The organism is Bradyrhizobium sp. AZCC 1577 (genome assembly GCF_036924575.1).
Classification (GTDB): Bacteria; Pseudomonadota; Alphaproteobacteria; order Rhizobiales; family Xanthobacteraceae; genus Bradyrhizobium.
The window spans coordinates 2795868-2911210 of the sequence record NZ_JAZHRQ010000001.1 but is presented as its reverse complement, the minus strand read 5'-3'; the positions used below and the strand labels follow the sequence as shown (position 1 = coordinate 2911210).

The following is a 115343-nucleotide window of genomic DNA, read 5'->3' as shown; positions in this document are numbered from 1 at the left end:
ATGCGGTCCGCAAGGTGAAGCAGGGTAGATCGAATAATTCGCATTTCGGCCGGCCTCCTGCCAATAGCCGATTGCGCTCCTGCCGATCGGGCCCGGCGGTGAGGCTTGAGTTGCCGCGGATCGCGATTCCACGCCAGCGCTGCGAGTTTCTGCCCTGCCGCGGGACCGAGCAGGTGCTCGAGCGACGATCCCGGCGTGTTTGCCAGCTGCCCGATCGTCAGCACGCCGATCTTGGCAAGCCGCGCCTTCGTGACCGGACCCACGCCCCACATCAGGTCGACGGTCAGTTCGTGAAGGAATTCCAGTTCAGCGTCGGGATCGACAACCACGAGCCCGTCGGGCTTGGCTACTTGCGAGGCAATTTTCGCCAGATGCTTGGTCCGCGCGACGCCCACTGAGATCGGAAGCCCCAGCTCGGTGCGCACGCGCCGACGGATTGCCGTAGCTATGTCGGCAGGCGTACCAAAGAGATGGGTGCAGCCTGCGACGTCGGCAAAGGCCTCGTCGATGGAAATCCGCTCAACGAGGGGTGTGAAATCGCCGATCACCTTGATGGCGGCATCACCCAGCCGTTGGTAGTCCTTGAAATGCCCGCCGACAAAAATGAGTTGCGGACACAGCTCGCGCGCCTGCCGTCCTGGCATGCCGCCGCGGATCCCGAACGCCTTGGCTTCGTAAGAAGCGGCAAGCACAACCCCGCCACCGACGGCTATCGGTTTACCGCGTAACGAAGGGTCGAGGAGCTGCTCAACCGAGGCATAGAAAGCATCCAGGTCTGCATGAAGGATGGTGGATGTGGTTGCCACCCGGCCGTTCACCTGTGACACTTGACCGAAATTTGGTGCCGTCTTTTGGATGGCACACTTGACGTAAGAACAAAATAAGAACATTCTTTTGGTTGGTCAACGGAAGTTAAGCAATGTCCGTTCATCAAAGTGGTGATCCGCTGGATGCAGCGCCTTGACGGCTAGCGGGGATGAAGTAGAGATCGCAGTCCGCGGTGAAGAATTTTTTGGCTTGGTTGATCCTGCTGCTGAGACACCCGGAGTTCGCGTGGCTTCTTTGGCAACATAACGGACCTCCGTATAGATAAGATGCCAGGTCCGATTGAAAAACTTGAACTCTCGCTCCAGTCCATCAGCACCATGGTTCGTTTGAGCCCCTCATCCGGCGCTACGCGCCACCTTCTCCCACAAGGGCAGAAGGAATAAGATATGCCCGCTGAGCGTTCGCCCCAAACGCCTTGTCGCGCACGTGCGGACCAAGCTTCATCAGGCACTCCTCGAGCGCGCCCTTGGTCGCGCCATAGCTTCCCGCGAGCAAACACACCGGCCAGTCGGAGCCGAAGATCAGGCGATCCTCGCCAAAGCATTTGGCGGCGTGCGCGACAAACGGAAGCAGACGTTCCGCATCCCAGTCGTCCCACCTTGCCTCGGTGGCGAGACCCGAGATCTTGCACCAGACATTGCCGCAAGCGGCGAGTGCGACGAGAAGATCGGCCCATTCACGGCTGAATCCCTCCGCGATCGGCGGCTTGGCGGCGTGACCGAGGACAAAGCGCCCTTGCGGAAACGCCTGCGCAGTTGCGATCGCGGCCGGCATTTCACGCGTGCGCACCAGGAGATCATAGGCGAGATCGCGCGCGAACACGGCGGTCAGACCGCGCTGCACGTCCTCGCGCAGCAGCCAATCGGGATCGGACTCGTCGTGCACCTGGTGACGAATGCCGACCAGCCTGTCGCCTCCGAGCGAACCACGGAGCCGCTCGAGCGTCTCGTCGACCGCCCCGTCCGTCAGGTCGGCCCAGCCGACCACACCGACGACGAAGGGCGTCGCAGCGGCGACGCGCAAGAATTCCTCGGTCTCCTCGATCGAGGAGCGGCATTGCACCAAAATGCTTACATCGACCCCGTTGGCGAGAAGCAGCGGCGCGAGATCGCTCGGGCCGAAGGCGCGGTGGATCCGCGCGAGTTCGGGCGCCTCCATCCAGGGATAATCGGCGCGCGCGGGATCCCAGAAATGCTGATGACCGTCGATCACCATGGGTCAAGCTCCACCCGGCAGCGGTGCGGACGCATCGACTAACTTGCGCTCGCGCAGCTCCTGCCAGAAGGAGGACGGCACCAGCCGCTCGGACATCGCGATGTTGTCCGAAACCTCCGCAGCGCTACGCGCACCTTGTAGCGCGACCGTTACCGCCGGATGGGCCATACAGAACTGCACTGCGGCGGCCTTGAGCTCTGTGCCATGCTTGCGGCACAGCGCCTCCAGCGCCAGCGCGCGGGCGACGAGCGCCGCATCGGCGTCTTCGTAATTGAACTTCGCGCCGGCGCGCGGGTTGGCGAGGATGCCGCTGTTGTAGATACCCCCGAGAATGACGCCGATGCTCTTCGCACGGCAGATCGGAAACAACGTCGTCAGCGCGCCCTGGTCGAGCAGCGTGTAGCGGCCCGCCAGCAGGAAGCAATCGACCGGCGCCGCTTCGGCGAAGCGGGCGAGCATCTCGGATTGATTCATACCGGCGCCGATCGCCTTGACCGTACCATCGTCGCGCAAGCGCTGGAGCGCGCGGAAGGCACCGGCGACTGCATCCTCATAGTGGTCATCCGGATCATGGACGAGCAGTACATCGACGCGATCGAGCCCGAGACGGTCGAGGCTGTGCTCCACCGAACGCATCACGCCGTCGTAGCTGAAGTCGAATTCCGGCCGCTCGGCCGGCGTGCCCTTGTAGTGATCGTCTTCCGCAGCCGCACTGGCCGGGCGCAGCAAACGGCCGACCTTGGTGGAGATCGCAAATGAATCCCGCTTTTGCTGACGCAGAAAACCACCCAAGCGACGTTCGGCCAATCCAAAGCCGTAAAGCGGCGCGGTATCGAAGAAGCGGACGCCGAGCGACCAGGCGCGTTCGATCGTCGCCTCTGCATCCGCATCGCTAACCGGCGCAAACAATCCACCGAGAGGAGCGGTTCCGAGACCAATCGCCGTGACGTCGAGCCTATCCGCAAGCCGTGTACGCTTCATTCCAAGCTCCGGGGTCGACCCAGCACTCCCTCTCCCGCAACCGGGAGAGGGAGTGTAGCGCAGGAACGTTGGGGCTGAGAACGTTTCCTACTTCAACAGTTGAGCGACATTGTCCTTGGTCACGAGGTCGAGGCCGGTATAAATGACCTCGGGAACCTTCTGGCCCTTCTTGATTGCCAGCAGAGTGTCCATCGCCTTCTCGCCCATCTCGAACGGGCGCTGTCCCGTAAGCGCGTTGGAGTAGCCGTCACGCAAGAGTTCAAGCTGCATCTTGAGCGTATCGGCGACGACGAGCGTCAGCTTGCCGGCATCGATGTCCTTCTTGTTCTTGTTGACGAAGGCCTTGTAGCCTTCCGGCGCAAACATCGGCCAGCCGCCAACCGGCACTATCGCGCCGAGATCCGGCGTGGCAGTGCGCAGATCCGCCATCTGCTGGACCGCGAGCGCAGGATCGTCATTGCAGAAGGTCGGCGAGCCCGCGACCTCGACCCACTTCGAGCCCTTGAGCGCCTCGCGCACGCCATCGACGCGCTCGGCGAGGTTCTTGGCGCCCGGACCACCGGAGACGACGGCATACTTGCCGCCCTCGGGCTTGAGCTGCAGCAATTGCTTGCCGAGCGCGAGGCCGAAGTCCTTGTTGTTGGTGCCGATATAGGCAATGCGCTTGGAGCCTGGCGCATCCGCATCGAAGGTGATGACAGGAATACCGGCCGCGGTCGCAGCCTCGATCGACTTCGTCATCGCTGCGACATCCGCGACCGAGATCGCAAGACCATCCACCTTTTGCGTAATGAAATCCTGGATGATCTGCGCCTGCGTCGCCGGCTCATGCTCGACCGGCCCCTTGTAAATGCATTCGACGTTACCGAGCTCCTTGGCGCGCTTCAGGCAACCGTCGCGCGCGACGTCGAAGAACGGATTGTTCATCGCCTTGGGCACGATCACGAACTTGTAGGTCTGGGCGAATGCCGGTGTCGCCATCATCGCGATGGCCATTCCGGCGAGAAGTATTTTCCTCATTGGTCCCTCCACATTTGTGCCTATCCCTTTGAATTGAATCTCCAGAAGGCGGATAGACGAAGTGTTCGTTGCTCTCCCGGAGTAACCTCAAGTGATGCGTGAGCGGATGCGGTCGACCAGCACGGCCAGAATGATGATCACGCCCACGAGCGTCTGCTGCCAGTAGGAGCTGACCTGCGCGAGCACGAGGCCATTGCGGATCACCTCAAGCAGCACGCAGCCGACGATGGCCCCGAGCGGGCCGCCGACGCCACCTGCGAGATTGGCACCGCCGATAACCGCCGCTGCGATCACGTTGAGTTCGTAGGATGTCGCCATGTTCGCGGGCGCAGACCCCAGCCAGCCCGAGACGATGATGCCCTGCAGCCCTGCGGCCAGCGCACAAATCACGTAGACTTCGATCTTGACCCGTACGACCGGGATGCCGGTCAATTCCGCCGCCTTCTCGTTGCCGCCGAGCGCGAAGACATGACGGCCGAAGCTCGTGTGGTGCAGCACGATCGCCATTACCGCCGCGAGGATCACGAGATAGATGAATGGCGCCGGTACGCCGAACAGATCGCCCGATGTCAGCGCGTAGAAATAGTCGGCATCCGGTCCGCCCGGAAAGCTGCCGCGCCCGTTGGAGACGACATAGCCGAGACCGCGGACGATGGAGAGCATGCCGAGCGTAGTGACAAAGGGCGACAGCCCGAGCACGGCTATGCAGAAGCCGTTGACGAGGCCGACGATCAGCGCGGTGACAAGTCCCGCCAGGATCGAGACAAGCAGGATCAGCCCCGGTACATTGGCGACCACGGTCTTGCCGTCCGCAGCCAGATGCACGAACAGGGACGCGCCGGGCATGCCCGGCGTCGACAGGCCCGACATCACCATGGACGTGATCATGGCGGAGAAGCACATCATCGATCCCACCGAGAGATCGATGCCGCCGGTGATGATCACGAAGGTGATGCCGAGGGTGGCAATGGCGATGAAGGAAAAGTTCTTCGCCACGTTCTGCATGTTGCCCTGCGTGAAGAAGTAGGGGCTCGCAAAATGCATCGCGATCAGCAGCCCCAGCAGCGCCAGCAGAACGTAGCCGGTTTGGGATGCAAAGATGCCGCGCTGCCACCACCTGATACGGCCTACATTGGTGAAGGAGATCGGAGATTCCAGCGGCATGGCCATCACGCAGCCTCCTTCGCACCGGTGATCAGGGCAGTGACTTCCTCGGGACTGGTATCGCGGATCGACTTGTCCGCCCGCTTCTCGCCGCGGCGCATGACGACGACGCGGTCGCAGACCGCGAAGACATCGGGCATGCGGTGGGAAATCAGCATGACGGCGACGCCCTGCTCTTTCAGCCGATGGATCAGGCCCAGGACCTGCTCGACTTGGCGGACCGAGATCGCCGCGGTCGGCTCATCCATCATCACGAGCTTGGCGTTCGACAGGCGGGTTCGTGCGATCGCAACTGCCTGGCGCTGGCCGCCCGACATCTGCTTGACGAGATCATGCGGTCTCGTCTCGGAGCGCAGCTCGCCGAACAGCTCCAGCGCGCGCGCCGCCATCGCATTGTGATCGAGGAAAGCGAACGGGCCGAATTTGCGCTTGAGCTCGCGGCCGAGGAAGACGTTGGCCGCCGCCGTGAGATTGTCGGCAAGCGCCAGGTCCTGATAGACGACCTCGATCCCGACCGCGCGGGCATCGATGGGACGGTAGAAATGCACCGCGTTGCCGCCGAAGCGGACCTCGCCATGGGTGGGGCGGAAGTTTCCGGCGATGATTTTGACGAGCGTCGACTTGCCCGCGCCGTTGTCGCCCATCAGGCCGACCACCTCGCCGGGGAAGACCTGCATGTCGACGTCGTGCAGCGCGCGGATCGCGCCGAACTCCTTGCCGATCCCTGTCAATTCCAGAACCGGTTGCCCGGCTGCACCTGCGGTTTCCATGCTCGGCCTCGCTCAGACGTACCGGTTGACCAGTGATTCCAGATATTCCTGACGACCCGAGCGCGGCTGCGGATCGAAACCGGGTGCCAGCGCGCGATCAGCAAGATCGGCAAGCGAACGCTGGCCAGCGAGGATCGCGCGTCCCTCGGCATCAGCCCATCCGGCGTAACGTTCCGCAATCGGCATCGTCAGCGCCTCGGCATCGAGCATGTCGGCGGCGGCAACGAACGCCCGCGCGCAGGCGTCCATCGAGCCGACATGGGCGTGGATCAGATCGTCCGGATCGATCGATTGCCGCCTGATCTTGGCGTCGAAATTGAGACCGCCCGTCGTGAAGCCACCGGCCTTCAGGATGTCGTGGAACGCCAGCGCCAGCTCTGGCACGTTCATCGCGAACTGGTCGGTATCCCAGCCGAGCAGATCGTCGCCGCGGTTGATGTCGAGCGAGCCGAACACGCCGAGCGCCTGGGCCAGCGCGATCTCGTGCTGGAACGAATGGCCGGCAAGGATGGCGTGGTTCTGTTCGATGTTGAGCTTGACGTCGTTCAGAAGGTCATAGCGCTGGAGGAACCCGTAGCAGGTGGCGACGTCGAAATCATACTGATGCTTGGTCGGCTCCTTCGGCTTCGGCTCGATCAGGATCGGTCCCTTGAAACCGATCTTGTGCTTGTGCTCGACGACGAGCGAGACGAAGCGGCCGAGCTGGTCGAGTTCGCGCTGAATGTCGGTGTTGAGCAGCGTCTCATAGCCTTCCCGTCCACCCCAGAGCACATAGTTCTGACCGCCGAGCCGATGCGTTACCTCAAGCGCGGCGCGGACCTGGCCGGCGGCATAGGTGAAGATGTCCGGATCCGGATTGGTCGCCGCGCCCGCCATGTAGCGACGATGTGTGAACAGATTGGCCGTACCCCAGAGTAGACGCACCTTGGAAGACGCCATCTTCTGTTCGAAGAGATCGGCGATGGCGTTGAGGTTGGCAACGGACTCTGCCAGCGAGGCGCCTTCCGGCGCGGCGTCGACATCGTGGAAGGTGAAGAAGGGCACATCGAGCAGGCGGAACAGCTCGAACGCGACGTCGGCCTTGGCGCGCGCCATTGCCATCGCATCCGCGCCATGATGCCAGGGCCTCATGAACGTCTCGCCCCCGAAAGGATCGCCGCCGGGCCAGCAGAACGAGTGCCAGTAGCAGACCGCGAAACGCAGGTGGTCCTCGAGCCGCTGCCCGTGAACGATGCGATTCTTATTGTACCAGCGGAAGGCGAGCGGGCTTTTGGCGTCCTTGCCGCCGTAGGCGACCGGCGCACTCGCCCCGAAGAATTTGGGTGACACGTTCACAGGGAGAACTCCTTCAGCGCGGGATATAGTTTTCGCCACTGGTGATAGGCTTCATCGTAAGCGGCTTCGGCAGACGCACGCGGCGTGAAGCTCGCAAGCCGCCGCGGACGCGTGCACACCTGGGCAGGGTTTTCGCCTGTGGCGGCAAGCCGGCCGAGCCGTGCCGCGCCAAACGCTGCACCGACCTCGCCCTCCTCAACGCGGTGGACGGAAATGCCGAGCACATCGGCGCAGATCTGGGCCCACAGCGCCGAGCGCGAGCCGCCACCGACGAGATCGACTTCGGTGATCGCCGAACTGGCATCGCCGAGCGCCGAGAGATTGTCGCGCGCGGCGAAGGCCACGCCTTCGAGCACAGCCTGGACGATCTGATCGCGTCCCGTCGCGCCGCGAAGACCCACGAACGCGCCGCTGGCGGCAGCGTCGTTGTGTGGCGTGCGCTCGCCATCGAGATAGGGAAGGAACTTGACGGGGCTCGGTCCGCGGACGGTCTCGCCAAGCGGCGCCAGCAGCGCGGCGGCAGGCGTCGCCATGACGCCCGAAAGCCAGGCGAGCGAGGCGGCCGCCGCCAGCATCACGCCCATCTGGTGCCAGAGACCCGGAAGCGCATGACAGAAGGCGTGCACAGCCGACGCGGGCGCCGGCGCAAAACTGTCGGTGACGCGAAACACCACGCCCGAAGTTCCCAGCGACAGGAACGCATCGCCGGGCGTGATGGCGCCGAGCCCGATCGCGCTCGCGGCACAGTCTCCCGCACCGCCGGCAACCATGACATCTTTCGCCATACCCCAGCGCTTCGAAAATTCGGGGGCGAGTGCCGCGCCGATCTCGCTGCCTTCGACCAGGCGCGGCATGTGGTGAAGATCGAGCCCCGTGGCATGCAGCAGCACTGCAGACCAACGGCGCTGACCGACATCGAGCCAGAGCGTGCCGGCGGCGTCCGACATGTCCTCGACCATCTCGCCGGTCAGGCGGTAGCGCACATAGGCTTTTGGCAGCAGCACTCTTGCCACGCGCTCGAAAATCTCGGGCTCATGGCGCGCTACCCAGAGCAGCTTTGGCGCGGTGAAGCCTGGCATCGCGAGATTGCCGGCGATAGCGTGGAGCGAGGGACAGCGCGCCTCCAGCTCCTTGCACTCGGCATAGGAGCGGCCATCATTCCACAAGATGGCCGGACGCAGCGGACGGCCGTCCTCGCCGAGCAGGGTAGCGCCGTGCATCTGGCCGGAGAGACCGATGCCACGCACCTGCGCGACGTCGCTCGGATGAACGGACGCGAGATCGTCGATGGCGCCGATCGCTGCATCAACCCAGGCGTCCGGATCCTGCTCGGACCACAACGGTGCGGGATGCGAGAGCGCAAGCTCGCGCGCGGCTGTCGCGACGATTGCGCCAGTCTCGTTCACGAGCACCGCCTTCACACCGGACGTGCCGATGTCCATCCCGAGATACACGTCGTCATCCTCCCTTCCGGCCCGGTTCGCGATCTCTGTCGCCTTCCCCACATCGGGCCGTCTTGCAAATCAGTTCTGCAGGCTATGGCAGATTGTCCCGCATCACGATGTCGATCCGGATCTTCTCCTGTTCACTCAGGATCGGCTCGCCGCGGGCGAGCGCGAGCAGCACGCGCACGGCGGCGCGGGCCTCATGTCCCGGGTTTTGCGAGATCGCCGCATCCATCACGCCTTGCAACAAGAGCTTGCGCGTGAGCACGGTGACGTCGTGTCCGACGAACACCACCTGCTTCTCGCGATCGGAATCGATCAGGGCCTTGGCAACGCCTTGCGTGCCGGCGCCGACATTGTAGAGGCCGACGATGTCAGGATGTTTGCCGAGCAGCCGCGACATGAGCTGTTCCGAGCGCTCGTCCTCGTCGCGCCCTTCGAGCACGGGCAGCACGTTAAGCCCAGCAAACTCCGACGCCATCACCTGATTGAAGCCGAAGATGCGCTCGGCATGGTCGCGCAGGCCTTGCGAGCCGGCGACGATCGCGACTTTGCCGGATCGCGGCCCAACGAGGCGGCCGACCAGCGCGCCGGCGGTGCGCCCGGCGGCGATATTATCGATGCCAACATAATAATGACGGCGCGACGACGGCACATCAGAAACCAGCGTCACCACCTTGGCGCCACCATCGACGAGATCATTGATGGCGGCCCGCACGCTCGGATGATCGAGCGCGACAACCGCGACGCCGTCATACTCGCCGACAAGAGCCTCCAGCGAGTTCGCGAGAACGGAGGCATCGAACACGTCGGTCGCGACCATCTCGACCGCGAGCCGGCGGGCCGACAGCCAGCCCGACATCTCGCCGAGATAGGACTGGATCTGCTGCATGAACAGGTTCGGTCCCGACGGCATCACGAAGGCGAAGCGCCGGGCACGGCCACGGGCGAGCTCGGCACCGGCCACATGCGGCTGGAAGGAGTTGCGCGCGATCGTCTCCTTGACACGGCGGATCGTATCCGGCCGCACGCCGGGGCGGTTGTGCAGGACGCGATCGACCGTCGCGAGGCTGACGCCAGCCTGGCGGGCGATGTCCCTGAGCGTGAGAGGGTTGTCGGCGTCCGGCTCCTTCATGAGCTGAAGGCTAGCAGAGGTTATTTGAGGTACGCAACTCATTTTGAGGAATACGGCGCAGCAGCGGGGAGCTGCTAGAACTCCCGAGGCAAAGCCGATGGTGAATTGCAGCACGGCGCCAATTGCGCACAAGTGGCCCAGCTCACTGAGCAGTACGAGCTCAGAGTTGTCGGATTCTCAGCTCACGAAGCCTTGCTATGTCCCATCGTGCGGACCGTCGGGAGGTTCGAGTCGGGGGAGCGCTACCGTTTTTGCCGACACCAACCGAACCTGCGATATCTCATCGCATGAGGCAGTTCATGCGCGTTCGGGCTGCTGCCTTTGAGATGTACGAAGGGCACGAACTGCCGTGGAGCATGTTCGGAGCCACCGCCGTGCAGCGGGGCTGCAGCTGAACTGCGGATCATCAACGTTTCGTCGACTGTTCCTCGAAAACTTTGACGGATACGTTCGCCACCTGTCGCAGTGCTTCCCGATCGGCGCCTGATGACGCCATCACGCCCATGCCGGCGGACACCGCCGAGAGATAGCGCGCCAGCGCGCCAGCGTCGGCGGTCTGCTTCAGATCGCCCTCCTTCTTCGCCCTGACGAAGCGTTCGCGGAGCTGATCCTCGGTCAGCGCACGGCGCGCTGCCAGCTCAAAGGGAACGTTCTCCGAACCGGTACCGCAGGCAAGGCCGCCCTGCACGAGCAGGCAACCGGGCGGATTGTCGGGATCGGTTTGGCTGTCTGCGGTACCCAAGAGCATCCGCTCCGCGACGTCGCGGGCGGTCGGCGCGCTCAAAACCCCCTCCATCCAGGCCGCACGTTTGGCCGTGTACCGGTCGAGCGCAGCCTTCAGGAGACCTTCCTTGTTTCCAAATGCCGCATAAAGGCTCGGCGGGTTAATGCCCATCGCCTCGGTAAGCTGGGCAATGGTCGCGCCCTCATAGCCATGTCGCCAGAAGACTTCCATCGCCTGATCCAGTGCGGCATCGGCGTCGAATTCTCTCGGGCGTCCCATGGCCATTCGCGTTACTCCCTTGAAGCCGACGCCGTTTTCCGCTCGGCGTTCAATCCTCTAACATTCTGATTTGTTGTGGTTCTTTTATTTGATTTCCAGTCTTGCGGCTTCCGACATAAGATTTTCGTAGTGTACAGTACATAAGTATCTTGCGGACCGTCGTCCAGCTCCATATCTGTAGCGATCACTACATTTATGGAGCGCGCAAATGCCCCCATCCGCCAATACCCCCCGTTCCGGCCGATTCCGACACGTTGTCGGCGGCGTTGCCATCATCGGCGTCCTCGCGGCGGCCGGTTCGATCGCGAGCGGCCGCTATTTTCATGCAGCCCAGGCGACCACAGGGACCGCACCCGAGCAGGCCGTCTCCGTCACGATCGCGGTGGTCGAGCCGCGCCGGACCGCGCTGTGGGATGACTTCTCTGGACGTCTCGAAGCCGTCAACCGCGTCGAGCTCCGCCCACGCGTCGCTGGCGCTATCCTGTCGGCCAACTTTGCCGAGGGCGCGTTGGTGAAAGCCGGCGATGTCCTGTTCAAGATTGATCCCGCGCCCTACGCCGCCGAAGTGGATAAGGCGAGCGCGCAGCTCGAGGCAGCAAAAGCGCGTGCGATCTTCACTGCGAGCGAAGTCGAGCGCGGCGCGCAACTCGTCGGCAACGCCGTCGTCACGCGTCGCGATTTCGACCAGCGCGACAACGCCAATCGCGAAGCGATCGCCAATGTGAAGGCGGCCGAGGCGACGCTGCAGACTGCAAAGCTCAATCTAAACTACACCGAGGTCCGCGCACCCGTCGATGGCCGCGTCGGCAAGATCGAGGTGACCGTCGGAAATCTCGTGGCCGCAGGGACTGCCTCCCCGGTCCTGACCTCTCTGGTCTCTGTCAACCCGATCTATGCGAGTTTCGATGCGGACGAAGAGATCGTGCTGCGGGCGCTGAATTCCATTGCAGATCATTCGGGCAAGCGCGGCAATCTTGATCAAATACCCGTCGAGATGAACACCTCCGGTGGCACATCGGCCAAAGGCCATATCCAGTTGATCGACAACCAGGTCAATGGCCAGAGCGGCACGATACGCGTCCGCGCGGTATTCCAGAACGAGGATGGCCGCCTCATCCCCGGCCAGTTCGCGCGGGTGCGGATGGGCCAGCCGCAGCAACAGACGCTGGTGATGATCGACGAGCGAGCCATCGGCACCGATCAGGATAAGAAGTTCGTTATGGTGGTCAGCGACGACAACCGCGCGGTCTATCGCGGAATAACGCTCGGCGGCGCCGTCGACGGGCTCCGCATCGTGACGGGTGGCCTAAAATCCGGTGACCGCATCGTCGTGAATGGCCTACAGCGGGTACGCCCGGGCGCACTCCTGAAGACCGAAATTGCCCAGATGGGCTCGCGCGGCCCACAGCAAGCATCGAACGACAGCAACCAGCAAATCGTGCAGCGCTAACTACCCGCAGCGCTTGGGGCATAGCAATGAAACTCTCAAAGTTCTTCATCGATCGGCCGATCTTTGCCGGCGTGCTTTCGATCGTGATCTTCCTGGCCGGCCTAATCTCGCTCTTTGCCATGCCGATCTCGGAGTATCCGGACGTCGTGCCGCCCTCCGTGGTGGTGCGCGCGACCTACCCCGGCGCCAATCCGAAGGTGATCGCGGAGACAGTGGCAACGCCGATCGAGGAGCAGATCAACGGCGTCGAGAACATGCTCTACATGAGCAGCCAGGCAACCACCGACGGGGCGATGACACTGACCGTGACGTTCCGCCTCGGCACCGATCCTGACAAGGCGACACAGCTTGTACAGAACCGCGTGCAGCAGGCCGAGCCGCGCCTGCCGGCGGTAGTTCGCCAGCTCGGCATTATCACCAAGAAGAGCTCGCCCGACCTCACCATGGTCGTGCACCTGCTGTCGCCAAACAACCGCTACGACATGACGTATCTTCGCAACTACGCGGTGCTGAACGTCAAGGACCGCCTTGCGCGGATCGACGGCGTCGGTGATGTCCAGCTCTACGGTGCCGGCGACTACTCGATGCGCGTCTGGGCCGACCCGCAGAAGGCCGCCGAGCACGGCCTGACCGCAAGCGATATCGTAAGGGCGATCCAGGCGCAGAACGTCGAGGCCGCCGCCGGCGTGGTCGGCTCCTCGCCGAGCGTCAAGGGCATCGACCTTCAGATGTCGGTCAACGCCGAAGGTCGGCTCGCGAGTGAAGAACAGTTCGGCGACATCGTGGTCAAGACCGGTTCGCGTGGCGAGGTGGTGCGGCTGCGCGATGTCGCGCGCATCGAATTAGGTGCGTCCCAATACGGCCTGCGCTCGCTGCTCGACAACAAACAGGCGGTGGCGATCCCGATCTTCCAGGCGCCGGGCTCCAACGCGCTCCAGATCTCCGACCACGTCCGCGCCACCATGGCCGAGATCAAGAAGAACATGCCCGAGGGCGTATCCTACCAGATCGTCTACGACCCCACACAGTTCGTGCGCTCGTCGATCGAGGCGGTGATCCACACGCTGCTGGAAGCGATCGCGCTGGTGGTACTGGTGGTCATCCTGTTCCTCCAAACCTGGCGGGCTTCCATCATTCCGCTCCTGGCCGTCCCGGTGTCGATCGTCGGCACATTCGCCGTGATGCACGTGTTCGGCTTCTCCATTAATGCGCTCAGCCTGTTCGGCCTGGTGCTCGCGATCGGCATCGTCGTCGACGACGCTATCGTCGTGGTCGAGAACGTCGAGCGCAACATCGAGGCCGGGCTGTCGCCGCGAGACGCCACCTACCAGGCAATGCGGGAGGTCTCCGGCCCCATCATCGCGATCGCACTGGTCTTGATTGCCGTATTCGTTCCCCTCGCCTTCATTTCCGGTCTCACCGGGCAATTCTACAAGCAGTTCGCGCTGACGATCGCAATCTCGACCGTGATCTCCGCGATCAACTCACTGACGCTATCGCCGGCATTGTCGGCGTTGCTGCTCAAGGGCCACAACGAGCCCAAGGACAGGCTGACCCTCATTCTAGAAAAAGGGCTCGGCTGGTTCTTCCGCGGCTTCAACCGCGCCTTCGCGCGCGCCTCGGAGAATTATAGCGGCAGCGTGTCCAAAGTGATCTCCGGCAAGGCCGCGGTGATGGGCGTCTATGTGCTCCTGATTGGCCTGACCGCCCTGCTCTTCCAGCAGGTGCCGAGCGGCTTCGTCCCGGGTCAGGACAAGCAGTACCTCGTCGGCTTCGCACGCCTGCCCGACGGCGCCACGCTCGACCGCACCGAAGAGGTCATCCGCAAGATGAGCGACATTGCGCTGACCCAGCCCGGCGTCGAGAGCTCGGTGGCGTTTCCCGGCCTGTCGATCTCCGGTTTCACCAACTCCTCCAACGCCGGAATCGTGTTCTCTACCTTGAAGCCGTTCGACGAGCGCAAGGATCCCGCGTTGAGTGGCGCCGCGATCGCGGCCGAGCTGAACAAGAAATATGCCGGGATTCAGGAAGCCTTCATCGCCATGTTCCCGCCGCCGCCGGTAAACGGGCTCGGCACCATCGGCGGCTTCAAGCTCCAGATCGAGGACCGCGCCGGCCTCGGCTATGACGCGTTGAACGAGGCGACCAAGGCGTTCATGGCCGCGATGCAGAAGGCACCGGAAATCGCCGGCGTCTTCTCGAGCTTCCAGGTCAACGTGCCACAGTTGTTCGCCGACATTGACCGCACCAAGGCCTTGCAGCTCGGCGTGCCCGTGACAGAGGTCTTCAACACACTGCAGATCTATCTGGGCTCGTACTACGTCAACGACTTCAACAAGTTCGGGCGCACCTATTCGGTCTATGTCCAAGCTGACGCGCCGTTCCGTACGCGGGCCGACGACATCAGGCAGTTGAAGGTGCGCTCTGCGTCCGGCGACATGATCCCGCTCTCGGCGCTCTTGAAGATTCGCCAGAGCGCCGGGCCTGAACGCGCGATCCGTTACAACGGTTTCCTGTCCTCCGACATCAACGCCGCGGCAGCGCCCGGCTATTCCTCCGGCCAGGCCCAAGAAGCGGCCACCCGCATCGCCGCCGAAGTGCTACCGCCTGGCTTCGCCTTTGAATGGACCGACCTGACGTATCAGGAGTTCATCGCCGGCAACTCCGGCATCTGGGTTTTTCCACTCGCGATCCTCCTCGTGTTCCTGGTGCTGGCTGCGCTCTATGAGAGCCTGACCCTGCCCCTGTCGATCATCATGATTGTGCCAATGGGGTTGCTTGCCGCGATGTTCGGCGTCTGGATGTCGAAGGGCGACAATAACGTCTTCACCCAGATCGGGTTGATCGTGCTGGTGGGATTGTCTGCCAAGAACGCGATCCTTATCGTCGAATTCGCGCGCGAACTGGAATTCGCAGGTCGTTCGCCGATCCAGGCAGCGATCGAGGCAAGCCGCCTGCGGCTGCGTCCGATCCTGATGACCTCGATGGCATTCATCATGGGCGTCTTGCCCCTGGTGCTCTCGACCGGTGCCGGTTCGGAAATGCGCCGAGCTATGGGCGTCGCCGTCTTCTCCGGCATGATCGGCGTCACGGTGTTTGGCCTGTTCCTGACACCCGTATTCTACGTTCTATTGCGCACCGTCACGGGACTGAAGCCACTGACAAACCATTCCGCCAGTGTAGCGACCGGTCATGCGCCGGAGCCCGGTCGCTGATGCGGGGCACTCTGACCGAACGACGGACAGTGGTTGGCCGCGGCCAAACGATGAGCGCCCATAGGCCGCGGAACGCCCGCGAGCCGCGGCCTATGGCGCGGGGCAGAACGAGCCGCGCACGATCGACGAATAGATCAATCTCGACGAGTACGACCGGCGTGTGTGCTTGCAGTACGGCTTGCGACCATGCGGCGAGCTGCTTGCATTGACATTTCGGGGCCGCCAGCGGGCTCCAACCGCTACCGTCAGGAGTACGAAATCGCAGAAGATCGTAGCTTGGCGTAGAAAATCGCGGCCCGTGGTAGCGGGGGGCCGCTACCGCCTTTCCCCACACCAACCGAACCTGCGATATCTTCTTCAATCTTCCGACTCATGGAAGCGACCGAGCAGATCGGGACGTGGAACGCACCGCACACGGCGAGCTTGTCCACGGGCATTGTAGAACTGGGATGGCACCGCTATGGCTGGCGGGGGCCGCTCTAGGATGGTATTGTCTTCAGGAGCTATTGAAGCTCCGAGACCGAGGATTTCCCTTACGCGATCAATCGCGGTCGGGACAATGGCCCTCGAAGAGATGCACTCCAAGGTCAAGCGGACGATCGCGCCTGCGGTCGGATGGCGCGGAAAATGGAGGACGTTATGACGTCCTGGCGTGACGACAGGGTCAGGGCAACCCTGATCCGCGATGCAGCGGGAAGCGTCCAGCCGGGCAAGACCCCCCGGACTTTTGCCGAGCTTCTGTTCGGCCACACCAATAGCGAGGATCTCACCAGCTACGATGCCGCGTCCCTCGCCTTCCTGGCGGAACAGGCTTGGGAGCATGTGCAGCAACGCGCGGCAGGCCGTGCCGATATCCGCGTCATCAATCCAATGATGCCGGACGGGCGCGAGATTTCAGTGCTCGAAGTTCTCAACGACAACATGCCCTTCCTCTTCGATTCGACCATGGCGGAACTCGCCGAGCAGGGCATCGAAGTCACGCTGGTCGCCCATCCGATCATAGCCGTCGAGCGCGACGCGTACGGCAAGCTGCTGCGCTTCTATGGCGAAACACTGCCCGAAGGGTCAGAGGGCGAGCGCGAAAGCCTGATCCATCTGCATATCGCCCGTCTCGACGCCGCTGACGACCGGCAGAAACTGATCGACGGCCTCACCAAGACGCTGAACGACGTGCGCGCTTGCGTGACCGACTGGCGAGCCATGCGCGCCCGCGTCGAAGGGGCGATCAAGACCTTGAGCTCCAATCCGCCGCCGCTGCCGATCGACGAGGTCGCCGAAGCCAACCAGTTCCTGCAATGGCTGTGCGCCGACAATTTCACCTTCCTGGGCCTGCGCGAATATCGCTTCTCGCCCGACAGCGCTGCGTCGGACGAGATCAGCAGCGGCGAAGGTCTCGGCATCCTGCGTGATCCTGATGTGAGGGTGCTGCGCCGCGGCACCGAAATGGTGGTGATGACACAGGAAATCCGCGAGTTTATGCGCGAGCCGACACTCCTCATCGTTGTCAAGGCCAATGTCAGCAGCCGCGTCCATCGCCGCGTCCGGATGGACTACGTAGGCATCAAACTGTACACACCGGACGGCCGGCTCGACGGCGAACTGCGCCTCGTCGGTCTGTTCACCTCGGGCGCCTATACTCGTTCGGTGCGACAAATCCCCTACGTCCGCCACAAGGTGGCGCAGGTGCTCGAGCGCGCCGGCTTCGACCCCAACAGCCATTCCGGCAAGGCGCTGCTGCATATCCTCGAAGAATATCCGCGCGACGAGATCGTCCAGGTCGATATCGAGACGCTCTATAATTTCGTCATGGAAGTCCTGATGCTTTATGAGCGCCCTCGCTTGCGGGCGTTGGCACGAGCTGACAAGTTTGACCGCTTCGTCTCCATTCTCGTGTTCATTCCGCGCGAGAAGTATGACACCGACGTACGGACGCGTGTCGCCGCCTTCCTGGCCCAGGAATACAAGGGGACCCTGGCAGCCTCCTACGTGTCCTTCCCCGAAGGTCCGCTTGCGCGCGTCCATTACATCATCGGGCGCTATGAAGGCAAAACGCCCGTCGTCGAGCGCGCCACGCTTGAAGGCGGGATCAGCGCAATCATCGCAACATGGGGCGACAAGCTGAAAGCTGCGCTTGCGACCACCACTGACGGCATGCGGGCTCGCCTGCTCGCGAACCGTTATGCCCGGGCCTTTACCGGCGGCTATACGGAGATCTTCGACGGCTCACAGGCCATCACTGACATCGCCACCATCGAAAAGCTCAGCGCTGCTCGTCCCGTGGCGCTTTCGGTCTACCGCATCGACGGCGATGATCCGACGCGTTTCGGCCTTAAGGTCTTTTCGCGCGGCACGCCGCTATCACTGTCCTATCGCGTCCCGGTAATCGAAAATCACGGCCTGCGCGTCGTCAACGAGCGCACCTACCAGATTACGCCCAGCGCCACGCCTGCACCCGCACCGGTTTGGCTACACGACATGACGATCGAGGCCAATGACGGCAAGCCGATCATTATTACCGCGGAATTCGGCCGTCGCCTGGAAGCCTCGATCATGGCGGTGGTGGGCGATCGCGCCGAATCCGACGGATACAACGCCCTTATCCTGCGCACGCACTTGAGCTGGCGCGAAGTTTCGGCCATCCGCGCCCTCTCCCGCTACCTGCACCAGATCCGCGCTCCGTTCAGCCAGGACTATATGTGGGGGACGTTGCGCAAGAACAGCGCAATCACCACCAGCATCGTCGCGCTGTTCCAGGCTCGCTTCGACCCGCGGCTCGCCGCCACCAATGCCGAGCGCTCGGCGCGGGAGACGGCGCTCCTCGCCGAGATTGAGGGGCAACTCAAATCCGTCGCCTTGTTAGACGAAGACCGCATTCTGCGCCGCTTCACCAATCTGGTGCAGGCCATCGTCCGCACCAACCTGTGGCAAATTGGCCTGGACGGACATCCGCGTCCGGTGATTTCCTTCAAGTTCGACGCCCGCAAAATCGATGACCTGCCGGCTCCGCGACCGCTCTACGAGATCTTTGTCTATTCGCCGCGTCTCGAAGGTATCCATCTACGTTTCGGCAAGGTCGCGCGCGGCGGCCTGCGCTGGTCCGACCGGCCGCAGGATTTCCGCACCGAGATCCTCGGCCTTGTCAAGGCACAGCAGGTCAAGAATGCCGTCATCGTGCCGGTCGGCGCTAAGGGCGGCTTCGTGCCCAAGCGCCTGCCGCCGCCCTCTAATCGCGAGGCCTGGATGGCGGAAGGCACCGAAGCCTATCGCATCTTCGTTCGCTCGCTGCTCGAACTTACCGACAATCTCGATGGCGATGCGATCGTGCCGCCCGACGACACCGTGCGGCACGACGAGGATGATCCCTATCTCGTCGTCGCGGCCGACAAGGGCACGGCGACTTTCTCCGACACCGCCAACGCGATCTCAGTCGAGAAGGGCCATTGGCTCGGTGACGCTTTCGCCTCCGGCGGCAGCCAAGGTTATGACCATAAGAAGATGGGCATCACCGCGCGCGGTGCGTGGGAAGCAGTCAAGCGCCATTTCCGCGAGCTCGGCACCGATATCCAGACCATGCCCTTCACCGTTGCAGGTGTCGGCGATATGTCCGGCGACGTCTTCGGCAATGGCATGCTGCTTTCGCCGGCGACAAGGCTGGTGGCGGCCTTCGACCACCGGGACATCTTCATCGATCCCTCGCCCGACCCTGCCATCAGCCACGCCGAGCGCCTGCGCTTGTTCAACATGCCGCGGTCGAGCTGGCAGGACTACAACAAATCGCTGATCTCGCAGGGCGGCGGCGTGTTCTCGCGTTCGCTCAAAGCGATTCCGCTCGCGCCGGAAGTGCGCACCCTGCTGGATCTCGACAAGCCGCAGGCCACGCCTTTCGAGGTGATGACGGCGATTCTGAAGGCACGCGTCGACCTGCTCTGGTTTGGCGGCATCGGCACCTATGTCCGCGCGTCTACGGAAAGCGACGATCAGGCGGGCGATCGGGCCAATGATCCGATCCGTGTTACCGGTTCTGACATCCGCGCCCGGGTGATCGGCGAAGGTGCCAATCTCGGCGCGACCCAGCGCGGCCGCATCGAAATGGCGCAGAGAGGCGTTAAGCTCAACACCGATGCCATCGACAATTCGGCGGGAGTGAACACTTCCGACGTCGAGGTCAATATCAAGATTGCGCTGGCGCGTCCCGAACGCGAGGGACGCCTCAGTCCGAGTGACCGCAACAGCCTGCTTGCCGCGATGACCGACGAGGTCGGCACGCTGGTGCTTCGCAACAATTACCTTCAGTCGCTGGCGTTGTCGCTGGCCGAACGCAAGGGCGTGGCCGACAATGGCTTCCTTGCCCGCCTGATGCAAGCGCTCGAGCGGAGGGGCCTCCTCGACCGCGCCGTTGAGTTCCTGCCGGACGACGTCGCGATCGCCGCGCGCACCCAGCGCGGCCAGCCCTTTACGCGGCCAGAACTCGCCGTCCTGCTCGCCTATGCCAAGCTTACCCTTTACGATGATCTGCTCGTCACAAGCGTGCCGGACGACCCTTATCTCATCGGCGAATTGTCAAAATATTTCCCGCACGAGATTCGAGACAAGTTCCCCGATTCCATGAAACACCATCGTCTGCGCCGGGAGGTTATCTCCACCAATCTTGCCAATGCCGTAATCAATCGCGGCGGCCCGACCTGCATCGGCCGCCTGATCGATGAGACGGACGCCGATGTATCCACCATCGCCATGGCCTTCGTGGCGGTGGAGGAATCTTATGGTCTCGAGCGGCTGAACAACGCGATTGATGCGCTTGACACGGAGATCAACGGTCAAGTCCAACTCGGCCTCTACGCGGCGATTCAGGATCTCCTGCTCTCCCGCATGATCTGGTATGTGCGCAACGTTGATTTCAAAGCCGGCCTGGATGCGGTCATCTCGCGCTTCGGCCCGAGTATCCGAGAGATCGCCGCCGGGCTCGACAACGCCCTGCCGCAGGACCTGCAGTCTGGCCGCAGCAAGCGGCGACGGGACCTGGTCGATGCCGGCGTCCCCACCGACCTCGCAAACGAACTCGCCGATCTCGACGCCTTGGTCTCCGCACCGGATATCGTGACTGTCGCCGAGCGCACCAGCCGCGCCATCGGCGACGCCGCCACGACCTTCTTCGCTGCCGAGGCCAATTTCCACCTTCATCCCATCATCGTCGCCGCGCGCAGCGTGCCGGCAAACGATCACTTCGAACGTCTCGCCATCGACCGCGCGATTGACCAGATCGCAGCAGCCGAAAGAAGATTGGCCGCGGATATGCTGACAACCGGCCAATGCGGCCAGCAGGCTACCGAGACCTGGCTCGCGGCTCATCCTGAGGCGACGCGCATCCGCCGCTCCGTCGAGGAGATCGCTGTCAGCGGACTGACGCTCGCCAAGCTGACTGTGACGGCGAACCTGCTGGGGGATTTGGTCAAGAGTTGATGGGCGCGCCGCGGCGAGACGAGAGCTGCGATGTCCAGACCATCAACCTGCCGGACCGGATTGCAACAAGTCGCCGGCTTGCGTGCAAAATCGCACGCAATTTCAATAGCTTGACAATCGTTTCCAAATGAAGAGGTAGCCTCTCGCAGGCAGGATCAGTCTTGCAAAATTTGAGGCAACGTGCCGCGCACGTGTCGACCGCGAAGAGCCGGAAACTCGACGCCGATGCGAAAGAACGACAGCGCCGTTGTTGAAAACGAGTTCATATGCGCTGCCGAAAACCCAGGCGCTCCATCCAGTCATGCGCACGTCATGCTTTGCTTATAGCCGGTCATGTTGACAGCAGATTACGCCGCTTGTGGAGTTTACGATGCCCGCCTCGTCCGATCTTCCGGTAGTTGGCGCCGCGTTGACCAGCACGACCCTCGCGTTGCATCGGAACTGGATTCTCGAACGACAACGCGACCTCGAGATCCAGGACTTCTTCGAGGCGGAGACGCTTGACGGCGATTGGCGCGCACAGGTTGAGTCGATCCGCAAGCTTCTCGACGGCTATAAAGGCCGGCTTGGCATTCACGGGCCTTTCTGGGGCTTCAAGATCGACAGCCAGGATCCGCTGATCCGCGCGGTCGTCACCAAGCGTTTGCTTCAGGGGCTCGAGGTTTGCGAAGCCCTTGGCGCAACACAGATGGTCATCCATTCGCCCTACTCGACCTGGGATTACAACAATCTCGATATCAATCCCGGTGCCCGCGCGCGCGTCATCGAGCGCGTCCACGCGACGCTCGGGAATGTCGTGAAGCGCGCCGAAGGCATCGGCTGCGAACTCGTCATTGAAAACATCGAGGACAAGGATCCAATGGACCGTGTGGAACTTGCGAATAGTTTCGCAAGTCCTGCCGTGCGCGTCTCGCTGGATACCGGCCATGCAAACTACGCCCACGGCTCCACCGGCGCTCCGCCCGCCGATTTCTACGTCGATGCCGCTGGCGACGCGCTTGCCCATGTCCACATCCAGGACACCGATGGCTATGCGGACCGGCACTGGCTTCCCGGCGAAGGCAACGTCGGTTGGCCGGCGGTCTTTCGCGCGCTGGGCCGTCTTTCATCCCGTCCGCGCCTGATCATTGAGGTGAAGGACCAGACCAACATCCGCGCAGGCGCGGCGCATCTCGAAGCGCTGGGATTGGTGGTCTGACACGACGGCCGCGCGGCCTGGGCGTGTTGCATCCGGTTCACCTTCGCCGCGATCAGGCAAGGGTCTCGTGCGCGAAATATCGGCTTGCTTTGTCTGAGAAGGAGAAGTCCATGATACGCCCCTCCCGCCGTTCGGTCGTCGGCCTCGGCGCCGCCGCAGCCGGCACGCTGCTGCTGCCACGCTTCGCGATTGGGCAGACTGACAACCGGCCGACGATCACGATCGCGGTGCAGAAGGTCACCAATTCGAACACGCTGGATGTGCTGCGCGAGCAGTCCAACGTCGGAGAGCGCGTGTTCTTCTCCTCGCTGTGGGAGGCGCTGATCGGCAAGAACTGGCGCGGCAGCCTGGAAACAGTCCCCGGTCTCGCCACGGAATGGCGCCGCATCGACGAGCAGACCGTCGAGTTGAAACTGCGTCCGGGCGTGAAGTTTCACAATGGCGACGAGATGACCGCAGAGGACGTCGTGTTCAGCTTCGGCCGTGAGCGCATGTTCGGCAGCACCGAGGCCAAGAACCGCACGACCATCAAGGCGTTCGAACAGATCCCAACGCCCCGCCCCGGCAAGGAACTGCCGCCTGAAGTCTCTGCCACGGCCCGCCGCATCTGGCCGGATCTCCTGCGCGTCGACGCCGTGGACAAATACACGGTGCGCTTCGTCAATGCGACGCCGGACGTAACGCTGGAAGGCCGCCTGTCCCGTTACGGCTCCAACATCTTGAGCCGCCGCGGTTGGGAAGAGGCTGCGAGCTACCTCGACTGGGCGCGCAAGCCGGTCACGACTGGTCCTTACAAGGTCGTCGAGTTCAAACCTGACGTGTCGCTGACGCTGGAGGCCCATGACGAATACTGGGGTGGTCGGCCGCCCCTGAAGCGCATCCGGTTCGTCGAAGTTCCAGAAGTTTCGAGCCGCGTCAACGGACTCATTTCCGGCGACTATCAGTTCGCCTGCGACATTCCGCCGGACCAGATAGCCGGCATCGAGAAGAATGCCGCCTTCGAAGTTCAGGGCGGCACGATCCTCAACCACCGCCTGACCGTGTTCGACAAAAATCATGCGCAGCTCGCCAATCCGCTGGTGCGCCGCGCCTTCACCCATGCGATCGACCGGCAGGCGATCGTCGACAGCCTCTGGTCTGGACGCACGCGCGTACCGCGTGGCCTGCAGTGGGAATATTACGCCGACATGTTCCAGGCCGACTGGACGGTTCCGGAATACAATCCAGCTTTGGCGCAGGATCTCCTCAAGCAGGCGAACTACAAGGGCGATGCAATTCCATACCGGCTGCTCAACAACTACTATACCAACCAGGTGGCGACCGCGCAGATCCTCGTTGAGATGTGGAAGGCCGTCGGCCTCAACGTCCAGATCGAGACCAAGGAAAACTGGACCCAGATCATGGAGCGCTCCAACACCCGCGCGGTGCGTGACTGGTCCAACTCCGCACCGTTCAACGATCCGGTTTCTTCCATCGTCGCGCAGCACGGGCCGAACGGCCAGCAGCAGCAGATCGGCGAATACGCAAATGCCGAAGTCAATACGCTCTCGGAATTTCTGGAAACCTCGACCGACCGCCCCGCGCGCAGGAAGGCCTTTCGCCGCATGCTGGAAATCTGCGAGCGCGAAGACCCCGCCTACACGGTGCTGCACCAGAACGCGGTCTTCACCGCCAAGCCGAAGTCAATCAAATGGAAGGCTGCGCCGGCCTTCGCGATGGATTTCCGCGCCGGCAATTTCGAGGTCTGAAGCCGATGGCGCCGCTGGTCTCGATCGAAAGCCTCACGGTCGCCTTTGATGGGGCAGCGGTGCTGCACGGGATCGATCTGCAGGTCGAGCGCGGCGAAGCGCTCGGCCTAGTCGGCGAGTCCGGATCAGGCAAGTCCGTCACCTGGCTCGCTGCCCTCGGTCTGCTGCCGCCGAAGGCCGCCTCGATTGGCGGCCGCGTCAGGCTGGAAGGAGCCGACATCCTCGGCGCCGCGCCGGTCGAACTCGACCGGGTTCGCGGCGGGCGGATCGCCATGATCTTTCAGGATCCGGCAAGCGCACTCAATCCGGTGTTGTCCATCGGCAAGCAGATCGGTGAAAGCCTCGCACTGCATCGGGGCATCTCCGGCGCGTCGATCCGCTCTGAAGCCCGGCGTCTGCTCGATCTTGTCGGCATTCCCGATCCGGAGCGACGCCTCTCCGCCTATCCGCACGAATTCTCGGGCGGCCAGAACCAGCGCATCATGATTGCCATGGCGCTTGCGGGAGACCCGGACCTGCTGGTCGCCGACGAACCGACGACGGCGCTCGACGCGACAATTCAGTCTCAGATTCTCGAACTGATCGGCAGTGTCCGGCGCGAGATGGGAATGGCGCTAGTGCTCATCAGTCACGACCTCGGCGTCGTTGCGGAAAATTGCGACCGGGTCGCCGTGATGTATGCGGGCCGCATCGTCGAGGAAGCCGCGGCGGACGAGCTATTCGCCGATCCGCGTCATCCTTATACGCGGGGCCTGACGGGCGCGCTGCCGCCGATCGACGGTCCGCGTCGCCGATTGACCGCCATACCCGGCATGGTGCCGAATCCGAAGGCGATGCCGCCAGGCTGCGCGTTCGCGCCGCGCTGCGCTTCGTCCGACCGGCTCTGCGAAAACAAGCCGCCGCTTCTGCGCGCAATCGGCGAACGGCGACGGCTCGCCTGCATGCTGGAGGGCGGTGCTCCGCTGCATTCGCCTGTGCTGGAGGCAGCGGCAGAATGACGGCGCCTCTCGTCAAGGTCGAAGCCGTCGTCCGCAGCTATCGCATGCGAACCGGCATGTTCGGGCGTGTCACAGATGTGCGCGCGGTCGACGGCGTCTCGTTCGACATCCAACGCGGCGAAACACTCGGTCTCGTCGGCGAGTCCGGTTCCGGCAAGTCGACCACTGGGCGGATGGTTCTCGGGCTCGAAGCGCCTGACAGCGGCTCGGTCGCCTTCGAACGGGCGGCAATGACGACGATCGGATCTCCGGCATGGCGCTCTCAACGTGCCCGCATGCAAATGATATTTCAGGACCCCCTCGGAGCACTCGATCGCCGCTGGACGATCGCGAGACAAGTTCGCGAACCGTTCGACATCCACGCTATCGGTGACGATGCCTCCCGCGCAGCGCGCACCGACGAACTGCTCCGTTCGGTCGGCCTCTCGCACGATCAAGGGCTGCGATATCCGCACGAGCTCTCCGGCGGTCAGCGGCAACGGGCGGTAATTGCGCGAGCGCTGGCAACGCGGCCGGACTTCCTGGTCTGCGACGAACCGGTCAGCGCGCTCGATGTATCGATCCAGGCCCAGGTCATCAACCTGCTGATCGACCTGCAGGCGGAACTAGGCCTCACCATGCTGTTCATCAGCCACGACTTGCGCGTCGTGCGACAGATCAGCAAGCGGGTCGCGGTGATGTATCTTGGCCGTATCGTTGAGCTCGGCGACGCGGACCACCTCTTCGCCACCCCGCAGCACCCCTATACACGCGCGCTGGTCTCCGCATCGCCGGCACCAGGGCGACGCAGTAACAAGCGGATCGTTCTGACCGGCGATCCGCCAAATCCCGCCGCCCGTCCGCGCGGCTGCGCCTTTCACCCGCGCTGTTCTCACGCCTTCGCACGCTGCCGCGTGGAATCGCCGACACTCGTTGAGATCTCACCCGACCGCAGCGTTGCCTGCCATTTGATCGATACCGGGACCGTCCCGGCCGCCTCGGAGGCCGCCGCCTGATGCTGCGATTTTTCGCCGTCCGCATTGCCCGCGCAATGCTCACCATCACGCTGGTCGTCACCTTCGCCTTCGTCGTGCTGCGCCTTTCCGGTGATCCGGCGCTGATCATCATGGGACCGGAAGCGCCGCCGGAGGTGATCGCCGCCTTCCGCAAGGCCTGGGGACTCGATGACCCGATCTGGATGCAGTATCTCGACTATTTCGGGGCGATCGCTCGTGGCGAACTCGGCCGCTCGATGCGGGACGGGCGACCGGCGATCGAACTGGTCGCGGAGCGGATTCCGGCGACGCTGGTTCTCACAATTCCGGCGCTGCTCCTCAAGCTTGGCATCGGCATTCCTGCCGGCATCCTTGCCGCGCTCTACCGCGGCCGCATCATCGACCGCGTGGTGATGGCCGCGGCCGTGGCCTGCTTCACCGTCCCGAGCTTCGTTCTCGGCCTCGTGCTCGTCCTCATCTTCGCGGTACAGCTCGGCTGGTTACCCTCTGGTGGTCAGGATAGCTGGCGGCATGCCATCCTGCCCATCATCACGCTCGGTATCGGCGGCGCTGCGGTGCTGGCGCGCTTCACCCGCAGCGCGATGCTGGAGGTGCTTGGTCAACCCTATGTGCGGACGGCATCGGCCAAGGGTCTCGCATGGCGCGCGGTCGTCGCCCGGCATGCGCTGCCAAATGCGGCGATCCCCACCGTGACGATCGTCGGCTTTATGGTGGGGACGCTGATCGCCGGTGCCGTCGTCGTCGAAAGCGTATTTTCCTGGCCGGGCGTTGGCAGGCTGCTGGTGGTCGCGGTAGCCAACCGCGATCTCGCGGTGGTCCAATGTGTCCTGCTGCTGGTAGCTGCGACGATGGTCGCCTCAAATCTGGCCGTCGATTTCCTCTACGGATTCCTCGACCCGCGGCTGCGGACCGGAACACAGGCGGGAGCGCATTGAGATGGTCGACCTGTCGCTTCCGCAGCAGCGCGCCGCCCGTCGACGTCTCTCGCTGCCGAAAATTCCGACTGCGGTGGTGATGGCGATTGTCTGGATTCTAGCAATCCTTGTCGTCGCACTGCTTGCAGACACCATCGCGCCCTACAGCCTGACCCGAATGGACCTGAAGAACCGGCTGTCGATGCCCGGCAATGCGGCGCATTGGCTTGGGACCGACGAACTCGGCCGCGATGTGCTCTCGCGCCTGCTATTCTCGATCCGGATTTCGTTGTTGATCGCCTTTGGCGCGACGGCGATCTCCGCCGTGCTTGGCACCTTGCTCGGCTTCCTGGCAGCGCATTTCCGCGGCCTGATCGAACAGATTGTGCTCATGCTGGCTGATTTTCAGGCCAGCATGCCGTTCCTGATCCTGGCGCTCGCCGTGCTGGCCTTCTTTGGCAGTTCGTTGCCGCTCCTCGTATGTCTCATGGGGCTCCATGGCTGGGAGCGCTACGCGCGGATTGCGCGCGGCCTTGCTATCTCGGCCGCGGCACAGGGCTATGCGGGAGCTATCAGGCAACTCGGCGCGACGCCGTCCCGGATCTATGTCCGGCACATTCTTCCCAACATCGCATCTACCCTGATCGTCTCGATGACGCTGGTATTCCCGGAAGTGATCCTGCTCGAATCCGGGCTGTCGTTTCTGGGCCTCGGCGTGCAGCCGCCAATGACCAGCCTCGGCAACATGGTCGGCTATGCCCGCGAATATCTTGGCCGCGCACCGTGGATCATGCTTGCCCCGGCCACGACCATCGTCCTGACGACCCTTGCCGTCTCGATCATCGGCGACTGGCTGCGCGACAAGCTTGATCCAACCCTGAAATAGCCCCTCTGCTTCCGGATATCGTCATGCCCCACCCCATCGTCGTCACCGTCATTTGCGACGGCCACAGGCCGGATTTTGTCTCTGACGAGACGACCCCGCACATGGCTCGCCTAAGGCGTGAAGGAACGTGGTTCGCAAATCACCGGGGAATTTTTCCATCGGCCACTCGCGCCTCCTCTGCCTCGATCGCCACCGGCTCATGGCCACGATCGCATGGCCTGCGCGGCAATACCGTCGCGCTGCCTGTGGTCGACGGGCATGAAGTCCATGACGCCGGCAAACCGGCGTTCTACGATACCTATCGCGATCACTTCGGCCGCCTGTTGGCGCGCCGATCATTGGCCGAACGCGTGGCACCTCTCAACGGCGCCGTCCTGTGCTCCAACGTCTCGCCCGGAGCGGCTTTCTTCCATGATTCGTACGGTCACGGAACCTTGCTGCATCGCGAGCTGTCTTACGCTCCGGGGCGACAGCCTCTCAAGGAGACGATCGATGCGCCGCCTGGAAGCATCGGTGATGCCTTGCTGACAGATCGCTTTCTTGCCGAGCTCGCCTCGAATCCGCCTTCGATCGCCACCTTGTGGTTATCCGAACCGGACAAGACGATGCACGCATTTCCACTTGGCTCGCCGGAGCATCTCCTCGCGCTGCGTGCGGTCGATGATCATGTCGGCGCGGTTGGTGAGGCAGTCGAACGGCTGCGGGATAACGGCCACGATGTTCTCCTTTTGATAGGCTCCGATCACGGACATGAATCCGTGACGGAAACAGTTCCGGTCGAGCGCCGACTGTTCGAGGCTGGATTCAAGAGTTCGCTCGAAAGCTCCGAAATTGCCGTCGCGCCGCAGGGCTCATCTGCTTTCATTCACTTTGGTGGCAGCGCATTGTCGCGCCGCGGCGAGGTCGCCTCCTGGCTCGGCGAACAGCCCTGGGCTGGCCGCATCATATCCGGCGAGGACCTTGCCGAACTGGGCCAGATCCCCGGCGACGATCTGCTGGCCGTCGATATGGCGAAGAGCTCGGGCTCAAACAGCAACGGCGTTCCCGGCCTGACCGCCATGGCAGTGCGGTTTTCCGAACAGGAGGACGCGACCCGTCGAGACCGCGGTATGCATGGCGGTCTGGGCGCTTACGAAACGCAGCCAACGCTGATCGCGGTAGGGCGTGGCTTTGAGGCAGGCGCGTCGTACACGAGAACGAGCCGCATCATCGACATCGCGCCGACGGCACTGGCGCATCTCGAACTTCCTTTGGACGAGTTCGACGGAACTGCGCTGCAGAAGTGGCCGTAGCCCCGTGCACACGCTCCGCCGCCGTCAAGCACGCGCCCCCCAAATTGCGCCAACGCCATGGAGATAAGACGATATGGTCAGCATGACGCGCGACGCCGTTTAGTTCGATTCTCGACCGAGCTTCAGAAGCTCCATTTCCAAACGCGGCCAGAAATTCGGCTGAGAACAGAGCTGTTTATCTAACGAACTCAGGACCTTGAGCCGCTGGCTGGGGCGGGAGGGATCGAACCTCCGAATGGCGGAATCAAAATCCGCTGCCTTACCGCTTGGCTACGCCCCAAAAGGCCTGGCCGGGACACGGGACCGATCGATGCAATCCGTGTCCGGCACCGCCGGTCTATAGAGGGAGCCCCGCCATTTCAACAGGCAGCGGGGGCGAATTTCACCCAAAATCAGCTCCCTCGACGTGACCCTCTATAAAGGGTCACTATAAAGGGTCACTGCTTCGGGTCTCCCGAGCCGGTTTCTCGCGCCCGGGCGGGAGCGATACCGCCCACCGGAGAGTTGAGAGAACCCCGGTTTCGTGGGAAGACGGCGGCAGCTCACTAGCCAAAAAGCGAGATTTTCGTCATGACTTACCGCGCGCCGATCTCCGACATCCTGCTCGCGCTCAACCACGGTGCCGGCCTGCAGGCGGCCGTGAAGGCCGGCCATTACGGCGATTTCGACGCCGAGATCGCCGCCGCCGTGCTGGAGGAAGCCGGCAAATTCGCCGGCGACGTGCTGGCGCCGCTGAACCGGGTGGGCGACGAACACGGCATCAAGCTTGCCGACAACAAGGTGACGACCGCGCCTGGCTGGCCCGATGCCTATCAGCGCTGGGCCGCCGCCGGGTGGAACGCGGTATCGGGCCCCGAAGCGTTTGGCGGCCAGGGCTTGCCGCTCGCCATCAACGCCGCCTGCACCGAAATCTGGAGCGCGTCGAACATCGCCTTCGGCCTCTGCCCGCTGCTCACGCTCTCGGCGATCGAGGCGCTCGACGCCCATGGCAGCGAGGAACTGAAAAAGATCTATCTGCAAAAACTCGTGTCCGGCGAATGGACCGGCACCATGCAGCTCACCGAGCCGCAGGCCGGCTCCGACGTCGGCGCGCTGCGCACCCGTGCCGAGCGCGCGCCCGACGGCAGCTATCGCATCAAAGGGACTAAGATCTTCATCACCTATGGCGACCACGACATGACCGACAACATCGTGCATTTCGTGCTGGCGCGCCTGCCCGATGCGCCCGCTGGCACCAAGGGGATTTCGCTGTTTTTGATTCCGAAATTCCTCGTCAATGCCGACGGCTCGCTCGGGAAGCGCAACGACATCTATCCGTCCGGCGTCGAGCACAAGCTCGGCATGCACGCCTCCCCCACCTGCACCATGACGATGGGCGATCATGGCGGCGCCATAGGCTACCTGATCGGCGAGGAAAACAAGGGCATGCTCTGCATGTTCACAATGATGAACCAGGCCCGCCTCGGCGTCGGCCTCGAAGGCGTCGGCATTGCGGACCGCGCCTATCAGCAGGCGCTGGCCTTTGCGCAAGAACGTAAACAGGGCCGCGCGATCGGCAAGAAGGGCGACGGGCTCGATCCGATCATCGTGCATCCCGACGTCAAGCGCATGCTGTTGCAGATGCGCAGCATGACGGCCGCGGCGCGCTCGATCTGCTACGCGACGGCAGTAGCGCTCGATATCTCCGCTCGCGCCAAGGACCCGAAGGTACGCGCCGATGCGGCCGCGCGCGGCGCGCTGCTGACGCCGATCGCAAAGGCATTCTCCACCGATATCGGCAACGAGGTGACGTATCTCGGCGTGCAGATTCATGGCGGCATGGGCTTCATCGAGGAGACCGGCGCCGCGCAGCATTATCGCGACGCGCGCATCACCTCGATCTACGAGGGCACCAACGGCATCCAGTCGATCGACCTCGTCACGCGCAAACTCGCGGCGAATGGCGGCGCATCGGTGTGGGCGCTGCTCGACGAACTCGGCGGCATCGTCAAGCAGGTCGAAACCTCGAACGATCCCGCCTTCGGCACGACCGGCGCGAAGCTGCGCGAGGCGCTCGGCTCGCTCGAGCGCGCCAGCAAGTGGCTCCTGGAGCGCGTGGTGTCTGCGCCGAACGACGCACTCGCCGGCGCCACACCTTATCTGCGCCTGTTCGGCTCGACGCTCGGCGGCTGCATGCTGGCCGGCGAAGCGCTGGCCGCGAAGAGCCATGGCGATGCCGGCGATCCGCAGCGCTACGTGACGGTTGCGCGGTTCTTTGCGGAAAATATTACCGTGCAGGCGGGATCGCTGGAGAAGACGGTGACCGACAGTGCCGATGCGGTGAACGGCGCGGACGCGGCATTGCTGGGGTAAGTCCCTGTCGGTACCGCACACAAGTCCCAAAAATACACAATAAGTTCCATTGTGCCGCTCGTGGTTTTGAAGCAACACCCTTAAAAAAACAGATAATCCCGTAGTCTCCGGCCGTTGCGAATTGATTTCGCAATCCGAAGAATGAACCCTGTCGCGTGCTTGTGTAATCAGGCTCATGCGGAGCCTTGGGAGGCCGGATCATGGACCCCTGGCAATTGGCGACGACGGCGCAGCGCCGCATCAACGTTCTCGCGGCCCTGGCTCTCGTGAGCTGGATTCTCGTTTGTCTCGCTGGCTTCGATTCGGCTTCCACCGAACGCGTCAGCGTTTCTGTCGTCCGCGCTTCCACCAAGAATGCTGCTGCTTCCATCGAGAAGGCCGAGGCGCCTTCAGTCGTGGAACGTCAAGAGCCATCTCTCACCGCAACCGCCGCGCCTACGCACACGCCGCCTGTGATCGCCCTGGCAAGCGCCGCCATCGATGCCATCGATGTGCCGATCCCTATCGCATCCGTGATCGAGAAAGCGCCTGACACAACGAAAGCTCCTGATACGTCGAAAGCTCCTGACACGACCGCGAACTCGGATGAGCCGAAACCTGTTGTCGTGGCCGCGCTGACCGATCCGGCGGAGATACTGCCGCCGGAAGTTTCTTCCGCCGAGGTTGCGACGACGATCACGCCCGATTCCGCACCCGACAATGCCGTGCAGGCTGTGCGCACCATCGAAATCAACGAGGAATGCCTGGTCGCGGAGCCCTGCATCGATCGCTATTTGTGGGCTCTCTACGAGCGCGCGCCCAAGATCGACGCCATCAAGGTGCATGAGCGGAGGAAAGTGACGGTCAAGCGGAAGGGCAAGACGGTGACCGTCACCAAAACCTTTACCAGGCGTGTCGACGAGGATTTTACCTGGAAGGACCCGAAGGCCGCGGAAAGAGCCGGCATGACCATGATGGACTACGTCATCGGCGGCATGGACAAGAGCTTCAAGCTAAAGCTCTTTCATATGCTCCACGCGGCCGAGCAGGCCGGGCTCTCGCCCGGCATCACCAGCGCATTTCGCGATGACTACCGTCAAGCAATCGCCAGCGGCCTGAAGGCGGCAAGCGATCGGTCCTACCATGGCGGGAGTTTGCGTGGCGGCTACGGCCGCGGACTCGCGGCTGACCTGGTGAGCGTCAAGGGCGCAAGCCGGGCGCAGCGATGGGTCTCCACGGAAAAGTTCTGGAAATGGATCGACGAGCACGGCAAGGAATTTGGAATCGGACGTCCCTACCTCGACCGGGATCCGCCGCACGTCGGTCCGATCGACGGCAAGGAGTACGCCTCTCGCCGCGGCGGAACGAAGACGCAAGACGCGCAAGCGAGTGCAAAGAAGCGCGTCCGTGTGACCGCACGGCACGATCACAAGCGGCACGATCACAAGGCAGCAAAACCGGCGAAGACCGCGAAATTGTCGAAAGGCAGGACCATGTAACCGGTCCAAGGGACGCGCTTACCGCCATTGGAGGAAGCGCGTAGCCCGCATGACCTCAGCGACATGCGGGACCGAATGAAGTTGACGTGTACTCCTTAGCGTCGCGAACTGGCCGCAGCGACCGTCAAGGCGATCGCTGCGGGATCGCAGCAGAGCACCATCAACAATATCAGCCAGCGAACCGCGGCTTCGGGTGCGGCACCGACCATCATCGCGAGATACTGGATCGGTCCTGCGGATGCCTCGATGCGCGAACGTTCGCCGGCCAGCGCCGCGCGTTGCGCCTGCAGTCCAACCAGCGTTGCGGTGGCCGTCTGGCGCTGCGTATCCAGCCCGTCCCGCGTCGCGCGCTCCTGTGTTGCGATGTTGATAGCCCGCGTCACCCGGCCGCGCCGTGTCGATTCATCCACGGCACGGTCGATTTGCGCGATGCGGTTGGCCAAATCGGCCACGACAGCCGATTGCGCCGAGACGCGGGCGTCGAGCGATTCGATGCGCTCGGTGACGCCGGAGCGCGCCGTGGCCGCGACGCTGACATGCGCCTCGACCAGCTTGCCGAACACGCCGGCGGCGTTGATCAGCGCAAGCCCGGCAACGAGCGCGACCATGACGAAACGCATTTTCCAGTTGGTCCGGCGCCAATGCGCCGCCAGCCATCCGGCGATCACCAGCTTGCCGGCCTCCATCGTGGCGGCAAGCACCATCACGGCAACCGGATCACCGGGAAATATTTCGGCCATGCCAGCGACTGAAAAATAGGCCGCAACCGTTGCCAGCGCGAGGGCCGCGGCAATGGCAAAGGTCCGGCTGGTGCGCTCGCTCCTTGGTGGGGCGGGAACGGGAGAAACGATCTCAGGCACAGCAGGCGCGGCGGAAACCGGCGGTGGCTCAAGCGGCGCGCTGGGCACCTCCGGCTCGCTACTGATCTCAGTAGCCTTGACTTCCGTTGCCTGGTCTTCCGTTGCTTTGACTTCCGTTGCCTTGGCCTTAGTCGCCCTGCCGGCCTTGGCACGCCCCGCCGCTGGAGCGGAGCGGCCACGTTTCTTTGCTGCTGGGGGCGTCTTGCCGGACGGTTCAGTGCTGAACTCTTCCGCCGGTGTCGCCACCAATCTGGGGGCGCGAGGTGAGGCATTGGCCCAGGCATCAAGCTGATGCCTGATGCGCGCAGCATCATTGTCGCCGTCCGTCAGTTCGGTCGCGGAGATCGCTCGCGTGGTTGCACGGCCTGTCATGGAGCCCTCGGAACCACGGCGACAACTGTCCCTGACTCGTGATCGTTGGCAACGTTTTCGACTTGCTCGCCAATCGCAAACTTCGACATCGAAAACTCCTTCTGGATTCGTCGATGCGATTATATCTCCACGAGCGGGCCGTAGCTGCTCAACGATTCGCCCTCCGGAATTTAGGACGCCGGTTGTTGCACGAATGTCTCATCCTGCTCGTCGCGCGAAACCGCCTCACACGTTACGCGCGAGGCGAACATGGCGCGATGTCAGGATTGAGTCCGAAATGTTGTCGAGAAGAAAATCAGTCGGACAATCCAAATCTTCCATGCGGCTGAGCGTCATTACGTTCCGAACAACGCCATGCATAACTGTTGCTGCATAATGACAGTCGGGCTAATCCGCCGCCGAGACCGTAGTTCTACGCTTTGCGAATCGCCCACGCCCGGATTCTACTTTCACCGCAATTGTTTCCCTTGAGCGTTCGACTAGATCGTCCCCGCGCCGAAAAGGCGCGGCTTTGCAGTGCGTAGTTTTACGGGCCGATTTCCTTAAAGGCCGGGCGCGCACCCTGCTGGCACGAACCCTGCATGGCGTGAGCGAACCGGGTATTCAGCAACGAAGGTCACCCATGCTCGTTACTCTCGTCGCCGTTCTCTGCAACAGCCAACTCTGTCTCGAAAAAATCGTCACCACCAGTGACCAGTCCGGCATCACCATGAGCGCCTGCGCGGTCAACGCGCAGATTGGAATCGCCGACTGGCTCGCCAAGGGGCCGTATCGCGAATGGCGATTGCAGCGCTACAAGTGCGTGCTCGGAAAGTACGTTCCGAAAAACGAAGCCTGAGGCGCCGCAGGCTGCCTCACGCCGGCGCGGTTCTTTGCCTGATATAACGAACTTGTTTGCGTCAACGTTCGTAAGCATGATCTCGCCTTCTCGCGGCGCGGCTAGCGCCCGAGGTTTGCATGGACCTTTTCCCTCAGAACAGAGGGAGCAGGGAATGCCGGGTGCTTGCTGCACCCGCGGTCTCGTGTGCAAGAGATGGAGTGAGATGCGCACACGAGCATACAGGTACAGCCGGAGCACTCCGGCATTCCCTGCGCAATGGTTTGACGGCTTATGCCGTGCTCTCCCTGGAGACGAATTCCTCTTGCCTCCATCACTGCCGGCTTGATGACGAGATCGATCCGGTTGGATCAAATTCGCCACCGGCAGCTTGGCACCAGCCACGGGTGTCAGGACCACACGGTTTTGCCGTACGCTTCAGCGCCGTACGTCTTGCGCGCCGTGTTCGCTCACGGATAACCGCCCTGCAAACACCTTCTCGCGCCTAACGCTGCCGCGTCCACCGCATCCCACCCCGCGTCCGTGACGATCGCGATCCGCCCCTCGTGAGGAATGAGACGGCGGAATTTCTAATGCTGATTTGGGGTGATCGAAAAGGAAATTGTTTTTTCGGAAGGGACTGGACGGGGCAAATCACGTTGAAATGGCTTGGAAAATTAACTTTTTGGCGCAACGTTCGAGGGCGGCGATCATGATAGCGGGTACTTCTTCGTGAGCATGCAACCGGGTTGAAGTCGATGCAGATACTTCTGAGGATGCGCAGGACGATGTCGGGTAGCGAGCTAGACGAAGCGATCGCGAGCGTGGTGGCAGATCAAGCGGTGACGCGCGAACATTACCTTCGCAGGAATTGGCAAAGACGGGAGGAGAACGCGGCCAAGTTCAGAGCGCGATAGGCTGGCATTGCTGGCTAGGCGCGACCAAATGATGTGCAACCTTTTGAGCAACTTCAGGCTTGGGCGCTTCTGCCGCCTACTTTTGTCCGTTGCCGAGTGTAAAGCTGGACCTAAGCGTCTGTTTCCGTTTTTCAGTCATGGCCAACGGCATCACTGAGGTCATCACGCCCCGACCTTACACAGGAGCGCTGGTTTCAAGCGGCGTTGATGGCCATTTCCTTCCAAGCCGGTTCTCGACGAACCGGAGCTGCTTGTTGTCGCAAGAGTAGATATACCGCCGCGCCTGCGAGGCGACGCGGTCATTGACCTGCTTCATCAAGGCTATGGGGTTCATGTTGCGGATCATGTTCTCGGTCTCTTCATTGTTGGTCGCAACGAAAAGCATGCGCGGCCCAATCGGAATGGACAGATGGTCGGTCGGTTTCACGAGTCCGTTGGTCATGATGATCGGCCGGTCCGAAGTGAGCAGCGGGAAGCGCTCATTGTTGAACGTCACGATAGCCCAGCGCATCTGGTTCAATCGGCCGCCCATGAGAGGGCTATCGATCACCTCCTGCATCGCGATCGCGCTCGCGCGGCCGGCGGGATGAAATTCAAGGCGCGCGATGTGCGCGGCATAGGTCTCGGGGTCGTCCTGACCTCGAATCTCTCGATACCTCTTTTCCGCTTCCTCGTTGTTCGGGTCGAAAAAGCCCAAGACCTCAGCGGCCATGCGCGCGACGTATTCGGGATTGCGCAACATCAGGGAAATGACGAAACGCGACCAGGCGCTCCGGGATTTGGAATCCCAATCGATGTGCTCCCCAGCGCGCATGCGCTGAAGCACTTTCGCGGCCTGATCGTCAGTGACCTTGAGAAATTTGCGTTCGATATACTCAGAAACCGTCGGGTCGTTCTGCGGCACGGTGTAAAGCCCGCGAACGTATCCGGTCGCGTCCGGGTGCTTCCATTGCGGCTTCACTTCCTGGTAGGGACGGGCATATTCACACAAACGACCGTCCGGCCCAGCCCACGCACATGTGTAAAGGGACGGGATGTAATGATGCTTTTCACCTTTCCCTGCCGCCGCGCCAATAACCAGCTCGGCAGCGTTGATCTGAAGCACAGCGCTGACCCTTCGGACGGGCCGCGGTAAGTACAGTGATTCCTGCAATCCGTCTACGTCAGCGAATCTGACCTAATGACTGTCCCTTGCGATAGAATGGATACACGCAATTCCTCCTTAAGTGGCGAGGAGGTGGGCAAGCAGCTCTCGCTCTGCTTCCCGTATAGGCGCCTTACCGAGCGTTAGTTGAAGCGCCTGGATCAAAGAGCGATGTCGGCTTTGACCCTGGCTGTGTGAAAACGCGAAGACGCTCGATCGCGGTAGAACAAGTTATTCGTTCAAGGCTGTTTTAAGCACCTACACCGCAGCCCTCCTAGTCTTTCAAATCGAACTTCAGAATATCATTCTCGTCGCGCTTCGCGCTTTTGAGTTTTCACACGGCCTAGACCCAGAGCGGACATGAGTGCACTGGCCTGATCACCCATGTCCCCTTGTGTCTTCTGCAACTAACTACCAAGAACGGACTTCCACAACCAAACCGTTTGGCTATACTGAACTGCACGCTACTCAAAGCTCTGCTATAAAACCGGGCGGATGTGTTGTCGCGCAGGCCCTGCTGACACACGAGGGATTCATGGACATCATTGCGATTACAAAACCAATACCCCAACCACAAAAACCAGAGAAACCTACTCGCCCCTATCCGACCCCTTCTGACAGGCCGCCGGGACCGATCGATCCCTAGACTAAAGGGATTGGGCGCTTCATGAGTTGCATTTTTTTGGTTATGCCGCTCTTCCGTTTTGACAGGGCGACATGGCTTACCGCCTCAAAAACTATAGCCATCATTTCTGTGATGGTGACGGGCTCGAGCTATTCGTTCGCGCAACCGCCGCAAGGGGATAAAGCAAGATCGGCCGCTGAAATTTGTGGTGGCCTTAGCGCTAATGCGGCAGTAACCACCTCATTCACAGCGGGTGGCTACGATGTTCAGGTCAGCAAGAATAACGAGCTAACGATCCAAAAAGACGGCCGGGTCTTCGCGCGGCTTCCTATGCAAGACTATGCGCGCTTCTCGAAATGCGTTGAGGAGGTTGGACGGGCGCTCACGTCTCGGCCTCCCGGTCCTATTGATCCGGGAGGAACGAAGGGGCCTAGGTGAGACTCGATTTCGCGGACAGCTAAGGGGGACTATTGTCTGACATTGTCAAAACATTCTGGGGCAAGCTTTACGCATGGGCCCTCCCCAGCACGTTTTTTGTTGGTGCGTTCTGGCTGCTCGTATATCCAAGTGTGCCTTGCTTGCACGGCGCAATACGGGTCAGTAGCAGCTCGGAAAAGTCAGCCCTGTTTGTTGCGATTACCGCTTTGATCGCGTTCACGCTAAATTCGTGCTCTGCCTTCTTGTATAGAGTGCTTGAAGGATACCTGCTTTGGCCAAAGTGCGTGCAGAAAGTTGCCATCAAGCGACAGTTGCGTCTCAAACATGAGTTGCAGCGCGACGTGGACAACGGCGGTTGGGCCCGTGGTTTGGCACTTGAAAAACTAGCACGGTATCCTATGCGAGATGAACAGGTGGTGCCAACAAGATTTGGAAATGCAATTCGCTCTTTCGAGACGTACGGCAAAACGCGCTTCAATTTAGACTCTCAGACGCTGTGGTACGAGTTGTGTGCCAGCGCACCAAAATATCTTCAAAGTGCGATTGAGACCGCCAGATCTTCCGTCGATTTCTTTGTTGCGATGACTTATCTCAGCTTCTTATTTGGGTTGACGTCTTTGTTCTTGGCTCTTAGTCGGTTCGGGTCACCGAAATTGTTTATCGTCTCTGCCGGCGCGTTCGGCTTGACACTATTAAGTCACTGGTTCGCTGTGAGGACAACGGCTGAGTGGAGCTATTCGGTGCAGGCCTTGGTGAATATTGGACGGATTAAGTTGGCCGAGCAACTTGGACTGCGAGTGCCAGATACACTTGAAGCTGAGAAGGAGATGTGGGGCTTTGCCACATCTTATGTATTCTGGTCGAAGCCTGAAATTGGTGCCAAGCTTGATCCCTTCCGAACAAGCAGTGGCAACACGGGCAAGGTTGCCGAAGAGAAGGATAGCGATGCCGAGGACGGCCAAGATTAGTAAGTCGAGGGGGTCCGAGGCGGTTCAGATCGCGAAGAACAGGACGACTAGGTTAATTTGCGCTTTTGGACCCAAGCTGACCAACTTCGTCGCTTGCGGCTGGTCTGGTATTGAGGGCAGTCCGGACTTCGGATCAGCGATCCTGCGACCGCCGCTTGTGAGCCAAAACAGACCTTCGCCCAACTCGCCCTTAGCGTCGCTATTGGCTTACGTTGTGTCATCCGCCTCCAGTCGGCTGCGCTCGATCTAATGCTGATGTTTTGAAATTGGCGCCAAGTTCGGCGAGGCTAGAAAATTGCGGTGCCAGTGCACTCAACTGACGTGTCGCGCGTCCGCTTACCGCCTTCACGCATGGGCCGGCACTTTGATCAGCCTCAAATAGCGCGCCATCGGATGGAAGTCACTGTCGTTGTGTAGCAGCGGCCCGCGGTTCTCGATGCACCAGGTACCGATCAACAAGCCGATGGTCTTCCAGACGCTGCCGTCGACAACGATTACCCGGTCCCTCGCCTCATGCGATTTCGGGCGAGGTTGCCACGCCAGCAGTACTTGCCGAAGACCTTGCCGAGCTCCTGCTGCCTTCGCAGCCTGACCATCAAGCGAAGTGCCCGCTCCACCGTCTGCTTCTTGGTTTGCTGTCCGGAGGCTTTCTGCGCTTCCGCCATCAGCGCGTCGTCGATCTCGATATTGGTGCGCACGGGCAGCGCTCCGTATGTGACGTGTATGGATCAATATTACTATACACATCCGCACGCCACGATAGGCGGCACGGAATTATGGCGATGGGTTTCGCTTCCGCCTTCGCTCGTTGAGCTACGGCGGACAAGTCGCTCTACCCATCCCACGAAACTACGAAATCGGCTTCAGCCCCGCCTCGATCGCGGCTCTTCGCGGCTCGAGAAACGGCGGCAGTGCCAGCCTTTCGCCGAGCGTTTCCATCGGCTCGTCGGTCGCAAAACCGGGGCCGTCGGTAGCGATCTCGAACAGGATGCCGTTGGGCTCGCGGAAATAGAGGCTGCGGAAATAGAAGCGGTCGATCTCGCCGCTGTTGGGGATGCGAAACTGATTCAGGCGCTGGGTCCAGGCGTGGTACTGCGCCTCGTCCGGCGTGCGGAATGCGACATGGTGCACGCCGCCGGCGCCCTGCTGCGCGACGGCTAAACCCTTGGCTTCGATCACGTGCAACTCGGCGGCGGGGCTAATCTGTCCCTTTGCCTCGCCCATCTCGAACACATGAATCTCCGCGCCGTGGGCGGCATACTCGCGCACGCGGCGCATGTTCATGACCTCGGTCAGCACGAAGGCGATGCGCGACAGCTCGTGCACGGTCAGCACGATCGGACCGAGGCCGCGGATCTGGTGCTCGACGGGCACCGGGCTGCGCTCCCATGGCGAGGCCGGCCCCACACCGCCATCGTCGACCAGCACCAGCCGCTGCCCCTCGCCGTCCTCGAACGGCAGCGTCAGCCGGCCGTCGACTTCGACGATATCGCGGGCCGCCGCGCCCGCCTTCTTGAGGCGATCCCGCCAGTAGCCGAGGGTCTTCTCGCCGGCGACGCGCAGCCCGGTGCGCGAGATCGAATTGGTTCCGCGACGTTCGGGAGCCGCGGGAAAATCGAAGAAGGTGAGATCGGTGCCGGGATTGGCTTTGCCGTCGGCATAGAACAGGTGATAGGCGCTGACGTCGTCCTGGTTGACGGTCTTCTTCACCAGCCGCATGCCGAGCAGGCCGGTGTAAAACGCCAAATTCTCCCGCGGCTTCGCCGAGATCGCGGTCAGGTGATGAATTCCGCCTAGCTGCATTGCGTTGTCCTCGTAGTCACTTCGGTGGGCGGGACAGTTTGGCCTCTTGCTGGATCATGTAGGATGTGGCCACTGTCATTGCGAGCCAACGAGTCGGGGCTCCGCGAAGCAATGCATTCTTTCTTTATGCGGTACCATGGATTGCTTCGCTGCGCTCGCAATGACGTGGAAAAGTCAAGCTACCCACTAATGTCAGTGCCATGAGAACTCTCCTCCGTCCCATCCTTGCATTGTTGATCTTGCTTGCGCCTGCGACGCTATCAGGCGCCCAAACCACCGCGCCGGTGGACCTGCGCATTCTCGCGATCAACGATTTTCACGGCTACCTTCGTCCGCCGCCGGGCGGAATCACGATCGCCGATCCCGAAGACAGGACGAAGAAGATCACCGTCGCCGCCGGCGGCGCAGAGCATATGGCGACGCTGGTGAGTCAGCTTCGCGACGGGCGCAAGAACTCGATCTTCGTTGCGGCCGGCGACTTGATCGGCGCCAGCCCATTCCTGTCGGCGATGTTCCATGACGAGCCGACGATCGAAGCGCTGTCGATGATGGGGCTGGCGCTTTCCTCCGTGGGCAATCACGAGTTCGACGAGGGCAAGGACGAACTCTTGCGCATGCAGAATGGCGGCTGCCATGCGGTCGACAAATGCCAGGGGCCGCATCCGTTTACGGGCGCGAAATTTCGTTATCTCGCCGCCAGCACGATCGAGAAGAGCAGCGGCAAGACGGTGTTTCCTCCATACGAAATCCGGACATTCGACGGCATCCCGGTCGCCTTCATCGGCCTGACCTTGAAGGGCACCCCTGGCCTCGTTGCACCTGTCGGTGTTGCCGACCTGGAATTCCGCGACGAGGCTGATACGGTGAACGCGCTGATCCCTGAACTGAAGGCGCGCGGCGTTGAGGCCATCGTCATCCTGATCCACGAAGGTGGATTGCCGACCGGCGATTACAACGACTGCCCCGGCGTTTCGGGGCCGATCGTCGATATCGTGAAAAAATTCGACAAGGCGGTGGATGTCGTGGTCTCCGGCCATACTCATCGCGCCTATGTCTGCGAGATCGACGGACGGCTCGTTACCTCCGGCGACAAATACGGCACGCTCGTCACCGCGATCGATCTCAAGCTCGATCCCGCGACGCGCGACGTCATCAGCGCCAAGGCCGACAACACCATCGTCCGCACCGCAACGCTGGCGAAGGATGCGCAACAGACCGCGCTGATCGAATCCTATGACCGGCTGGCCGCGCCGATCGCCAACCGTCCGGCGGGCTCGGTGACCGCAACGCTATCGCGCGTGCCCAACGCCGCCGGCGAGAGCCCACTCGGCGACATCATCGCCGATGCGCAACTCGCCGCGACCAGCAGCGAGACGAAAGGCGGCGCGGTCATCGCGTTCACCAATCCCGGCGGCGTGCGCGCCGACGTAACACGGAAGGAAGATGGCGCGGTGACCTATGGCGACGTGTTCGCCAGCCAGCCGTTCCGCAATCAACTGGTGACGCTGACGCTGACGGGCAAGCAGATCAAGGACATGCTGGAGCAGCAATGGCTCGATCCGAAGCGCCCGCGGATCCTGCAGGTGTCGAAGGGATTTGCCTATGCGTGGGACGCGACCAAGCCTGACGGTGAACGCGTGCTGCCCGAGCGGATGTTGCTGAACGGGCAGCCGGTCGATCCGGCCGCGAGCTATCGCGTCACCGTCAACAATTTCCTTTTCGTCGGCGGCGACGGTTTCACCGTGCTCACGCAAGGAACCGCGCCGCAGGTCGGCATCTACGACGTCGACGCGCTATACGCCTATTTCAAGGCCAGCAGCCCGGTCAGCCCGACCGCTGCCGATCGCATCACCAGGATCAACTGAGCCGAAAGGCCGGAGGCCTTTCCGAGCGGCTCTTAAGAGCCTAGATTAGCCGCTCCTTACCGGCGCGTTCCTTATACGCCAGGATTTTTGCATGACGCTGCTTCTGACCCATACCGCCTGTCTCGACCATGTTACGCCTCCGGGGCATCCCGAGCGCCCCGACCGGCTGCGCGCGGTCGCCGAGGTGCTGGGGGAAGAGCGTTTCAAGCCGCTCTCGCGCGGCGATGCGCCGGAGGGCGATCTTGATTCCGTCACGTTGTGCCATGGCGAACATTATATCGGCGAACTCCGCCACATCGCCCCTCAAAGCGGGATGATCTATATCGACGGCGATACCTCGATGTCGCCGGGCACCTGGGAAGCGGTGATGCGCGGCGTCGGCGGTGCGGTGGCTGCGACGGATGCAGTGATGTCCGGAACCCACCAGAACGCCTTCGTCGCGGTGCGCCCGCCCGGCCATCATGCCGAGGTCTCGAAGCCGATGGGCTTCTGCTTCTTCGACAATGTCGCCATCGCCGCACGTCACGCCCAGCGCAAATACGGCATCGGCCGCGCCGCGATCGTCGATTTCGACGTCCATCACGGCAACGGCACGCAGGACATCTTCTGGCACGATCCGACCGTGATGTATTGCTCGACGCACCAGATGCCGCTGTTTCCGGGCACCGGCGCCAGCGGCGAGCGCGGCGAGCATGACACCATCGTCAATGCGCCGCTGGCTTCCGAAGACGGCAGCGCAAAATTCCGCGCCGCGTTCGAAAACCTGATCCTGCCGCAATTGCAGAAGTTCTCGCCGGAACTGATCATCATCTCCGCCGGCTTCGACGCGCATTACCGCGACCCACTCGCCTCGATCAACCTGAAGGCGGACGATTTCGGCTGGGTCACCCGCAAGCTGATGGATGTGGCGGACCATAGCGCCGGCGGGCGGGTTGTCTCGGTGCTGGAGGGCGGCTACGACCTGCAGGGGCTGAAAGAGTCGGTGGCGGCGCATGTCACCGCGCTGATGGACGCGTAAATCCCGGCCACAATAGGCCCTCAAAAGCCCTTGTTTCGACGCGTTTTCTTCACGCGAGCCGGTACCCACGTCGCTCGAAAACGCTATAGTTTGATTCCGCGCCTCAATGGCGCGCATTCGGGAACTAGATATGGCCGAAAATAACCAGATGGACGTCAAAAAACTCTCCTTCGAGCGCGCGATCGAGGAGCTTGAATCGATCGTGAAACGGCTCGAGGACGGCAAGGTGCCGCTGGAGGAATCGGTCGCGATCTACGAACGTGGCGAGGCGCTCAAGCGCCGCTGCGAAGAATTGCTGCGGCAGGCGGAGGCCCGCGTCGACAAGATCACGACCGATGCGAACGGCCAGGTCACGGGGACCGAGCCGCTCGACGTGCAGTAAGCCTGCCGTCTGGTTTCGGGGTTCGCGCAACAATCGGGGATATTGGGCGAATTCCGCCCTCCCGGGCCGTGGGAGGCGGACCAGCCGAATTAGTTCTTTGCCCCCCGCACAGCCTGATATAGTCCGCCGACATTTGGGGACAGTACGTGCGCGTCGAGCACCGCCATATCATCTATATTCAGGGCTACGATCCGCGCGGGCTGGCGCAATATTATCGCATGTTCCGGACCGAGCTGCGCAAGTTCGGCCGGCTTTATCAGCTCCAGGCCACCATCAGCCGGCCAAAGGTGGCATCCGACGACGAGATCGCGTCCTGGACCATCGATACCAAGGCTGAGGACTGGCAGACACGCACGTCCTACGACTTCCTCCGGTTCGAGGACTTCATCCAGCAAGACCTGGCGGCGCCGATCTGGCGCACGGTGTTCAGCGCGGTCTGGATCTACTGGCGTCTCCTCTTCGCCGGCACCATCGCCCGCTTCGGCAAGGCGAACTGGCGTTTTGCAACTTTCATCACCTATCCGCACCTGATGCTGTTGCTGGAAGCCGCGTGTGCTGCGGCGATCGCCTTCGTGTTCGAGAAAGGCCTGAACGCCATCGGCATTCCCGACGCATTCAGCATCGCCATCGCGGCCGCCCTCTTCGTTGCCCTGCTCGGCACGGTGCTGAAATACACCGAGAATGCCACCTACGTGCTTTATCTCCTGTGCGACACGATCTGGACCTGGGAGTTCTCGCACCGCGAGCGACCGGAATGGGACCAGCGCATCGACCGTTTTGCGCAGCATCTGGTCAATGTCGCCAAGAGCACCGACGCCGACGAGATCGTCATCGTCGGCCATAGCTCCGGGTCGTTCCTGTCGACGGAAATGCTGGCGCGTGCGCTCAAGCTCGATCCCGCGCTCGGCCGTCACGGGCCGCGGATCGTGCTGCTGACGATCGGCGGCAATTTTCCGATCGTCGGCTATCACGCCGTATCGAAAGAATTTCGCGAGCATCTGCGGATGCTGGCGGTCGAGCCGTCGGTCGACTGGATCGACTGTCAGGCCCGCAAGGACGTGATGAATTTCTACCAGTTCGACCCGATCACGAGCCACGGCATCGACGCAGGCGCCGCGCGGCGCAACCCCAAGATCGTGCCGGTTCGCTTCCGTGACATCATCCGGCCCGAGCACTACGAGAAATTCCGCTGGCAGTTCTTCCGCGTGCATTTCCAGTTCGTAATGGCCAACGAACGGCCCAACGCCTACGACTTTTTCATGATCGTCTGCGGGCCGGTCCCGCTCAGCGCGCGCATGGCCGTCCCCGACGCTGCGCTTGATGTCGCCACCGGCGATTCCGGAGCGCGCGATCGGGCCTGGAAGAGGATCGAAGCGGCCACCGCCGCGGCCACAAGTGCCGCCGATTTGAGCAAATTGGAACCATCCGCCCGCCGCAGCGGTTGAAAAATCGAAATTTTTCGGCCCGGCGCCCCGGAACCGAATCGGCCCTCCGGGTTGGCTTTGGCGGCGGCTTTGGTGTAAAGCTTGCGGTTCTATGCGCCGGGGAAGGCAGCCTGCCGGGCAACTTTCCACGGCTGCAAGCACCTCAAATAGCTAAAGAAACTGAACCGGGAAGGGTTAGAAGCGACTAAGTGATGCATATCACATGGTTTAAACCGGAGTGCATCTAGGCTTTCAAATCAGGTACCGGCCTGCCGGACTGGCAGGCGGGCCCGGATTTTCGCGGCGCGGTTAACGCGCTTCCCGTCTCGCGTCGGGCCTTTATCCCGACATGCAAAATTGGAATATCGCAGTGACCACATATAGTAAAACGCCGCTTCTCGATACCATCCGAACGCCCGACGATCTTCGCAAGCTCAAGATCGAGCAGGTGCGGCAGGTCGCGGACGAACTCCGCCAGGAAACCATCGACGCCGTCTCGGTGACCGGCGGCCATTTCGGCGCCGGCCTCGGCGTCGTCGAACTGACCACCGCGATCCACTACATCTTCGACACGCCGCGCGACCGCCTGATCTGGGACGTCGGCCACCAGGCCTACCCGCACAAGATCCTGACCGGCCGCCGCGACCGCATCCGCACGCTGCGCACCGGCGGCGGCCTTTCCGGCTTCACCAAGCGCAGCGAGAGCGACTACGACCCGTTCGGCGCGGCGCATTCCTCGACCTCGATCTCGGCCGGCCTCGGCATGGCCGTGGCGCGCGACCTCGCCGGTGGCAAGAACAACGTGATTGCCGTGATCGGCGATGGCGCGATGTCGGCGGGCATGGCCTATGAGGCTATGAACAATGCGGGCGCAATGAATTCGCGCCTGATCGTCATTCTCAACGACAACGACATGTCGATTGCGCCGCCGGTCGGCGCGATGAGCGCGTACCTGTCGCGGCTCTATTCCGGCAAGACCTACCGCTCGCTGCGCGAGGCGGCCAAGCAGATCAACAAGCGTCTGCCCAAGATCCTGGCCAACCGCGCCAACCGCGTCGAGGAATATTCCCGCGGCTTCATGATGGACGGCGGCACGCTGTTCGAGGAGCTCGGCTTCTATTACGTCGGCCCGATCGACGGCCATAACCTCGACCATCTGCTGCCTGTTTTGAAGAACGTCCGCGACATGGAAACCGGCCCGATCCTGGTTCACGTCGTGACCCAAAAGGGCAAGGGCTACGCCCCCGCGGAAGCCTCCGCCGACAAGTATCACGCCGTGGTCAAGTTCGACGTCGCCACCGGCGCGCAGGCCAAGGCCAAGCCGAATGCGCCGGCCTACCAGAACGTGTTCGGCCAGAGCCTGGTCAAGGAAGCCGAGAAGGACGACAAGATCGTCGCCATCACCGCCGCGATGCCGTCGGGTACCGGCGTCGACATCTTCAACAAGTCATTTCCGGAGCGCACCTTCGACGTCGGCATTGCCGAGCAGCATGCGGTGACGTTTGCGGCGGGGCTTGCCACCGAAGGCTACAAGCCGTTCTGCGCGATCTACTCGACCTTCCTGCAGCGCGGCTATGACCAGGTGGTCCATGACGTTGCGATCCAGAGCCTGCCGGTCCGCTTCGCGATCGACCGCGCCGGCCTGGTCGGCGCCGACGGCGCCACCCATGCCGGTTCGTTCGACAACGCCTATCTCGGCTGCCTGCCGAACTTCGTCATCATGGCGGCGTCCGACGAAGCCGAACTGGTGCACATGGTCGCCACGCAAGTCGCGATCAACGACCGCCCGAGCGCGGTGCGTTATCCGCGCGGCGAAGGCCGCGGCGTCGAGATGCCCGAGGTCGGCATCCCCCTCGAGATCGGCAAGGGCCGCATCGTCCGCCAGGGTAGCAAGGTCGCCCTGCTCTCGTTCGGCACGCGAATGGCCGAATGCGAAAAGGCTGCCGACGAACTCGCCGCCCACGGCCTGTCCACCACCATCGCCGACGCCCGCTTCATGAAGCCGCTCGACGTCGATCTGGTGCTGAAACTGGCGCGCGACCACGAGGTGCTGCTCACCATCGAGGAAGGCGCGATCGGCGGCTTCGGCTCGCATGTCATGCAGACGCTGTCCGACCACGGCATGCTCGACGGCGGCCTAAGGATGCGTGCGATGATCCTGCCCGACGAGTTCATCGACCACGACTCGCCGAACGCGATGTATGCCCACGCCGGCCTCGACGCCAAGGGCATCGTCGCCAAGGTGTTCGACGCGCTCGGCAAGGACTACAAGACCGAGACGGTCAAGCTCGCCTGAGGCACAGCCCCTTCGGTTCTGCCCTGATCAGAACTGAAGGTCTGGCTCTTTCGCAGGTAAACCCATGAAGATCTATCTGGCAGGTCCCGATGTGTTCCTGCCGGACGCCATCGAGATTGGGCGCCGCAAGGTCGCGATCTGCGACCGCCATGGCGTGAGCGGCCTCTACCCCCTCGACAATACGGTCGATCTTGCAGCCGCTGACGCCTCGCTCGCCATTTTCAAGGGCAACGAAGCAATGATGGATGCGGCGGACGCGATCATTGCCAATCTTACGCCGTTTCGCGGCCCCAGTGCCGACGCCGGCACCGTCTATGAACTCGGCTACATGGCCGGTCGCGGTAAGCTGTGCCTGGCCTATAGCAACGACCCCGCGGTTTATGTCGAGCGGGTAAAGCGGAACTACGATGTGACCAAATCCGCCACCGGCCACCTGATCGACGGCGACGGGCTGGCGGTGGAAGATTTCGGCCTGCCCGACAATCTCATGATGATCCACACGCTCGATCTGCATGGTGCTAGACTGGTGACGCCGCGGCAGCGGCCGCAAGATATCTGGCACGATCTCACCTCGTTCGAGGCCTGCGTCGCTGTGGCGGCGGATCGCGCTACCGGCAAATCGGACTGAACTTGGCTGACAAGAGCGACAGCAAAACCTCTCCCCGCACGCGCGTGGACGTGCTGCTGGTCGAGCGCGGCCTGTTCGAAAGCCGCGCCCGCGCACGCGCTGCGATCGACGCCGGTGGCGTGACGGCCGACGGCAGGCCCGTGTTGAAGGCGTCGGAGATGATCGCCGCCAATGCCGAATTGTCCGCCCAGCCCGCGCATCCTTACGTCTCGCGCGGCGGCGTCAAGCTCGCCGGCGCGCTGGAGCAGTACCCGATCGAGATCGAGGACCATGTCTGCCTCGACGTCGGCGCCTCCGCCGGCGGCTTTACCGAAGTGCTGCTGCAAAACGGCGCCAGCCTCGTCTTCGCCATAGATGTCGGGCGCGGCCAGTTGCATCCCTCGCTGCAGAGCCATCCCAAAGTCGTGTCGATGGAAGAAACCGACATCCGCCAGTTCGAGGGCAAGCGCCTGCCCGCCCGGCCGGATGTCGTCGTGATCGACGTCAGCTTCATTTCCTTGAAGGCGGTGCTGCCGGTGGCGCTGGAGCTTGCGGCAGCGCCAACGCAGCTCCTGGCGTTGATCAAGCCGCAATTCGAGGCGGAACGAAAGCACTCCAAGCACGGCATCATCCGCAACGCGATGGTGCATCAGGCGATCTGCGACGACATCTCGGCGTTCGCCGCCTCGCTCGGCTGCACCGATATCCAGGTGTTTCCGTCGTCGATCAAAGGCGGCGACGGCAATATCGAGTTCTTCATGGGCGCGCGCCGTGGCTGAGAGCGAACGCCTCGTCATCGACCATGTCGGCCATCAGGGCGACGGCGTCGCCATATCAGGCGGCGGCAACATCTATGTGCCGTACGCGCTCGGCGGCGAAACAATAGAGGCCGGTCCGGTTCCCGGCCACCATCCCGACCGCCGGCAATTGCTCAAGGTCGAGACAGCGAGCGTCGAGCGCGTCGCACCGTTCTGTCCGCATTTCGGCGTCTGCGGCGGCTGTGCGATCCAGCACTGGGACGCCGAACCCTATCGCGCCTGGAAGCGCGAGTTCGTGGTGACGACGCTTTCGCAGGCAGGAATTGATTGCGACGTCGCAGCCCTAGTCGATGCCCATGGCGCGGGCCGCCGGCGCATCACCCTGCACGGCCGAATCGGAACGCATGGCGTGCTCAAGGTCGGCTATGCAGCGGCCGGTTCGCACGACATCATTCCGATCGACCGCTGCCCGATCCTCGATCCCCAATTGAGTGGCGCAATCGAGGCCGCCTGGGCCATCGCCGAGCCGTTGATCGCGATAGGCAAGCCACTCGACATCCAGATCACCGCGACCAATAGCGGCCTCGACGTCGATGTGCGCGGCTCCGGGCCGGTATCTTCAGCCATGATCGCGCGGCTGTCGCGCATCGCCGAACAACACCGGCTGGCGCGGCTGACGCGCCATGGCGAATTGGTGCTGATGCGAACGCCGCCCGTAATCTCTATTGGCGCGGCGCAGGTCACGCTGCCGCCCGGCTCATTCCTGCAGGCCACGGTGGCGGGCGAGGAGGCGCTGGCTGCGCTCGTCTTCGAGCATTGCAAGCGCGCCAAACATGTCGCCGACCTGTTCTGCGGCGTCGGCCCCTTCGCGCTGCGGCTTGCGGCGAAGTCGCGTGTAACCGCTTTCGACAGCGACACCGGCGCGGTAGCAGCCTTGCAGAAAGCCGCGACGTCCACCTCAGGGCTGAAGCCGGTCAAGGCCGAGCCGCGCGACCTGTTCCGACGCCCGCTGATGCCGCAGGAACTGCGCGACTACGACACCGTCGTGTTCGATCCTCCGCGGCAGGGCGCGCAAGCGCAGGTGACCCAGATTGCAGCAAGCAAGGTGCCGACGGCGGTTGCGGTATCGTGCAACGTCACGACGTTCGCGCGCGATGCGAAGATCTTGATCGACGGCGGCTTTAAGATCGAGGGCGTCACACCCGTCGACCAGTTCCGCCATACGCCGCATGTGGAATTGGTGGCGCGGTTCAAGAGGTAAGCACCCCTTTCTTCACCCTCCTCTGGAGGGGAGCGTGAACAGCTACCTCCCCCACCTGTCCTGCCAGATCTTCTCGCCTATCATGCAATTGACGCGCGGCTCCCTGCCCGCTGCAGGCACTACCGGGCGTTCGGGCGTGCGGCCGGCGATCTCGAGCAGCAGCTTGGTGCGGATGGCTTCCTTGAACTTGTCGCGGTCCTTGATGGTCACCACGAACGAGCCGGGGCCGCCGATGACGCAGTCCTCGTAATACAAATCGAGATTGTCGATATCCATGGTGGAGTAAGACGGCTCCTTCACCATGATTGGCAGGCCATTGATGACGATGCCCTTTTCCAACGCGGCATCGCGCGCGATGAGGACCGGCGCGCCGTTGTTGTTCGGGCCATCGCCCGAGATATCGATCACCCGCCGCAAACCGCGGTGCGGGCTCTCGTCGAACAGCGGCATGGCGAAGTTGATCGCACCCGAAATCGAAGTGCGCGATGCCCGGCGGATCGGGGTCTTGACGATCTCGTTGGCGACGGCATCGGCCGTCTCGGGTCCATCGATCACGCGCCAGGGGATGATGATCTTCTGGTCGGTTGATGCCGCCCACTCGAAATAGGTGATCGCGATCCTGCCGTTCGGCCCGCTCTTGAGCGCCTGCAAAAACTCCTTGGAGACGATCGCCTGCGCGTAGCCCTCCCGCTGCAGCGCCAGTTCATCCATGTCCATCGAATAGGAGACGTCGACGGCGAGGACGAGTTCGAGGTCGACGGTGGGATTGGCGTCCTTGTCGGCCAGTTGGCGGGCAGCGGCGCCCGCCCGGTTCGTTGGGTTCGGCGCGGCAACACCTGCCACGTCGCCGCCAGCGAGCATGCCGGCTACAAGCACGACCCCGATCGAGACATACCAGCGCATTGCGGCCCTCCCGTCGAACGTCAGTGATGGTGACATGCAAAATGGCCGACGCAAAGCGCTGAAATCATTTGTCCTTCACATTCGGGTTAGGATCAGGCTTCGTCCACAGCAGCCTGCTCGGCCGGTTCCGCGCAGCGATTGGCCTGTCCGAGCCGGCGCGATGGCCGCCCTGATCGAGCTGAAACACTCGGCCCCCCCGGTTTCAGGACCGGCCTGGAGCCTGTAAACTGATCGAGACGGCCGTCAGCCGCGGCGATCAGACCTTGGCGCAGCGCCTGGCGGACTGCCGCGCCAACTGAACGCGGCGGGCTCGTCGGATTTCCTTCGCTTCGGGACTACAAATGGCAGATACCGTCGTCACGCCAAAAACCAAGGTCAAAACCAAGGTCGAACGGCCGCGCCTGCACAAGGTCATCCTGATCAATGACGACTACACGCCGCGTGAATTCGTCGTCACGGTGCTGAAGGCCGAATTCCGCATGACCGAGGACCAGGCCCACAAGGTGATGATAACCGCGCACCGCCGCGGCGTCTGCGTGGTCGCCGTGTTCACCAAGGACGTTGCCGAGACCAAGGCGACGCGCGCCACCGACGCCGGCCGCGCCAAGGGCTATCCGCTCTTGTTCACCACCGAGCCGGAGGAATAGCCAGCCCGGTCTGCGCAAGCTGTTTTCTGCCAGTGTTGCGCCGGGCGGCACGCAGCCATCGGCGAACCACCGCCAGAAATTCCGCTGCAGGCGGCGACAGCTCCCGCTCCTGCAAGCGCATGATGCCGATCGGACAAGCGAGCCGCCGGCCGATCAAGGGCCGCGAGATCAAGTTCGGGTCATCCAAGGGCGGACGTTCGCTGGCGGGGACGACGGCGAGGCCCACGCCATTGCGAACCAGGCCGTGAAGCGTCGGCAGCCTGTTCGTCGTCATCAGATACCGGAGGGACAGCCCGGCAGCCGCCGCCGCGTCGTCCAGGATGCGGCGGGTTCGCGACTCCGCCGGGAACGAAACCAGGGGAGCGTCCGCCAACGCCTGCAACTCGATCTTCCGGCGCCGCGCCAGCCCGCTGTTCCTCGGCAGAACGAGATGAAAGGTCTCAATGCCGAGTTCTTCGGCGATGAACGATTTCGGGGCATCGTCGACATAGCCGATCCCGAAATCGGCCAGGCCGCTGCGCACTTCGTCCCTCACCACGCTGTGCAGCCCTTCGCGCAGGTGAATCTCGATCCGTGGAAATCGCCGGCTGTAATCCGCAATCAGCGTCGGAAGAACCGCGTTCGCCAGCGAGACAACACTCGCGACGACAATCTGTCCGCGCGGCTGCCCGGTCAGCTCCCGCATGTTCTCGACGCTGATCTTTAGATCGTTGAGCCAGCGCTCGGCGAACGAGACGAACTCCTGCCCGGCATCGGTGACCGTCACCTGGCGGGTGCTGCGGGAGAACAATGGGACATCCAGCTCAAGTTCGATCTGCTGGATCGCTCGCGTCAGCGCCGGCTGTGAAGTCTTCAGCGCGTTCGCCGCAGCGACAAAGCTCCGATACTCCGCCACCGCCAGAACCGCGCGAAGCTGCCGCGAGTTCAGGTTGGGGAAATTGTCGCGTCTCATGCCGTCCTCTCTCCGACTGCCGGCGATGGCGTTTCTCGATTAATGCAAATATTGGAATTATTCTGCGTATCAGAAAGAAATTGCAACAACTGGTTCGCCGCTGCAGGGTTCGGCCGGGAGAACATCATGACGATTTGTCTATATGGCAGCCCGATCAGCACCTTTGCCCGCAAGGTGGCGATCGGCCTCGAGCTGAAGAAGCTGGACTACGACCTGATCGACGCGCTGACGGCCGATCGCCGCGAGCAATTGCGACAACTGAATCCGAGGCTGGAAGTCCCGGTTCTGACCGACGGCGATCTCGTCATCGTCAATTCCGGCGACATCCTGCAGTATCTGGATTGGCGCTACCCTCAGTATCCGCTTTATCCGACCGCGATCGAGGAGCGCGTCGTCGCCCGGGCATTCGAACGGCTGGCCGACCAGCGTTTCGATCCAATCGTGGTGGATTGCTCGTATTGGCACTGGGCCGAACGGGAAGACGAGCCGCCGCCGGGCCTTCTGAACGCAGCCAGGAAAGATATCGACGTGCTGTTCGAGCGCCTCGAAACCATGCTGCTCTCCCGGCCCAAACCGTGGCCCTTCCAAACTCCCGGCGTTGTCGAGTGCGCCTGGTTTGCCAACCTCGCTGCACTACGGACGTTCGGCCTGGCGATCGATTCCGAACGCTTTCCGGCAGTGAAGAACTGGTTTGGCGCAATGCGCACGCACCCGATCTTTGTCGCCGATGCACAGCGCACCGGCACCTTTCTAAGGGACCTCAAGCACCTGACCCATGAGCGCAAGCGGCTGTTCTGGAGCGGCGATCGGCTGGAATGGCTGATCTCCCGCGGGTTCCATCAATGGCTTGTCGGCGAAATCGATGCCGGACGTGCCGTGTTTCCGGGATAAATCCGCGGCGACTAGGCTGCCGAAGTCTCGTCGGCCAGCCCGTAAACGCGTGCGGCCTTGGAGAAGCCGGCGACAGGAAACTCGCCAAGCTCGCTCCAGCCGCCGCGGCAAATTCCGGCAAAGCCTTCGGAGGCGACGACGGTGCGGCCGAGCTGGCTGGCGATCTTTTCGAGCCGCGCCGCGAGATTGACCGCAGGCCCGATGCAGGTGAAGTCGAGCCGGTTGCCGCCGCCGATATTGCCATAGAGAATGCGTCCGACATGCAGGGCGAGGCCGAAACGAAAACGTTCGACCGCGTCGCCAATCGGGTAATTCAGCTCGGCCACGCTGGCGCGGGATTCGTGGGCGGCCTCCAGCACATGCGAGCAGACCTGTTTCTCGTCGCCGACGTATTCGTCGATCGGGAACACCGCGAGCAGCCCGTCACCCATGTATTTCAACACGTCGCCGCCATGCTTCTTTATCGCGGCGACCTGGCAATCGAAATACTGGTTCAGAATGTCGACGACGGTCTCGGCCGGCAGCCGGTCCGACAGCGCCGTGAAGCCGCGCAAATCGGACAGCCAGATCGCTGCATTCATCGTCTCGGTATGACCACGGCGGATCTGTCCACCCATGATCCGCTCGCCGGCGCTGTTGCCGACATAGGTGTCCAGAAGACTCGCGGCCATGCGGTTCAAACTAAGGATCTCGACCACCCGCGCCAGTGGCTTTGCAAGGCTCCGCAGCGCCGCCAACTGTTCCTCCGTGAAGCCGCCCGGCTGTTTGGTGGTCCAGCTCGATGCGTTCACCGTGCCGCCGATGAAGGGCAGCGGCAGCGCGACATAATCGGTAACGCCTTCGGCGCGAAGGTCGTCGATGATTGGAAAACGCCTGCTCTGGGGATCATCGGGCCGGGCTCGAACTTCCAGCCCCTGTTGGAACACGATGATCAGCGGGCTGGTGTGAAAATCCGGTGACTGCAGGATATTGTAATCGACCGAACCGATCTCGACCTCGGCGCCTGGCTTCCAGATAAAGCTGCGCCCATAGATTTCGGGATGCAGGGTACGAACGAAGACGCCGACGCGCCACAGCGGCAAGCCGGCCGCGACCATTCGCTCGCAGCACTCGGCCATGAACCGGCTCGGGCTGGTCGCGGTTCGCCCGCCGTCGATCAGCCAGTCAGTCAGCTTCTGCACTTCTGCGATATTCATCACGCCGGTATTTGCCGCGCAACTCCGTGAAAGGTCAAGCGCGCTCCCGGCGTGACCCGACGACGGAGCTGCGCTAGCTTTACGATGCAAAAACAAGAGGAAACGTCAGTGCACGACATCATCATCGTCGGCGGCGGATCGGCGGGCTCGGTCTTGGCCCACCGGCTCTCCGCCAGGAGCGCCAACAAGGTCCTGCTCTGCGAAGCAGGCCAGGACACGCCGCCCGGCAACGAGCCGCCCGAGATCCGCGACAGCTATTCGGGGCTGGCATATTTCGATCCGCGCTTCCACTGGACCGAACTCAAGGTCACGACCCAAATCGTCAGCCACAACAACCCCGATGAAAGCCGCCCGCCGCTCCGCAAGTATGAGCAGGCGCGCGTACTGGGCGGCGGGTCCTCCATCAACGGCCAGATGGCCAACCGCGGCGCGCCGACCGACTACGCGGAGTGGGAGGCCCGCGGCGCCACGGGCTGGAACTGGAAGGACGTGCTGCCCTACTTCAAGAAGGTCGAGCGCGATCTCGATTTCGACGGGCCGTTGCACGGCAAAGACGGCCGTATCCCCGTCCGCCGCATTCCGCACCAGCATTGGACAGGGCATTCGCAGGCGATGGGCGAGGCCTGCAAGCTCGCCGGCTATGCGTTCCTGCCCGACCAGAACGGCGAGTTCGTCGACGGCTACTTTCCGGTGACGCACTCCAATCAAGACGAGCAGCGTGTCTCGGCTGCGATGGGCTATCTTGATCGCGAAACACGCAAGCGCGCAAACCTGACGATAGCGACCAACACGCAAGTCAAGGAGCTGCTGTTCGAGGGCACGCAATGCGTCGGCGTGAAGGCGCTGGTCGATGGCCGCGAACAGGAGTTTCGCGGTCGCGAGGTCATCCTTTCATGTGGCGCGATCCATTCGCCGGCGCATCTGTTGCGCGCTGGTATCGGACCGGTCGGGCACCTGAAGGAAATTGGCATTCCGGTCCTGATGGGCCTTGCGGGCGTCGGCCAGGGTCTGATGGATCATCCCTCGATCGCGCTGTCGTCTTTTGTCCGCCGTGCTGCGCGCATGAACGCGCACACCAGACGCCACATCCAGATGGGACTGCGCTACTCCTCGGGCCTTCCGGGAACGCCGGCCGGCGACATGTTCGTCGCCGTCCTCACCAAGTCGGCGTGGCATTCGGTCGGCGAGCAGATCGCCTCGCTGCTCACCTTCGTCAACAAGACCTATTCGGAAACCGGGCAGGTGAACCTCGCCTCAACCGACCCGCGCGCAGAACCAATTGTCCAGTTCAACCTGCTGTCCGACAGGCGCGATCTAGATCGCCTGATGAGCGGCTTTCGCAAGATGGCGGCGCTGCAGATGAGCGCGCCGCTCAAGGCCGTCACCGACAAGCCATTCCCGGCCTCGTATTCCGACCGCGTGCGCAAGATCGGTGTGGTCAACACCAAGAACAAGATCCTCACCGCCATTGCCGCAACGCTGATGGACGGGCCGGCCGCGTTGCGTCACGCCATGATCGATAACTTCATCGTCGAAGGTTTTACGTTCGAGCAGGTCATGCGCGACGACGAGGCGCTCGAAGCCTTCGTGCGCAAGGCGGCGATCGGCGTGTGGCACGCCTCCTGCTCATGCCGGATGGGCCGGGCGGACGATCCGATGGCGGTCGTCGACACGCAAGGCCGCGTTAAGGGCGTGCAGGGATTGCGCGTGGTCGACGCCTCGATCTTCCCGGTGGTGCCATGCGCCAACACCAATTTCCCGGTCCTGATGGCGGCGGAAAAGATCGCAGACGCCATGCAGTGAGAGAAAGCCTGGTCCTTACCCGCCGACCTGCCCGCGATGGCGCAGGAAATGATCGGCCAGCACGCAAGCCATCATCGCCTCGCCGACCGGCACGGCGCGGATACCGACGCAGGGGTCGTGGCGGCCCTTGGTCATGATGTCGGTGTCGGCGCCGGCGCGGTCGACCGTCTTGCGCGGCGAGAGGATCGACGAGGTCGGCTTCACCGCAAAACGCACCACAACCGGCTGGCCGGTCGAAATGCCGCCGAGCACGCCGCCGGCATTGTTCGAGAGGAAGCGCGTGCCGTTATTGCCGGTGCGCATCTCGTCGGCGTTTTCCTCGCCCGACAATTCGGCAGCAGCAAAGCCCGCGCCGATCTCGACACCTTTCACCGCATTGATGCTCATCATGGCCGCCGCCAGGTCGGCGTCCAGCTTGGCGTAGATCGGCGCGCCCCATCCTGCTGGCACGCCTTCGGCGATCACTTCGATGACCGCGCCAATCGAGGAACCGCTCTTGCGGATGCCGTCCAGATACTGCTCGAAGAAGGCGGACTTGTCCTTGTCGGGACAAAAGAATGGATTGCGCGCGATCTCGTCCCAGTCCCACTTGTCGCGATCGATCTTGTGCGGGCCCATCTGCACCAGCGCGCCGCGCACTTTTACCTCGGGCAGGATCTTTCGGGCGATGGCGCCGGCCGCGACGCGGGTTGCGGTCTCGCGCGCCGACGAGCGTCCGCCGCCGCGATAGTCGCGCAGGCCGTATTTGGCCTCATAGGTGAAGTCGGCGTGGCCGGGGCGAAACTTGTCCTTGATCTCGGAATAGTCCTTGGAGCGCTGGTCGGTGTTCTCGATCAACAGCGCGATCGGCGTTCCCGTCGTCACCTGCGCGCCGGACTCGGGATCGGGCATCACGCCGGAGAGGATTTTTACCGCGTCCGGCTCCTGGCGCTGGGTGGTGAAGCGCGATTGTCCCGGACGGCGGCGGTCGAGATCGTGCTGGATGTCCTCTGATGTCAGCGGGATCAGCGGCGGACAGCCGTCGACCACACAGCCGATCGCGACCCCATGGCTTTCGCCGAAGGTCGTGACCCGGAACAGATGGCCGAAGGTGTTGAAGGACATGGTGTGTCGTAACGCGGTGCCGCGCGGCGGTCAAACCCGTAGACCGTCATTCCGGGATGGTCCGAAGGACCAGACCCGGAATGACGGCGTTCATAGGTCCGCCCCTAACTATACTTCTTAAGCCCCCCGTCGCGGAACACGTAGACCGCGCCCTGCTCGATCATGAGGTCGGCGGCGCTGGCCGGCGTCTCGATACCGAGCGCCACCATCAACGCCCGCGCGGTGCCGCCATGGGCCACGGCGACGGTATCCGCGCGCACGGAATCGTACCAGTCGCGCATCCGGTGCTGCACCTCGGCATAGGTCTCGCCGCCTTCCGGCGCCATCGTCCACTTCGCTGTCAGCCGCTTGGCATAGAGCACGGGGTCGGCGGCCTGCATCTCGGCCAGCGTCGAGCCCTCCCAGACGCCGTAGCGGATCTCACGCAGGCGGTCGTCGAGCGCGTAGTCTTCCGGCGGAAGTTCTAGGGCGCCACGCACCAATTCCATCGTCGCCCGTGCGCGGCCGAGCGGGCTGGCGACGAACGGTAGCGCGAACTTGTCGCGGCCGTCCCGCTTCAGGAGATCGGCGAGGACATTGCCGGCGTGGGCCGCTTGCTTGCGGCCGAGATCGTTCAGTGGAATGTCCTGCGCGCCCTGCAGCCTGCCTTCCGCGTTCCACGACGTCTCGCCATGGCGGATGTAGTAGATCACGGGCGCAGGCATCGGACTTTACGGCTATTCCTTGGCTACCGAATTGGAGAGCGAGATGTCGGGCGCGTCGGGGCGCTTCATGCCGACGACGTGATAGCCGGAATCGACGTGATGAACCTCGCCGGTGACGCCGCGCGACAGGTCCGACAACAGATACAGCGCGCTGCCGCCGACTTCCTCGATGCTCACGGTGCGGCGCAGCGGCGCGTTGTATTCATTCCACTTCAGAATGTAGCGGAAATCGCCGATGCCGGACGCCGCCAGCGTCTTGATCGGCCCCGCCGAGATCGCGTTGACGCGGATGTTTTTTTCACCAAGGTCAGCGGCTAGATAGCGCACGCTGGCTTCCAGGGCTGCCTTCGCAACCCCCATGACGTTGTAATGCGGCATCCATTTCTCGGCGCCGTAATAGGTCAGCGTCAGGATCGAGCCGCCGTCGGTCATCAGCTTCTCGGCGCGCTGCGTGATCGCAGTTAGCGAATAGCAGGAGATCAGCATGCTCCTGGTGAAATTGTCCTGCGTCGTCTCGAGGTAACGGCCGTCGAGTTGGTCCTTGTCGGCGAAGGCGATGGCGTGGACCACGAAATCGATCTTGCCCCACTTTTCGCGGAGCACATCGAACACCGCATCGATCGTCGCGGCATCGGTGACGTCGCAATGACCCAGCAGGATACCGCCCAGCTCCTTGGCCAGCGGCTCGACCCGCTTCTTCAGCGCATCGCCCTGCCAGGTGAGCGCGATTTCCGCACCCGCGTCGTGGCATGCCTTGGCGATGCCCCAGGCAATCGAGCGGTTGTTGGCGACGCCGAGGATCACCCCGCGCTTGCCCTGCATCAGACCTGATTTTTGCGACATCCGGTTTCCAATCGAGCTTCCCTGTGGGGCTTGGAGGTACACCAGCAGTCCAGCGCGGTCGAGCCTAAATCGGCTCTCGGATTAACGCTGTTCCGGATCGGCCTCAATGGCTGGAATAGACGCGGCGATTGGGTGTTATGCTAGGTAAGGCGTTCGCGCCCGCAACTCTTGCAATCTGGTCCCGATGAGCGCGTTTCGTCAAAGTGTCGAAGCCATGATTCCGGCGCTCCGCCGCTATGCACGCGCACTCGCGCGCGATGCCGACATCGCCGACGACCTGGTGCAAGATACGCTGGTGCGTGCGTTGCGTTCCGAGCGGCTGTTTCTCGGCGGCGACGTCAGGAGCTGGCTCTATACGATCCTGACCAATTTGAACAAGAACCGGCGACGCTCGCTGGCGCGGCGGCCGCAATTCATGCCGCTGCTCGACAACAACCCGGACGCCAGCGGCACCGAGGCGGAGGGCCGCGACATTGCGCGGGCGCTCGCAACGTTGGTGGAAGAACAGCGCTCGGTGCTGCTCCTGGTGATGCTTGAAGGGCTGAGCTACCGCGAGGTCGCCGACATCCAGGGCGTGCCGATCGGTACCGTAATGTCCCGGCTTGCCCGCGCACGCGCGCATGTCAAAGCTTCGCTCGAGGGCGAACGCGCGGCGCTCAGGCGGGTGAAATGACGAAGGTGCACGAAACGCGTTACGCAGCAGATCAGGAATAGACAGAGACGACAATGACCGATCGCAACATTCCCGTCACCGAAGACGAGCTGCATGCTTACGTCGACGACGAGCTGCCGGCAGAACGCCGCGGCGACGTCGAAGCGTGGCTCGCCTCGCATCCCGACGATGCCGCGCGGGTGCGATCGTGGCGCGCGATGGCGGAAGCGCTGCATACCAGGTACGATTCGGTTGTCGACGAGGCGGTGCCGAGACGGCTCGAGATCGAGCGGCTGGTGCGACAGCCGCGCAGATGGGTGTACGGCGCGGTGGCGGCGACGCTGGCGGCGTTCATCGCCGGCGGCGGCATCGGCTGGTTCGCACGCGGCGCGGCGACTGCACCTTCGGCTTTCCAAAATTTGACGGTGCATGCGATCGAAGCGCACCGGCTTTACGTGGTGGAAGTGCGGCATCCCGTCGAGGTGCCGGGCAGTGAACGCCATCATCTGCAGCAATGGCTGACCAAGCGCTGCGGCTGGGTCGTCCGCGCGCCGGAACTGGCGGGGGCCGGATTGAAACTCGTCGGCGGACGGCTGTTGCCGGGTTCCGGGGGCCCAGCGTCCTTCATGATGTATGAGAGCGCCTCAGGCGAACGCTTCACGATCTACACCGCGAAATCGGACGCCGAGGCGACCCAAATGCGGTACGCGGCGGAAGGCAAGGAGAGCACCCTGTTCTGGGCCGACGACGGCGTCGTCTATGCGGTGGTGTCTACCGGCGCCGACAGGGGACGGCTGACCCAGATCGCCCAGGCCGTCTACGATCAGATGGAAAAGAAGGGCTGACCAGAAGCCCCCCGGGGGAGCTCAGTGGAACCCGGGGATCGTTGCGATCGGATCACGTGTTCCCGGATTGCGCTCCGCTTCGTCCGGGCTGCGGGCGGCGAAAAGCGACGAATTGGCAACACCCGCGCCGCTTGTCCAAATTCTGACATCGAAAATCTGGAATCAAAACACCGGTGCGTCTCATTAATGCACCGGGTGATCACGCGAAAATGAGCAGCGTTCGATCCGCCGATCGGCGCAAGCGGCCTCGATCGGGGTTTGGTACCGCGCTGGTCCCCCTTTCGAGGCCGCCCCTTTTCCGGGAAACCCTTTGTTTCCAGGAAAGAAATGCACCTTTTTGGAAACTCCCGCTCGGAACCCCGCTATTCAATTCCACGCAAAATTTGCGCCGCGAACCCGGCCGAATCAGCCGAAATCGCTGCGCGGATTGTACGGGTGGCCATCGCGCCACTTCTGCATCAATGCCTCAAGCTCGCTATCGTTCCCGTCGGGCAAAACAATCCGGGTGGTGACGAGCAAGTCCCCGGTTTCCCCAGGCTTGGGCAGGCCCTTGCCCTTGAGGCGGAAGGTGCGGCCGCTCGAGGTATTTTTCGGGATCGAGAGCTCTACCGCGCCACCCAGGGTGGGCACGCGGACCTTGCCGCCCAACACCGCCTCATAAAGCGTGATGGGCAGATCCAGGCGCAAATCGCTGCCATCGACCTTGAAGAAGGGATGCGGGGCGATGCTGACCGTAATCAGGAGATCGCCCGGCGGGTGGCCCGGCGCGGTTTCGCCCTGCCCCTTTAGCCGGATCTGCTGACCGGCGGTGACGCCTGCGGGGATCTTGACGTTGAGCTCCTTGCCGGTCGGCAAACGGACGCGCTTTTCCCCGCCCTTGACCGACTCTTCCAGCGACACCGTCATGGTGACGTTCAGATCGAGATCGAGGCCGACTCCACCGGTGTCGAATTCAAAGGTTCGGCCGCCGCCGGCACGTCCGCTCCTGGCTGCGCCGCCGAACATGCTGTTGAGGATGTCCTCGAAGCCCGCGCCGCCCATGCCGCCGGGGCCGCCCCCGCTGCGGAAAGTGTAGGATTCGAAACCGCCTCCACCGGCTCGGCCGCGCGGGTCGCCGGAAAAGCCGCCACCAGGAAAACCTTGGAAGCGCGGCTTGCCCTCGGCATCGATCTCGCCGCGATCGAACTGCTTGCGCTTGTCCTCGTCGCCGATGATCTCGTTGGCGGCGTTGATCTCGGAAAATCGCGCCGCAGCCTTCGGATCGTTCTTGTTGTTGTCGGGGTGATGCTTCTTGGCGAGCTTGCGGTAGGCACTCTTGATCGCCGTAGCGCTGGCGCCTCGCGGCACCCCCAAGACCTCATAGGGGTCGCGCATCCGTCACGTCTCCTTCACGGAAATTCGGTTCTTGAAGCTTAGGGCAATTCGCCCGCTTTGGCTTCATCTGGGGAGCCAGTTGCATTTTTGCAACTACCATGTCGCTTGAAGTCGATTTGAGGCGTTATCCCCTCGTCCACGGCTTAATTGTATGGATTTCCCATCTACCGTGGCCTGCCTTGCAGGCGGCGCCCTGCAGCCAGCTTTCCGAGCGGCCGTTGACGTAGCTCGCCAGGAAATCCCGGCAGGTGCGCCCATCTTCCGCAGAATAGGCCTGCGACAGCGGCGTCACCGAGCCGCGCGCGCCGGTCTCCGGATTTTCCCAGGGTTGGCTGGAATCCTTGTCGCCCTTGGTCAGCACGTCGGAGGCGGCGGTGCGGGCAAAGGCGAGATCGCTCTCGGTCGGCACCGGCGATTGCTTGCCCAGTGCACCCGTGACGTCGGCACCGTTCATCTTGGCGTAGGCATCCGGGCGCGAGAGGCTGCAGCCGCCCGAGCCGAGACCGATCAAAATCAACGTCATCACAGCGCCCCTCGGCCCGATCGCCGATAGGCCAACGCGTCCCCATGCCCTATATAGGGCGTGCCCGTATCGGGGCTGCAACGCGTTCTGGGACGCGAGGGTACGCAACTGGGACTCCTGACATGACGGACACGACCTCCATCAAACACCCGACACCGTTAACATCGGGTGATTTTACCGCGGCCGAGGAACCGTTTGCGCTGTTCGCCGAGTGGTTTGCGGAAGCCGTGAAGTCCGAGCCGAACGATCCCAACGCGATGGCGCTGGCGACCGTCGATGCCGACGGGCTACCCGACGTCCGGATGGTGCTGATGAAGGGCTATGATGCGGATGGTTTCGTGTTCTACAGCCACATCGCCAGCCAGAAGGGCCGCGAACTCGCCGCAAATCCTAAGGCCGCTTTACTATTTCACTGGAAGTCGCTGCGCCGTCAGGTGCGCGTCCGCGGCACCGTGACGCCGGTGACGAACGAGGAAGCCGATGCCTATTTCGCGACGCGTCCGAAGCAGGCACAGATCGGCGCCTGGGCCAGCAAGCAGTCGCAGCCGCTGGAGAGCCGCTTCGCCTTCGAGCAGGCAATCGCCAGGGTCGCGGCCAAATACGTCATCGGCGAAGTGCCGCGCCCGTCCGGCTGGAGCGGTTGGCGCATTAAACCCCAGCGTTTCGAATTCTGGCACGACCGACCGTACCGCCTGCACGACCGCATCGAATTCCGCCGCGATGCGCCGTCACAGGCCTGGAGCAAGGTGCGGCTCTATCCCTGACGCTAAACGCACGCGACGACGTTCAAAGTTGAAAGACCTGCATGCCCGCTCCATCCAATGCGCCACGGCGCACGCTGCTTCTGACCGGTGCCAGCCGCGGCATCGGCCATGCCACCGCGATCCGGTTCTCCTCGGCCGGCTGGCGCGTCATCACCTGTTCGCGGCACGCCTTCCCGGAAGTCTGCCCGTGGGGCGCCGGCCCGGAGGATCACATCGAGGTCGACCTCGGCAGCCATGACGACACCGTGCGCGCGATTTCCGAGATTCGCAGGCGGCTGGAGAACGACGAGTTGCACGCGCTGGTCAACAATGCGGCGATCTCGCCGAAGGCGCCGGGCGGCGGGCGGCTCGGCACCATGGACACCGATGTCGAAACCTGGAACCACGTCTTTCACGTCAACTTCTTCGCGCCGATCATGATCGCGCGCGGACTGCTCGAGGAGTTGAAACACGCCAGGGGCGCGGTGGTGAACGTCACCTCGATCGCGGGCTCGCGCGTGCACCCGTTCGCGGGCGCGGCCTATGCGACGTCGAAGGCGGCGCTTGCCGCGCTGACGCGCGAGATGGCGTTCGATTTCGGCCGCGTCGGCGTCCGCGTCAACGCGATCGCGCCCGGCGAGATCGACACCTCGATCCTGTCGCCGGGCACCGAGAAGATCGTCGAGCAGCAGATTCCGATGCACCGCCTCGGCACGCCGGACGAGGTGGCGAAGATCATTTACGTGTTGTGCACGGAAACCAGCTCTTACGTGAACGGCGCCGAGATTCACATCAACGGCGGCCAGCACGTGTAGTGCATGACGTGATCTTGTAGGATGGGTAGAGCGCAGCGAAACCCATCAACCGGCTCGCGATGAAGCGATGGGTATCGCTTCGCTCCACCCATCCTACGCTACGTCGCATGCTTGCCGTTCACTCCGCGCAAAACTTCCGCTGTGCAGTGCGCAGAGCAGTCGCCGCAGCGACGTTGAACGTGCTCGAACACTCATCCTCGTTCTCGCCGTCCGCCAGCACAGCACCGCAGTGCCGGCAAAGCCGCGTCGAGAACGCCTGCGCCTTGCCAACGCTGCGGCTCTGCTGATAGCGGGCCAGGTCGATGACGTTGCGTGGCGACATTATAAGTTTCTCAACCATGGGATCCTCGCGGCCTGAGAGACGCGTTATCGCAGACAAGTTTCGACCATTCGTTCAGTCCACTGCTCAAATTTTAGCGGTGGGATTGAGTCGATCTTTCGCACATCGGGAACCGCACGGAACTGTGATTCTACAGCCACTTCTTCCATCTGAAGAACAAGTACGGCAGCACTGCTGCCATGAGCATCATGAGCAGCGCCATCGGATAGCCGTGCGCCCATTCGAGTTCCGGCATCACCTTGAAGTTCATGCCGTAGACCGACGCGATCAGGGTCGGCGGCATCAGCACCACCGCCATTACGGAGAACAGCTTGATGATGTTGTTCTGTTCGAGATTGACGACGCCGAGCATGGCATCGAGCGTGAAGGTGATCTTGTTGGAGAGGTAGGAGGCGTGGTCGGTCAGGGAACCGACGTCGCGCTGCATGGTCTTGAGCTGTTCGCGCATATCCTTGGACCATTTGACACCCTCCACCACCGCCGACAGGAAGGTGACGACACGGCCGATCGAGACCAGGCTCTCGCGGATCTTGGAGACCAGATCCCCCTTGCGCCCGATCGCGATCAGGATCTGCGAGTATCGCTTGGCCTGACCATGGCGTGCGCTTTCGGGCTCGAAGATGTCGTGCGAGACTTGGTCGACCTCGGCGCCAGCGCGCTCCAGAATGTCGGCGCAGCGGTCGATCACCGCGTCGAGCAGTTCCATCAGCACCATCTCGCCCGATATCCCGGGCAGGCAGGAGCGCGCCAGCTTGTGCTCAACGAGCGCAAACGGCTTCGGCTCGTCGTAGCGCACCGTCACCAGACGGTGACCGGCGAGAATGAAGGTGACGGCCGTGGTCCGCGGCATATCGGTGTCGGATTGGCACATCAGCGTAGCGGTCATGTAGCGGGCGGCGTTCTCTATATAGAGCCGGCTGGAAATCTCGATTTCCTGCATGTCCTCCCGGGTCGGTACTGCAATCCCGGTCAGCCGCTCGACCGCGCGGTCCTCCTGCCCCGTCGGGTTCAACAGGTCGATCCAGACCGCATTGTCCGGCAATGCTGCCGGGTCCACATCCGGGAGCTTCTTCAGGGTAGATTCGAAGGGAACAAACACCGAAAACATAGGCAACTCCGGAACCGGTAGACATCCCACCCAGCGGCACTAGACCCGATTCTGGCAAGTGCTTCATGACCCGCGCATTAACCGGCGTCGATATTTATGGCAGCGGGGTGGCGGCGGCGCGGCCGCGATTTGGCCCCTGCGCCATCCCTGCCCAGAAATCAACCGGAAGCCGCAAAACTTGCGGCATAAAAGCCACAGCCAGCCTTCCGCAGCGCAGAATGGACATGCAAATGCTGGCATGTCAGCCGGCTTTTGCAGATAATGAGATTAATGGAATCGTCGCGTTTGAGGCGCAAGATTGTGGCTTGCGAACGCCTGACTTTCGATTGGAAGTGTACCATGTCGTCGCTGAAAGTAATTTTGGGGCTGCTCGCCGCCGGCCTTGCGTTGTCCGGCTGCATGCCGGCAACCACCTATCAAGCTGCCCCTGAAGCCACCCTCAAGCCGAACGACAAGGCCCAGCTTGCCAAGGCGCGCTATGCCGCGGTCAAGCCCCCGGAACCGTTCCGCCGCGCCATCGTCGACTATCACCGCAAGGAACTGCCGGGTACCATCGTCGTCGATTCCGACAACCATTACCTCTATCTGGTCCAGGACGGCGGCAAGGCGATCCGCTACGGCGTCACCGTCGGCGAGGAAGCCCTCGCATTCTCCGGCATCGCGCGCGTCGGAAACATGGCGGAATGGCCGAAATGGACGCCGACCGCCGACATTCACAAGCGTATCGAAGGCCTGCCGGCCTCGGTGCCCGGCGGCGTCGACAATCCGCTCGGTGCCCGCGCGCTCTACCTGTACCAGGGCAACCGCGACACGCTGTTCCGCATCCACGGCACCAACCAGCCGGAATATATCGGCGCCTCGATCTCGTCGGGCTGCATCCGCATGACCAACGAAGACGTCATCGACCTCTACAGCCGGGTGAAGACGGGCACCGTGGTCGTCGTGCTCGAACCCAAGCAGGGTGACTCGCCGTTCAATTCCAAGATGGCGCTGCAGGGCGGCGGCAACAGCAGCTCGATGGCGCAGTAGCCGACGCCGGTTACACTGCAGTGGAAGATCAAGAGCGCCGGTTTTTCCGGCGCTTTTTCGTTGCGGGCTTGTCCTCGCGCGCCGGCTCGGCCTTTTCCGATTTCTCGCCATTCGATTCAGCGTCCGGCTTGGCCGCATCGGGCTTCGCACCAGACTTGTTTGCATCAGGCTTGTCAGACCTGTTCGCGTCGGATTTGGCGTCGTCGGGTTTGGCGGCGACCTCGCGCGGCGGCGCTTCCTCGGGCCGTTCGGCCGGCAATAGCGGCGCTCTCTGCGGCAGCGGGTCCCAGACGTCCCATTGGCAGATCCGGTAATTGCCGCGCCGCTCCATCAGATCGAGATGGATGTGGTCCTCGTGGTACCAGTCCGAACCAGGGCCGAGCACGGTCGAGAACCGCGTGCAGGCGGAGTGCAGCACGGTCTCGCGCAATTTCCGCGGCACGGTCCGGTCGGTTAGCGAGATCGAGGTGCCATCGGTGAGCTTGAAGGCGCGCACGTCGAGCGCGTTGGCGCGGCCGTGCTCGGAGAGTTTTGCGCCGACGATGCGGTTACGGCCACGGCACTCGAACGAGTCGAAATTGTCGAGATCGGAGACGGTGCTGCCGAGGCGCTCAGCGAGCGGTGCGATATCCTTGCGGATCCACTCTGCCAGCGCAGACGCCATGGGACAACGCAGGATCGCCGCCGGCTTCACCGACACCCGCCGCTTGTCCGGCAGCACGATCGCCTCGAGCCGCACCAGATCCTCGCCGCCGCAGCCGTTGGCGCCGCGGATGTCCGGGATGCTGGGCGCAATGGCGACTTCGTCCGTCAGCGCCAGGCGGCACGCGGAGGGTTGTGGCGTGGGCTGCGGTGCAGGCGCCGCCTGCTCCTTGGCCTTGTCTTTCTCAGGCGACGCCTGCTCCTTCTCGGCCGGCTGCTCAGGCTCGGCAGACGGCGCCTCAGCGGGACGCGGCCTCGGCAGCGGCACAGCCACACGGCGCGCCTTTGCTCGCGGACGTGGTTGTAAATGCCTGAATAGGTTGTCCCACGGCGCGGCGTGCGAAGCCTTTGCCGCCCAGGCCGGCTCGACTGGCATGCCAATCAACAGCGCGGCCGCGGCAGCGGTAACCATTGCCGCTGCAATGCGGCCAAAGGTGCCATTAGCCCATTTTCGGCTTGCTTTCTGCGCGGTAAAGTTCATTTCAATTCCATGAACTTAACCCCGATCCGCCAGCAATGTTCGCGGATCGTGCGGCAATAAAACAACCATCGGAGGAAAGTGCGTATGCTCGGATTGATGCAAGATTGGCCTTTGCTTTGCCATCGGATTATCGAACACGCGGCGAAGTATCACGGCACGCAAGAGGTCGTCACGCGGTCGGTCGAAGGCCCCATTCATCGCACCAATTACGCCGAAATTCATGCACGCGCGCTGAAAGTATCGCAACGGCTCGACCGCGACGGCATCAAGCTCGGTGACCGTGTCGCCACCATCGCCTGGAACACCTGGCGCCATCTCGAATGCTGGTACGGCATCATGGGAATCGGCGCGATTTGCCACACTGTCAATCCGCGGCTGTTCCCCGACCAGATTGCCTGGATCATCAACCACGCGCAGGACCGCGTGGTGATCACCGATACCACCTTCGTGCCGATCCTGGAAAAGATCGCGGCCAACCTGCCGAGCGTCGAGCGCTACATCGTGCTGACCGACAAGGCGCATATGCCGCAGACCACGCTGAAGAACGCGGTCGCCTATGAGGATTGGGTCGCGGAAGCGGACGGCAAGTTCACGTGGAAGGATTTTGACGAGAATACCGCGGCCGCGATGTGCTACACCTCGGGAACCACGGGCGACCCCAAAGGCGTGTTGTATTCGCATCGCTCCAACGTGCTGCACGGGCTGATGGCCAACAACGTCGACGCGCTCGGCACCAGCGCCGCCGAGACCATGCTGCCGGTGGTGCCGTTGTTCCATGCCAATAGCTGGGGCATCGCATTCTCCGCGCCTTCGATGGGCACCAAGCTCGTGATGCCCGGCGCCAAGCTCGACGGTGCTTCGGTCTATGAACTGCTCGACACCGAGAAAGTCACCCATACCGCCGGCGTGCCGACGGTGTGGCTGATGCTGCTGAACCACATGTCGGCCAACAATCTGAAGCTGCCCCACCTGAAGAGCGTGGTATGCGGCGGCTCGGCGATGCCGCGCTCAATGATCAAGTCGTTCGTCGACATGGGCGTGCGCGTGCGCCACGCCTGGGGCATGACCGAGATGAGCCCGATCGGAACCGTGGCCGCGCTGAAGCCGCCGTTTGCCGAACTCACCGGCGAGGAGCGGCTCGACATCCTGCAGACCCAGGGCTACCCGCCGTTCGGCGTCGAGATGAAGATCACCGACGATGCCGGCAAGGAACTGCCGTGGGACGGCAAGACCTTCGGCCGCCTCAAGGTAAGTGGGCCCGCGGTCGCCAAGGGCTACTTCAAGGTCGATACCGACATCCTCGACGAGGAAGGCTATTTCGACACCGGCGACGTCGCCACCATCGACCAGCACGGTTACATGCGGATCACCGACCGCTCCAAGGACGTCATCAAGTCCGGCGGCGAATGGATCTCATCGATCGATCTCGAAAACCTCGCGGTCGGCCACCCGGCGGTCGCGGAAGCCGCTGTCATCGGCGTCTACCATCCCAAATGGGACGAACGTCCGCTGCTGATCGTGCAACTCAAGGCCGGCCAGCAGGCAAGCCGCGAGGACATCCTGAAATTCATGGATGGCAAGATCGCGAAATGGTGGATGCCCGATGACGTCGTCTTTGTCGACGGCATCCCCCACACCGCAACCGGCAAGATCCTGAAGACCGCGCTGCGCGAGCAGTTCAAGAGCTACAGCTTCCCGAACGCGGCGGCGTGACGCGAAGCCTGGGCTCGATTCAAAGAGGCCGCCTTCCGGCAAAGCGGGAGGCGGCCTCTTCCTAAAAAATCTTACTCAAGCGGGGTGCAACACGCCCGCCCAGGATCAGCGCGAGAGCGCCAGCGCGTCGAGCCGTCGCTGCGCGTCGGGTTCGCCCCATTCCTTTGCCCGCTGATACCAGATGCGGGCCTGCGCGACGTCCGCCAGCGGGCCATCGGCACCCATCTGCCTGAGCCGCGCCGGATCGTAGGTCGAGCCGACGAGCAGCGCCGCGCGCGCATCCTGCGCTTCCGCCCCACGCATCAGCACCAGCCGCGCCGACTGCACATCGCCGGCGGCGAGCAGGTCCTGCCCGCGTTTGATCAGGGCAGCGATCTCCTTCGGATCGAGGCTTCGCACGACTTCCGCCTGCTGGCCGCACGGCTGGCATCGGCGGCGCGGCCGCGGCCATGGCGACCGGCGGCGGCGGTATAGCGACTGGCGCTACAGCAACCGGCGCGGCAACGACCGGGGCTGGCGCGGCAACCGGCGGCGCAGCGACAGGGGCCTTTGGCACAGGCGCCCAGGTCAGTCGCGTGGAGGTGCCGGTGAGCGCCACGCCATTGCCGTCACGTAGCTCCGCCGTCACCAGCATCTGGCCGGTGAAGCCATCCGGCGGAATGACCGAAACGCCGGAAATCTCCGTCGCCGACACGCGCCACTCGCTCGGACCGACACGCTTGCCGGATGTGAGCCGTGCGCCGGCAGTAAGTCCATTGATGGATACGTAGGCGTCGGGCGGCGGAGAGCCGACGTGGATCCCGAGCGGCACGGGATCGCTGGTGAACCCACTGCCGTCCTGTACGGCCAAGGTCGCCGTACGCCTCGCTGGCTGCGGCTGCGGCGCCGGAAGCACCGACGATTTCACCGACTGCCAGGCGGCTGAGAGCGACGCATTATCCTGGTTGGCCGGGCGCTGCGACGACGGAATGGCCATGACCAGAAGCATCGCGATGCTCGCTGCGATCGCCACGGCGATCGAGAAACGGATGACCTGCTGGAACAGCGCGCGGCGTCCCGACAGGTCGCGGAGCACGGATGGCGCTTCGACCGGCGCGGTCTCCCTCGCCTCCTGCATGGCCTGGGCCACGGCTTTGGTGAACATTTCGGAATCTTGGCGGCGCGCGGGCTTGCTGAAGGGCTGCAAGGGCGGTCCTTCCGTTGGCATTCGCGGACGCCAGCCATCGTCGTTCTGCATCAGCATCGTGCCCGGTTGATCGCTGCTCGTCCGTTCCCTCTGCTCACGCGGCGCATAATATGCCGGATCGTTCGGGCCGACATATCGTTCGTGCTTTGCATCACTCATACTGAACACTCGCCCTCATGGGGCCTTCCGCCAGCCCCGCGGACGTATGCCGATTGCGCCCTATGCGATCCTAGAACTCCGGGGGCGCAACCGCAATTTTTTTGCGACTCCGCCCGCAACAAGGACCAAGAGTTGAGATCATCCTGCAGCGCTTCCGGCTGACGCCCACCGTTTCCCCTTGGCTGGCGTTCGCCGGTGTCCCGTGCAGGACAGTCCCGTGTTGCGGCAAATACGACAACCAGGCGGCGAGAGGTAGACGAAAATTGGACCAACTTCAATGTACAACTAATAATCAATTTACAGGGATGGTTACCCATGAGGTTGCTGCACGCAGCGCATTTGCCCGATTAGTATCGCCTGCAAACTTGAAATTCGCGCCACGCCGTGGTCTCAAGCTTGCGAGTTTGCAGCCGGCCCGCCGGCCACACAGATTTCAGAAACCCGGCAGATTCACCGATGGCCCGAAGGTTTTCCTCTCCTTACCAGTCGGAGCCCGTGTCCAGCCTCGCCACCTGGTCGCGCAACCTTGCCATCTTCGCCGTGGTCGCGGTGGTGGTCTCGATCATCATCGTCCGCTTCGGCTTCCTGGAGGTAAAACCCGCGCTGGCGACGTTCTTCGGCGCGCTCGGTTTGGCTGTGCTTTCGATCCTGGTCGGCCTCGCCGCCTTTGCCGCAATCTGGCAGAACGGATCGCGCGGCATGGGCCGGATCGTGCTGGCGTTCCTGATCAGCGCCCTTCTGCTCGCCTACCCGGCCTACCTCACCCTGCAATATCGCAAGCTGCCGCCGATCCACGACATCACCACCGATCCGATCGATCCACCGCGCTTCGAGGCGCTGGCGCGGCTGCGCAGCGGCGAAGGCGCCAACTCCGCGGTCTATGCCGGACTCTATTCGGCCGAGCAGCAGCGGATCGCCTATCCCGACATCGAGACCGTGGAGCTCGAAGTACCGCCGCAGCGGGCCTATGAGGTGACGCTGGCGCTGGTCAACAAGCGCAAATGGCTCGTGATCGACGAACGGCCGCCGCAGCCGCCACGCCGCATCGGCCGCATCGAGGCGGTGGCGCGAACGCCGATCATGGGATTCCGCGAGGACATCTCGATCCGCATTACCCCCGACGGCGACGATTCACGCGTCGATATCCGCTCCTCCTCGCGCTATTTCGAAAGCGACCTCGGCAGCAACGCCGCCCGCGTCTCAAAGCTGATCGAGGACATCAACGCCGCCGTCGACAACGCCAAGCCGGCGGCGCCGAAGAAGCCGCAGACACCGGCCAAGGCCCAGGCAAAGAATGTAAAAAAATGACGCGTCAGCATCATCCCGGGGCGCGCGAGGCGCGAACCTCAGGTGCGCAATTGCGCACCGGGGGATCTCGAGATTCTCAGGGGCGCAAGGGCACGCCCCATAGTTCGACACTTCGTGTCGCCCCGGAATGACGGTGAGAGCTCAAGCCAGCCGATACGTCCCGCCGATCACCGGATCGCCATCGGTCGCCACGATCCCGCGGGCGACCAGATCTTCCAGATGCGCCAGCACGGAATAGCCGGCGGCATTCGTCAGCCGCGGGTCGATACCGATATAGATCGCGCGCACCATGGTCGGGATGTCGGCCTCGCCCTTGGCAAGCCGATGCAGGATCGAGGCCTCGCGGGCCTGGCGGTGCCGGGTCAGGAAACGGACGTAACGCGGCCCTTCCGGAATTTCCGGCCCGTGGCCTGAAAAATACAGATCCTCCTCGCGCACTTCCAGCCGCGCCAGCGAGGCCATGTAGTCGCTCATCGATCCGTCCGGCGGTGCGACGATCGAGGTCGACCAGCCCATCACGTGGTCGCCGACGAAATTGATCTTTCGCTCGGGCCAGGCGAACGCCAGGTGATTGGCGGTGTGGCCGGGGGTTGCGACCGCCTCCAGCGCCCAGCCCCGCCCTTCGATGACGTCGCCGCTCTTGACCTCGATGTCGGGCCTGAAATCGCGGTCGGCGCCGGATTCCGGATTGTGCTTTTCGCTCTCGAAGCGTGGCCGCGAGGCGCGGTGCGGCCCCTCGGCATAAACGGGCGCGCCGGTGGCTGCCTTGATCCGCGCGGTGTTCGGCGAATGGTCGCGGTGGGTGTGGGTGACGAGAATATGCGTCACCGTCTCGCCGCGCACGGCGTCGAGCAACGCCTTGGCATGCGCATCATCATCGGGACCGGGATCGATGATCGCGACATTGCCCTTGCCCACGATGTAGCTGACCGTGCCGGTGAAGGTGAACGGGCTCGGGTTATTGCAGAGGACACGCCGCACGCCGGGACGCGGCTCATCGACGACGCCGGCTCGAAGCGGAAAGTCGCGGTTGAACGGGATGTCGTCGTTGTCGGCCATGCGGAGTTCCTACCATCACTCCCGTCATACCCCGCGAAGGCGGGGTATCCGGTAATCACTGACGTTCGAGAAGAAACGAACCGCCGCGGCGTACTGGATCGCCCGCCCCAGTGCGCAATTGCGCACAAGGCGGGCGATGGCGGCATAATGTGGGGCTACTTCTGCGCGCCCCTCACACTTTACGAAAACGCCTGTATCCCCGTGATGGCGCGGCCCAGGATCAGGGCGTGGACGTCGTGGGTGCCTTCATAGGTGTTCACGGTTTCCAGGTTCGCGGTATGGCGCATCACGTGGTACTCGATCTGGATGCCGTTGCCGCCGTGCATGTCACGCGAGACCCGGGCGATGTCGAGCGCCTTGCCGCAATTGTTGCGCTTGACGATCGAGATCATTTCCGGCGCCATCTTGCCCTCGTCCATCAGGCGGCCGACCCGCAATGAGGCCTGAAGGCCGAGCGCAATCTCGGTTTCCATGTCGGCGAGCTTCTTCTGCACGAGCTGCGTTGCCGCTAGCGGCCGGTTGAACTGCTTGCGGTCGAGCGTGTATTGCCGCGCGCGGTGCATGCAGTCTTCCGCTGCACCCATTGCACCCCAGGAGATGCCGTAGCGGGCGCGGTTGAGGCAGCCGAACGGTCCCTTCAGGCCTGATACGTTGGGCAGCAGAGCGCTCTCCGGCACCACCACGCCGTCCATCACGATCTCGCCGGTGATCGAGGCGCGCAAGGAAAGCTTGCCGCCGACCTTCGGCGCCGACAGGCCCTTCATGCCCTTCTCGAGAATGAAGCCGCGGATCTGGTTGTCATGCGCAGCCGACTTGGCCCAGACGACGAAGACGTCGGCGATCGGGGCGTTGGAAATCCACATCTTGCTGCCGCTGATGCGATAGCCGTCCGACACCTTCTCGGCACGGGTCTTCATGCCGCCGGGATCGGAGCCGGCATCCGGCTCGGTCAGGCCGAAGCAGCCGACCCACTCGCCGGTGGCAAGCTTCGGCAGGTATTTCTTGCGCTGGTTCTCGTCGCCATAGGCGTAGATCGGGTACATCACCAGCGACGACTGCACCGAGTTCATCGAGCGATAGCCGGAATCGACCCGCTCGATCTCGCGCGCCACCAGGCCATAGGCGACGTAGCTCGCGTTCGCGCAGCCATATTCTTCCGGCAGCGTGACACCGATCAGGCCGAGCTCGCCCATCTCGTTGAAGATCTCGCGGTCGGTCTTCTCTTCCAGATACGCGTTGATGATGCGCGGCAACAGCTTGTCCTGCGCATAGGCACGCGCGGTGTCGCGGATCATGCGTTCGTCTTCGGTGAGCTGGTCGTCGAGCAGGAACGGATCGTCCCACTGGAAGGAAGCCGCCGCCGGCTTGTCCTTGGCTTGAGGGCGCACGCTCATGAAAATCCCTTTCGCATCATTGTCCTCATGTAAATTGTCGACAAATTAATGCGCTATCGGCAGAAGCGCAAATGTTTCACCACGTCATTCCGGGGCATGCGAAGCATGAGCTGTGGGGCGCCCCTTGCACCCCTGAGAATCTCGAGATTCCGGATATGGTGCTAGCGCACCATTCCGGGAATGATGACTACTCCAACTTCTCGTTGGAAACGATCTCGATGCCGAAACCGGATAGCCCCTTATAGTCGTGCACCGACGAAGTGAGATTGACGATCGAGGTGATGCCGAGATCGCGCAGGATCTGGGCACCAACGCCGACTTCACGCCATTGCCGGTGCCTGTCCGCCTCTGCTGTTTTCTGTTCGCCGACCGGCTCGACGGGAACTCCGGCCGCGCCGTCGCGCAAGTAGACCAGCACGCCGCGGCCGGCCTTCTTGAAATGGTCCAGCACGACCTGCATCCGCGCCTGGCCGGTGAAGAGATCCTTGACGATATTGGGCTTGTGCAAGCGCGTCAGCACGTTCTTGCCGTCGCCGATCCCGTTGTAGACGAAGGCAGCATGCGCGATCTCGTCGAATGGCGAGCGATAGGCATAGCCCTGCAGCGGACCGATCGGGCTGTCGGTGGTAAACGTCGCGACCCGCTCGATCAACTTTTCGCGCGCCTGACGGTAGGCGATCATGTCAGCGATTGTGACGTGCTTGAGCTTGTGGGCGGCGGCAAATTTCGTCACCTGCTCGCCCTTCATCACGGTGCCGTCGTCGTTCATCAATTCAGAGATGACGCCGACCGGCGGCAGGCCGGAAAGCTTGCAGAGATCGACCGCCGCTTCGGTATGGCCGGAGCGCAGCAGCACGCCACCGTCGCGGGCGATCAGCGGAAAGATATGACCGGGCCGGGCAAAATCATTGGCGCCGGCGTTGGGATTGGCGAGCGCGCGGCAGCAGGAGGCGCGCTCCTCCGCCGAAATGCCGGTGCCGCCATCGGGTTTGTAGTCGATCGAGACGGTAAAGGCGGTGGTGTGATTGGACTCGTTATGCGCCACCATCGGATCGAGCCGCAGCCGCCTGGCGTCGTCGGTGGTGATCGGCGCGCAGACGATACCGGAGGTGTGGCGGATAATGAATGCCATCTTCTCCGCGGTGCAGAGCGAAGCCGCAACGATCAGATCGCCCTCGCCCTCGCGATCGTCATCGTCGGTGACGACGACAAGTTCGCCTTTGGCAAAGGCTTGCAGAACTTCCTGGATGCTATCGGCCATTTCTCAAAATCTCGCCAAATCTAGCTAGCTTCAGCCAGTGCATTAGCCGGACTCCATGGCCGGCGCCAGCGTCAATACGCAGGGCAGGCCGCTGCCGGCGGGCGCGAAGCGGCCATGCTGCGGCGGTGCTGAAGCGGGATAAATTGTCGACGATTTCCGCCCGGTGGCATCGGCCGGTTTCGTCCCGATCAGGCGTAGATATGCCGCCTTGCCGGAGAAGTCAGCCCGCGGCGCCCGTCTTTTGCCGCTAGCATGCTGATTTTTGTTTAGATCGATTTGGCCGCAGACGCGCTTCACCTCTCCCGCTTGCGGGGTCGAGACGAGCGAAGCTCGCTCTTAGGTCGGCGCGAAGCGCCGGGTGGGGGGTCTTTCCACTCAGGCAGTGTCGCCCGCGGAGACACCCCCACCCCAACCCTCCCCCGCAAGCGGGAGAGGGAGCGCACCTTATTCGTGGTCGCAGTCAAACCTATTTTCGTCAGGCTCTACGGCAGCACCTCGCGGCGCTCGCTGAGCAGCGCGTCGGTCTCGGCGCGCTTGTCCTCCAGGAGCCCGGCCTGGGCGGCTTCGATCACCTTGTAGAGTTCGTGGGCGTCGCTGAGCCGCGTCACCGTCACGTAGTCGGCGCCGGCCTCGTAGAGGTCGTTGACGTTGGCCAGGATCTCCGCGGTGGCAACGATCTTGGCGGTCGGGTTGAGCGAGCGGACGTGCCGGACCAGCTTTTCGTTGTCGGCGCCCTTCAACAGCGAATCCGGGATGCTGAGGATGATCAGTTCGGCCTTGCCGACGCCGGCATGCACCAGCGTATCGACGTTGCTGATGTCACCATAGACCACGTGCATGCCGCGGTCCGTCAAGGTCCTGAATACCAGCGGATTGAAGTCGATCACGGTGATCTGCTCCAGCACCGCCGGAGTGAGGCGCTCGATCTCGGCAACCAGCGCGCTGGCGGCGCGGAAGAACCCGAGAATGACGATCCGGCGCGCCTCCCCGTGCCCGCCCTCGTGCGCTGCGTCGGCCTCATGCTTGTGATCGAGGTCGCGAAGCCCGATCCGCTTCAGCGGACCGATCAGGCCGCGCGTGACCTGGTCGCTGCGGCCCATGACGAAGGTGCTCAGGACCGCCAGCACCACGAAGGCGAACGACGCCGCGCTCGACGTTTCCGGGCTGATATGGTGTGCCAGCACGCCGGTCTGGATCACGACCAGCGAAAACTCCGAGATCTGCGCCAGGTTGATCGCCGGCAGGAGGCTCGCGCGCAGGCCCTGCTTCATCAGATAAAGCGGCGTGAACGTCGTCACCATGCGGCTGACGACGGTGAAGGCCGCGATCGCGAGCGCCAGCCCGATCACCGACGCACCGGGGACCGGGATGGTCATGCCGAGCGAGACGAAAAACAGCGTGATGAAGAAGTCGCGCAGCGTCGTCACCTTGGCGGTGACGTCGAGCGCATAGGGGAATGTCGACAGCGATACGCCAGCCACCAGCGAGCCCATCTCGCGCGACAAATGCAGCCTCTCCGCGATCTCGCCGATCAGGAAGCACCAGGCCAGTGCCCCGAGCAGGATCAGCTCGGGCCGGCGCGCGATCTGGTGGAACAGCCACGGCAGCACATAGCGGCTGAGCACCAGCGCGGTCGCCACCAGCACGCCGACCCGGGCGATCGACAAGAGGATCACGCTTACTTGCAGATTGTCGAGGCTCGGCTGCACCGCCAGGAACAGGATCGCGAAGATGTCCTGCAGCACCAGCACACCGAGCGTAATCCGCCCAGGCAGCGTGTCGAGCTCGCGCTTCTCGTACAGCACCTTGACGATGATGACCGTGCTCGACAGCGCGCAGGCGATGCAGAGATAGAGCGCGTCGAAATGCCCGCTCCCCATCGACAGGCCGATCCCGATAAAGAACAATATTCCGAGCAGGACGCCGCCGACCAATTGCCCGCCCGCGGCAAACAGAATCACCTTGCCGGCGCGCACGATCTTCTTCAGGTCGATTTCCAGCCCGATCATGAACAGCATGAAGATCAGGCCGAGCTCTGAGATGACGGTGATCGAATCCTGGGATTCGACCCACTTCATGCCGAATGGACCAATGAAGAACCCGGCGATAAGGTAGGCCAAAATCAACGGCTGCCGGGAAAAATGCGCCAACAGGCCGAGCACCCAGGCGAACAGGATGCATAAGGTGATATCGCGAATAAGCTCGTGCATGGTTCCGGACTTCCCCCTTTTGCAACCTAGAGGTCCCGGCGCAAGGGTCAAACAAGCAATGTGTCACAGCCATAGAATGGGGGCTTTTCTCGCGATTCTGGCCGTGTTGTCGATCCCGTACGCCTCCACCGCCAGCGCCCGGACCACAGGCGGAATCGAACAGAATTTCGCAAACTCCCGCCCCCTGATCCCCCAGCGGATCGCCTATTTCGACACATCAGGCAAGATGGCGGGGAGCTACCTCAAGTCCCCGATTGCGTTAAAACCGTTCGCGACCGTCGAGGTCTTCATCGCTGCAGACGACGTGCGCGGCGAAACGGGAGCCAATTTCGTGGTCGACTGGGCGGCCACGGGCGAGATCACCGAGCCCACGGTCGAGGCGCTGATGGTCGGCGTCGGCACCGGACATCATGCCTTCGTCAGCCAGGCCGATCAGGATCGTCGGCAAGAACCAGGCTGAAACGACGACGAGACGAGAGAGCCGCCCGGTCGGGCCTCTCAACAAGAAACAAGATGGAGTGAACATTCATGTCTACCGCTTCCTTCGATTTTGCGCCCTTGCTGCCCACCGGATTGCCGGCGCCGGCAGCGCGGTGGACCGGCCTTGCCAGATACAGCTTTGTCGGCGGCAACAATGATCCCGAGCAGGTTCCGGTCGATGGCCTGATCGACGCCGTCAATACCGTTCTCCGGCGCGAGGGCAAGACGCTCGCGACCTACGGCCTAGCCAGCGGCCCGCAGGGCTATCGCCCCTTGCGCGAATTCCTCAGCGCGAAACTCAAGCGCGACGCCGGCATCGCCTGCATTGCCGACGATATCATGATCGTCTCCGGTTCGCTGCAGGCGCTCGACCTCGTCAACCAAACCTTGCTGGCGCGCGGCGACACCGTGCTGGTCGAGCAGGAGACCTATCAGGGCGCGCTGACCCGGCTGACGCGGCTTGGTGTCAAGGCGATCGGCATCCCTCTCGACGAGCAGGGCATGCGGATGGATGCGCTGGCGGCAGCCCTTGCCGACCATAAAAGCCGCGGCATCACGCCGAAATACATCTACACTATCCCAACCGTGCAGAACCCGACCGGCAGCATCCTGCCGGAGATGCGGCGCGCCGAGATGCTGAAGCTGTCGCAGCAATATGGCGTGCCGATTTTCGAGGACGATTGCTACGCCGACCTGGTTTGGGCCGGCAAACGTCCGCCCGCGATCTACGCCATGAGCAAGCATGGCGGCGTCATCCACATCGGCTCGTTCTCGAAGTCGATCGCGCCGGCGCTGCGGGTCGGCTTCATCGTGGCACCCTGGGAGATGATGTCGCGGATGCTGGCGCTGAAGACCGACGCCGGAAGCGGCGCGCTGGAGCAGATGGTGCTGGCCGAGTACTGCGCGCCGCATTTTTCGACCCACGTGCCGAAGCTGACACGCGGCCTGCGCGCCAAGCTCGACACGCTGATGGAAGCGCTCAGCGAGCAGTTCGGCACCTCGGCCGAATTCGAGGAGCCCGAGGGCGGCATCTTCCTGTGGGTGAAGCTGCCCGACAATGTCGACACGCTAAAACTCTATCAGGCCGCGCTTGCCGCCGGCGTCGCCATCAATCCGGGGCCTGAATGGTCGACCGACAAGGCCTATGCCGGCAGCCGGCTGCGGCTGTGCTTCGCAAGTCCCTCGCATGAACAGATCCGCGAAGGCGTCGCCGTGCTCGCCGAAGTCTGCCGCAAGGAGTTCGGCGTGCCGGCACGGATCGCGAATGTGGAGAAGCGGGCGCGGAGCTGAGCCTGCAAGCCTTGGCCAGCGTCCTATTCAGCCTTGATCCCGGCCTCGGTAATCAGCTTGCCCCATTTCACGCTTTCGCTCTGGATGAATTTTGCAAAAGCCTCGGGCGAGGTGGGCGCGGGTTCGGCGCCGAGAACGCGGATTTTCTCGATCGCCGCGGGATCGCTCAACGCCTTCACGAAGGCGGTATTCAGCGTTTTGACGATGTCGGGCGGCGTGCCGGCGGGCGCGACGATGCCGAACCAGCCGACGGATTCGAATCCGGAGAGGCCCTGCTCCGCCAGCGTCGGAACATCGGGCAGGAAAGCCACGCGTTTCGCGGCGGAGACTCCGAGCGCCTTCAACTTGCCGTCGCCGATCAACTGCTTGGATGCAGGGATATCCAGCACGGCCAGTGGGACGTGGCCGGCAAGAACGTCTGTCGTCGCCGGCGCGGTGCCGCGATAGGCGATCAACTGAATTCCGACACCGGCCTTCTGGTTGAACAAGGCCGAGGTCAGGTGCATCGCCGTGCCGTTGCCGCCATGGCCGATCGACAGCCCCGCCGTTTGAGCCTTGGCCTTGGCAATGAGATCGGCGACAGAGGCAATGGCCGATTGTTGCGAAGACACCAGCACGAACGGGATTTCCGCCAGCAAGGTGACCGGCGCCAGATCCTTGATCGGATCGAACGCCATCGCCGCGCGGTTGAGGTGGGGATTGACGGTCAGCACGCCGGCTGCGGCCACGCCGAGCGTGTAGCCATCAGGCGCTGCCTGCGCTACCGCGCCGATCCCGATATTGCCGCCCGCGCCCGCCCTGTTCTCGATGACAACGGGCTGACGCAGCGTTTCCGATAATAACGGCTGCAGGGCGCGGATGACGATATCGGCACTGCCGCCGGGCGGAAATGTCACGATGATCTTGATGGGTTGATCGGGATATGCGTTTGCTGCTTCAATCGCCGACAACGACAGCGACAAAACAACAACAAGGGCGCGGGTCATGCCTTGCCGGATCGACGGAAACATTGAGGGTCCCCCCGATGATCTCTGTGGCGCTCAGTAATGCATGATCGTCCCAGCGCAGCAAGCGACAAGGCGGCAAGTGACATGGTGAAGACCAGCGTTCTCGTGGTCGGTGGCGGTCCGGTTGGTCTCACCTTGGCGATGGACCTCGCATCGCGGGGAATATCCATCACTGTCGTGGAAACACGCGCCGCCGGCGAGCCGCCGAGCGTGAAATGCAACCACGTCTCGTCGCGCTCGATGGAAATTTTTCGCAGGTTAGGACTGGCGCAGAAGCTGCGCGACGCCGGATTGCCGGCCGACTATCCGAACGATTGCTCTTACCGCACCACAGCGACGGGCATCGAGCTCTCGCGTATCCTCATTCCCTGCCGGCGCGATCGCTATATCGCCACCGGCGGACCAGACACCGGTTGGCCGACAGCCGAGCCTCCGCACCGCATCAACCAGATCTATATGGAACCCGTGCTGTTCGCCCACGCCGCCGCCATCAACGGGCTGCAGATTCTGAACCGCACCGCATTCGAGGATTTCAGCGAAGTCGATGAGGGCATCGTTGCAACCGTCCGCAACCTCGATACCGGAGCCGCCTTTCAGATTCACGCCGATTTCATCGTTGGCTGCGACGGGGCGCGGTCGCTGGTTCGCAAGGCGATCGACGCCAATCTGCAGGGAACGCCGATCATCCAGCGCGTGCAATCGACCTACATCCGCGCGCCCGCCCTGCTCGGCCTGATGGACCGGCCCGCCTGGATGACGCTGTCGCTCAATCCGCGGCGCTGTGGCACGGTTGTCGCGATCGACGGCCGCGAGAAGTGGCTGATCCACAATCACCTCAATCGCGAGGATGAGACCTTCGAATCCGTCGATCGCGATGCCTCGATCCGCGCCATCCTCGGCGTCGGCCCCGACTTCGAATACGAGATTCTGAGCAAAGAGGACTGGGTCGGCCGCCGCCTTGTCGCCGACCGGTTTCGCAAGGGACGCGCCTTCATCTGCGGCGATGCCGCGCATCTGTGGATGCCCTATGCCGGCTACGGCATGAACGCCGGGATCGCGGACGCAACGAACCTCGCATGGCTGCTCGCCGCCTATCTGCAGGGTTGGGCCGACATCGCCATCCTCGACGCCTATGAGGCCGAGCGTCTGCCGATCACCGAACAAGTGTCGCGCTTTGCGATGGAGATGGCGGGCAAGGTCTTGAGCCAGCGCCGCACCGTTCCTGATGCAATCGAGCAGCCGGGGCCGGAAGGCGATGCCGTCCGCAAGCAGGTGGGGCAAGCGGCCTATGACCTGAACGTGCAGCAATATTGCTGTGCCGGCCTCAACTTCGGGTATTTCTACGATCGCTCTCCGATCATCGCCTATGACGGCGCCGAGCATCCGGGTTTTACGATGGCGGACTTCACGCCGTCCTCGACGCCGGGCTGCCGGCTTCCGTTCGCGAAACTGCCGGACGGACGGCCGGTCTATGATGCGTTGGGTCCGGGCTACACGCTTTTGCGCTACGATCCGGGTGTTGTGGTTGCGCCCTTGACCGATGCGATGCGCGCCAATGGCGTCCCGTTTGAGATCGTCGATGTACCCGGCGACCAAGCGCCGCCGCCCGGCGGCCACAAACTCATCCTTGCGCGCACCGACCAGCATGTCGCCTGGCGGGGTAACGCGATCCCTGACGATCCCGCGCCGCTCGTCGGCAAGCTGATCGGCCGAAGCCTCACCCCCAGCCCGGATTGATCCCCTGATGACGGAGGCGCGCTCCCAGCATCGCCTAGGCATTGCCCTGGTCGTCGCCGCCGCCATTGCCTGGAGCACGGCGCCGTTCTTTACAAGGCTGCTTCCCTACGACTCCTGGACCATCCTGTTTTGGCGCGGATTGTTCGGCGGCGGCCTGATCGTGGCGATCATGCTGGTGCTGCAAGGCCGCGCCGGACTGCGGGATCTGACAAGGATAGGAAAAAGCGGCTGGCTGGTCGCATCATTATCGACATCCGCCATGATCGCCTTCATCCCATCGCTACAACTGACCAGCGTGTCCAATGTGGCCATCATCATCGCGACAGGCCCCTTCGTCACGGCCGCGCTTGCCTGGGTGTGGTTGCAAGAAGTCCCGCATGCGCGAACTATGGTCGCGAGTGTCGTGGCGCTCTGCGGCGTTGCGGTCATCGTCGGCAACGCGCGCATCGGGTCCGATATCCTGGGAATAGCGCTCGCTTGCTTCACGACGCTGGCGATCGCCGCGATGACCGTCATGGTCCGGCGGCACAAGGATACGTCCATGGTGGCCGCCGCCGCGCTATCCAATTTTCTGGGCAGCATCGTCAGCATTCCCTTTGCCGGCAGCATCGCCGGCATCCCCGGGGCCGATATCCTGATCCTCGCGATGTTCGGATTTTTCCAGGTTGCGCTGGGGTTGACGCTGTTTTTCCTCGGTTCGCGGCTGCTGCCTTCCGGGCAGGCCGCCCTGATCTCCACGCTGGAGACGCCGCTGATGCCGTTCTGGATATGGGTGGGATTTGGCGAGGTGCCCACACTACGGGTCCTCGCCGGCGGCGCTCTGGTGATGGGCGCCGTCATTGCCGACATCGCCGGCGATATCCGCGCGCAGCGGCCATCAAAGTGAATGGGCGGCTCACCGCACCGCGAACGGCGCCTGATAGGGCCGGCCGAATGGCACGCCGTTGATCACGGTCTGCACGGGCTTGAGCAACAGCTTGCCCTCGCGCTTGTTGTTGCGGGTGTCGACGAACGAGGTCTGCGCCTCCACCAGATCCAGGATGGCGACGTCGCCGGGTGCGCCGATCTGCAGCGTGCCGATCTTGGGCGCGCGGTTGATGATCTTCGCCGGCGTCGAAGTCGCCGCCGCCACCACCTGCTCCAATGTAAGGCCGAGCGTGATGAATTTACTCATCACATTCGGCAAATACGGCATGCCTGGCGAGTTGCCGGAGAAGACATGGATGTCGGAGGAAATCGTATCCGGTGTGCAGCCGCCGGGAAGCGCGACCTCCGCCACCGTGAAATCGAAACTGCCGCCGCCATGGCCGACGTCGAACATCACGCCGCGCTGCTTGGCTGAGAGCGCTGCCGGCAACAGCTTGCCGTCCTGAACGATGTTGGTGAAGAGGCCGCCGATGTTCGGAGCGCCGGAATAGGCGTGCGTCAGCACGTCGCCCGGCCGCATCAGATCGAGAATCTCTGACATCAGCTCCCTGGTCTCGACGCCGCCGATATGCACCATCATCTTGGCCGGCCAGCCGCACATTTCGCAGGCTTTGATGCCGCGCTTCAGCGGCTCCAGCCCGTGCCTGGCGATCACGTTCTCCGACATCCTGACCTTCACGCCGAGCAGGAATTCCGGATTTTCCGCCAGCGCCATCGCGCAGGCATCGACTTGCGCGTAATCGATGTTGTAGAGCTCGGCCACCGGGAAGCCGGACAATCCGTTGTTGGCGATATGGACGAAGGCGTAAATTCGCGCCCGCGATTGCGCCACGATGTAACGCCGCAGCGCCGCGAGATTGTTGACGCCGGCATCGCCCGCCGACACCACCGTGGTGGTGGCCTGGGCCTGCACCAGCTCGTCGGCGGGAATGCCGATCGCCGAACCATAGGGGTAGACGTGCGAATGCAGATCGATCAGGCCGGGCGTCACCAGCTTGCCTGAGGCATCGATGGTCTTGGCGGCGCGCGCGGCCGGAATCTCGTTCTCGACGGCCTCGATCACACCCCAGCGGATACCGATATCGCGCTTGCCCTTGAGCGACTGGCTCGGATCGAGCACGTCGCCGCCCTTGATCACGAGGTCGAATTTGTCATTCGGTCCCATCGTGGCATGGGCGCTTCCGGACATCGCGGCGACCGCGGCCGATCCGGTCAGGCTCAGGAAATGACGGCGTGAAACCCCGCTCATGGCAGCCTCCCCAGTTTGATTGTTATGGCGCGATGATGCGCCCGCTCCCAGCCTTGCGCAAGCAAGAGTAAAGCCTGCCCATCCTCGTCCCACGCTGGATTGAAGCTCGGCGCTGCCGGTTTGCAGTGGGCGCTTGCTGTATCGACGTTCGCAGCTTTGCCTCTCGCGGCGCACGCATGCGCGACACGGCCACAACAAGAGAAGCGATCGGACGAGTGGTCATCAAGAAGAAGTATCGTTACTGACGCCTCGAATCGCATCGCGTCGCGCGTTCGGTCCGGATGACCCCAAACGAAAAATGGCCCCTCGCGGGGCCATTCTCTTTGTTTTGCGTGTCGCTGCGTTCGAAAAAATATCAGCTATAGATCTCGAACAGGCCGGCGCCGCCCTGACCGCCGCCGATGCACATCGTGACGACGCCCCACTTGGCCTTGCGCCGGCGGCCTTCCTGCAGGATGTGGCCGGTGAGACGCGCACCGGTCATGCCGAAGGGATGGCCGATCGCGATCGAGCCGCCGTTGACGTTGTACTTCTCCGGATCGATGCCGAGCTTGTCGCGGGAATAGCGACACTGGCTGGCGAAGGCTTCGTTGAGCTCCCAGAGATCGATGTCGTCGATCTTCAGGCCATGGCGCTTCAGAAGTTTCGGCACGGCGTAGATCGGACCGATGCCCATCTCGTCCGGCTCGCAACCCGCCGCCGCCCAGGCGACGAAGCGGCCCATCGGGTTGAGACCGCGCTTCTCGGCATCCTTGGCTTCCATCAGAACGACCGCCGCCGCGCCATCCGAAAGCTGGCTGGCGTTGCCGGCGGTGACGTATTTGCCCGGGCCCTTGACCGGCTCGAGCTTGCCAAGGCCTTCCATCGTCGTGTCGGGACGATTGCACTCGTCGCGGTCGACGGTGTAGTCGACGATGCTCTCCGCCTTGGTCTGCTTGTCGACCACCTTCATCTTGGTCTTCATCGGGACGATTTCGTCCTTGAACTTGTTGGCCTGCTGGGCGGCGGCCATGCGGCGCTGCGATTCCAGCGAGTACTCGTCCTGATATTCACGGCTGAGCTTGTAACGCTCGGCAACAATATCGGCGGTATCGATCATCGCCATGAAGATATCGGGCGCGACCTTGAGCAGGTCCGGATCGATCGATTCCTTGGGCGAGCCGCCGCCCGGGATCGAGATGCTCTCGACGCCGCCGGCCACGATGCAGTCAGCCCCGTCAGAGCGGATCGAGTTGGCGGCCATCGCGATGGTCTGCAGGCCGGAGGAACAGAAGCGGTTCACCGAGACGCCGGCCGTCGATTTCGGCAATCCCGCGAGCAGCGCGGCCTGGCGGCCGATGTTCGGCGCGCCATGCGCGCAATTGCCGAGATAGCAGTCTTCGACATAATCCTTGTCGACGCCGGCGCGTTCGACCGCGTGCTTGATGGCGTGAGCCGCCATCGACATCGGCGGGGTGATGTTGAACCCGCCGCGGCCGGACTTCGCCAGCCCCGTACGTGCATAGGAAACGATGACAGCTTCACGCATTTGAAAGACCTCCCTTTGATGCGATCCAGTATGGACTGGAGCCGCGGCGGTGTGTAGCGAAAACCCGAATTCCGGCGGACGGAACAGAATGAACCGCAGGCCGGCTCAAGGCCGGGATTTGCACAATGCCCGTTCTTGGGCAAGGCCACGTCTTCTGCGGCCGATGCGCGACGAAGGCCGCATGCGCCGGCTGTTTCACTCAGCGAAATTGGCCGCTATTGAGATCGCCCGCAAACAGCGCTCCAAGACAGGTCAGGGGTGCGATAGTAAGGACATTGCGCTTTCCGTACCGCTGGCCGTAGCGGCCATCTCACGGTGACGCTCTAAGCCCATTTCATGTGACACACGAGACGCCTCACTTCCCTGTTCCGGCCACGGCGAGAATGGGTGCCCAGCGTGCGATCTCGGATCGAACGAAACGGTCGAATGCCGCCGGATTGCGCTCGTCCTTTGCCGGGATCGAGCCGCCGAGCTGGGCGATCCGCTCGCGCATGACGGGCTCATCGAGCGCCCGGTCGAGCGCATCGGAAAGCCTCGCGATGATTTCGGGCGAAACGCCCTTCGGCGCAAATAGTCCCGCCCATACGCTCATCTCGTAGTTGATGCCAGCCTCCCCCGCGGTCGGAACATTCGGCAGCGTTTCGAGGCGTTTCGCAGCCGAGACCGCGAAAGCCTTGACCGAACCGGCCAAAACCGACTCCGCCACGCTGACCGATTGCTCGCACATGAAGTCGACGTGACCGCCGACCAGGTCATTCAAGGCCGGGCCTGATCCGCGATAGGCAACGAGCGCCGGCTTCGCGCCGAGCTCCGCGGTGAACAGCAGGCACGCCATATGCGAGGAGGCACCGACGCCGCCATGGGCCTGCTTCACCGCGTCGCCCCGTTGCCGCAGCGCTGCGACGAACTCCTTCAGGTCGTTTGCCGGGAAATCCTTCCGCGCGATCACGACTGCCGGGGAATGCGCGGTGATGCCGATCGGCACGAAGTCGGCAACGGGATCGTATTTGAGGTTCGGCGTCAGCACTGGCGCTGCGACATGTGAGCCCATGGCAGCGGCAAGCAGGGTATAGCCGTCGGGTGCGGCAGCCGCGACGCGGCCGCTACCAACCGTGCCGCCGGCGCCGCTGACATTCTCGATGACGATGGATTGCCCGAGGATCTTCGACATCTGATTGGTGACGATCCGCGCCACCACGTCGCTGGCACCTCCGGGAGGGAACGGCACGATCACCGTAATCGCCCTGGAGGGGTAGTCCTGCGCACGCACCGATCCTGCGATGCCAGCGAACAGCATCGCAACCAGGCAGGCCTTCCAGAGACACGTGCAAGGTTTCATAACGCGCTCCTGTCCCTTGCTGCTGCGCGGTCACACGTTTCCGTCGTTCAATATTTCCGCGACCTCGACCGAACGCCCCTCACGCGCCGAAAGAATGCCGGCGCGCACCACCGCGAGCGATCGCGTCGCCTCCTCGCCGCCGACTTCGTGCTGGCGCTGCCCGCGCGCCGCCGCGGCAAATTCCTCGAGCTCTTCGACCAGGGTATCGTTGTTGGTGCATGGTACCGCGACCGGCTGGCTTTCACCGCGCTTGAGCAACCGGAGCCCGTTGTGCAAGTCGTCGTAGAACGCCGTCATCTCCTTGCCGTAGACGTTCATCAGGTAGTACTCGGACGCTGAGGCGTAGCTTGCATTCAGCGTCGAGAGCGCGCCGTTCTCATGCTGCAGGATCAGGCTCGCGACATCCGGATTGTCACCGGGCAGCACCAGTTGCGCCGACTGTGCGCGTACCGCCTGGATCGGCCCGATCAGGTAGGTGAGCACGTCAACATAGTGGATGCCGATCTCCAGCATCACGCCGCCCGGCATGCCTGCAGCCTGGTAGCGCCAGGAGGTGAGATCGATCTTGCCAAGGCGGTCGCGGCTGATATTCGCCTCGGCATTAACGAGCCTGCCGAACCGGCCGGCGTCGATCTCTCGCCTGATGTAGCGGAAATGGCTCTCGCGCCGCCGCTGATAGCCGAGCGCCAGCACCACCCCGGCCTTGCGGCAGGCCTCGGTGATGGCGCGGCCGTCCGCGATGGTGTTGGCGATCGGCTTGTCCAGAAAGACGTGCTTGCCGGCGGCCGCGGCAGCGCAGGTCGTCGCGAGATGCACATCGTTCGGCGTCGTATTGATGATCGCCTCGATCTCGGCATCGGCCAGCAGCGCCTCGTAGCTCGCGGCCGGCCGGCAGCGGTATTTTGCCGCGAAATTTTTGCGTTTCTCATCCGACCTTGTGTAGCAGCCGCGGATCTCGAGCTTGCCCGAGCGCTGGATGGCATCCGCCAGCACGTCGGACCACCATCCCATCCCGATACAGGCCACGCGGAGCGGATCGGCACTCATCACTTCGCCCTCCCAAGGACCTTGCTCTCAAAGATGCCCTTCCCAAAGGCCGCCTTGGTCCGGCCGGCTTCGGTCCCTGCTACTTCATTCCCACTTCGCACCGATCGACTCGACGGCCGACCTGGCGATCCGCAAATCGGTCTCCCAATCGCCGCCGCTGACGCCGACACCGCCGATGCATTCGCGGTCGACCAGCACCGGCACGCCCCCTTCCATCGCCGTCCACCGCTCCGGTCCGGCGGCGAGCGCGAGCCCGATCGCATGGCTGACGTCGAGGTCCTGGCCGGCCGCGCCTTTCGCCGTTGTCGGACGCCGGTTCGACGCGGCGCAGACCGCCTTGGTGGTGCAGGAGTGCACGGTATGGAAGCGGCCGCCGTCCATTCGTTCGATCAGGATCACATGGCCACCGGCATCCACGACGGCACAGGAGATCGCGATGTTGGCCTGGCCGGCCAATTCCAGCGCCGTCGCCATGATCCTTTTCGCGCCCTGATGCGTCAGGCGTTTGCTCTCGGCAACAAACATGGCAGCGCTCCGGTCGGGAGGGACAGGCGGATTGTGCCCCATCGAGAAACGACGTGCAATCTCCGGCTGCTTTTCTTTCAGCACACGCCCCGCGCGATGAAGCCTAGCCAGACTATGAGGCGCGAACATGGAAGGTCGTCAGGAATTCCGTGCCGACGGCCTGGCGGCCGAACGCCTCAGATATGCTGCGCCATGATCCGGCCGGGCCGCGCATCCGGGCGAGGCTCGATATCGACCGACCACAGGTCGTGGTTGTCGACGTCCTTCAATGTCACGGTCATGACTCCGGTCTTGCCGTCGATGTCGACGCGGCCGAAAAACTGTAGGCCGAAACAGGGAGCGAGATTCTCGCCGCTGCACCCCTTCTGGAACATTGCTTTCGGGCCGAACGTATTGTCGAGCGGGGCCGGCGCCCAAGTGCCCGCATGTAGCGGGCCGGAGACGAACTCCCAGAACGGCTCGAAGTCCTGATAGATCGCGCGGTTCGGATCGTAGTGATGCGCGGCCGTGTAATGCATATCGGCGGTCAGCCACACAATGTTGCGGATGCCGGCGCGCTTCATGAACGACAGCAGATCGGCGATCTCAAGCTCGCGCCGCTCCGGCGGACCGTCGCCGAGCGCAATCGCGTCCTCGCTGAACAGGCCGATCGGCATGTCGGCCGTGATCACCTTCCAGGTGGCGTCGGAAGCCACCAGCTCGCGCTTCAGCCAGGCCAGTTGCGCCGCGCCGAGGATGCAGGTGTCGCTGTGGTCGTCGCGCTGGTTCAACGTGGAATCGCGGTAGCTGCGCATGTCGATCATGAAGACATCGAGCAGCGGGCCGTAGGCGATCTTGCGATAGATGCGGCCGTCCTGCGCGGGCGTCGCGCGCATCGGCATGAATTCATGGAACGCGCGGCGCGCCCGCGCCACCAGATGCGAGGTGCCGTCCTCGGCATAGCCACTCGCGTCGGCCGTGCCGACCGGCGCCCAGTCGTTCGTGACCTCGTGATCGTCCCATTGCGCGAACAAGGGGATCGCCGCATGGAAGGCGCGAAAACTCGGATCGAGCCAGTTGTATTTGTAGTTGCCGCGGAACTGCGCGAGGGTTTGGGCGACGACAGACTTTTCCTCGGTAACGAGATTTCGCCAGACCCCGCCGTCGGGCAGCGTCAGTTCCCGCTCCACCGGGCAGTCCGCATAGATGTGGTCGCCGCAATGGATGAAGAAGTCCGGACGGTTGTCGAGCATGATCCGGTAAGTCCGCATGCCGCCGCGGCTTTCGTCGATGCCCCAGCCCTGCCCCGTCGTATCGCCCGACCAGGCAAATGATACATTGCTCCGTGCCGTGGGTGCGGTACGAAAATGCCCGACCTGGGCCTCGCCGGCGATCCCCGGCTCGCTTTCAAACCGCACGCGATAGAAAATATCCTGCCCCGGCGGCAGTCCGTCGAGCAGAACTTTCGAAGTGAAGTCGGCGTCCGGCAACGCATCGGCAGAAGCCGTGCCAATGATGGTCTTGAAATCTTCGCTGGCCGAACACTCGACCTGCATCCGCGCCGCCCGGTCGGCGCGCGCCCAGATCACTGCGGAATTGGCCGAGACGTCGCCCGATTGAATGCCGCTGGTGACGAGCGGCCGATCCGCGGCGCGGCTGAGGTAGGGTCTGGCGAGGCCGCCGAAACCAGCGACGGCGAATGTCGCGGCAGAGCGGACCAGCCATTGACGCCGCGTCAGAGCGGGCTTGGCGCGAATCGCAATCGGCATCGAACACCCCTCGTCGAATCACGACGAAGGTGTGCCCGAGCAATTTGAATGCTGGCCGAAGGTTTTGCGACAGGTGGATGAAGGTGAAGAGTTGTAGCAACTACCGCTGCCAGTCGCAGATGCCGCCGGACTTGCACGGCCAGGTCTGGATCCGCGTGTCGCGGGCCTGCGCGTCGAGCGGGTTGCTGTGGGGTCGCGCCAATTTGGTGCGGGCAGAGCCGCGCGGTTTCTGCACACGCTCATGCGCCACGTGAGTCTTGGGCGCGACAGTTGTGGGCGCGACAGTCTTGGCGGCAGCAGTTTTGGGCGCAGCAGTCCTAGGCGCAGCAGTCTTGAGCGCAGCCGTTTTGGATGCGGCGGCGGGCTTTGGCACGACCACGCGCTCCGTCTTCACCTGCTTGCGATCGGTTCTGGCCTCGATCCGGACCGGGGCGAATCGCGTCTCCGGGCCGAGTCGCTTCGGTGAGAGCATGGCTTGGGAAGGATCGAGCTCGAGGAGTTCGCCCGCGCGATATTCGTCTGCCAGCGCGGCGCTGCCCGACATCAGGAGCACCGTGCAAAGCGCCGCGGCAATAGCGTTTTTCAGGACCATCGCAGGCCTCCTGAAATCAACCCAAAGAATTAAGAACAGCCGACATGTAGGGCGCCGGCCGGACAATTCCAGCCGTTCCCGCCCTCAGGGTTACCGGTGACTGAGCCAGCCCCGTGAAAAACTTCACGTGCCGGATGAACAGCCCCTACTCGGCGGCCTGCGCCACCGGCTGGCCGATCGCCGCTTCCAGCCGCGTGCACTCCGCACGGTATTTCGCGACATTGGCTTCCTTGACATGGCCATAGCCGCGAACGAGTTCCGCTGATTTCGCCAGCGCCACCAGACGCGGCCAGTCATGCGGCTTGGCCCTGTCGAGATGGCGGAAGACCATCGCGGAATATTCGCCCGGCAGGGCCCGCTCCATCCGCCGCTCGGCTGAATAGCCGAACGGATCGAACGCGGTGCCGCGGAGGAACTTTAAGTGGGACAGGATGTCGAAGGCGCGGAATATCCAGGAGCCGAATTCGCGCTTGCGCAAATGCCCGGTCAGTCTATCGCGGGATGCCAGCAGCGGCGGCGCGAGGCTGACCTTGACGCTCGCGTCACCGTCGAACTGCTCCTTCAGCGCTTTTGCAAACTCGCCGTCGGAATAAAGTCGAGCGACCTCGTATTCGTCCTTGTAGGCCATCAGCTTGAACAGGCCCATGGCGAACGCCTCGGTCAGTTCATGCGAGCCCGGCGCGGCCTTGGCTTCCGCGGCGCGGACGCGCTCGACCTCGGCGAGGTATCGCTTCGAGTAGGCCTCATTCTGATAGTCCGTCAGGAACTTGGCGCGGAACGCGATGCTTTCGTCGAGCGTGCGCCGGACCGGCGCCGCGCCCGAACTCTTGAAGCGTGCGGCGCTGACAACGCGCGGCAGATCGTGCGCCGCGAGCCGGCCCCAGGAGAACGCGAGCTTGTTCATCTCGATCGCCGCGCCATTGAGGTCGATCGCCTTCATGATCGCTTCCAGCGACAGCGGGATTGCCCCGCGCTGGAACGCAAAGCCGAGCATGAAGGCGTTGGTGGCGATGCTGTCGCCCATCAGCGCGGTGGCAAGCCCGGTGGCATCGAGAATGTCGAGGTCGGATGCGCTGACCGCCTCGTTGAGCGAATCCCGCATCGTTCCCGCCTCGAAATCGATGTCGGGATTGATGACGAAGCTCGCGGTCGGCAACAGGTCGGCATTGACGATCGCCCGCGTCACGCCGCGCTCGGCCCGGCTCAGCGCGGGGATGCTGGTGGCGACCACGATGTCGCAGCCGAGGATGAGATTGGCGCCGCCGGGGGCGATGCGGACGGTCGAGAGATCGTCGGCCTGCGGCGCGATGCGGACGTGGCTCATCACAGCGCCGTTCTTCTGCGATAACCCTGTGAAGTCGAGCGTCGAGCACGCCCTGCCCTCGACATGCGCGGCCATGCCGAGCAGCGCGCCGATGGTGATGACGCCGGTGCCGCCGATGCCGGTGACGAGGATGTTGTAGGCGCCATCGAGCGCGGGGCCTGCCGGCGTCGGCAGATCGGCAAACAGCGCCGAGGGATCAGCCGCCGCCCGATCGGCCTTCCGCAAGCGCCCGCCATGCACCGTGACAAAGCTCGGGCAAAAGCCCTCGATGCAGGAAAAGTCCTTGTTGCAGTTCGACTGGTCGATCCGCCGCTTGCGGCCGAATTCGGTTTCCAGCGGCTGCACCGAAACGCAGTTCGAAACGGAAGAGCAGTCGCCGCAGCCTTCGCAGACGCGTTCGTTGATGAAGACGCGCTTCGGCGGATCCGGATAGAGTCCGCGCTTGCGGCGCCGGCGCTTTTCCGCCGCGCAGGTCTGGTCATAGATCAGGACCGTGAGGCCCTTGACCTCGCGCAACTCTTTTTGCACCGCGTCGAGCTCGCGGCGGTGGTGAACGGTCGCGCCTGCCGGAAAATAGTTGCTGGGATATTTCTCGGGATCGTCGGAGACGATGGCAAGCCGCTTGGCGCCCTCCGCCGAAACCTGGTGCGCGATCTGCGATACCGAAAGCCCGCCTTCGGCCGGCTGGCCGCCGGTCATCGCGACCGCATCATTATAGAGGATCTTGTAGGTGATATTGACGCCGGCAGCCGCCGCCGCGCGGATCGCGAGCAGGCCGGAATGGGTGTAGGTGCCGTCACCGAGATTCTGGAACACATGTGGCTCGCTGGTGAACGGCGCCTGCCCGATCCAGGTGACACCCTCCGCGCCCATATGCGAGATCGTTTGCGTCCGGCGGTTCGGCACCGACAGCGCCATGCCGTGACAGCCGATGCCGGCCATCGCGCGGCTGCCCTCGGGGATCTTGGTCGAGGTGTTGTGCGGACAGCCCGAGCAGAAATACGGTGTCCGCTGCAGCTTTGCGGTGCCGACGCCGTCCACGGGACGGTCGAACGCCTCGAGTTTTGCGAGACGCTGCTCCAGTGCCGGGCTGCGATGACCGAGTTTTCGCAACCGCGCCACGATGGCCGCCGCCACCATGGTCGGCGTCAATTCGCCTTCGCTCGGCAACAGCATGGCGCCGCCCTCGTCAAGTTTGCCGACCACCGAAGGGCGCTTCGCGGCATCCATGTTGTAGAGAATGCGGACAAGCTGGTCCTCGACAAAGCCGCGCTTCTCCTCGACCACGAGCACGTCCTGCAGGCCTTCGGCAAAGGCCCGCGCGCCGGATTCCTCCAGCGGCCAGGTCAGCGCCACCTTGTAGATACGCAATCCCAGTGCCCGCGCTTCCACATCGGTAATGCCGAGATCGGCCAGCGCCTGCCGCAGATCCAGATAGGCCTTGCCGGTCGCCATAATGCCGAGCCGCGCCGGCTTTGAATCCAGCACGATACGGTCGAAGCGATTGACGCGCGCGAATGCGGCGACCGCCTGCATCTTCGGACCGTGCAGCCGCCGCTCCTGCTCCATCGGCGCATCGGGCCAGCGGATCGAAAGCCCGCCCGGCGGCATCTCGAAATCGTCGGGCATGATGATCTTGATGCGATCGGGATCGCTGACGATCGAGGCCGAGCTTTCGACCGTCTCGGAAATCGCCTTGAACCCGACCCAGCAGCCGGAATAGCGCGATAGCGCAAAGCCCAAAATGCCGAGATCGAGATAATCCTGCAGCGTGGCCGGGTTGACCACCGGCATCAAGGCTGCCGCGAACACCTGCTCGCTCTGGTGGGCGAGCGTCGAGGACTGGCAGCCATGGTCGTCGCCGGCCAGCGCAATCACGCCGCCATTCGGCGAGGTGCCGGCGGAGTTGGCATGCTTCAGCGCATCGACGGAACGGTCGACGCCGGGGCCCTTGCCATACCAGATGCCGAATACGCCATCGACCTTGGCGCCCGGGAACATGCCGACCTGCTGGCTCCCCCATACAGCGGTAGCCGCCAGGTCCTCGTTGAGACCCGGTGAGAACTCGATGTCATGCTGCTTGAGGAAAGTTTTGGCGCGCCACAGCGCGTGATCGTACATGCCGAGCGGCGAGCCGCGGTAGCCGGAGATGAAGCCTGCGGTATTGAGCCCCTGTGCGCGATCGCGTTCGCGCTGCAACATGGGAAGGCGGACCAGCGCCTGCGTACCGGACAGAAAAATCCGTTTCGCATCCAGACGGTACTTGTCGTCCAGTCCCACTTCCATCAACGCCATTCGTCCGCTCCCCGTCGCACGTTCCGCCGGTTATTTGAACCGGTCTAATTGCGAACAGCATGCACCGATTTTGCTATGCGTGCCCAGCGTGAATTCATGGCCGCAGGGCATATCTCGCCCGTGTTGTGGATCGGCCGGGCCTCTTGCGGAAGCCTTCCTTCTTTGAAACGCTTAGGAATAAAGGGAGACGCCAGCGATGACAGAACCGGCCTTCAGAACCGAGATATCGGAGAGCGGTAATCTGCTCGTCGGGCCGTGGCGGAGCCCGAGGCAAATGCTCCACGCGCAGGTCTATGATTCGCACGCCTCGATCCACGACGATGCGACCGCGCAGAAGCTCGGCTTTCAGGGCGGCACCATCGAGGGCCCGACCCATTTCAGCCAGTTCGCGCCGCTGTGCGAACGCATCTGGGGCCAGGCCTGGTTCGAAACCGGCTGCCTGTCCGCGCACTACCGCAATCCCGCCTTCGAAGGCGAAGAAGTGCAGGCGAACATCGAGAAACCGAAGCCGGGGCAAACGACTTGTGCGATCGGGATGACCAAGCACGACGGCACCGAGATTTTGCGCGGCACCGCTTCCGTCGGCGACGTAATGGAAACAGCACTTTCCCGGCGACTCGGCGAATTGAAGCCGCTCGCCGATCCCGTCATCCTCGCCGACGTCAAGGTTGGCATGAAGACGCCGCGTCAGGCCGTGAAAATGGATTTCGACCAGCATATGGGCGATCTCTATCCGTTTTCGCTTGAGCAGAAGCTGAAGCTCATCACCGAACCATCCGCGTATTATTCCCAGGAGCTCAATCCCTGGGGCCGCGCGATCATCCCGTTCGAAATGCTGAGCGTGCTGTTTCAGTACCGCGCCCGCGAAGACCGGCTGCCGGTCCGCGGACCCGCGGTCGGGCTGTTCGCGGATCAGGAGATTCGCCTGCTGCGCGGGCCGCTATTCGTCGGCGAGACCTATGCAACCGAACGCGAGGTCGTCGCGCTCAGCGGCAGCCGCCGCACCGAAAGCGTCTGGGTCCGCACCACCGTGTTCGCAGCCGACGACACACCGGTCGCCACCATGCTGTTGAACATGGCGAGCATCAAGGATTCCTACGCTAACTACGAGCAGGAGCACCAAGCGCTCTACGGCTAGAGCATGATCCGGAAACAGTACCCGATGCGGGGAGTGGAATGAGATGCGCCTGAAAGATCGTGTCGCCATCGTCGTCGGCGCCGGCCAGAGCCCCGGCGAAGGCATCGGCAACGGCCGCGCCACCGCGCTGACCTTTGCGCGCGAAGGCGCCAAGGTGCTGTGCGTCGATCATAATCTGGCCTCGGCGCAGGAGACCGTCGACATGATTGCCGCAAGCGGCGGCACTGCGGCAGCCTTCAGAGCCGATGTCACCAAAAGCGCCGAGTTGAAGGCGATGGTGGCAGACGCGCAAGCACGCTGGGGCCGCATAGACGTGCTGCACAACAATGTCGGCGTCAGCCTGGCCGGCGGCGACGCCGAACTGCTCGATATCAGCGAGGAAGCGTTCGACCGCTGCGTCGCGATCAACCTTAAGAGCTGCGTGTGGGCGGCCAGGCACGTCATCCCGATCATGCGGGTGCAAAGAAGTGGCGCGATCATCAACATCTCCTCGATGGCCGCGATCACGACTTATCCGTACGTCGCCTACAAGGCGACCAAGTCGGCGATGATCGCCTTCACCGAACAGCTCGCCTACCAGAACGCGCAATACGGCATCCGCGCCAACGTCATCCTGCCCGGACTGATGAACACGCCGATGGCGGTCGACACCCGCGCCCGCGAATTCAAAAAGAGCCGCGCCGAGGTCGAGGCCGAACGCGACAGCAAGGTGCCGCTGCGCCAGAAGATGGGCACCGGCTGGGACGTCGCCAACGCCGCGCTGTTCCTCGCCTCGGACGAAGCGAGTTTTATCACCGGCGTGACACTGCCGGTCGATGGCGGCGCGAGCGTGCGGCGGGGATAGTCGTGTTGTGTCCGCGAGAATCGTAGATACAGTGGCGGAACCGTATTACTCCCGCCCCGCATGTTTACCTTTAATTAGTAACCTTCTCTTAAGGATTGCGGCCGTTGGGCGGTCTTTTTGACGCGCCCCTGCTCACGCGATCTGCGCCGGCGTTGTTTGTTTTTGGTCGCCCCGCGTGATTCGAAAAAAATCGATCGATTCCAATGACACGATGATGTGACAGCAACGTCGTCGCTTGTCGAAATCCCGTCTCGTTGCGGTCGTACGAATTTCATGTGCGCTCGCTATGAGGCGCCACAAGAATTGTGGGAAGCCGAGGCACCATGAACGAAGAATTCGACTACGAGCTGACACCGGCGCAGTGGGAAACGCTGAAGGCATTGCGGACTCCATCTTCGAGCCTGCCCCGCATGAGCCGCACCACGATCGACGGCCTGATCGCGCTCGAACTCGCCGTGATGCACGGCGATGTGCCGGTTATCACCGCGAAGGGACGCAAGGTGCTGATTCGCGGCTCGTCACTGCTGCTGCAGGATCTTGCGGCGTGATTCTTGGTTCCGTGTCCCGGACGCGGTGCAGCGTGCAACGCTGCGCCGCAGAGCCGGGACCCACCAACAGCGTATGGACCCCGGTTCTGCAGCGCACCGCTAACGCGCTGCGCTGCGCCCGGGAAACGCAGCTCACACCGGTTTCTCCTCATCCGTTACCGGCGAGGTGATCACCAGGAACACCAGATCGACCAACCCCGAATTCGAAATGGCGTGTTCGACGCCGGGCGGCAGGAAGATGACGTCGTGCTTGCGCACCACGTGATTTTTTCCCGCGATCTCCATCAGCCCCTCGCCTTCGAGCACGTGATAGATCTGCTCCTGCACGAGGTGCTTGTGGCGCGCGACATGGGCCATCGGCTGGTACATCGAGATGCGATAGTCGATGTGGCGGGAGCCCGCGGTCTCCGGCATCGCCAGCGGCTTTGATAGGGCGCCGCCAAAGTGATTGGGGAATTCGCGCCACGGCACTTCGGCGATATTGCGGATAAAGGCGCCGTTGTTTTCTGGAGCCATGATTGCCTCCTTTGCCGGTCAGATCACTAGCGCCCCGCCATCGACATAGACGATCGATCCGGTCGCAAAACCGTTCGCCATGAAGCTCAGGATTTGCCGCGCGATGTCCTCAGCCGCACCGACGCGCCCGGCCGGCAGCGCCGCCGCCGTCTTCGCCAGCATGTCGCGCCGCGCCTCTTCCGGCATCGCAGCACGGATCGGGGTGTCGATCACGCCCGGCGAGACCGCATTGACACGCACCGGCGCCAATTCCAGCGCGAGCGCCCTCGCCAGCGACTCCAGCGCGCCGTTGGCGGCGCTGACGATTGCCGAGTTCGGCCGCGGACGGACACTGAGAAAACCCGAGACCAGGGTCAGCGAGCCGCCGGCGCGGATTTCGGCCTCGCGCGCGACCCGCCACGCGCCCCAGAACTTGCCTTCCATGGTGACGCGCACATCTTCCATCGCCACCGTCTTGAACGCCCCGGTGCGAAGCTGCGCCGCCGTGACCACGACATGATCGACCGGACCGCAACGGCGGAACAGCTTTGCCACGCTATCATCGCTGGTGACGTCGGCGGGGATCGCGATGGCGTTCAGCTTCTCCGCCACCTGGTCGAGTTTTTCGACATTGCGGGACGCAATGATGACGTCTGCACCCTCGCGCTTCGCCATCTCCGCGGTCGACATGCCGATGCCGGAGGAACCACCGACGACGACGACTTTCCTGCCTGCTAGCAGCATGTGATTTCCTCGAAGTGAGATCAGGCGGGCTGGTAGCGCGTGCCGATACCGGCCTTGCTCTGCCCGAGCCCGGGCAATTCCCAGACGCCCGCACCGACCGGATTGATGTCGGCGGCGATATCGACGTCGATCAGATAGGGTTTGTTCGCCGCGATGGCTTTGCGGATGGCCTCGCCGAGATCGCCGGCGCGATCGACGCGCACGCCCTCGACGCCGCAGGAACGGGCCATCGCCGCGAAATCCGGATTGTAGCGCTCGCCGGTGTTGGGATCGTGGAAATCGGTCGCGAGCTCGCGGCCACTGAGATAGCCGCGCTGTAGCCCGCGGATCGAGGCGTAGGCGTAGTTGTTCCAGACCACCCAGACCACGGGCAGATTGTATTCGACAGCCGTCCCCAGCACATTGGCGTGCATGAAGAACGCGCCGTCGCCGCACACCGACACGCAGGGACGATCGGGCGCCGCGAACTTCGCGCCCATCACGCCGGCAACGCCAAAGCCCATCGGACCGAACCCCATCGAGCCGATCAGCGAATCCGGCCGCTTCGGCTTGCAGAAGCCGAGCAGCCAGTTGTGATGCACCCCGATGTCGCTGACGAGGATGGCATCTTCCGGCAGCGCCTTGTCGATTTCGAGCGCGGCGCGCTGCGGATTGATCGGCGTGGTGTCGTCGGAAAATCCGGGGGCGACGAACTTGTCCCACTCTTTCCGATAGCCATCGATCTGCGAGAGCCACTTCTTGCGCGCGTCCAGCTTCTTCGCGAGATCGCCGCGGCGATCGAGTTCGGCGTGAACCTGCCGCAGGAAGGTACGGACGTCGGCCATCAGGCCGAGCGCGACCGGATAGTTGCGGCCGATCTCCTCCGGATCGATATCGACATGGATCAGACGCGTCGGCGGAATGGTGAAGGAATAGCCGGGAATCCACGAGCTCGAGGTACGATCGTCGAACCGCATCCCCATTGCCAGCAGCACGTCGGCCTGACGCGTCGCGTGATTGGCTTGGTAGTGGCCGGCCCGCGCGACGAGGCCCAGCGCCAACGGATGGTTGCAGTCGATCGCGCCGAGGCCGCTGGCGGAAGCCGCGACCGGAATCTGCAGCCGCTCGGCGAGCCGCAGCAGTTCCTCCGCTGCGCCGCCGTAGCGCACGCCTTGGCCGACGATGATCGCCGGCCGCTCGGCACCGAGCAGCATGTCGACGGCTTTCACCACGCCCTCCGGATCGGCGCCGCAGCGGCTCGATATGTTGGCGTTCCACTCGATCGCGTTCGGCGCCTCCTCGGCCGCCGATTCCATGAACACGTCGAAGGGCACGTCGAGCACGACAGGCCCGGGGCGGCCCGTTGTCATGGTCTTCCAGGCCTGCCGGACCGCCAGCGGCACCATTTCGCCGCGCGTCGGCTGGAACACCTTCTTGCAGATCGTGCGCACGGTGGAAGGAAAATCGGCCTGGTGATGCCGGTACATCTCCTGGAAGGCGCCCCGGTTGAACTGGCTGGTCGGCACGTTGCCGGTCACCGCCAGGAACGGCACGGAATCGAGAAAGGCATTCGCAAGCGAGATCGGCAGGTTGGCCGAGCCGGGCCCGCAGGAGGTAAACGTCGCCGTCGGCCGGCCCGAGACGCGGTAGTAAACGTCGGCCATGAAGCCGGCGACGCTCTCGTGATGCACCGAGATCGTCTTGATATCGTGGGAACGTTCATACAGCGCGTCGATGAATTGGATGTTGCCGTGGCCACACAGGCCGAACACCTGCGGCACCTTTTCCTGGATCAGATAGTCGACGATGACCTGGGCGCCGTTGAGCATGTTACGCGACATCGATTCACTCTCTCTCCCTAAGCCCAACGAATTCGCCTCCGCGTCTTTACCTCGCGCGGTCGGCTGCCTCGCGAACCTATTTCTCATAATACTGTACGTCAATTGCTATTGTGGTATGCTGAATCGCACCTCCGACCGGAGGTGATGCCGTTGAAGGGCAAGGGCGACCTGCTAGACTTCGCCTCGCCCACCTGGAGAACTGATTCCGTGAAGCCGCGCACCAAGCCGAGGACGAGCGACAAGCCTGCAGGCCCACGCAAGGTTTCGATCGCAAGGCTGATGCCGTCGAGCGAGCCCAACATCGACGACGAAGCCGAGGAGCGCGCACGCGGCGGCGTGCAGTCGCTCGGGCGCGCGTTCTCGATCCTGGAAGAAGTCGCGCGCCACCGCGAAGGCATTGGATTGGCTGATCTCAGCAAGCTGGTCGGCCTGCACAATTCCACCACCTTTCATCTCGCCAAGACGCTGGTGTCGCTCGGCTATCTCAGGCAGGAGCGCGATTCCAAACGTTACCGCGTCGGCCGGCCGCTGTTTGCGCTGGCGGCCAGCGCGCTCGACGAAATCGAGATGGTCAATCTGGCCACGCCAATCCTGGAAGAGCTGTCGCGAGAGACCGGCGAGAGCGGTCATTTTGCCGTGCGCATGGGCGACGCGGTGGTCGTGATCGCCCGCACCAGCGGGGCTGGCGCGTTCCAACTGGCCGACCGCGTCGGCGTGGTGCGGCCGGCGCACTGCACCGCGCTCGGCAAGATCATGCTGGCCTCGCTCCGCCCCGATCAGTTGAAGCGCTTTCTCGAACGCGTCGAGCTGAAGCCCTCGACGAAAAAATCGATCACCGATCCCGCCGTGCTGATGCGCGAGATCGCCGAAATCCGCCGCAACGCGATCGCATTCGACGACGGCGAATACAACGCAGAAGTCCGCTGCGTTGCGGTGCCGGTGTATCATTTCACCGGCGAAGTGATCGGCGCGCTCGGCATCTCCGGCCCGATCTGGCGCATGACCGATCAGGTGGTGCAGAGCCGCGCCAAGCTGGTGCAATCGGCCGCCAGCCGGCTGTCGATCGAATTCGGCGCACGGGGTCTGGCGAAATCCTCCTGATTTCCCGACCTCACTCTTTCTGAATTGCCTCAGTGCGCGGTGCTGCGCGGCCACGACGCATTTGGCGTTGACAGCCGACGCCGCGTCCGGAAATATCCTACAATAATAAAAGAACGTCTCTCACATTGTCGCATAAGCGGGAATCGGAGGGAGAACGTCAAGGCGAACTCTCGGGAGGAGATCAGTCATGACCCGCTTTAGCCGACGCACTCTGTTGAAGGCCGGCGCCGCTTTTGCCGGCGTATCCGCTATCGGATCTCCCGCCATCGTCCGCGCACAGGCCGCGCGGATCAAAATCGGCCATCTGGTGCCGCTGACCGGTTTCCTCGGCGCGATCGGCAGCTACGCCCAGCTAGGGGTGAAGATGGCGGCGGAGGAGATCAACGCGTCCGGCGGCATCATGGGCAAGCCAATCGACCTGATGTCGGAAGACTCCGTCAACCCCGCCACCGCCTCGACCAAGGCGCAGCGCATGATCGAACAGGACGGCGCCGTGCTCTTGTTCGGCGAAATCTCATCCGCCTCGTCGCTGACCATCATGCAAGTCGCCGAACGCAACAAGAAGGTGTTCTTCTCGACCGGCGCGCGCTCGGACGCGCTGCGCGGCAAGGACTGCAACCGCTACTCCTTCCATTGCGACATTCCCAACACGGTGATGGTCAACGCCGTCGGCACCGCGCTCAAGCAGAAGAGCATGGTGAAGGGCAAGAAGTTCGTCACGCTGACGGCGGACTATATTTTCGGCCACGACCTCTTGAAGGCGGCAAAGGCCTTCTTCAGCGCCAACGACGCTACCCTGATCGGCGACGAGCTGATCGCGACCGACGTTACCGACTTCAGCCCGTATCTCCTGAAGGTGCGGCAGGCCAAGCCCGATGTCGTCTGCTGTAACCTCGCCGGCAACCAGGTCACCAATCTCGTCAAGCAATATGCCGAGTTCGGCTTCCCCTACCCGCTCGTCGGCTTCAACCTCAATACCGGCGACGCCTGGGCGATGGGCGAAGGCAATCTTTCCGGCACCTGGCCGACGGTCTGGTACCACACGCTCGACAATCCGGCGTCCAAGGCCTTCGTCGAGGCCTTCAGCAAGAAATACGGCAAGCCGCCGGAGAACCATGCCTGGATCGAATACATCACGCTGAAAATGATCGCGCAGGCGATCACCGAGACCAAGTCGACCGAGAGCGACGCGCTGATCGGCTATTTCGAGAAGCAGACGCAGTTCGACATCATGAAGTCGCGCAAGGCGTATTTCCGATCCTGGGACCATCAGCTCGTTCAGGAGGCCTATCCCTTCACGGTGAAGGCGAAGAACGAGATGAAGGACAAGTGGGACATGCTGGTGCTCGGCGAGGCCGTTCCGGCCGCGGGCGCCGACCTTGAAACGATCTACCCGACGAAGACGCAAAATCCCTGCAACATGAAGGCATAGAAGCCCGAATCCGGGCGTCGGGCACACTGGCGTTAACGGCGCCGGCACAGATCGGCCGGCGCCGTCTCTTTTTCAAGGTGCGGTTAGAGTCGCGGATCGCAGATGCAGTTTGGATTCCTGCTTGAACAGGTGGTGAATGGCCTGGTGCTCGGAGGCTATTACCTCCTGATTGCGCTTGGGCTGTCGCTGATCTTCAGCGTCGGCGGCATCGTCAACCTCGCGCATGGCGCGTTCTATGCGCTCGGCGCCTACATTTCCGTCGAGATCACGAAGTATCTCGGCTTCGGCTCGGCGGTGGTGCTGTCGCCGGTTGCGGTCGCGCTGCTCGGCATTCTCTTCGAGCGCTTCATCCTGCGAAGGTTCTACGACGCCGACCCGATCCTGAGCTTGCTCGTGACGTTCGCCCTCGCCATGGTGACTGAACAGGCGATCCGCATCATCTGGGGCGCGCCGCCGATCTCGGCCGCGATCCCGCAGGCGCTTCGCGGCTCGGTGTTCCTCGGCGATTTCCTGTTCTCGCGCTATCGCTTGCTCATCCTCGCCGTCGTCGCTGCAGTCCTGCTCGGTGTCTGGCTCTTGCTGCACAAGACGTCGTTCGGCCGCGTGGTGCGCGCCGGCATCCAGCGGCCGGACATGGTCGCCGCACTCGGCATTCGCTTGCAGCCCTACATGACCGCGATCGTCATGCTGGGCGTCGGCATGGCCGCGCTCGGCGGCGCCTTCTTTGCACCGATCACGATCGTGCATCCGGCGATGGGCGCCGAGATCATCACGGTTGCCTTTGTCGTCGTCGTGATCGGCGGCCTCGGCAGCTTTTGGGGCGTGGTGATATCAGCCCTTCTGGTCGGTGTCGTCAGGGGCATCACCATCCACTTCGCGCCGGCTGCCGGTGAAGCCTCGATCTATGTGCTGATGTTCCTGGTGCTCATGGTGCGGCCGCGCGGGCTGCTCGGCGAACGTATCGAGAAGTTCGAATGATGACGCCTGCCGCCAAATTTCGTCCGCTGCTGCTGGCCGCGCTTGCCGTCATCGTGCTGCCGTTCGGCCTCTATCTGCTCGGCCTGTCACTCAACACCGGCACGATGGTGGTGGCGCTCGCCATTGCCGCGATGGGGCTCAACCTCTGCATCGGCTATACCGGGCTCGTCTCGTTCGGCCACGGCGCCTGGTTCGGCATCGGCGCCTATGCGGCGGGACTGATCCAGCGCAACTGGTTCGGTGGCGACATCTTCCTGCCGCTGCTACTTGCGGCGATCGTCGTCGCCGTCATCGCGACCTTCGTCGGCTTCGTCATTTTGCGCCGGCGCGGCGTCTATTTCTCGCTGCTGACGCTGGCGCTGTCGGCGCTGACCTATACCATCGCTTTTCGCTGGACCGCGGTAACCGGCGGCGAGGACGGTCTCGGCGGCCTGAAGCGGGGCAGCATCGGCCCGTTCAGCCTCGATAACGCACTCAACTATTACCTCGTCGTCTCCGCACTCTGCCTCGGCGTGCTTTATCTCCTGCTGCGGCTGGTGCGCTCGCCGTTCGGCCATGTGCTGATGGCGATCCGCGAGAACCAGTTGCGCGCCACGTTCCAGGGCTATCCGGTCGAGCGCTACAAGCTCGGGGTCTTCGTGATCTCGGCGGTCGTGACCGGCTTTGCCGGCGGGCTGATCGGCTTCCAGAACTATCTGGTCTCTGCCGAGGCCGTTTCCGTCCCGTTCTCCGGCGAACTGCTCGCCATCGTCGTGATCGGCGGCATGCGCAGCATGCTCGGACCGGCGATCGGCGCGCTGTTCTTCATCCTGTTCCGCGAGTTGTTTTCAATCTGGACGCCGAACTGGCTGCTCTGGTTCGGTCTCGTCTTCGTCGCCTTCGTGCTGTATTCGCCAGGCGGCCTCGTCGGCATCTGGGCGACACTCGCAAAGCGCTGGTGGCCGCCGCCGGAAGAAACCGCCGCGATGAGCAGGCGAAAAATCTACCAAGGCCTGCCTTTGCCGGCCTTCCTGCGGCCGAAAGCGATCGAGGGTATTGTGCTCGACGTGCAAGGCGTCTCGAAGAGCTTTGGCGGCATTCGCGCGGTCACCGATGCGAGCCTCACCGTCGGCGCGGGCGAAATCCACGCCTTGATCGGGCCGAACGGCGCAGGAAAAACCACGCTGTTCAATCTGGTCTCCGGCCTCTATCCGACCGACAGCGGCACCATCAGGCTGAACGGCCGCGAGATCCAGGGCGTGCCGTCGGAGGCGATCTGCCATCAGGGACTGGCCCGCTCGTTCCAGATCACCAATCTTTTCAAGGGCCTTTCGATCTACGAAAACCTTCGCCTGTCGCTACAGGCGCAAAGCCCGGGGCGTTTCGACCTGTGGCGTGACATCGACCACTACAGGGATATCCACGCCGAGACCGCGGAGCTGATCAAGTTCCTCGGCCTAGAAGGCATCGAGACAATCGAAGGCGGCGAACTGTCCTATGGCGGGCAGCGGCTGGTCGATCTCGGCATCGCGCTCGGCTCCAAGCCGCAGGTGCTGCTGCTGGATGAACCGCTCGCCGGGCTTGCCGCCGCCGAGCGCGAGCGCGTCTCGAACCTGGTCAAGAACATCGCCGCCAACATTCCGGTCCTGATCGTCGAGCACGACATCGATCGCGTGCTCGGCTTCTCCCGCACCGTCACCGTGATGAACCAGGGTGAAGTGCTGATGACCGGCACGCCCGAGGCCGTGCGCGCCGACCGCAAGGTGCAGGAGATCTATACCGGCACCGGCGTTCCCGAGGTCGAGCATGTCACGAGCGAGCAGGCCCGCGACAGCACAGCCCCCATTCTGCGCTTCGAACGCGTCAACACGTTCTACGGCAAGAGCCATATCCTGCACGACGCCACCCTCGACGTGCGCGAAGGGGAAATCGTTGCGCTGCTCGGCCGCAACGGCGCCGGCAAGTCGACGCTCCTGAAGACGCTCGCAGGCCTCGTGCCGTTGTCGTCAGGCGCGATCGAATATTCCGGCATGGACATCTCCCGCCTGCCTGCGCCCGAGATAGCGCGCGCCGGCATCGGCTATGTGCCGCAGGGCCGCGGCCTGTTCGCCGGGATGACGGTACGGGAAAATCTCTCGCTCGGGCGTCTCGCGCGCAAGACCGACGGCAGCAACGGCGTGGTGTGGGACGAAGCGCAGATCCTCAACTATTTCCCGCGTTTGCGCGAGCGCATGGACGTCGCGTCGGATTATCTTTCCGGCGGCGAGCAGCAGATGGTGGCGGTGGCGCGCGCGATGTCGGGCAATGTCAAACTCCTGCTGCTCGATGAGCCCTTCGAGGGGCTGGCACCCGCCGTGATCCTCGAACTGTTCAAGGTGTTCGACCGGCTGCGACAACACATCTCCATCGTGATCGTCGAGCACAATCTCGACCTAGTGCTGGCGCTCGCCGACCGCGTCTTCGCGCTGGAACGCGGCGCGGTGTTCCATCAAGGACCGGCGCAACCGCTGCTGACGGATCTCGAATATCGCAAGAAGATTTTGTGGCTGTAACGCCCACCGCGTCATTGCACCTCCGCGCATGAGAGGCACGCCGCGGCGCATCCACGTCATTGCGAGCGCAGCGAAGCAATCCACATTTCGGCTCGGGGATAGATGGATTGCTTCGCTGCGCTCGCAATGACGCTGGGCGCGATAACCGGCACCCTCACGCAAGCATCGAATCTTCCTCCGGCCGCGTGCGCGCGATAATCTCTGCCGCGCCCTTGTCGAGCAGATCGAGCCCAACGGCGCGACCGAGTTCGCGGGGGCGATCTGCCGGACCACTCCGCGACACCTCGATAAAGCAGTCGCCGGCTTCATCCAGCACGGCGGCCGTCAGCGTCATCTCACGATCCGCCAACGTCGCATGGCCGGCGATCGGCGAGTTGCAGTGGCCGTTTAAAACCCACAGCACTTCGCGCTCGGCCTCGGCGCAGAGGCGCGACGAGGCGTCCTCGATCTTGGCGAGCCGGCCGCGCGTGACCCAGTCCTTCTCGACGCATTCCACCGCGACGATGCCCTGCCCTACCGCGGGCAGCATTTCGCGAACCAAAAAGTCATGGACGATACGCGATGCCATTCCGATGCGTTCGAGCCCTGACCTTGCCATCACCAGCGCATCCGCCGGTCCCACCTCGCCGCCATCGGGAAGCCGCTGCTTGTCGCCGCGATCGAGCTTTGCGACACGGGTATCGGCGGCGCCGCGGAAATGGATTACGGTGGCCTCGGGGAATAGCCGGCGCAGATAGGCGGCGCGGCGCACCGCATTGGTGCCGATCTTGAAGCCTTTACCTTTCGATGCGCGAAACGCATCCAGCGAAAGGCCCGGACGCAACACCAGCGCGTCGTTGGCCGGATCGCGCGGCAGGGTCGCCGCGATGATCAGGCCCGGCGTCTCCTCGTTGCCGGGAACGTCCTTGAGCGAATGCATCGCCGCCTGCAATTCTCCGCCGCGCATCGCCTCGCGAATTTCAGCGACGAACGCGCCGCCCTTGCCGCCGTGGCGCAACAGCTTGCTGGTCTGGTCCTGATCGCCGCGGGTTTCGAACTTGACGATCTCGACATCGAGCGCCGGATCAGCCGCGCGCAGCAGCCGCGCAATTCCTTCCGTCTGCGCCAGCGCCATCGCGCTCTTGCGCGTGCCAATCTTCAAGGTTTGTCCTGACACAAGGTCTCCGTTCGATCACAACGATTGTCTCGAGCGTAGGGGATAGAGCAAGCGGTCCTCCAGAACAACGTCTTTGGCGGCGGGAAAACCGGCCGCTTGATAGCCGGCCCCTTCGGCCGCTCATCTCGAAGCAACCCATTGTGCAACAAAGCAATTTACCTGCCAGGAGGGCTTCAGCCTCTGCCATCCCCATCTGCCGCGAGAACGACGACACCGTCTCCCGCCTTAACTCCGTTCCCTCTCGGCAAGACAAACAAAGGATTGATCTCCGCCTCCAGTAGGTTCTTTCCGATCGACGTCGCCATGCTGGAGAAAGCGAGCATGGCGTCGACGAGAGCATCGACATCGGCAACGGGACGGCCGCGAAAGCCGCGCAGCAGCGGGGCAGACTTCAGCTCGTCGATCATTTCCTCCGCATCCCGCCGCGAAAGCGGCGCCAGTCTCACGGCGGTGTCCTTGTAAAGTTCGGCGGCGATGCCGCCCATGCCGAGCAGGATCGAGGGGCCAAGCTGCTTGTCGTACTTGAAACCGAGGATCATTTCGATGCCACCGGTCACCAGTTCCTGAACCAGAAATCCCTCGGGCTTTCGGCCTGTCGCCGACAAAAAGCCTTCTGCCATACGCATGCAGATGGCTCCGGCCTCACCGGGCGCGATATTAACCGCCACTCCCCCGACATCGGACTTGTGAAGCACCTCGCGCGAGAGAATCTTGATCGCGACGTTGCCGCCGAAATTCAGCGCAGCGGGCGCAGCTTTCTCTGATGTAGCGACACAGACCTCGCGGGTGATCGGAACGCCGAACTTCGCAAACAGCGCCTTGCTCTCATACTCGTTGAGAGGACCTGGCCGCAGCATGCTCTGGACATCGGCTCCAAACGCCGCGGGGACAGTCGGCGCGCTGACTTGCGGAGAACTCTTGTCGCGCATGCGCCACATGGCGGAAAACGCGGTGGCGCAGGCCTCTGGGGTGGCGAAAGTCGGTATGCCCGAGAGATTGAGATGCCTGATCGCCTGCGGCGCGTGGGGACTGGCAAATGTCACAATCGGCTTGTCGGTCCGGGCGAAGCAATCGCGCAAGGGCGCGCCGACAATCTCTGGCTCGGTGATCGAGGACGATCCCAGGATGACGGCAACCGCATCGTAGGAAGGACTTTCGAGCACGCTGTCGAGCACACCTCGAAAGTATTCGGATTTCACGCCCGCCAAGGTAACGTCGATCGGGTTTCGATCCAGCACGGCATCCGGGATGTTCAGCGCCTTCAAGCGCTCGGCCGTCATCTGGTCCGGCGCCAGGGTCTCAAACCCCGCCAGGCCGGCCGCGTCGGCGACCAGGCTCGCCGCGCCGCCGGTTGATGTCACCACGGCGATACGGCGACCTTTCAGTCGCCGCCCGGAGCTTAATGCCAGCGGAATATCGAGCAGATCGGAGAATTGCAGCGCCCTGATGATACCGAGTTGCCTGAACAACGCATCGTAGACGGCATCCGATCCCGCGAGCGCTCCGGTATGCGAGCTTGCGGCATGGGCGCCGGACTCGGATCGCCCGACCTTGAAGGCGACGATCGGCTTGCCGGCTTGCGCCGCCCGCTGCGCCGCCTGGCGAAACTGCATCGGCTTGCGCAGGCCTTCCAGATAGAGCGCAATCACCTGCGTGGCGGGATCGTCGATCAGGTAGTCGACGAGATCGGATACATCGATATCGGCTTCATTGCCCGTCGCGATCAGTTTGGAAAACCCGATCCCCTGGGCCTCGGCTCTCGACAGCAGCGATCCGAGAATGCCCCCGCTCTGCGATACCAGCGCGATCGAGCCGGGCACAGCCTGGCTGTTCTGAAGCGCCGCACTCGCCGACAATGCGATCCCATCGGTGAGATTGACGAGGCCGATCGTATTCGGCCCGAGCAGCCGCATGCCGCCCGCGGCGCTTTTCAACGCCTGCTGTCGCGCCATTCCGTCCGCGCCGCTTTCGCCAAATCCGCCGGCGAGCACGATGGCCGCCCCGGTGCCGATGGCGCCGAGGTCCCTCACCGCTTCCGGAACGCGCGCAGAGCCGACCAGAACGATGGCAACATCGGGCGCATGCGGCAACGACCGGATGTCCGGAAAGCAGGGATGGCCGGAAATCGACGGATAGCGTGGGTTCACGGGAAAGATTTCGTGCCCGTAGCCATGCTTTTGCAGAAAGGCGAGCGGACGGCTGGTCAACTTGCCGGCATCGGCCGACGCGCCGATGATCGCCACGCTCTTCGGTCGGATCAAACGTTCCAGAGCGTCCATATCGGCCTCCTAGCGCCCGGATTTGTCGAGGAATACCGCCACCGATTCCCGGTGCTCGGCAGTCGTGTAGCAGATCGCCTGGGCCTCGCGTCCCAATGCAAAGACCTGCTCTTCCGCCGTTTCAAACGTGCGGTCCATGATCCCCTTGGTCAGAGCGATGGCTGCAAGAGAACCCTTGCTGAGATCGCGCGCCCATGCGGCCGCATCATGCACGAGCGTCCCGGCCGGACGCACGCGATCTGCGAGGCCAATCGCGATGGCTTCGGCCGAACCCACGGGACGGCCGGTGAAGATCATCTCCTTGGCGCGGGACAGCCCGATCCGGCGCGGCAGGAAGTACATGCCTCCGCCATCGGAGACCAGTCCGCGACGAACGAAGCTCATGCTGAACGCCGCATCTTCCGAAGCCACGATGAAATCGCAGGCGAGCGCGAGATCGCATCCGAGACCCGCGGCGGCGCCGTTCACCGCCGCAACCGTCACCTTCCCCATGCCGTGGAGTGCCGCGACACTGCGGTGAGTCTGCTGCTGTCTGCGCCAGCCGTTGAACGCCACCTTTCCGGCCGGCGCCTGCAGCCGATCGCGCATGCCGGAAATATCGCCGCCCGAACAGAACGATTTTCCATTGCCGGTGAGGACCACTGCCCGCACCGCCTCGTCGTTACCGGCGCGGTCGAACGCGGCGATGAACTGGGCACGCATCTCATCGTTGATGGCGTTGCGCACATCCGGCCTGTTCAATCGCACGATGGCGACGGAATCCTCAACTGAATACTCGACCAGGCTAGTCATCGTTACCTCTCACCGGATGATGGATCTCATGGATGTCCTGGCGACGTTGCGGACTACTCCACCTTGATGTTCGCGTCCTTGATCAGCTTGCCCCATCGCGCTTCCTCGTCCCGCACATAGCGGTCGAGCTCTTCGGGGGCGCCGCCGACCATGATCAGGCCCTCATTGGTTTCGAGGCGCTTGAAAGCCGAGGATTGAACCGCCTTTGCGACGGCCTTGTTCAGACGCTCGATGATCGGCGCAGGCGTCTTCGCCGGCGCGTACAATCCGTACCAGCTCTCCGCGGCGTAGCCTGGCACCCCGGCCTCGGCGACCGTCGGCAAATCGGGAAATGCAGACGAACGTTCCGCGGTAGTGACGGCCAATGCTCGCAATTGCCCGCCTCCGATGAGCGAGGCGGCGCTTGCCACCGTGGTGAAGATGACATCGATCTGGCCGCCCAAAAGATCGGTGATCGCCGGCGCGGCGCCCCGGTAAGACACCGTGGTCAGGTTCACATTGGCCATCGATTTGAACAGTTCGCCCGCCAGATGGGCCGAAGTCCCCGTGCCGAACGTACCGTAGTTGAGTTTTGCAGGGTTGGCCCTGGCTTCCGCGATCAAGTCGGCGACCGATTTGATCTTCGATGCTGGATTGACGACGACGATATTGAGCGATCGCGCGATCAGCGAGACCGCCGCGAAATCCTTGTGCGGATCAAACGGAAGCTTGTTGTTCAGACTCGGATTGACCGCATGGGCGAAGCTTGCCAGTAGCAGCGTGTAGCCATCGGGCTCGCTGGTCGCGACAAGCTGGGTCCCGATGACGGTGCCGGCGCCCGGCTTGTTCTCGATGATGACCGGCTTACCCAAATCCGTCGAGATCTCCTGTGCCAGCGTTCGCGCGATGATGTCGGTGCCGCCGCCGGAGGAGAAGGGAACGACGATCTTGATGACCTTGGCCGGGTATTCGGCCCGGACCGGGGTGCCGGCCAGCGCCGCCATCAACGACAGGGCGGCAACAATGATCGGCAGGCGCCGGCGCGCCGCGGTTCTTGAAGGACAGATGGCCTTGCGCTTTGGCATGCGTGCCTCCCTTGGGCTGTTTTCGGGCATTTGGAAAATGCGTCTGTCACGGCGGCTTCTTTCCGGGCCGCGCTCCTGCAGCTAGCACGGGCAATTCTGCAGCGCCCGAGGCCATTTCCATCTAGTGGAATTGGCGGAACAGGTGCCGACGCTGCCAAGGTGACGGCATGGGCCGGCCGCTTGCTTCCCGCCGGCGATCTCGCCTATCCCTTGGACAAGCCGAGGGAGGCGGCGCGCCATGAGAGCTGCGGGCGGCAATCGTTCGTTGCAAAGGGGCATCGAGATCCTGCGCGCATTCCGCCAGGGCATCGATGTTCTCGGAAATGGAGAGATCGCGGAACGAACCGGAATTCCCCGCGCAACGGTCAGCCGGCTCACGCGCACGCTTGTGCAATCGGGCATGCTGGACGACGTTCGCAGCGAACGCGCCTACCGGCTCGCCGCAGCGGTGATCAGCTTCGGGCATGCGATGCGCGTGAGCTCGCCGGTGCTCAACGCCTTGGGCCGGATGATGCGTGCCGAATCCATGCGGCGAAGGATAAATGTAGGACTGGCCACCGCGGACCGCTCGATGATGGTCTATCTGGAATCAGTGCGCTTCGACCCGCGCGTGGCGCTACGCAACGTCGTTGCGGGACAGCAGGTGCCGATGGAGTTGACCTCGCTCGGGCGCGCCTATCTGGCGGGCATCACTGAACAGGAAAGAGCCCGTCTGTTCGCGACCTTCAAGCGGCGCAGTGCCGGGGCAACGCAAAGCTTGCTCGCCGAGGTGCAACGATCGATCCGGTCGGTCAAGCGCGATGGGTATTGCGCCGTGTCGTGGCAGCGCGGCGTTCTCGCGGTCGCGACACCGATTGTCGTCAAGGGTCTGCCGGTCTATGCGCTGAACATGAGCACACAGAATGTGCAACCCACCGCGCGGCTTTCCGCCGAGATGGGTGCCTATCTCATGGCGTTTGCCAAACGGTGCAATGAGGCACTCGCCGGCGAATAGGTCAGCACGGCAGTCTGCCCGATCGATGTGCGTTCGGCCGGCCGCCGATGGTCTGCCATTCGAAAACGCCGATTGTGCATCGCACCAGAATCCATAAGGTGCCGCCCTCAAGAGGATTTTTCGTTGTCCGATACCAGTGCCGATGCCTTGGCCGCTTCAGGCCACCGCCCAATGGGCTTCCGCGAATTTGTGATCGTGATCGCGTCGATCATGGCGCTGAATCCGCTTGCGATGGACATGATGCTGCCGGCGCTGCCGGACATCGCGTCCGCCTTCCACATCACCTCGGCCAACCGGCCGCAGATGGTGCTGTCGGTCTTTCTGGTCGGCTTCGGCGTCGGGCAGTTCGTGATGGGCCCCTTATCCGACCGGTTCGGCCGGCGGCCGGTCCTGCTCGGGGGCATGGCCGTCTATTGCATCGCCAGCCTGCTCGCGATTGCCGCCCCCTCTTTCGAAACGCTGCTGCTGGCTCGCGCACTGCAAGGCCTCTGCACCTCGGCAACCCGCGTGATCGCGACATCGATCGTGCGCGACTGCTATGCCGGCCGGCGCATGGCCAGCGTGATGTCGCTGGCGATGATGATGTTCATCGCGGTGCCCGTGGTCGCCCCGGCCTTCGGCCAGGCCGTGCTGCTGCTGACGCAATGGCGCGGCATCTTCATCGTGCTGATGCTGTATGGCGTGGTGGCGCTGATCTGGAGCGCGCTGCGCATGCCCGAGACGCTGCCGGTCGAAAAGCGCAGGTCGCTCGCCGTCGGCGAGGTGCTTGACGCGTTCCGCCAGACGCTGACCAATCGCCAGACGCTGGGTTATGCGCTGGTCGCCGGCGGCATATTGGGTTCGCTGTTCGCGTTCGTGTTTACGTCGCAGCAGGTGTTCACCGAGATCTACAAGCTCGGATATTATTTTCCGCTTGCGTTTGCCGGCGTCGCGGTCGGAACCGCCATCGCCGGCTTCGTTAATTCCCGCCTCGTCGGCCGCCTCGGCATGCGTGTGATCTCCCACGCTGCTCTGCTAGGCTTCGTGGTCATCGCCGCAACCATGCTGGTCGCGGCGAAAATGCAGATGCTGCCGTTGCCGCTGTTCATGGTGCTCTCGGTATCCATGATGTTTGCGTTCGGGTTGATGATCGCCAATTTCACCGCGCTCGCCATGGAGCCGCAGGGCCATATCGCCGGCACCGCCGCGTCGCTGTACGGCTCGATCACCACCCTGCTCGGCATCGGCATCGGCGCCACCATCGGCCAGGATTACGACGGGACGCTGGTGCCGTTCGCGACCGGCTTTCTGCTCTGCACGCTGGCCGCGCTCGCGGTGGTGCTGGTGGTGGAGAAGGGCCGGCTGTTCAGGCCGCACGTCTTTAAGGTGTGACGAGCATGGCGGATACCTGCCCTGCGCTGGGCGTTATCTCGCGAAGCTGGTAACAATTGCTCACATCGCCTCTAAGTCAGGAATTGGAAGATGGATAACCGCAGTAGCATCTGGCGTGGCGTCGACACCATCAAGCCGCGCTTCATAGACTTGAGCAACCGGGTCTGGGCGATGCCCGAGATCTGCTACACCGAGACGCGTTCTTGCGCCGAACATCTCGCCGAGCTGCGTCATCAGGGTTTCCGCATCACGGAGCAGGTCGCAGGCATTCCTACCGCCCTGATGGGCGAATGGGGCAAAGGCGGACCCGTGATCGCCTTCCTTGGCGAATATGACGCCCTGCCCGGTCTCAGCCAGGAGGCTGGAGTGGCGGAACCGCGGCCGCTGCAGGCCGGCGGCCATGGCCATGGTTGCGGCCACAATCTGCTCGGCTCCGCCGCCCTGCTCGCGGCCACGGCCGTGAAGGATTGGCTCGCCGAGCACAAGGTGCCGGGGCGCGTGCGCTATTACGGCTGCCCCGCGGAGGAAGGCGGAGCGGCGAAAACCTTCATGGTGCGATCGGGCGCCTTCGACGACGCCGATATCG

Annotated in this window: 94 protein-coding genes, 1 tRNA gene and 1 pseudogene (2 of these 96 cut by a window edge); 49 read left to right on the top strand and 47 right to left on the bottom strand. The window is 63.2% G+C overall.

All coding sequences use genetic code 11. The features are described from left to right. The 10 genes from dinB to V1278_RS13455 form a co-directional block, all read right to left on the bottom strand. Nucleotides 1–806, bottom strand: the 5' portion of a protein-coding gene (dinB, locus tag V1278_RS13500; protein WP_334381067.1) for a DNA polymerase IV. Its footprint begins 442 nt before the window's first position; only the first 806 of its 1248 coding nucleotides appear in the window; it begins with the start codon at nucleotides 804–806; its stop codon lies off the left edge, out of view. Nucleotides 807–1173: 367 nt separating this feature from the next. Continuing rightward, on the bottom strand, nucleotides 1174–2043 hold the full coding sequence (locus V1278_RS13495) for an amidohydrolase family protein (RefSeq protein WP_334381066.1): 870 nt from the start codon (nucleotides 2041–2043) through the stop codon (nucleotides 1174–1176). 3 nt (nucleotides 2044–2046) lie between these two features. Beyond that, nucleotides 2047–3024, bottom strand: a complete 978-nt coding sequence (locus V1278_RS13490) for an aldo/keto reductase (RefSeq protein WP_334381065.1) — start codon at nucleotides 3022–3024, stop codon at nucleotides 2047–2049. Nucleotides 3025–3111: 87 nt separating this feature from the next. Beyond that, nucleotides 3112–4044 carry a sugar-binding protein gene (locus tag V1278_RS13485; protein ID WP_057843321.1) on the bottom strand — a complete coding sequence of 311 codons (933 nt, stop codon included), beginning with the start codon at nucleotides 4042–4044 and terminating at the stop codon, nucleotides 3112–3114. A gap of 87 nt (nucleotides 4045–4131) precedes the next feature. Then, complete coding sequence (locus tag V1278_RS13480; protein WP_334364170.1) at nucleotides 4132–5214, bottom strand: ABC transporter permease; 1083 nt, start codon at nucleotides 5212–5214, stop codon at nucleotides 4132–4134. Further along, the gene (locus V1278_RS13475) at nucleotides 5214–5978 is read right to left on the bottom strand and encodes an ATP-binding cassette domain-containing protein (protein ID WP_334381064.1); all 765 of its coding nucleotides are present in this window, start codon (nucleotides 5976–5978) and stop codon (nucleotides 5214–5216) included. The genes V1278_RS13480 and V1278_RS13475 overlap by 1 nt, the downstream gene beginning before the upstream one ends. Before the next feature lie 12 nt (nucleotides 5979–5990). Further along, nucleotides 5991–7313: a xylose isomerase gene (xylA, locus tag V1278_RS13470; RefSeq protein WP_334381062.1), complete on the bottom strand. Its 1323-nt coding sequence runs from the start codon at nucleotides 7311–7313 to the stop codon at nucleotides 5991–5993. Next, a complete protein-coding gene (gene xylB, locus V1278_RS13465) occupies nucleotides 7310–8767 on the bottom strand; it encodes a xylulokinase (protein WP_334381061.1) in 1458 nt (485 codons plus the stop codon). Before xylB ends, xylA begins: the two co-directional genes overlap by 4 nt. Nucleotides 8768–8849: 82 nt before the next feature. Beyond that, on the bottom strand, nucleotides 8850–9893 hold the full coding sequence (locus V1278_RS13460) for a LacI family DNA-binding transcriptional regulator (RefSeq protein ID WP_334364174.1): 1044 nt from the start codon (nucleotides 9891–9893) through the stop codon (nucleotides 8850–8852). A 406-nt stretch (nucleotides 9894–10299) separates the two neighbouring features. Then, nucleotides 10300–10902 carry a TetR/AcrR family transcriptional regulator gene (locus V1278_RS13455; RefSeq protein WP_334364175.1) on the bottom strand — a complete coding sequence of 201 codons (603 nt, stop codon included), beginning with the start codon at nucleotides 10900–10902 and terminating at the stop codon, nucleotides 10300–10302. A 202-nt stretch (nucleotides 10903–11104) separates the two neighbouring features. On the opposite strand from V1278_RS13455, the gene V1278_RS13450 reads away from it, so the two are divergent. From V1278_RS13450 to V1278_RS13405, 10 genes are all read left to right on the top strand, one after another. Then, nucleotides 11105–12346, top strand: a complete 1242-nt coding sequence (locus V1278_RS13450) for an efflux RND transporter periplasmic adaptor subunit (RefSeq protein WP_334381060.1) — start codon at nucleotides 11105–11107, stop codon at nucleotides 12344–12346. 26 nt (nucleotides 12347–12372) lie between these two features. Next, a complete protein-coding gene (locus V1278_RS13445; protein WP_334381059.1) occupies nucleotides 12373–15561 on the top strand; it encodes an efflux RND transporter permease subunit in 3189 nt (1062 codons plus the stop codon). 627 nt (nucleotides 15562–16188) lie between these two features. Further along, on the top strand, nucleotides 16189–21021 hold the full coding sequence (locus V1278_RS13440; protein ID WP_334381058.1) for an NAD-glutamate dehydrogenase: 4833 nt from the start codon (nucleotides 16189–16191) through the stop codon (nucleotides 21019–21021). A gap of 370 nt (nucleotides 21022–21391) precedes the next feature. Continuing rightward, nucleotides 21392–22219, top strand: a complete 828-nt coding sequence (locus V1278_RS13435; protein ID WP_247830608.1) for a sugar phosphate isomerase/epimerase family protein — start codon at nucleotides 21392–21394, stop codon at nucleotides 22217–22219. 110 nt (nucleotides 22220–22329) lie between these two features. Next, a complete protein-coding gene (locus tag V1278_RS13430) occupies nucleotides 22330–23967 on the top strand; it encodes an ABC transporter substrate-binding protein (protein WP_334364179.1) in 1638 nt (545 codons plus the stop codon). Nucleotides 23968–23972: 5 nt separating this feature from the next. After that, nucleotides 23973–24965: an ABC transporter ATP-binding protein gene (locus tag V1278_RS13425; protein ID WP_334364180.1), complete on the top strand. Its 993-nt coding sequence runs from the start codon at nucleotides 23973–23975 to the stop codon at nucleotides 24963–24965. Then, complete coding sequence (locus tag V1278_RS13420) at nucleotides 24962–25960, top strand: ABC transporter ATP-binding protein (RefSeq protein WP_334381057.1); 999 nt, start codon at nucleotides 24962–24964, stop codon at nucleotides 25958–25960. The genes V1278_RS13425 and V1278_RS13420 overlap by 4 nt, the downstream gene beginning before the upstream one ends. After that, on the top strand, nucleotides 25960–26895 hold the full coding sequence (locus tag V1278_RS13415) for an ABC transporter permease (protein WP_334381056.1): 936 nt from the start codon (nucleotides 25960–25962) through the stop codon (nucleotides 26893–26895). Before V1278_RS13420 ends, V1278_RS13415 begins: the two co-directional genes overlap by 1 nt. A 1-nt stretch (nucleotide 26896) precedes the next feature. Continuing rightward, entirely contained in the window at nucleotides 26897–27760 is an 864-nt protein-coding gene (locus V1278_RS13410; protein ID WP_334364183.1) for an ABC transporter permease, read from the top strand. A 23-nt stretch (nucleotides 27761–27783) separates the two neighbouring features. Beyond that, nucleotides 27784–29052, top strand: a complete 1269-nt coding sequence (locus V1278_RS13405) for an alkaline phosphatase family protein (RefSeq protein WP_334381055.1) — start codon at nucleotides 27784–27786, stop codon at nucleotides 29050–29052. A gap of 205 nt (nucleotides 29053–29257) precedes the next feature. On the opposite strand, the gene V1278_RS13400 is transcribed toward V1278_RS13405, so the two are convergent. Next, nucleotides 29258–29332, bottom strand: a tRNA-Gln gene (locus tag V1278_RS13400). Nucleotides 29333–29622: 290 nt separating this feature from the next. On the opposite strand from V1278_RS13400, the gene V1278_RS13395 reads away from it, so the two are divergent. Then, nucleotides 29623–31404 (top strand): acyl-CoA dehydrogenase, encoded by a 1782-nt coding sequence (locus tag V1278_RS13395; protein ID WP_334381054.1) that lies wholly within the window; start codon nucleotides 29623–29625, stop codon nucleotides 31402–31404. 200 nt (nucleotides 31405–31604) lie between these two features. After that, nucleotides 31605–32882 (top strand): hypothetical protein, encoded by a 1278-nt coding sequence (locus V1278_RS13390; protein WP_334381053.1) that lies wholly within the window; start codon nucleotides 31605–31607, stop codon nucleotides 32880–32882. 95 nt (nucleotides 32883–32977) lie between these two features. On the opposite strand, the gene V1278_RS13385 is transcribed toward V1278_RS13390, so the two are convergent. Continuing rightward, nucleotides 32978–34114 (bottom strand): hypothetical protein, encoded by a 1137-nt coding sequence (locus tag V1278_RS13385; RefSeq protein ID WP_334381052.1) that lies wholly within the window; start codon nucleotides 34112–34114, stop codon nucleotides 32978–32980. A gap of 622 nt (nucleotides 34115–34736) precedes the next feature. On the opposite strand from V1278_RS13385, the gene V1278_RS13380 reads away from it, so the two are divergent. Beyond that, nucleotides 34737–34952, top strand: coding sequence for a hypothetical protein (locus V1278_RS13380; RefSeq protein WP_057843360.1), 216 nt, complete (start codon nucleotides 34737–34739; stop codon nucleotides 34950–34952). 1071 nt (nucleotides 34953–36023) lie between these two features. Here V1278_RS13380 and V1278_RS13375 read toward each other — a convergent pair. Then, complete coding sequence (locus V1278_RS13375) at nucleotides 36024–36953, bottom strand: DUF4238 domain-containing protein (RefSeq protein WP_334381051.1); 930 nt, start codon at nucleotides 36951–36953, stop codon at nucleotides 36024–36026. Nucleotides 36954–38087: 1134 nt separating this feature from the next. Here V1278_RS13375 and V1278_RS13370 point away from each other — a divergent pair. After that, entirely contained in the window at nucleotides 38088–39023 is a 936-nt protein-coding gene (locus V1278_RS13370) for a hypothetical protein (protein ID WP_334381050.1), read from the top strand. A 494-nt stretch (nucleotides 39024–39517) separates the two neighbouring features. Here V1278_RS13370 and V1278_RS13365 read toward each other — a convergent pair whose 3' ends face one another. Both V1278_RS13365 and V1278_RS13360 read right to left on the bottom strand, forming a co-directional pair. After that, nucleotides 39518–39721: a type II toxin-antitoxin system VapB family antitoxin gene (locus V1278_RS13365; protein ID WP_334381049.1), complete on the bottom strand. Its 204-nt coding sequence runs from the start codon at nucleotides 39719–39721 to the stop codon at nucleotides 39518–39520. A 151-nt stretch (nucleotides 39722–39872) separates the two neighbouring features. Beyond that, nucleotides 39873–40826, bottom strand: coding sequence for a ring-cleaving dioxygenase (locus V1278_RS13360; protein WP_334381048.1), 954 nt, complete (start codon nucleotides 40824–40826; stop codon nucleotides 39873–39875). Nucleotides 40827–41026: 200 nt separating this feature from the next. Between V1278_RS13360 and V1278_RS13355 the strand changes: the two genes are divergently transcribed. The 8 genes from V1278_RS13355 to V1278_RS13320 all read left to right on the top strand — a co-directional run bounded on the left by V1278_RS13355 (nucleotide 41027) and on the right by V1278_RS13320 (nucleotide 50437). Next, nucleotides 41027–42691, top strand: a complete 1665-nt coding sequence (locus V1278_RS13355; RefSeq protein ID WP_334381047.1) for a bifunctional metallophosphatase/5'-nucleotidase — start codon at nucleotides 41027–41029, stop codon at nucleotides 42689–42691. 91 nt (nucleotides 42692–42782) lie between these two features. Continuing rightward, nucleotides 42783–43709, top strand: a complete 927-nt coding sequence (locus V1278_RS13350; protein ID WP_334381045.1) for a histone deacetylase family protein — start codon at nucleotides 42783–42785, stop codon at nucleotides 43707–43709. A gap of 130 nt (nucleotides 43710–43839) precedes the next feature. Then, complete coding sequence (locus V1278_RS13345) at nucleotides 43840–44091, top strand: exodeoxyribonuclease VII small subunit (RefSeq protein WP_028346794.1); 252 nt, start codon at nucleotides 43840–43842, stop codon at nucleotides 44089–44091. A 146-nt stretch (nucleotides 44092–44237) separates the two neighbouring features. Continuing rightward, on the top strand, nucleotides 44238–45536 hold the full coding sequence (locus tag V1278_RS13340) for a hypothetical protein (RefSeq protein WP_334381044.1): 1299 nt from the start codon (nucleotides 44238–44240) through the stop codon (nucleotides 45534–45536). Between the two features lie 328 nt (nucleotides 45537–45864). Beyond that, nucleotides 45865–47811, top strand: a complete 1947-nt coding sequence (gene dxs, locus V1278_RS13335) for a 1-deoxy-D-xylulose-5-phosphate synthase (RefSeq protein WP_334364196.1) — start codon at nucleotides 45865–45867, stop codon at nucleotides 47809–47811. A gap of 64 nt (nucleotides 47812–47875) precedes the next feature. Further along, on the top strand, nucleotides 47876–48439 hold the full coding sequence (locus V1278_RS13330) for a nucleoside 2-deoxyribosyltransferase (RefSeq protein ID WP_334364197.1): 564 nt from the start codon (nucleotides 47876–47878) through the stop codon (nucleotides 48437–48439). Nucleotides 48440–48441: 2 nt separating this feature from the next. Then, nucleotides 48442–49197, top strand: a complete 756-nt coding sequence (locus tag V1278_RS13325; RefSeq protein WP_334381043.1) for a TlyA family RNA methyltransferase — start codon at nucleotides 48442–48444, stop codon at nucleotides 49195–49197. Next, the gene (locus V1278_RS13320; protein ID WP_334381042.1) at nucleotides 49190–50437 is read left to right on the top strand and encodes a class I SAM-dependent RNA methyltransferase; all 1248 of its coding nucleotides are present in this window, start codon (nucleotides 49190–49192) and stop codon (nucleotides 50435–50437) included. The genes V1278_RS13325 and V1278_RS13320 overlap by 8 nt, the downstream gene beginning before the upstream one ends. Before the next feature lie 42 nt (nucleotides 50438–50479). Here the strand turns inward: V1278_RS13320 and V1278_RS13315 are convergent, their stop codons facing one another. After that, the gene (locus V1278_RS13315) at nucleotides 50480–51340 is read right to left on the bottom strand and encodes a DUF1194 domain-containing protein (protein WP_334364200.1); all 861 of its coding nucleotides are present in this window, start codon (nucleotides 51338–51340) and stop codon (nucleotides 50480–50482) included. A gap of 341 nt (nucleotides 51341–51681) precedes the next feature. Here V1278_RS13315 and clpS point away from each other — a divergent pair, with 341 nt between their 5' ends. After that, nucleotides 51682–51987: an ATP-dependent Clp protease adapter ClpS gene (clpS, locus tag V1278_RS13310; RefSeq protein ID WP_028346801.1), complete on the top strand. Its 306-nt coding sequence runs from the start codon at nucleotides 51682–51684 to the stop codon at nucleotides 51985–51987. Here the strand turns inward: clpS and V1278_RS13305 are convergent. Next, entirely contained in the window at nucleotides 51965–52939 is a 975-nt protein-coding gene (locus V1278_RS13305; protein WP_334364201.1) for a LysR family transcriptional regulator, read from the bottom strand. The two genes, clpS and V1278_RS13305, sit on opposite strands and share 23 nt — an antisense overlap. A gap of 126 nt (nucleotides 52940–53065) precedes the next feature. On the opposite strand from V1278_RS13305, the gene V1278_RS13300 reads away from it, so the two are divergent. Then, nucleotides 53066–53830, top strand: a complete 765-nt coding sequence (locus V1278_RS13300; protein ID WP_334364202.1) for a glutathione S-transferase family protein — start codon at nucleotides 53066–53068, stop codon at nucleotides 53828–53830. 11 nt (nucleotides 53831–53841) lie between these two features. On the opposite strand, the gene V1278_RS13295 is transcribed toward V1278_RS13300, so the two are convergent. Then, entirely contained in the window at nucleotides 53842–55026 is a 1185-nt protein-coding gene (locus V1278_RS13295) for an adenylate/guanylate cyclase domain-containing protein (RefSeq protein ID WP_334368980.1), read from the bottom strand. A 108-nt stretch (nucleotides 55027–55134) separates the two neighbouring features. Here V1278_RS13295 and V1278_RS13290 point away from each other — a divergent pair, with 108 nt between their 5' ends. Further along, a complete protein-coding gene (locus tag V1278_RS13290; protein ID WP_334381041.1) occupies nucleotides 55135–56829 on the top strand; it encodes a GMC family oxidoreductase in 1695 nt (564 codons plus the stop codon). A 15-nt stretch (nucleotides 56830–56844) separates the two neighbouring features. Here the strand turns inward: V1278_RS13290 and aroC are convergent, their stop codons facing one another. The 3 genes from aroC to fabI form a co-directional block, all read right to left on the bottom strand. Beyond that, on the bottom strand, nucleotides 56845–57933 hold the full coding sequence (gene aroC / locus V1278_RS13285) for a chorismate synthase (RefSeq protein ID WP_334364203.1): 1089 nt from the start codon (nucleotides 57931–57933) through the stop codon (nucleotides 56845–56847). A 104-nt stretch (nucleotides 57934–58037) separates the two neighbouring features. Then, nucleotides 58038–58637: a histidine phosphatase family protein gene (locus V1278_RS13280; RefSeq protein ID WP_334381040.1), complete on the bottom strand. Its 600-nt coding sequence runs from the start codon at nucleotides 58635–58637 to the stop codon at nucleotides 58038–58040. 12 nt (nucleotides 58638–58649) lie between these two features. After that, entirely contained in the window at nucleotides 58650–59480 is an 831-nt protein-coding gene (fabI, locus tag V1278_RS13275) for an enoyl-ACP reductase FabI (protein ID WP_334364205.1), read from the bottom strand. Between the two features lie 184 nt (nucleotides 59481–59664). Between fabI and V1278_RS13270 the strand changes: the two genes are divergently transcribed. Together V1278_RS13270 and V1278_RS13265 are read left to right on the top strand one after the other, a co-directional pair. Continuing rightward, nucleotides 59665–60153: an RNA polymerase sigma factor gene (locus V1278_RS13270; protein ID WP_027537716.1), complete on the top strand. Its 489-nt coding sequence runs from the start codon at nucleotides 59665–59667 to the stop codon at nucleotides 60151–60153. A gap of 53 nt (nucleotides 60154–60206) precedes the next feature. Further along, complete coding sequence (locus tag V1278_RS13265; protein ID WP_334364206.1) at nucleotides 60207–60977, top strand: anti-sigma factor family protein; 771 nt, start codon at nucleotides 60207–60209, stop codon at nucleotides 60975–60977. Between the two features lie 405 nt (nucleotides 60978–61382). Here the strand turns inward: V1278_RS13265 and V1278_RS13260 are convergent, their stop codons facing one another. Together V1278_RS13260 and V1278_RS13255 are read right to left on the bottom strand one after the other, a co-directional pair. Continuing rightward, the gene (locus V1278_RS13260; RefSeq protein WP_334381039.1) at nucleotides 61383–62351 is read right to left on the bottom strand and encodes a J domain-containing protein; all 969 of its coding nucleotides are present in this window, start codon (nucleotides 62349–62351) and stop codon (nucleotides 61383–61385) included. Between the two features lie 124 nt (nucleotides 62352–62475). After that, complete coding sequence (locus V1278_RS13255) at nucleotides 62476–62874, bottom strand: RT0821/Lpp0805 family surface protein (RefSeq protein ID WP_334364208.1); 399 nt, start codon at nucleotides 62872–62874, stop codon at nucleotides 62476–62478. 122 nt (nucleotides 62875–62996) lie between these two features. Between V1278_RS13255 and pdxH the strand changes: the two genes are divergently transcribed. Together pdxH and V1278_RS13245 are read left to right on the top strand one after the other, a co-directional pair. Continuing rightward, entirely contained in the window at nucleotides 62997–63638 is a 642-nt protein-coding gene (gene pdxH, locus V1278_RS13250; RefSeq protein ID WP_334381038.1) for a pyridoxamine 5'-phosphate oxidase, read from the top strand. Nucleotides 63639–63679: 41 nt separating this feature from the next. Beyond that, nucleotides 63680–64432 (top strand): SDR family NAD(P)-dependent oxidoreductase, encoded by a 753-nt coding sequence (locus V1278_RS13245; RefSeq protein ID WP_065748956.1) that lies wholly within the window; start codon nucleotides 63680–63682, stop codon nucleotides 64430–64432. A 118-nt stretch (nucleotides 64433–64550) separates the two neighbouring features. Here the strand turns inward: V1278_RS13245 and V1278_RS13240 are convergent, their stop codons facing one another. Continuing rightward, entirely contained in the window at nucleotides 64551–64772 is a 222-nt protein-coding gene (locus V1278_RS13240) for a hypothetical protein (RefSeq protein ID WP_334381037.1), read from the bottom strand. A gap of 130 nt (nucleotides 64773–64902) precedes the next feature. Continuing rightward, nucleotides 64903–65880 (bottom strand): magnesium transporter CorA family protein, encoded by a 978-nt coding sequence (locus V1278_RS13235; protein ID WP_334381036.1) that lies wholly within the window; start codon nucleotides 65878–65880, stop codon nucleotides 64903–64905. Nucleotides 65881–66219: 339 nt separating this feature from the next. Here V1278_RS13235 and V1278_RS13230 point away from each other — a divergent pair, with 339 nt between their 5' ends. Further along, the gene (locus V1278_RS13230) at nucleotides 66220–66909 is read left to right on the top strand and encodes a L,D-transpeptidase (RefSeq protein WP_057843542.1); all 690 of its coding nucleotides are present in this window, start codon (nucleotides 66220–66222) and stop codon (nucleotides 66907–66909) included. A gap of 28 nt (nucleotides 66910–66937) precedes the next feature. On the opposite strand, the gene V1278_RS13225 is transcribed toward V1278_RS13230, so the two are convergent. Then, complete coding sequence (locus V1278_RS13225) at nucleotides 66938–68092, bottom strand: extensin family protein (protein WP_334539452.1); 1155 nt, start codon at nucleotides 68090–68092, stop codon at nucleotides 66938–66940. Nucleotides 68093–68176: 84 nt separating this feature from the next. Here V1278_RS13225 and V1278_RS13220 point away from each other — a divergent pair, with 84 nt between their 5' ends. Continuing rightward, nucleotides 68177–69805 (top strand): fatty-acid--CoA ligase, encoded by a 1629-nt coding sequence (locus V1278_RS13220; protein WP_334381034.1) that lies wholly within the window; start codon nucleotides 68177–68179, stop codon nucleotides 69803–69805. A gap of 105 nt (nucleotides 69806–69910) precedes the next feature. Here the strand turns inward: V1278_RS13220 and V1278_RS13215 are convergent, their stop codons facing one another. Then, the gene (locus V1278_RS13215; RefSeq protein WP_334381033.1) at nucleotides 69911–70204 is read right to left on the bottom strand and encodes a hypothetical protein; all 294 of its coding nucleotides are present in this window, start codon (nucleotides 70202–70204) and stop codon (nucleotides 69911–69913) included. Between the two features lie 188 nt (nucleotides 70205–70392). Between V1278_RS13215 and V1278_RS13210 the strand changes: the two genes are divergently transcribed. The 3 genes from V1278_RS13210 to V1278_RS13200 all read left to right on the top strand — a co-directional run bounded on the left by V1278_RS13210 (nucleotide 70393) and on the right by V1278_RS13200 (nucleotide 72458). Further along, nucleotides 70393–70575, top strand: coding sequence for a hypothetical protein (locus V1278_RS13210; RefSeq protein WP_334381032.1), 183 nt, complete (start codon nucleotides 70393–70395; stop codon nucleotides 70573–70575). Between the two features lie 51 nt (nucleotides 70576–70626). Beyond that, nucleotides 70627–71061 carry a hypothetical protein gene (locus V1278_RS13205; protein ID WP_334381031.1) on the top strand — a complete coding sequence of 145 codons (435 nt, stop codon included), beginning with the start codon at nucleotides 70627–70629 and terminating at the stop codon, nucleotides 71059–71061. A gap of 545 nt (nucleotides 71062–71606) precedes the next feature. Further along, on the top strand, nucleotides 71607–72458 hold the full coding sequence (locus V1278_RS13200; protein WP_334381029.1) for a DUF1499 domain-containing protein: 852 nt from the start codon (nucleotides 71607–71609) through the stop codon (nucleotides 72456–72458). Between the two features lie 141 nt (nucleotides 72459–72599). Here the strand turns inward: V1278_RS13200 and V1278_RS13195 are convergent, their stop codons facing one another. From V1278_RS13195 to V1278_RS13180, 4 genes are all read right to left on the bottom strand, one after another. Further along, nucleotides 72600–73517, bottom strand: coding sequence for an MBL fold metallo-hydrolase (locus V1278_RS13195; protein ID WP_334381028.1), 918 nt, complete (start codon nucleotides 73515–73517; stop codon nucleotides 72600–72602). Between the two features lie 179 nt (nucleotides 73518–73696). Continuing rightward, nucleotides 73697–74911 carry an acyl-CoA dehydrogenase gene (locus V1278_RS13190; RefSeq protein WP_065748963.1) on the bottom strand — a complete coding sequence of 405 codons (1215 nt, stop codon included), beginning with the start codon at nucleotides 74909–74911 and terminating at the stop codon, nucleotides 73697–73699. 187 nt (nucleotides 74912–75098) lie between these two features. Next, complete coding sequence (gene ribB / locus V1278_RS13185; protein WP_334381027.1) at nucleotides 75099–76172, bottom strand: 3,4-dihydroxy-2-butanone-4-phosphate synthase; 1074 nt, start codon at nucleotides 76170–76172, stop codon at nucleotides 75099–75101. A gap of 482 nt (nucleotides 76173–76654) precedes the next feature. Then, nucleotides 76655–78382: a cation:proton antiporter gene (locus tag V1278_RS13180; protein WP_334381025.1), complete on the bottom strand. Its 1728-nt coding sequence runs from the start codon at nucleotides 78380–78382 to the stop codon at nucleotides 76655–76657. Between the two features lie 76 nt (nucleotides 78383–78458). On the opposite strand from V1278_RS13180, the gene V1278_RS13175 reads away from it, so the two are divergent. Further along, nucleotides 78459–78842, top strand: coding sequence for a DUF3124 domain-containing protein (locus V1278_RS13175; protein WP_334381024.1), 384 nt, complete (start codon nucleotides 78459–78461; stop codon nucleotides 78840–78842). A gap of 68 nt (nucleotides 78843–78910) precedes the next feature. Next, nucleotides 78911–80152 carry an aminotransferase-like domain-containing protein gene (locus V1278_RS13170; RefSeq protein ID WP_334381023.1) on the top strand — a complete coding sequence of 414 codons (1242 nt, stop codon included), beginning with the start codon at nucleotides 78911–78913 and terminating at the stop codon, nucleotides 80150–80152. Between the two features lie 23 nt (nucleotides 80153–80175). On the opposite strand, the gene V1278_RS13165 is transcribed toward V1278_RS13170, so the two are convergent. After that, nucleotides 80176–81162 carry a Bug family tripartite tricarboxylate transporter substrate binding protein gene (locus V1278_RS13165; RefSeq protein ID WP_334381022.1) on the bottom strand — a complete coding sequence of 329 codons (987 nt, stop codon included), beginning with the start codon at nucleotides 81160–81162 and terminating at the stop codon, nucleotides 80176–80178. Nucleotides 81163–81198: 36 nt separating this feature from the next. Between V1278_RS13165 and V1278_RS13160 the strand changes: the two genes are divergently transcribed. Further along, nucleotides 81199–82896 carry an FAD-dependent oxidoreductase gene (locus V1278_RS13160; RefSeq protein ID WP_334381021.1) on the top strand — a complete coding sequence of 566 codons (1698 nt, stop codon included), beginning with the start codon at nucleotides 81199–81201 and terminating at the stop codon, nucleotides 82894–82896. A 7-nt stretch (nucleotides 82897–82903) separates the two neighbouring features. Further along, complete coding sequence (locus V1278_RS13155; protein ID WP_334364222.1) at nucleotides 82904–83782, top strand: DMT family transporter; 879 nt, start codon at nucleotides 82904–82906, stop codon at nucleotides 83780–83782. A gap of 9 nt (nucleotides 83783–83791) precedes the next feature. Here the strand turns inward: V1278_RS13155 and V1278_RS13150 are convergent, their stop codons facing one another. The 8 genes from V1278_RS13150 to V1278_RS13115 all read right to left on the bottom strand — a co-directional run bounded on the left by V1278_RS13150 (nucleotide 83792) and on the right by V1278_RS13115 (nucleotide 95470). Then, entirely contained in the window at nucleotides 83792–85072 is a 1281-nt protein-coding gene (locus V1278_RS13150) for an amidohydrolase/deacetylase family metallohydrolase (protein ID WP_334381020.1), read from the bottom strand. Nucleotides 85073–85427: 355 nt separating this feature from the next. Next, nucleotides 85428–86600: a thiolase family protein gene (locus tag V1278_RS13145; protein ID WP_334381019.1), complete on the bottom strand. Its 1173-nt coding sequence runs from the start codon at nucleotides 86598–86600 to the stop codon at nucleotides 85428–85430. A gap of 355 nt (nucleotides 86601–86955) precedes the next feature. Beyond that, the gene (locus V1278_RS13140; protein ID WP_334381018.1) at nucleotides 86956–87939 is read right to left on the bottom strand and encodes a Bug family tripartite tricarboxylate transporter substrate binding protein; all 984 of its coding nucleotides are present in this window, start codon (nucleotides 87937–87939) and stop codon (nucleotides 86956–86958) included. Between the two features lie 30 nt (nucleotides 87940–87969). Continuing rightward, complete coding sequence (locus tag V1278_RS13135) at nucleotides 87970–88986, bottom strand: Gfo/Idh/MocA family protein (RefSeq protein WP_334381017.1); 1017 nt, start codon at nucleotides 88984–88986, stop codon at nucleotides 87970–87972. A gap of 84 nt (nucleotides 88987–89070) precedes the next feature. Continuing rightward, nucleotides 89071–89511, bottom strand: a complete 441-nt coding sequence (locus V1278_RS13130; protein WP_334364227.1) for a GlcG/HbpS family heme-binding protein — start codon at nucleotides 89509–89511, stop codon at nucleotides 89071–89073. Nucleotides 89512–89687: 176 nt separating this feature from the next. Continuing rightward, nucleotides 89688–91259 (bottom strand): alkaline phosphatase D family protein, encoded by a 1572-nt coding sequence (locus V1278_RS13125; protein WP_334381016.1) that lies wholly within the window; start codon nucleotides 91257–91259, stop codon nucleotides 89688–89690. A gap of 100 nt (nucleotides 91260–91359) precedes the next feature. Continuing rightward, nucleotides 91360–91851, bottom strand: a complete 492-nt coding sequence (locus V1278_RS13120) for a hypothetical protein (RefSeq protein ID WP_334364229.1) — start codon at nucleotides 91849–91851, stop codon at nucleotides 91360–91362. 145 nt (nucleotides 91852–91996) lie between these two features. Next, entirely contained in the window at nucleotides 91997–95470 is a 3474-nt protein-coding gene (locus tag V1278_RS13115) for an indolepyruvate ferredoxin oxidoreductase family protein (RefSeq protein ID WP_334381015.1), read from the bottom strand. A 196-nt stretch (nucleotides 95471–95666) separates the two neighbouring features. Here V1278_RS13115 and V1278_RS13110 point away from each other — a divergent pair, with 196 nt between their 5' ends. From V1278_RS13110 to V1278_RS13100, 3 genes are all read left to right on the top strand, one after another. Further along, on the top strand, nucleotides 95667–96608 hold the full coding sequence (locus tag V1278_RS13110) for a hypothetical protein (protein WP_334381014.1): 942 nt from the start codon (nucleotides 95667–95669) through the stop codon (nucleotides 96606–96608). A gap of 43 nt (nucleotides 96609–96651) precedes the next feature. After that, nucleotides 96652–97452 (top strand): SDR family NAD(P)-dependent oxidoreductase, encoded by an 801-nt coding sequence (locus V1278_RS13105; protein ID WP_334381013.1) that lies wholly within the window; start codon nucleotides 96652–96654, stop codon nucleotides 97450–97452. A 323-nt stretch (nucleotides 97453–97775) separates the two neighbouring features. Beyond that, nucleotides 97776–98000, top strand: coding sequence for a hypothetical protein (locus V1278_RS13100; protein WP_334381012.1), 225 nt, complete (start codon nucleotides 97776–97778; stop codon nucleotides 97998–98000). Between the two features lie 132 nt (nucleotides 98001–98132). Here V1278_RS13100 and V1278_RS13095 read toward each other — a convergent pair whose 3' ends face one another. From V1278_RS13095 to V1278_RS13085, 3 genes are read right to left on the bottom strand one after another with little or no spacing between them, the layout of a single operon-like run. Further along, a complete protein-coding gene (locus tag V1278_RS13095; protein ID WP_334364234.1) occupies nucleotides 98133–98516 on the bottom strand; it encodes a cupin domain-containing protein in 384 nt (127 codons plus the stop codon). Between the two features lie 18 nt (nucleotides 98517–98534). Beyond that, nucleotides 98535–99239 carry an SDR family oxidoreductase gene (locus V1278_RS13090; protein ID WP_334364235.1) on the bottom strand — a complete coding sequence of 235 codons (705 nt, stop codon included), beginning with the start codon at nucleotides 99237–99239 and terminating at the stop codon, nucleotides 98535–98537. 20 nt (nucleotides 99240–99259) lie between these two features. Further along, on the bottom strand, nucleotides 99260–101059 hold the full coding sequence (locus V1278_RS13085; RefSeq protein WP_334381011.1) for a thiamine pyrophosphate-binding protein: 1800 nt from the start codon (nucleotides 101057–101059) through the stop codon (nucleotides 99260–99262). 207 nt (nucleotides 101060–101266) lie between these two features. On the opposite strand from V1278_RS13085, the gene V1278_RS13080 reads away from it, so the two are divergent. The 4 genes from V1278_RS13080 to V1278_RS13065 all read left to right on the top strand — a co-directional run bounded on the left by V1278_RS13080 (nucleotide 101267) and on the right by V1278_RS13065 (nucleotide 107101). Next, nucleotides 101267–102160, top strand: a complete 894-nt coding sequence (locus V1278_RS13080; RefSeq protein ID WP_334364237.1) for an IclR family transcriptional regulator — start codon at nucleotides 101267–101269, stop codon at nucleotides 102158–102160. Nucleotides 102161–102347: 187 nt separating this feature from the next. Next, nucleotides 102348–103592 carry an ABC transporter substrate-binding protein gene (locus V1278_RS13075; protein WP_334364238.1) on the top strand — a complete coding sequence of 415 codons (1245 nt, stop codon included), beginning with the start codon at nucleotides 102348–102350 and terminating at the stop codon, nucleotides 103590–103592. 102 nt (nucleotides 103593–103694) lie between these two features. Continuing rightward, the gene (locus V1278_RS13070) at nucleotides 103695–104570 is read left to right on the top strand and encodes a branched-chain amino acid ABC transporter permease (protein WP_057843407.1); all 876 of its coding nucleotides are present in this window, start codon (nucleotides 103695–103697) and stop codon (nucleotides 104568–104570) included. Then, nucleotides 104567–107101, top strand: a complete 2535-nt coding sequence (locus V1278_RS13065) for a branched-chain amino acid ABC transporter ATP-binding protein/permease (protein WP_334381010.1) — start codon at nucleotides 104567–104569, stop codon at nucleotides 107099–107101. The genes V1278_RS13070 and V1278_RS13065 overlap by 4 nt, the downstream gene beginning before the upstream one ends. A 154-nt stretch (nucleotides 107102–107255) precedes the next feature. Here V1278_RS13065 and hemC read toward each other — a convergent pair whose 3' ends face one another. From hemC to V1278_RS13045, 4 genes are all read right to left on the bottom strand, one after another. After that, on the bottom strand, nucleotides 107256–108242 hold the full coding sequence (hemC, locus tag V1278_RS13060) for a hydroxymethylbilane synthase (protein WP_334381009.1): 987 nt from the start codon (nucleotides 108240–108242) through the stop codon (nucleotides 107256–107258). A 188-nt stretch (nucleotides 108243–108430) separates the two neighbouring features. Further along, on the bottom strand, nucleotides 108431–110536 hold the full coding sequence (locus V1278_RS13055; protein ID WP_334381008.1) for an acetate--CoA ligase family protein: 2106 nt from the start codon (nucleotides 110534–110536) through the stop codon (nucleotides 108431–108433). Between the two features lie 9 nt (nucleotides 110537–110545). Then, nucleotides 110546–111328 carry an enoyl-CoA hydratase/isomerase family protein gene (locus V1278_RS13050; protein WP_334381007.1) on the bottom strand — a complete coding sequence of 261 codons (783 nt, stop codon included), beginning with the start codon at nucleotides 111326–111328 and terminating at the stop codon, nucleotides 110546–110548. 53 nt (nucleotides 111329–111381) lie between these two features. Beyond that, on the bottom strand, nucleotides 111382–112392 hold the full coding sequence (locus V1278_RS13045) for a tripartite tricarboxylate transporter substrate binding protein (protein WP_334381006.1): 1011 nt from the start codon (nucleotides 112390–112392) through the stop codon (nucleotides 111382–111384). A 238-nt stretch (nucleotides 112393–112630) separates the two neighbouring features. Between V1278_RS13045 and V1278_RS13040 the strand changes: the two are divergent. From V1278_RS13040 to V1278_RS13025, 4 genes and pseudogenes are all read left to right on the top strand, one after another. Further along, nucleotides 112631–112786, top strand: a pseudogene (locus tag V1278_RS13040) (helix-turn-helix domain-containing protein); the annotation flags it as partial. Between the two features lie 6 nt (nucleotides 112787–112792). Next, nucleotides 112793–113386, top strand: a complete 594-nt coding sequence (locus V1278_RS13035) for an IclR family transcriptional regulator domain-containing protein (protein ID WP_334384168.1) — start codon at nucleotides 112793–112795, stop codon at nucleotides 113384–113386. Between the two features lie 123 nt (nucleotides 113387–113509). Beyond that, nucleotides 113510–114757, top strand: a complete 1248-nt coding sequence (locus V1278_RS13030) for a multidrug effflux MFS transporter (protein WP_334381005.1) — start codon at nucleotides 113510–113512, stop codon at nucleotides 114755–114757. Nucleotides 114758–114847: 90 nt separating this feature from the next. Then, on the top strand, nucleotides 114848–115343 hold the 5' end (the start) of the coding sequence (locus V1278_RS13025) for a M20 family metallopeptidase (RefSeq protein WP_334381004.1). 923 nt of this gene lie beyond the right edge of the window; the window shows 496 of its 1419 coding nt (coding positions 1–496); the start codon lies at nucleotides 114848–114850; its stop codon lies beyond the right edge, outside the window.

Bases quoted from the DNA above. Each gene is read 5' to 3' on its own strand.
- V1278_RS13495 (WP_334381066.1), bottom strand. From the start codon at position 2,043: ATGGTGATCGACGGTCATCAGCATTTCTGGGATCCCGCGCGCGCCGAT.
- V1278_RS13490 (WP_334381065.1), bottom strand. From the start codon at position 3,024: ATGAAGCGTACACGGCTTGCGGATAGGCTCGACGTCACGGCGATTGGT.
- V1278_RS13485 (WP_057843321.1), bottom strand. From the start codon at position 4,044: ATGAGGAAAATACTTCTCGCCGGAATGGCCATCGCGATGATGGCGACA.
- V1278_RS13480 (WP_334364170.1), bottom strand. From the start codon at position 5,214: ATGGCCATGCCGCTGGAATCTCCGATCTCCTTCACCAATGTAGGCCGT.
- V1278_RS13475 (WP_334381064.1), bottom strand. From the start codon at position 5,978: ATGGAAACCGCAGGTGCAGCCGGGCAACCGGTTCTGGAATTGACAGGG.
- V1278_RS13460 (WP_334364174.1), bottom strand. From the start codon at position 9,893: ATGAAGGAGCCGGACGCCGACAACCCTCTCACGCTCAGGGACATCGCC.
- V1278_RS13455 (WP_334364175.1), bottom strand. From the start codon at position 10,902: ATGGCCATGGGACGCCCGAGAGAATTCGACGCCGATGCCGCACTGGAT.
- V1278_RS13450 (WP_334381060.1), top strand. From the start codon at position 11,105: ATGCCCCCATCCGCCAATACCCCCCGTTCCGGCCGATTCCGACACGTT.
- V1278_RS13445 (WP_334381059.1), top strand. From the start codon at position 12,373: ATGAAACTCTCAAAGTTCTTCATCGATCGGCCGATCTTTGCCGGCGTG.
- V1278_RS13440 (WP_334381058.1), top strand. From the start codon at position 16,189: ATGGAGGACGTTATGACGTCCTGGCGTGACGACAGGGTCAGGGCAACC.
- V1278_RS13435 (WP_247830608.1), top strand. From the start codon at position 21,392: ATGCCCGCCTCGTCCGATCTTCCGGTAGTTGGCGCCGCGTTGACCAGC.
- V1278_RS13430 (WP_334364179.1), top strand. From the start codon at position 22,330: ATGATACGCCCCTCCCGCCGTTCGGTCGTCGGCCTCGGCGCCGCCGCA.
- V1278_RS13425 (WP_334364180.1), top strand. From the start codon at position 23,973: ATGGCGCCGCTGGTCTCGATCGAAAGCCTCACGGTCGCCTTTGATGGG.
- V1278_RS13420 (WP_334381057.1), top strand. From the start codon at position 24,962: ATGACGGCGCCTCTCGTCAAGGTCGAAGCCGTCGTCCGCAGCTATCGC.
- V1278_RS13415 (WP_334381056.1), top strand. From the start codon at position 25,960: ATGCTGCGATTTTTCGCCGTCCGCATTGCCCGCGCAATGCTCACCATC.
- V1278_RS13410 (WP_334364183.1), top strand. From the start codon at position 26,897: ATGGTCGACCTGTCGCTTCCGCAGCAGCGCGCCGCCCGTCGACGTCTC.
- V1278_RS13405 (WP_334381055.1), top strand. From the start codon at position 27,784: ATGCCCCACCCCATCGTCGTCACCGTCATTTGCGACGGCCACAGGCCG.
- V1278_RS13395 (WP_334381054.1), top strand. From the start codon at position 29,623: ATGACTTACCGCGCGCCGATCTCCGACATCCTGCTCGCGCTCAACCAC.
- V1278_RS13390 (WP_334381053.1), top strand. From the start codon at position 31,605: ATGGACCCCTGGCAATTGGCGACGACGGCGCAGCGCCGCATCAACGTT.
- V1278_RS13385 (WP_334381052.1), bottom strand. From the start codon at position 34,114: ATGACAGGCCGTGCAACCACGCGAGCGATCTCCGCGACCGAACTGACG.
- V1278_RS13380 (WP_057843360.1), top strand. From the start codon at position 34,737: ATGCTCGTTACTCTCGTCGCCGTTCTCTGCAACAGCCAACTCTGTCTC.
- V1278_RS13360 (WP_334381048.1), bottom strand. From the start codon at position 40,826: ATGCAGCTAGGCGGAATTCATCACCTGACCGCGATCTCGGCGAAGCCG.
- V1278_RS13355 (WP_334381047.1), top strand. From the start codon at position 41,027: ATGAGAACTCTCCTCCGTCCCATCCTTGCATTGTTGATCTTGCTTGCG.
- V1278_RS13350 (WP_334381045.1), top strand. From the start codon at position 42,783: ATGACGCTGCTTCTGACCCATACCGCCTGTCTCGACCATGTTACGCCT.
- V1278_RS13345 (WP_028346794.1), top strand. From the start codon at position 43,840: ATGGCCGAAAATAACCAGATGGACGTCAAAAAACTCTCCTTCGAGCGC.
- dxs (WP_334364196.1), top strand. From the start codon at position 45,865: ATGCAAAATTGGAATATCGCAGTGACCACATATAGTAAAACGCCGCTT.
- V1278_RS13330 (WP_334364197.1), top strand. From the start codon at position 47,876: ATGAAGATCTATCTGGCAGGTCCCGATGTGTTCCTGCCGGACGCCATC.
- V1278_RS13315 (WP_334364200.1), bottom strand. From the start codon at position 51,340: ATGCGCTGGTATGTCTCGATCGGGGTCGTGCTTGTAGCCGGCATGCTC.
- clpS (WP_028346801.1), top strand. From the start codon at position 51,682: ATGGCAGATACCGTCGTCACGCCAAAAACCAAGGTCAAAACCAAGGTC.
- V1278_RS13305 (WP_334364201.1), bottom strand. From the start codon at position 52,939: ATGAGACGCGACAATTTCCCCAACCTGAACTCGCGGCAGCTTCGCGCG.
- V1278_RS13300 (WP_334364202.1), top strand. From the start codon at position 53,066: ATGACGATTTGTCTATATGGCAGCCCGATCAGCACCTTTGCCCGCAAG.
- V1278_RS13295 (WP_334368980.1), bottom strand. From the start codon at position 55,026: ATGAATATCGCAGAAGTGCAGAAGCTGACTGACTGGCTGATCGACGGC.
- aroC (WP_334364203.1), bottom strand. From the start codon at position 57,933: ATGTCCTTCAACACCTTCGGCCATCTGTTCCGGGTCACGACCTTCGGC.
- V1278_RS13280 (WP_334381040.1), bottom strand. From the start codon at position 58,637: ATGCCTGCGCCCGTGATCTACTACATCCGCCATGGCGAGACGTCGTGG.
- fabI (WP_334364205.1), bottom strand. From the start codon at position 59,480: ATGTCGCAAAAATCAGGTCTGATGCAGGGCAAGCGCGGGGTGATCCTC.
- V1278_RS13270 (WP_027537716.1), top strand. From the start codon at position 59,665: ATGAGCGCGTTTCGTCAAAGTGTCGAAGCCATGATTCCGGCGCTCCGC.
- V1278_RS13265 (WP_334364206.1), top strand. From the start codon at position 60,207: ATGACCGATCGCAACATTCCCGTCACCGAAGACGAGCTGCATGCTTAC.
- V1278_RS13260 (WP_334381039.1), bottom strand. From the start codon at position 62,351: ATGCGCGACCCCTATGAGGTCTTGGGGGTGCCGCGAGGCGCCAGCGCT.
- V1278_RS13255 (WP_334364208.1), bottom strand. From the start codon at position 62,874: ATGACGTTGATTTTGATCGGTCTCGGCTCGGGCGGCTGCAGCCTCTCG.
- pdxH (WP_334381038.1), top strand. From the start codon at position 62,997: ATGACGGACACGACCTCCATCAAACACCCGACACCGTTAACATCGGGT.
- V1278_RS13245 (WP_065748956.1), top strand. From the start codon at position 63,680: ATGCCCGCTCCATCCAATGCGCCACGGCGCACGCTGCTTCTGACCGGT.
- V1278_RS13240 (WP_334381037.1), bottom strand. From the start codon at position 64,772: ATGGTTGAGAAACTTATAATGTCGCCACGCAACGTCATCGACCTGGCC.
- V1278_RS13235 (WP_334381036.1), bottom strand. From the start codon at position 65,880: ATGTTTTCGGTGTTTGTTCCCTTCGAATCTACCCTGAAGAAGCTCCCG.
- V1278_RS13230 (WP_057843542.1), top strand. From the start codon at position 66,220: ATGTCGTCGCTGAAAGTAATTTTGGGGCTGCTCGCCGCCGGCCTTGCG.
- V1278_RS13225 (WP_334539452.1), bottom strand. From the start codon at position 68,092: ATGAACTTTACCGCGCAGAAAGCAAGCCGAAAATGGGCTAATGGCACC.
- V1278_RS13220 (WP_334381034.1), top strand. From the start codon at position 68,177: ATGCTCGGATTGATGCAAGATTGGCCTTTGCTTTGCCATCGGATTATC.
- V1278_RS13200 (WP_334381029.1), top strand. From the start codon at position 71,607: ATGGCCCGAAGGTTTTCCTCTCCTTACCAGTCGGAGCCCGTGTCCAGC.
- V1278_RS13195 (WP_334381028.1), bottom strand. From the start codon at position 73,517: ATGGCCGACAACGACGACATCCCGTTCAACCGCGACTTTCCGCTTCGA.
- V1278_RS13190 (WP_065748963.1), bottom strand. From the start codon at position 74,911: ATGAGCGTGCGCCCTCAAGCCAAGGACAAGCCGGCGGCGGCTTCCTTC.
- ribB (WP_334381027.1), bottom strand. From the start codon at position 76,172: ATGGCCGATAGCATCCAGGAAGTTCTGCAAGCCTTTGCCAAAGGCGAA.
- V1278_RS13180 (WP_334381025.1), bottom strand. From the start codon at position 78,382: ATGCACGAGCTTATTCGCGATATCACCTTATGCATCCTGTTCGCCTGG.
- V1278_RS13175 (WP_334381024.1), top strand. From the start codon at position 78,459: ATGGGGGCTTTTCTCGCGATTCTGGCCGTGTTGTCGATCCCGTACGCC.
- V1278_RS13170 (WP_334381023.1), top strand. From the start codon at position 78,911: ATGTCTACCGCTTCCTTCGATTTTGCGCCCTTGCTGCCCACCGGATTG.
- V1278_RS13165 (WP_334381022.1), bottom strand. From the start codon at position 81,162: ATGTTTCCGTCGATCCGGCAAGGCATGACCCGCGCCCTTGTTGTTGTT.
- V1278_RS13160 (WP_334381021.1), top strand. From the start codon at position 81,199: ATGCATGATCGTCCCAGCGCAGCAAGCGACAAGGCGGCAAGTGACATG.
- V1278_RS13155 (WP_334364222.1), top strand. From the start codon at position 82,904: ATGACGGAGGCGCGCTCCCAGCATCGCCTAGGCATTGCCCTGGTCGTC.
- V1278_RS13150 (WP_334381020.1), bottom strand. From the start codon at position 85,072: ATGAGCGGGGTTTCACGCCGTCATTTCCTGAGCCTGACCGGATCGGCC.
- V1278_RS13145 (WP_334381019.1), bottom strand. From the start codon at position 86,600: ATGCGTGAAGCTGTCATCGTTTCCTATGCACGTACGGGGCTGGCGAAG.
- V1278_RS13140 (WP_334381018.1), bottom strand. From the start codon at position 87,939: ATGAAACCTTGCACGTGTCTCTGGAAGGCCTGCCTGGTTGCGATGCTG.
- V1278_RS13135 (WP_334381017.1), bottom strand. From the start codon at position 88,986: ATGAGTGCCGATCCGCTCCGCGTGGCCTGTATCGGGATGGGATGGTGG.
- V1278_RS13130 (WP_334364227.1), bottom strand. From the start codon at position 89,511: ATGTTTGTTGCCGAGAGCAAACGCCTGACGCATCAGGGCGCGAAAAGG.
- V1278_RS13125 (WP_334381016.1), bottom strand. From the start codon at position 91,259: ATGCCGATTGCGATTCGCGCCAAGCCCGCTCTGACGCGGCGTCAATGG.
- V1278_RS13120 (WP_334364229.1), bottom strand. From the start codon at position 91,851: ATGGTCCTGAAAAACGCTATTGCCGCGGCGCTTTGCACGGTGCTCCTG.
- V1278_RS13115 (WP_334381015.1), bottom strand. From the start codon at position 95,470: ATGGCGTTGATGGAAGTGGGACTGGACGACAAGTACCGTCTGGATGCG.
- V1278_RS13110 (WP_334381014.1), top strand. From the start codon at position 95,667: ATGACAGAACCGGCCTTCAGAACCGAGATATCGGAGAGCGGTAATCTG.
- V1278_RS13105 (WP_334381013.1), top strand. From the start codon at position 96,652: ATGCGCCTGAAAGATCGTGTCGCCATCGTCGTCGGCGCCGGCCAGAGC.
- V1278_RS13100 (WP_334381012.1), top strand. From the start codon at position 97,776: ATGAACGAAGAATTCGACTACGAGCTGACACCGGCGCAGTGGGAAACG.
- V1278_RS13095 (WP_334364234.1), bottom strand. From the start codon at position 98,516: ATGGCTCCAGAAAACAACGGCGCCTTTATCCGCAATATCGCCGAAGTG.
- V1278_RS13090 (WP_334364235.1), bottom strand. From the start codon at position 99,239: ATGCTGCTAGCAGGCAGGAAAGTCGTCGTCGTCGGTGGTTCCTCCGGC.
- V1278_RS13085 (WP_334381011.1), bottom strand. From the start codon at position 101,059: ATGTCGCGTAACATGCTCAACGGCGCCCAGGTCATCGTCGACTATCTG.
- V1278_RS13075 (WP_334364238.1), top strand. From the start codon at position 102,348: ATGACCCGCTTTAGCCGACGCACTCTGTTGAAGGCCGGCGCCGCTTTT.
- V1278_RS13070 (WP_057843407.1), top strand. From the start codon at position 103,695: ATGCAGTTTGGATTCCTGCTTGAACAGGTGGTGAATGGCCTGGTGCTC.
- V1278_RS13065 (WP_334381010.1), top strand. From the start codon at position 104,567: ATGATGACGCCTGCCGCCAAATTTCGTCCGCTGCTGCTGGCCGCGCTT.
- V1278_RS13055 (WP_334381008.1), bottom strand. From the start codon at position 110,536: ATGGACGCTCTGGAACGTTTGATCCGACCGAAGAGCGTGGCGATCATC.
- V1278_RS13050 (WP_334381007.1), bottom strand. From the start codon at position 111,328: ATGACTAGCCTGGTCGAGTATTCAGTTGAGGATTCCGTCGCCATCGTG.
- V1278_RS13045 (WP_334381006.1), bottom strand. From the start codon at position 112,392: ATGCCAAAGCGCAAGGCCATCTGTCCTTCAAGAACCGCGGCGCGCCGG.
- V1278_RS13035 (WP_334384168.1), top strand. From the start codon at position 112,793: ATGCTGGACGACGTTCGCAGCGAACGCGCCTACCGGCTCGCCGCAGCG.